Below are 95,220 nucleotides of genomic sequence, written 5' to 3'. Positions count from 1 at the left end.
TCACTCCGGTCCTCACCCTCGCCCCCGCAACACTTTTTCTACTCACCCTGACGGTGGCGGCGGTGATTTTCTGACCAGCAGATTCGATGGTAGGAATGGGATGGTGAGGTCTCGTGCTGAAATCCCGAATGTAGATTGCTAGACCTGACCTTCGCTCATAATCGCTTGGTCGACAGTTCAAGTCTGTCAGGGGCCACCAGATACAGAGAAGCCGGAACAGTGAAAACTGCTCCGGCTTTTTTCATTAAACAATTCATAGCCCTCATTTATAGTCATTTCGAGATCATATGGTTGTAGCCTCAAAACTATGTTAAAAAATTTACTGATAACCGACAAAGAAGTAACATATCCAAAACATCATTTCGGCTAACTATCATGAGTTTATTAGCAGGTATTCCAGATTTAAAATTAGATACCATAGTGCAAGAGGTTAAATATATCATTGATAAAGGGAACAATGAGAACAACCGAATAATATTTCTTTGTGGTGCAGAAAAAAGTGATAGAGAAAGCCTTCGAACATAATTAGCCTCTCCTTTAAAAAGACGAAACACCACATTTAGCCCATCATCGAAGTATCCTTTTTTCGCCACGTTATATTGAACCCAACACACTGACTTTCATAAGGATAAGACAATGATCGCGGTTCTTTTTAAAGCAACGGCTATTCACGAAAAATAAGCTCGACATTTCGATCTGGCTTAAGCATTGAAGCCACAGCTGATTCTCGCTGAAAGCTTTATTTCTGTAGAGCGCTTTCAATGCGTAGCCAGAAAATTTTCCCTCGATACCCTGCAGGGAAAACGAATCTACTCTGTTGCAATGGCAGCAGAATTTATCGCATCAATCTGATCAGAGTCAGGCTCATTTATGTTGAGGATAGAAGTCAAAGCGAGTGAGAGCGTGAGACACAATGACCGGGCATCGACTGACAATGGCTTCGATATCATTACGTAGTAACCAAGCCTCACGATCGTTCATGAATCAGCACACCCCAATATTTGTACCTGCCTACTTCATGAATACTCAGGTACTGTGCTGTGCGTCTTCTTCTTGTATTTACCACCGTTCTTTCGAAATGATTCCTGCTTTCTCTGATCTAATGAAATCTTCCTGTCAAAAATTTCTTCTCCGCTGCTGATTAACCACTGTTTGATACGAAGGGAAACCAATAACGCAACAGTTTCAGGTGCCATTTTTCTAGATTTTCTTGTCTTTATCTTGTTTTCCAACTTGATGACATCATCTTTGCTCAATTTATCATCATTGAAATCCGAGAGAGACGACTCAATTATACAGGTCGGGATTAGCCAGTAATCTTTAATAAAATGAAATGGGTGCGGAATCATATTCTCTTGAACTTGCTCGTTTTTATCGGATACACTGACTTCCGGTTCACATGTTTCAATAAAGAGATAAAAATCAGAATGCCGACACGTCAAGTGCAATGCCCCGCTCTCCACTTCGCTATCTTTTATTTTCTGTTTGTTAATTCGATGGGCTTCACGAGGTTTGATATCAAACTCACCCGTTTTGGTACACTTCACCTCAATTGAAAGTCCATTTTCGACACTTGCACAGAAATATACTTTTTTGAACTTTAAGGTGTTCGGTGAAATAAAATCCACGCCGATTTTATTGTTACACAGTTCGATGTACTTCATTCCATACAATTGGTTGTGATATGGAATATGTAAATCCACGACATCATTGTGACTGTATGGTTGTCCAACAAAACCTTTTTCGATGGACAATCTTGATTCGATAAACTTTGCTCTGACTGATGCATCGAAAACTGCCAGATGTTTCAATAGTTCAACTGCTTTAAGATCGCAGTCGAACAACAGTGTATTATCACCGCCCAACTGATTTACCTTCTTTCAAATAGCGACAGAAAGAAAATGATATACTTCTGCGCTTCACCTTCGCAATAAAAAATCCCAAAACCATTGCACACTTCGTTCTTCAAGCATGAGCCCAAGAATCAAAGTTCTGTGAAAAAAACAAGAAAGAGAATTCACTAAAAAGCAGGCATTCAATCAGAAAAATGCAGACAAAAAAGCGCCGCAGGTTTCCCCGCAGCGCTGACTTGGATGGTTTGGTTGAATCGGTTACAGGTAGTAACGCATCCCCAGAATCCACATGTCATCTTCTGGAACGTTGATATCGTTTCCTAAGTCAAACTGGTAGCCCGCGAACCCGACAAAGGTCGGCGTAAAGTTATATTCCGCCTGGAGCGCCATCTGACTGAAGATGGTGTCGTTGTTCTTGTCGTCGTCGACCGACTCGTAGTTCACACTCAGGTTGAGGCTGTTGGGTAAGGCATAGGCCAGCAGACCTTCAATCGCAATCGACTCTTCCAGCCCCTGGTTCATGTACTCGTTCATGGCATACACCACAGCAACGTACAGGCCATCCCCATAAGTCCCGTAATTGGCACTGAACATGTGCGAAACCGCCGTGTCATCAATGGCTGCCGTCTTCACATCGCCGGTGTTGTAGGCATAGTTCAGACCAAAGCCCATGATGGAATAGTTCAGCGCAATCTGGAAGCGCGCATCATATTCTGCGTCAGCACCAGCCAGTTCTTCACCGGTGGTTTTCCCTTGCCAGCCCAGGCCAAACGAGAACACACCCGCCTGATTGAAATTGTAACTATTCCGGTAGGAGATCATTCTCTCAGCCCGGGCAGTACCCAGCGGACCCTGATCGTCATACAGGAAGTCGTTCGCAAACGCGATAGGCAAATCCGCAATGCCGGCGCCATCGTAATATGGAGACCACTGCGTGCCCACTACGCCACGTCCATAAGCTTTGTGCGATACACCAATGTAACCCAGACGCGTGGAGAAGGTTTCCTCGCCGCCTTCCAGATAATTCAGTGCCCACTCGCCTTTTGCATCAGCGGTGAAGCCGTTTCCGATATCTTGTGTCGCAAGAAAGTTAATACGCGGTGAAACTTGCTGAACTTCAGTTTCACCCTCATCAGAACCGCCAAGCCCAACAGAAACATGTCCACCGATTGCAAAAGTGGTATTTGCTTCGTTATACAATTCCACTGCCAAAGCCTGCGATCCATAGAATGCAGCTGCCACTGCAATTGCCAAGTGCTTTTTATTCATATCATCTTCCATCTTTTGTTGTGTTTTTCTGCGCCGGTACTCAGCGTTATGACAATAATGTGAGCATTTGAAGCGAGCATTGATAGCGTAGTTAAGGAATTACATAAACGCATAAAATAACAACAACAAATTTATTCAAAACCTGTGTTATATCCCATTTGCGACCCAATAAACGCCAAATCATGCTTTGGGGGAATTAGCAAGCACCTTCCAAAACTTGGCATGGCGCCGTGAAATTCGGACGAACAATGGATCTATTTGGGCTGGAAAGCAGATGCAGACGAGCCCGGACGGACATCTCTTTGCTTTTTCGTTGAACGCCTGATGTTTTACGGCTGGTGTTGTTCACACGTCAGTTCAGTCACGCGTTTGATATTATCCTTCAGCCGGACCATCACAGTCTGCGCCGTGAATCCCTTCGGCTGCCAGTGCCGCATATTTCGCTTTCACAAGCGCAACATAATGACTGAGATTTTTCTGCGCATGGCTCGCAAAGTGCTGTTCGGTAAGCTCAACATCAAGGATTCGGTCTAACCGGAACTCGCGGTAGTCATGGCGCAACTGGCAAAAGGCAATCAACGTCCATTTGCCGCCCCAGTAGACCAGCCCCAGCGGTTCGACCGGACGCCGTGTCTGCCGCGATTCAACGTCCTGATAATGCAGAACAACAATATTTTTTGACTCAATCGCGGAGCGCAACCGGGCGCTGAAGACTTTCTGTTGCGGGCCGTGGTTAAAGCTTGAAACCAGATATGGTGAATGGTCGTGCTGCTGTTTCAGATGCTTCGGCAGCACGGCTTCTATTTTGGCAATCGCAGACTTTGCATTCTCGCCGAGGTGTGTATCGGTCCAGGCATCTACCATTTTGCTTCCCAGCAAAAGTGCCGTGAGTTCATCATACGTGAACATCATCGGCGGAAGCGGATAATCGGCAATGAGATAGCCGATGCCCGCTTCACCCTCAATGGGAACGCCTGAACTCTGAAGATGCTGGATATCGCGGTAAATTGTCCGTTCTGACACACTGAACCGTTCCGCCAGCGTTTTTGCCGTGATGGCCAGACGCCGCCCTTTAAGCAAATTCACCAGCTGGAACAGACGTTCTGATTTATGCACGATACCAACCCTTCATTCCATTGTATGACCTCAGCCCGTACAGGCTGATTGTGACACCACTGTATGATGCGTGATGGCCACACTTGCTTTGTCAATCAACTGGTTGAGCTGCTGACAGACCGGCACACCCGAGAATGCCTCTGTGACCGCTTTGGCATGGGCCATCGATTCCCAGTAAATGATATCGGTATATTCCTGACTCTCACTGCCTTTTGTCAACGAACGGTACAACAACCCTGGTTGTTGCAGCACCCAGGCCTGAAATGCTTCATTCGCCGTCATGAAATCGGACTCTGAAACGCCGGAAGCCAGTTTGAATTGAACGATTTCGACTACATTTTGTTGCGTCATGTGATTTCTCCTTGGTTTGATTTCAAACGCAGTAAATCACACCGCTTTGTCAGGGAGTGTCAGTAGCTTGGATCAGACAGGAAAATAGATCGCATATCCGGCATCCGGCTTGTGGCCAGATCGCCGACTTTTCAGCAGCACAAACGATTTGATTACAGTAGCGCCTGAATCTTGAAAACGCGCCAGGCATTTTGGTCAATTCAGGCGAAGCAGACAGGATGCAGCGGTTTAGCGTCGTTTCCCCAGCAGCAACAGGAATGATTTCACACCGAACAGAAAAAAGGGCACAGCGATCAGCAAAGCCCCCAGCGCCATCCCCTGATAGGCGAAACTTTCTGGCTCAGCATAATAGAAAGACTTGGTAAACATCTGATACGCAAGCAAGCAGAAATAAAAGCAACCAATCGTAGAAATGGTCGTTCCCAGTAAGCTTTTGATCTTAGACCACAGAAACTCATTATTCGAGGCGTTATTTTCAAGCATCGGACATTCTCTTCACTAAGCCTCAACAGATATAAGGCACCAGATCATTTCATGCGGAAAGCTCACGGATAACATTAAATATGCTGTGCCCTGATGTGCACTTGCTCGCATCGCCCCACAGCAGATGATGTTAAGATTTTCCGCACGTCTCCTTCCCCTGCTACCAACACGCGTCATGAATCCATCACGCTAAGATGCATGGCTATTGGAGGCGTTTTAAAGACCAACGCAGGAGCATCGCCCATGGACATCACCTCGCCGCATACAGCACTGCATCACACGCTTCACCAGCTGACGCCGGTTGACGATGAAGACTGGGCGCAACTTCTAATGCTGGCGCGCGAGGTCAGATACCGGGCCGGCGAAGCCATTTTTCATCCGGGAGACCGGACGCCGGAACTGCGCTTTATCAGTCAGGGACTGGCGTGCCACTATTACATCAAACCGGATGGTACCCGGCGGAATAAGTCCTTTCTGCAAACAGCAGATGTCGCTTCAAGCCTGTCTTCCATGCATACCGGTGAACCGGCCCGTTTTGGCTGTGAAGCCTTGCAGGACACCCTGTGTCTGTCACTACCGTTTACGGCTTTCCGGCAGCTTTGCACAGCACATCCGGTATGGCAGTCGCTCAGTCAGGCACTGCTCACCCGGCTGGCTCTGAAAAAAGAAACCCGAGAAGCAGATCTGCTACTGCTGTCACCCACAGAGCTGTACCAGCAGTTCTGCGCTCAGTATCCGGCCCTCCATCAAACACTCCCCAATTACCATATCGCCTCGTATCTGGGGATATCCGAAGTTTCGCTGTCGCGGATCCGTGCCCGGCTCGGTGTCCAGAATGCCTATCAGCGGCACATGTAAAACAAAAATCAGGCCGTTTTAACCTTTGTTAAAGTGTTTCCCGCCCGGCAGCCTTAATGTTGCTCCTGTACCTATATCAAGGCCGTGAAACGGCAACAGGAGGACACATGAAACCACAAAAACTGATCGGCAAAACCATTGTAATTTCCGGCGGCAGCTCTGGCATCGGGCTTGAGCTGGTCAAACGACTACAACCGGAAAATACGGTGATCGTGCTGGGACGGGATAAAGAAAAACTGGCACGGCTGGAAGCGCGGGGCGTGGTGACATTCAGCCTGGATATTGCCGAGAAAAATGAGCGCCATGCTTTGTTTCGCTGGCTGGATGATCATTACCCGAATTTTGATGTCCTGATCAACAACGCAGGCTGGAGCCGCCCGCACAATCTGGCAGCGCGGCAACCCGACAGCGCTGACCGTGAACCCGACCATGACGATGATCATGAAGACCGATGTGAAGATTACGAGCTGGAACTGCGCCATAATCTGGAAGCCCATATCGGCATGACCCTCAATGCCCTGCCCCGGCTGCTGCAACAACCCGGCGCCATGATCATCAATGTCACCACCGGGCTGGTGTACAACCCGAAAGCGGCTAATCCGTACTACTGTGCTGCCAAAGCCGGACTGCACAGTTTTACCCAGAGCCTGCGCGAACAGGTGAAAAATTACGACCTGCGGGTGGTGGAAGTCCTGCCGCCGCTGGTCGACACTCCTTTTCACCAGAACGGATTACCGGCTACGGTCCGGGCGATGACACCACAGTGCGTGGCCCATGAAACCATCACCGGATTACAACGGAACCACGATGAGATCCGGGTCGGCCTGTCGAAACTGGCTTATGTCCTTGGCCGGGTCACCCCCTCGGTCGGCTTTCATCTCGTCAACCGGCAGTAATACCTGACATCGCAGATACAGCCCTCTGAACTCAGTACAAACAACTGAACACAAATGAGGGCTGTCCGGAGAAAGCTTTCAGTGGCGCGCTGAATCATCCCTGATGCGCGTGCTCGTGCCACCGATCGCCATAAGGTGCACGGTAATCCGGCGTCGGGATCGACTCATGCAAATCAGCAGCAGCTTTCAGCGGCCCAATCACTGTCCGGTACGGCATCATTCCGGCCCAGACCGGCACATCCAGATCCGCCAGATCATCTTTCACATCTCCGTTGCTGATCTTCACCGACGCCTCGCTGAGCGGGATCCGTAACACCGACGTTGCAGCCAGCTCTCTGGCATTGCTCAGCCGGATTTCCTGCGTCCGCCCCGGGGCAATCTGCTCAATAAAATGATTCAGCAGGCGATCCTTCTCCAATGCATCTTCAACCGTTTCAAACTGACCATAAACCACTGCAGAGCGGTAATGCGCACTGTGGTGAAAAGCGTAACGGGCCAGCACCCAGCCGTCAAACAGGGTGAAAGTCAGACAGCTCTGCTCCGCCTTTTTGAGCGCACGGATCAGGCGGCTGTTGTTGGCACCGTGAATATAAACATGCTGATCCACTCGCCAGGCCAGCATCGGGATCACCACCGGGCCCTGTGCCTCATTCACCGCAATATGTGCGATCAGGCTTTGATCGATGATCTGATACAGTTTTTCCTGTTCAACGGCAGCTTTGTGCGACGCTTTTTTGATCGTGGTTCTTGGTGTGGTCGATAACATAACATCCCTGCATTCAGTACATTTCAGATAATACGGGCAATGTACTGCGCAACTGGCCTGATTTTCAGAGCCAGTTTCAAACAAAAGGTGGGGCCAGTTATGCGCTGACCTGAACGACTTTCACCCGGCCCCGTATCAAAAACACACTCACAACCGACACCAAAAACGCCACAGTCAGCAACACAACATTGGTGTGCACGAAGGCTTCCTGAGAGCTTGAAATCGCTGGGTTCAGCAGCTGAGATTGCCCGGCCTGCTCCAGCGAACCAGAACCCAGCTGCGTCAGGCTCGCACTCAGCAGGGAGCCATACAGCGCCACAGCCACAGCTTCGCTGCCCAAACGGAAAGTGTTCAGCAATCCGGCAGCCATACCGGTTTCATGCGGACCGACACAACCCAAAGCTTCCCCATCCACCAAACCGGCAGACATCCCCATGCCCATCCCGATCATCAGCAGCGACACAGCAATCATCCCGAAAGAATTGAGCGGCTCAACCGACACCAGCAACAACGCAGTACCCGTCAGCAGACTGCCCAGACTCAGGCACATCAGCCGGTCAGGGCTGATGCCTCTGGCGGCCAGTCTTCCGGCAATCAGCGGAAAGATAAGCACCGGCGAGGTCAGGAACAGCATTGTGAAACCCGCCTTTGAGGGCGGCATCTGCATGGCACCGGTCAGATAAGTCGGGAAGTAAGTCAGTAAAGTCACAAAGGTAAAACTCGCAGCCACAGGTACCAGTATCAGCCCTGAAAATCGGCGGTTTCTGAGCAGCGCCAAATTCAACACCGGTTGCGCTGACCGGCTGACCCTGAACACAAAAGCAGCCAGCAACAACACCGCCATCGCAGTACTCATCAGGGTTTCGAGACTGAGCCAGCCCCAGTCGGTACCCTGCGATATTGTCAGCATCATCAGCAACATCGTGCCGATAAAGAGTGCGGCCCCCGTCACATCTAACCTGCCGGTTCGCTGATTGGCTGGCAGATCCGCAGGTATATAGACACTGAGTATGAGCACGATGCATAAGACCCCGGCATGCAGTCCGAAAATCGCCTGCCAGCCCGACCATTCCAGCAATGCACCGGAGATCGTCGGTCCCAGCGTAATCCCCAGTCCAGCCGTCATACCAAAGAGTGCAAAAGCCCGGGTACGCTGGTGCCCCTCAAACACGCTGATCAGAATCGCACTGCCGCACGCGAAGATAGCAGCCCCGCCGATACCGGCCATTGCCCGGAACAGATCCAGCCACAGCACGTCCGGCGAGAACAGTGAACCGGCAGAAGCCAGCGCATAAAGGCACGCTCCGGTTATGAATGCGCGTTTCCGGCCGAGGCTGTCTGAAAGGGTGCCCCAAATCAGCGTAAAGCAGGCAAAAGTCAGGTTAAACGCATTGACCACCCACTGAAGACGGGTGGAGTCGGCCTGCAAATCTGCGCTGATAAAAGGCAGTGCAACGGCCGTCCCTGAAATAGAACCGGGTACGACAAACACAGCAAGCAGCACCGCTGCCAGAATGAAGCTGGGGGGTGGGGACTTTGTCTCAATCATCTTGCGTCCTTCGAATTGACTTCGCGGTTGATATGCAGGGCAACGGTCTTCCATGACATTGTTTCCTGTTGCCACTACAATGGTTTGAGTTAAATCTTACGTACAATTATTTTCATACGTTCGAATTTTTTCGAACCTTAAAGAGAACCTTTGGCTATGTCAATGGTTTTATATTTTCATCTATTCGGAAAATGACCATGCCGGAACAGGAAAAAAGCGACAGCTGCGGGCAGGCAGCCATGTTAGACATCCTCAAAGCCCTGGCCCATCCCATCAGGCTGAAGATCATGCTTGATTTGCTTCACGACGAAGAAAATGCAGAGCGTCACTGCACTTCATTCGGGCTGACCGTCTCCAAAGCCACCCGCTCTCATCACTTCAAGATCCTGAAAGATGCCGGGCTGATCTCCCACGTTGACCGCGGAAACTGCTCTCTGGCCAAACTGCGGCGGGAAGCTTTGGAACTGGAATATCCGGGATTACTTCAATTTCTGAAACACAACGGATAACGCAGGAAAAATGATCGGCAGCCGTTAAACTGGTCTGCTCATTTTCATCTGAATCATCCGATTGTAAGGTCCGGTTATGCCTCGCCCGAATCCAGCCCCGATTGAAACCGGTGATCTCTCGATCGCCGGCGGAACCGGGACGCGTCAGGAGCGCCTGTTTCATGCGATCCGAACGAAGATTGTCCGTCATCTGTGGCCCACGGGCGGAAAACTGCCGTCCACCCGCAAGCTGGCGCAGGAACTGGCACTGAGCCGAAACACGGTGACGGCCGCCTACGAGCAGCTGGTCGCCGAAGGTTACATTGAGAGCCGTCTGGGATCCGGCTTTTATGTCACCGTCGAACTGCCGGATCATTACCTGCCCGCTTCATTATCGTCACCGGCCAGAGCACCGGTTCAGCCGACTCTGGACATCAATGCCCCGTTTGCACCGGGCGTGCCGGATCTGGCCGCCTTTCCTGCCGCCAAATGGCAAAAGCTGCTGCAGCGCCATGCCGGACGCCAAGCCCTGATGGGAAATCAGGACTTGCAGGGCTTACCCGAACTGCGCCAGGCAATATCCGACTATCTGGCTACCAGCCGTTCGGTCCACTGTGATCCCGGCCGGATCCTCATTACGTCCGGCGCCCAGCAGGCCCTCTCACTGGCCTTGATGGCCACGCTCAGCCGCGGCGATCAAATCCTGATGGAGCAGCCGGGATATACACAAATGCGCAAGATCATCGACTGGCAGGGCTACGATGACTTGCCGCTGCCGGTTCTGCCTTCACTGGGGCTGGATGTCGACGCGGTGCTGAGCAGTTCGGCCCATGCGCTCTATCTCACCCCCAGTAATCAGTACCCGATGGGAACAACGCTCAATACAGAGCAACGACTCAGACTGATTGAATGGGCGGTGCAGGGAAAGCGCTGGATCATCGAAGACGACTATGACAGTGAGTTCCAGTTTGCCCACCGTCCCTACACCAGCATGCAGGGATTAGCAGGACAGATGGGGAACGATCAGCAGATCCTCTACGCCGGTTCATTCAGTAAAGTCCTGTTCAACGGCCTGCGGCTGGGCTATCTGGTGGTTCCCGCCGAACTGATGCCACGCTGCCTGATGCTCAAAGATGCCCTGACCGGCGATACACCTGCCCTGACACAGGCTGCCCTGGCAGATTTTATTCAGGAAGGGGATCTGCTGCGTCATATCCGCAAAATGCGTCGGTTGTACAAAGAAAAGCATCAGCGGATGCTGGCCATGATTGCCCGGTATTTTGGCGACACACTGGAAGTTATCAGCCAGCCCGCCGGGTTACATCTCACCGTCAAATGGCAGCATGGGATGGATGAAATGACCTTTGTGAAGACAGCAGAAGCCGCAGGAATTGTCCTGCGGCCGCTGAGTTATTATGAACATGCACAGCCATCCGCCAGATGCTGGCAGGGGGCCGTCCTTGGCTTTGGCAATGTCTCGCTGAATGCTATCGAACCGCTGATTGCCCGTCTGGCAGACCTGTTCCATCACAACACACCGACCAGGCAACCCGACCAGACTCAGTGCAGACGATCTCCGCGATAGACAATGCGTCCGTCACGGCCGACATCCACCTGATACGGTGTGGCATGAATACCGTACTGGGTGAAAACACTGTTGTCGGTATCAAAGATCAGTGGTGCCGTCAGACCAAATTTTTCAGCAAAGGCTGACGCAATCGACGCATCAATATAATAACCGCTGATCACGCCCACCCAGCGCCGTGCGCTATCTTTCGCCACCCGTTGCTGCCACTGCGCAATCTTCTGCTCACAATCCGGGAAATGCGGCATCGGACACAAGGCATCCAGAAACACTAAAGAAACCGGCTGCTGCGCCTGACCCTGCTGCAACAGTGCTGCCAAAGAGACCGGTTGATCCGACATCGTCTGGCGCTGAAATAATGGCGCGGTATCCCCCACATGAGGAACAACATAAGGCTTTGCTTTGACCGGCGTACTTGCGGCTGCCGTCGGTGGCTGCAGTGCATCCCAGGTTTGGGCTTTTGCTTCGGCCGTTTTTCTGCCCGGCTCAAGATAGTCCAGCAAGGCTTCATTGCTGCCACTGAACACGACCTTGCCTTTCTCAATCAGGACATGGGCCGGGGTCTGCCACAAACCGAAGCCTGTCAGTAAATGCCGTCCGCGATCCAGCACAATGGGAGCCACTTGCGGGTAGTATCCCTGAAATTCCAGCAGCTGGGCCCGGGTAACATTGATCTCCGGCTGAACCCAGATCCGATCCGTACGTTTCTGAAAAGATTCCGGCAGGCTCGCCACAAACGCTTCCGGGCCTGAACCGGCATAGCTGGCCCAGATTTCGATGAACACCAGATGCGTGATACGGTTCTCGTTCAGCTGCACCGGTGTCCCGGCCAGTGTCTGTTGTTTTTCCAGCAGCGATACGGCAGGTTCAGACTGAACCAACGCCGAAAAACACAGGCTGGCCAGTACGGGTAGAGTGTATAAAATCGTCAATCGTTTCATGGTGTTGTCCTCCGAACATTCAGTGCTGTGCGACGTCTTGCTGACCCCAGCTTTCAATCAGCTGATCCAGTTGATCGGTTGCCAGAAACGTGCGGTAGGCCACCTTGCCGTTTTTATCGATCAATACATGATAAGGGGTGCCAACCACCTGATATTTCTGAGTAATTTCCCCCTTCCGATCAAAAATAGTCGGGACGCTGTAGCCTTCCTGCCGGAAAAACTGCTGAATATTTGCAACGGAATCATTCAGGCCAATATTCACGGACACCACAGCGATATCATCACCATACTGTTGTTCAATGGCATTCAGATGCGGCATTTCAGATTTGCAGTAGTTGCACCAGGTTGCCCAGAATTTGAGATACACCGGCTTCTTCCCCAGATAATCCGCGATGTTAAAGGTTTGACCCGACAGCGTTTTCGCCTGAAACACCGGCGCTGCTTCATCCAGTTCAATGGCCTGTACAGCCGGTATTGATATCGCAAGCGCGAAAGCCGCAGCCTGCATTCCTCGGTTGATCAAAACAGACATTTTCATCACATCTCCATTTAAATTGCCTGAAACAAAAAGAAAGATCCCGCTCCGGCCATCACCACAGCCATCAGCCATTTCACCCGGTTCATCCACTGGCCCGATCGGGGCATGGATGCCAACAGGCCACTGAACGTACCGGCCAGCACCAGTAAGGCACTCATTCCCAGGGCAAACACAAACATCAGCAACGCCGCCCAGTACGCATTACCGGAAGCCGCCACATACATCAGCAGCATGCCCAGCACCGGAGATGTGCAGGGAGCCATCACCAGCCCGGAACAGGCTCCGGCCACAAACGTCCCCAGTACTGGCCGCTGGCGGGATTCAGAAGAAGGCAGGTTCAGCGCCAGCCCGGGCAGGTTGATCCAGCCAAGCATCCAGGCCGCCATCGAGAAGCAGAATATTGCCACCACAATCAGGGTCAGCGGATGCGTCGCAACCGCACCGAATAACTGACCGGTTGTCGCGGCCAGGATGCCCAGCAAGGCATAGACCACAGCAAGACCCAGCACATAGCTGACTGACAGCCCCAGTGCCTGCCAGCGGCTGGTTGCCTGACTCCCGACCACAGACACAGTGATCGGCAGCATGGGATAAACACAGGGGGTCAGACTGGTCAGCAGTCCGGCGAAGAACACCGCACCGACAACCCACAACCCAAATTGCTGTTGAAACAGTGCAGCTTGAATCGCAGTTTCCATTGAGGCTCACATCCTTTGTTGGTTGGGATGCGACACTTATAAATGACTGCGTGCGGTGCGTCCTCAAATGGACCTAAAATAGCGGTAAAATCCAGATAAAATCACATTAAACCCTTATAAATCAAAAAGATGAAAACATTTCACTTCCAGTCTAATGCATTGATTTCATGCCACTTCTCCGTACAATAAGGCCCCAGAATGAACACAAGTCCGGGTACATGATGACCAGCTATCAGTTTGCTTCTTTTTCTTTCGACACCGTGACCGGACGGCTGACCAGTCACGCATCGTCAACTGAAACCGAGATCCACCTGCGACACAAAGTGTCTCAGATACTGACTTTTCTGCTGGCTCATCCGGATCAGTTGATCAGCAAAGACACGCTACTGGATGCCCTCTGGGACCACAGTGAGTACAGAGAAAATTCGCTGACCCAGAGCATCCGGGAGCTGAGAAAGGCACTGGGTGACAGCGCGCAGAATCCGAAATTTATCCGCACCTATCCCCAGCGGGGATATCAGTGGATCTGTCCGCTGAACCCGCCTGAAACTGAGACTCACACTGAAGCTGAACCAAAGCCTGAGACCGAGCAGACTTCTCCCCTGAAACACAGGGAGCGAGAGCGCAGAACGTCCCAATCCTGGTTTGTGCACTGGCCTGCCATTGTCATCAGCCTGCTGCTTGTCACAGTGCTGACAGCCGGCGGTTTTACCTGGCATCTGATGTCGGCGGCAACATCAGAACCGCACGCCGCACGCTCGTCTCATCCCCAAAACGGACTGGTGATCCTGCCGCTGATCAATGATACGGGCGATGCACAATACGACTGGATTCAGCTCGGTCTGGCCGACATGCTGGCGGCACAGCTGAGCAAAAATCAGCAGCTCACGGTGATCCCGCCCGCCATTGCCAATGCCTGGTTACTGGATGCCGGACTAAGCTGGCCAACACTGCCCGCGCAAATCCGTACCCTGCTCAGCCAGCGCGGCTTTCAGGCTGCATTGTTTGGCGCCGTCCGGCAGCACAACCACCAGCAAATACTGGAATTTCAGCTGATTTATGCTGACGGGCGGACCCAGCAGGGCAGCATGGCCTACCCGCAGCTGACCCCAGCCATCGCATCCGTCAGCCATCAACTGCAACGCCTGTTCCGTCCGGAGCATACCTCGCTTCAGCCAGAGCCATCCCCCGGCATTGCAGCACAGTCACTGGCGCAGGGACGATCCCTGCTGCAGACACAAGGGGCTCAGGCGGCCCGGAAATTCTTTGATGCCGCCCGGATCCTGGAACCCGACAACCTGTGGGCCCGGATTCAGCTGGCTGGCACCGATGTCCGCCTGGGCAAATGGCAGGAAGCACAACAGCAGCTGAACGCACTGCCTGAAGCGCGACTGCAGGAGGAACCGGCACTGTACGCAGCCCAGCGCTACTGGCTGAGTGAGATCAGCTACCGCCGGGGTGAACCGGATGCCGCCATCCTGATTGAACAGGCTGTCGCCGCTGCGGAACAGGCAAACGACCCGGCCACCCTCGTGCGTGTATATCAGTTACAAACGCAACTGGCCTGGAATCTCATGGACTGGGAAACCCATCACCAGCTCACGCAGAACCTCACCACGTTACTGGGGAAAGGGCAGGCCTTGCGTCAGGATGCTGATCAGCTGTTTTACCTCGGCCGTCCGGCCAATGTCGGGCTGGAAAAAATCCCCGGCAATGATCTGGCCGCCAATCAGGTCCGGCTGTTTAAGGCGCTGAATTTTTACCGGCAACTGGGGGATCGACCGCGTCAGGCCGCAACCTTGCTGGCCATTGCACAGAATGATCAGACGGACCTGTCGATCCGCCAATCATCTCTCAGTGAAGCTATCTCGATGTACCGTGAGCTCGGCCAGCCTTATGAATTAGCGCAGGCCCTGATTTATCAGGGGTTTTATCTGATGCAGTCCCATCAGGGCCAGTCAGCGGAAGTTTATTTCTCTGAAGCCAGGGCACTGGCTGAACAACTGGGGGCGCAGCGTTTGTTACTCGACAGTGAGTTCTACCTGGCCTTTGCGGCCATGGATCAGGGTCTGGATCTGCAGTGGCTGGGCAAACATCCGCAACAGCCTCATCAGCTGGCACGTGCCGGGCAAGCCTTTTCGCAGCTGCTGAAAAAAGATATCTCCCCTCTGTTAGAAACCAATATTGCATTATTTCAGAGCTGGATCGCCGCAGATCAAAACAAGATGCAACTGGCAATGCAGCACCTCGACCACGCAACCAGTCTGGCAAACACCCTGGATCTTCCTCTGACTCAGGGGTACATCCGCTACAGCAAGATGCGGATCCATTTGTCCCGGCACAATTACGCGGCAGTGACTGAACTGGCAACAATCCCCATCGTGACCCGGCTGGAAGCGGTCTATACGGCAAGAGCTTACTACGAACTCGGTCAGCCCGGCGAAGCCGCCCGTATCCTGGCGCTTTTCAGAGAAACGCTGCCCGAGCAATGGCAGCCTGAAGATGAACAACGTCTGAAGGACTACCAACGGGTATCGCAGGGCCAGGTCATCATCCTGTCGCCGGAACCCAAAGCCCATCTGGTGTATTGCGAGAGTGACTGGCTCTGAGGCCCCGGACGAAACAGAAGGCTCAGCCGGAACGGCTGAAGCTGATCGGAACGGTGAAGGTCAGGCGTGCGCCCTCAAGACTGGCCGGAGGCTTGGGTAAGGGTTCCGCCCGTTTGACCAGCGCCTGCGCTTCCTCATCCAGCGAACGATTTCCGCTCGACTTCACCAGTTTCACGGCCAGCACGAGGCCATTTCTGTCCATGGTAAAAGCGATCACCGGAGTGCCCTGACGCCCGAACCGTCTGGCCTGACGCGGATATTTCTTATGCTGCTCCAGATGCGCATGCAGCCTGCGTTGCCAGGTCTGTTTCTGCTGCTCGCCAAACCTGCTGAACTGGCCCCGCGCCGGTGCCGATACCACCTCGGTTTTCTCCTGCGCTTTCACTCCCGGAGGTGCACTGGCCGCCCGGGCTGCGACAGCCTGCTGTGCCGTATCGACCGGTTCTCTGGCTTCCGGCTCTTGGACCGCCGGTGATTCCGACAGAGGCTCGGCCTGGGTTTGTTCAGCCTTTGTTTGTTCAACCCTTGTTTGTTCAGCCAACGGCGGTTTCAGAGCCGCCGGTTCAGCAGACGCCGTCTCAGGGGGCACATCGGCTATCGGTTCCGGAATCGTTTCGGGTATAGCTTCAGTCAGGACTGTTGGCGACGGATTTTCCTGACTTCGAAATGGCGACGGCTTCTCCGCAACAGGAAGCGCCACGCGCTCTTTCATGGCTGTTTTTGTTGTCCGATCGTCTGTTTTCGATGCTGCGGTTTCAACACGCTTTGCCGGAGTGCGCTGTACCTGCGGTTCCGACGGCGGAAGCTCACTCTGATCCTCAGCAGGAGAAGCCAGCGGCATCATCAGTGTAATCGCCATCGGCGCGGCAGCCGGTGCCGCAGACACAGACTTGCTGGCAAACTGCCACCAATACGCCGCAACTGCGCTGCCATGGAGCAGCACGCTGATGGCGATTCCGGTCAGCAACCAGCGGCAGCTGTCATCCCACCCGCGGGGCTCACTGCCAACCCCGGTCAGCGTACTCATGAGGCCGGTCCCCTGACCTGCTCCAGACCAATCAGTGCGATCTGCAGATAACCCGCCTGCCCCAGCTGATTCATGACCGCCATCAGCTGCGCGTAAGTCAGAGACTGATCGGCACGCAAGTAAATCCGCTGTTGCTGATCCGGCAGAGCCGCTGCCAGTGCACCGGCCAGAGCCTCCAGCGCCACGGTTTTGTCTTCTCCCAGGGTCAGAGTCATATCTTTCTGAATGGTCAGATAAAATGGTTTGTCCGGCATCGGCTGCGGCTCAGCGGCAGCACTGGGCAAATCCACCGGCACACTCACCGTCGATAAGGGGGCCGCCACCATGAAGATAATCAGCAGCACCAGCATGACATCAATGAAAGGCGTGACATTGATGTCATGATTTTCGACCAGTTCGTCACTGTCATTCGGGGTCTGAAAAGCCATCTCTTACCCCGCTTTCTGCAAGGCCTGAACAGAGGTGGGGGCCATTGCCCCGGTCTGCTGCCGGTCCAGATCCCGGCTGACCAGCACCAGCAGTGCCACGGACATATCGGCCAGCAATGCTTTATAGCCCTGAATTGCCCGGGTGAAGTGGTTATAAATGACGACGGCAGGAATGGCCGCGACCAGACCGATGGCAGTCGCAAGTAAGGCTTCGGCAATGCCGGGGGCCACCACGGCCAGATTGGTGGTCTGGGTTTCCGCAATGCCGATAAAAGCATTCATAATGCCCCACACGGTGCCGAACAGGCCGACAAAAGGCGCCACCGAACCGACCGTCGCCAGTACGCCGGTGCCCCGGCTCATGCGGCGTCCGGCCGACACCTGCAGCCGCTCCAGCCTTGCCTGCACCCTTTCTTTGATCCCGCCGTCACTCGCAGTGCCACGGGCTGACAGGGTCAGCTCGTGCCGGGTCTCCTGAATCAGCGCCATCCCCGCCCCTTGACCCGATTGTGTGTTTTCAGCGCCATCCGTCAGCGTGTCCGCCGCCGTCAGTGCCCGCAACATGCGCCGGGCACGGCGGCATGCCACAGAGATCTGCAGCTGTTTGGCCACGCCAATGGACCAGGTCATCAGGGAGGCCGCCAGCAGCAGTATCATCACGGATTTCACCACCCAGTCGGCTGCCTGATACATCCCCAGCGGAGATAAGTCCGTGCCCGCATGGGTTTGCGCCCGATGCGCCGATACGGGTTGTACAGCTTCAATCAGCGCCAGGTCCGAATGTGGATCCAACGTCTGAACTTCAGCAGACCCAGCATCTGCGCCGGTTTCGGGAGGCGGCGCAGTTTCTGCCTGTGCAAAGCTCTGGCAAAACAACAGCATCCCCGCCAGAAACATGGCTGCTCGCCTGATGTGCACCGGCTTGGCTCGCCATCTAATCGTCTGATTCATATTCCTTTCCATTCTGATATTTCCCTGTTCATCAGACGTGATAAACCACGCCCGGTCAAACGCGCCTATTGTGTGCGCCGAGTACGCCTATGAGAGATACCGAACGAGCACGACAAATCCGTAATCGGATACCGGATTTTTTTCAGACTTTTTTGCTCGGGTCAGAAACGCTTTTCGATTTTCAGACTCACCTCGCTTTGATCATGGCTGTACAGCCAATCCACGTTACTGCTGACCCGGTTGTACGCCAGTGTCAGCACCGGGGTCAGATCCCAAAAACTCAGCCTGGTGAAACGGGTTTCCAGCGTGTAACTTTGTTCGTCGTCTTCTCGAGTGGCTTCCAGCAAAGCACTGTAGGCCTGATATTCACGCTGCCGGAACGAGGTGAAGAGCGCGGTCTCAACGCCGATTTCCCACGTACGCTGAACGCCAAGCCGCACGCCTTTCATGTGGTAGGCATACACAGCTTCATCCGTGCGTTTATCTGTCCAGTCCAGCCCGCCAAACAGCAGCCACTGTCCCGGCAACTGATGCCAGAACGTGGCATAGCCGGCGTACTGCCAGCCGGACTGAAAATCCAGCCCGTCCGGCAGAAACTGCAAATCTTTCGCTTCAGCTTCCAGCTTGAACGCCGTGCCCGCCGAAAACAGATACAACCCGCTCAGCTTGCCGCCCCAGGCCTGATATAGCGCATCGTTCCCTTGCATCCGGTATTCGAACAAAGGCGCGGAAAGCAACTGATAATTAGCGGTGTGATAGCTGTAACCCAGAGAGGTCAGCAGGGTATGCTCATTGTACTGCCGGTGATGAGCGTAGTTCTCACCATAAGCCAGACCGAGGAAACTGATGCCATGATGACCGTTCAGCGAGATTCGTTTATTCAGGCTCGCTTCAAATGTGGTGCCGTAAGCCGATTCGGCTTTCGGGGTTTTCCGTTCGACCAGGCACTCGCCACTCGGCATCCGAAGTAAGCAGGTATAGCTTTCTGAGGAGAGATTGAGGTTATTGTTGTAACCGGGACCGAAGGAAACTGCGCCCTGCCAGCTGTCCCGGTATGCCAGCGCCTGCGCAAAGGCATCCACCGTCTTCAGCACGCCCTGTGCTCTGGGATCATCCAACGGCAGGGATGCGCGGATTTTTTCAAACAGTCTCTGTGCGTCCCTGTTTTTCTGGTTTTCGAACAGCACCCGTGCCAGTTCGAGCTGACCCGGCAGAAAATCCGGCTGTAAACGCAACAATGCCCGGTACGAAACTTCTGCCTGGTCAAATTCACCCTCGGTTCGTGCCAGCGCGCCCTGCGCATAATGCACCAGCATCATGTCATGACCGGGCAGTGCCAGATACCGGGGCAGAAATCCGCGGACCGCAGCCCAGCGCCGGGCTTTCACCGACAGATAAATCGCCTGCCCCAGGGCATGGAGATTGTCCTCGACCTGATAAACCTGACCGTCGATGATCAGTGCTTCGGCATCATCCCGGGCCTGCTCGTCTTCCAGCAGACGTTGTTCTTTTTCCCGGGCCTGCAAGGCCGTGTTCTGCTCCAGACGGAGGTTCGTGTCCTGATCTGCCTGGGCAAGTGGTGCAAAGAATAAAAGAGAAAGGAAGGCCAGACCGGCGAATGACGACAGTCGGCGCAAATACATCATCAACATGCGTTAACCTAATGGCAGATACCCTGATGGCGTGACGACAATAAACAGGGGCCGCGAACACACAGCCCCTGCCACATTCAGCAGGGCCAGCACGCAGGCCCCGGTATCCATCGGTTACTGTTTCGTCCCGCCGAATGCGGTATCAAAGATTTTTGCACTGCCTGAAAATTGCGCAATCCCGGCCAGTGCCGCCGCATTATTGCCAAAGAAATGGCCTTTCGCTGTGCCGTTCGCTGGCCCGACGGTGGCCGTCCCGTGAAAGGCTGCCGTCGCGCTGTTGATGGTGGCATTCACACCCAGCGAATACTGGCTGTTGGCAATCGAGCCATTCAAAGTGTTGTTGCTGAAGTTGGCGGTAAATGTGCCGTTCAGATCATTGCTGCCGGAGAATTTGTTCACCCCTTTCACCGCATAGGTGGCGGTGCCGCTGGTCGGCAGCGTGGTGCCTGCGGTATCTCCCACATAATAGACCGTCCGATCAGCATCACTGCTGATATCGCTCGCCCACTCCCCGAACCAGACATCACCGGCACCGACTCTGGCAAAATTGAAATTACCCATTCCCGAATGACCGCCACCCAGCACATAAACCCCGTTTTTCACGCGGCCGTAATTTTTCAGGGCCTGAAAATCAACTTTTTGCGCCGTTGAACCCATGGATGCTGCACCAATGCCTGCACGACCTGCGACGTGAGGCCCGGCATTCAGATTCGATTCTCCTACCAGAATCTGGGTGTTGTCACTTTGGGTGCCAACAATATTGGCTTGGGCAGCACCGCTGATGCAGGCGGAAAGAACGGCAATCATCACAACAGCTTTTTTCATTTTACATATCCTTATTGAAGTTTGAGTTGGCTCATGAAGGCCCATGGCGCTGCCTTCATTGGGTATACCGAACCACGGCTTCAAACCCGTAAAACAAATTCAAATTTTCTGATCGTCAGAAATTAACCTGCAACTTCACTTTCACCGTCCGCCCCGGGGCCGGGACGCTGGAGCGTACCAATGGGTCGATGTAATAGAGATCGGTCAGGTTGGTGCCGATCACTTCCAGCGCCAGCGCATCATTGAAACGATACTGGGCATAAGCATCGAAGGTTAAGGCGTCATCCCGCGCCAATGCTTCTTCATGTTTACTGCCCGGTATGAAGACGGTGCGCAAGCCGGTTTCCATCCGGCGATCGAAAAAACGTCCGCCGATATTGAGATTCACCGAATATTCCGGAATCGCCTGATCGGCCAGATATCCCCCCTCAAACCCGGCATGGACACAGTCCGGCGTCGAACCGTTGAAATCAGACAAAATCGCCAGGCTTTCATCACAGACTTCATTTTTCAGCAGGTAAGAGAGGCTGAGATCGGAGAAGAAATCACCGTTGTCGTACCGGCTCTGGAATTCCAGTCCTTCCAGCGTTTGCTGATCGATGTTGTAAAAACGCATCATATTCCCCGACCGCTCAATCACATCTTTGGTTCTGTGATGGAAGTAAGTCAGTTTGAGATCGGCCTCATCAAAGTTCTGAACGAAAGCAACCTCATGGTTATAAGCATGTTCCGGGTCTAAGCCGGTATATGGATTATTGTTGGCGGAAAAGCCCAGCGTGCTTTCAAACATACTCGGGAAACGGACTGCCTCGGTATAGCGGTAATACATCCGGCTGGTATCCGTAAACATCACGGTAGCCGACAGTGCCGGGACCCAGGCATTTCCCTTTTTCTTTCCACCCTTGATTTGTTTGTCGTAAGCCCCGACCGGCGCTCCGCTTTCAATACAGGAGCCTTCGATATAATTCGGCTGCGACTGCTGGGCAATCAGGCAAGGGTTGTTCTCCCGGCTGTAACGGCCTTCACCGTCATGCAGCCATTCATTCCCTTCATGGTCGACTTCATAAGTCGTTGCCGTACGGGCTTTCTGATACAAAGCCGCTTCTTCTTGCGGGGTCAACGGCGGTTTCCCCAGCATCTGATTGATGAAATTCTTCAAAACAATGTCATCTGCAACAGCTGCAACATTCTGTTCAATCTCTTCCGGGGTATATTTTTCAAGGGTTTTATAAGACAGTAACATCCCCTTATCTGCAGCATGCTCTTTGGTGAACCGACTGTCTCCGGCCGCAATCCGATCCGACAAAAAGTCATCAATGGCCCAGTAATTCTTGTAACTCGCACCTGCAGTGAAACGCAGAAAATCCACTGGCTGCCACTGGAAATTGAACTGCCCTTCATACTCCTGACGACGCCCTTCCCGCGGCCAGTGACGCCAGCCATCGACCTCCCCACGGTATTCATCATCAGAGCGCAATTTATGGTACTGATATCGGCCGGACAGCGTCAGACCCAGTGTATCGGTCAGCCACATCTGATTACTGAGGTCAAAACCGATCCGACTGTCTTTGGCATTGGTCGCCGCCGTATTGCGCAGCAACGGGCTGGCTCCGGGTGTCGGATCTGCGATGTCGACCCGATTGGCAAAATTAGGAAAACCACCCGCGGTGTTGGTATCGCTGACGGTATACGTGGTCCAGAGATTGGACGTCAGATGGATATAGGGATTCTCAGGCTGCCAGGCATAGCGAATATTGTAAGCCTGGGTTTCAACATGGCTGAGCGGCCATTGCGCCATTTCTCCGTTTGCGCCGATATTACCGGAGCGGCTGGCCATGATTTCGCCATAAGTGGCATCGGTATATCGGGCACCAATTTCCAGCGTTTGCTGATCCACCAGACTGAATTTGGCTTTCAGCAGATAAGATTCCAGCTCACTCGAGGTATTAGGCACTTCATAACCGGGCCGCTGCCGCTTGGCAAGCGAGCGCGGGTCAATCCGGGTCATGAACTGTTCATCCTGAGCGGGATGATCGTAAAAATCTGCATTTCGGGTACCGCTGAAATAATTCCCTTTGTTGCGGTAAGCATAAGCCGCCAGCAGCTCATAATTTTCCTTTTTCGCTGCCAGTGCCAGCCGGTAGGCATAGTCTTCACCGGCAAACGGATTGTGTTCCTTGTCTTTGCTCATCACTTTCCAGAGCGAGGGATCACCATAGGCATACTCCGGACTATCCTGCGGAAACCCCAGCACGGTGCGGTAATCCTGACCGGTCAGCAACACCGGCTCTCTGGGCGAAATTGCATTGTTACTGCCTTCGATCACGATTTCACCGCCGAAGGTTTCACCAACTTTCAGAATATCCTCGGCGGAAATCGTATTGACCACCACAGCACCGCCGACCGAAGCATGCACATTGGGTGTCAGCGACGGACCTTTGATCACCTGGATCCCGCCCACCAGATTGGGATCGATATAGTTGCGGTTCGAAACCCCGCGATACCCACGCCAGACCGTCAGATCCTGTTCCGTTCCGTCAATCGACAACGGCACCCTGCCCGGTCCCTGTACCCCGCGAATACTGGGATCGACCCCGCCGCCGTTGCGGGCATCGCCGCTGTAGACGTTCAGCATGCCCTTGAACATATCTGCGGCATCCTTGCCTTTGTATCGCTCGATCTCATCTTTGCCGGTGTATACGGTCGACAGATCGTCGTCATAAACCGCAAACTCACCGGCTTCATCACGGGTCAGCCCGCCGGACTCGCCGTAAGAGACATTGATGGTGTCCAGAGTCATCTCATTGTCATCGGCGGTGTGCTGAAAGGAACCACCCTCCTGCAGCATCAACTCATCACGTGCAGCATCGGGGTCCCCGACGGAAGTTTCAGAGGGTTGTTCCGCAGACTCAGCCCAGACCTTGCCGGGCAACACTGCCACAGCCAGCCCGAGATGAACCTTCAGCAGCAACGCGGTGAGATTGGGCTTAACCTTTTGATGCACTGTGAATTCCTTCTCATGATTATGGTGAATGCCTCCGTACACCGTATGAGAAGGAAAAAGCCGTAACCGGCCCCCGATGTTCCTGGTTATTTTGTTACGGAGCTCACACAATCAGACCATGTCTCCGGGGTGACAACCTGCCTGCGCCGGGTCATCAGAATGCGGCGGCTGGCCGGATGCTGAGGCACGGCCAAAAACTGTGCCTGAACCTGAGTGAGCTGCTGCCAGGCCGACTCGTTGTCCGGGTGATCCTGCCGCCAGACTTCAAAAGCCTGTTTGTCCTGATCACTGACATCGTCGGCCCAGAGTCTGGCCATCCAGCGGGATGCCTGCCGGATGGCGTCCACTGAAATGCGATGCGGCGTCAAAAGCTCGCCTCCATACTGGTCAGCAGGCAAGCCTGCAGCGCTTTGGCGATATACTTCTCAACGGATGAGACCGAGACATCCAGCGCCGCCGCGATTTCCTTATAGCTCATGTGTTCGATCTGACGCATCAGCAAAGCCTGCCGGACTTTATCCGGCAGGTGACGCAGTAAACGATCCACCGCGGTCAGCGCTTCAACCATCTGCAAACATTCTTCCGGTGACACGCAAACATCCTGCGGCTGCTGTTGCAGGTATTCCAGATAAGCCGACTCCACGCGACGGCGACGATACAAGTCAATCACCAGGCCTTTGGCAATATGGGTCAGGTATCGCCGGGATTCACCGGGAGCCGGTAAACGGCCACTGCTGAGCAGCCGAAGATAGGTATCATGAACCAGATCTGCCGAAGTATAGGGACAACCGAGACGACGCTGAATAAACACCGATAACCAGCTTTGATGTTGCTGATAGAGTTGACCCACCTGCTTCATATTCGTCTGGTCTGCCGCTGTCATCGTCTGGCGCTCCTGCTACTTATTAACCACTAATTGAATAAAACCAAATCTTAATGATAATGATTATCAATATAGATGAAGATTATTCAACCGTTAGAATAAAGAAGCCTGACGTTTACAACAGAAATTTGCGCGGGGACAAGGCAAAGGCAGGTTCAATGAGGCAGAATTCTGCGCCTGTCATCAAACGGCAACCTGTTTTCAACAAAATTAGTTATTTGATAAAAAACTTTTCAGGACAGGCAACATCAGGACGTCGTCCCGGAAATGTCCCAAATGCCTTGCGCTTTGAGGCTTTGACACATGAATCAAATGCATAGCGTGCTGGTCGGAGCAAAAGGTTGACCCAACTCACACACTGGAATGGGAAAGAAACTCTGCTATACTTACGACCTTGTTTCATCAGCCACTTTGTGGCACTGGCAGCGGATCTCCATCCTGATGATGTTGACGGTTCAGCCAGCCTGTGAATTCATTTCGCCTGCTTTATCAAAGCAAAGCAACTGCTTTCATAAAGCAAGTAATGTTGCCCAACAATTTGAATGGCTGACGGATACCTTGCGGAACTTTATTGATAAAAACACGATCATGATCTCATTTTGTAGCCATGATTCAACATTATTGATTCAGTTCTTTGAGGTATAAAGCGCCTAAAGTTTCCTTCAAGTTCTCCGGAGAATATTCTCAATGAAAAAAACCAAGATCGTCTGCACGATTGGTCCTAAGACTGAATCTGTTGAAATGCTGACCAAGCTGGTCAACGCTGGCATGAACGTGATGCGTCTGAACTTCTCGCACGGCGACTTCGCCGAACACGGTCAGCGTATCCAGAACGTTCGTGAAGTGATGGCGCAAACCGGTAAACCCGTTGCGATTCTGCTGGACACCAAAGGTCCGGAAATCCGTACCATCAAACTGGAAGGCGGCGCAGACGTGCCCCTGACTGCAGGTCAGGAATTCACTTTCACCACTGACACTGCTGTTGTCGGCAACAAAGACCGTGTAGCTGTGACTTATCCTGGCTTTGCCAAGGATCTGGTTGCGGGAAACACCATTCTGGTTGACGACGGCCTGATCGAAATGGAAGTGCTGGCAACCACAGACACCGAAGTGAAATGCCGCGTGCTGAACAACGGCGACCTGGGTGAGAACAAAGGTGTGAACCTGCCAGGCGTTTCGGTCAACCTGCCTGCACTGGCTGAGAAAGACAAAGCGGACCTGAAATTCGGTTGTGAGCAAGGCGTTGATTTCGTTGCTGCATCTTTCATCCGTAAAGCTGAAGACGTTCAGGAAATCCGCGAGCTGCTGAACGCTAACGGCGGCGAGAAAATTCAGATCATCTCTAAGATTGAAAACCAGGAAGGTGTCGACAACTTCGACGCGATTCTGGAAGCATCTGACGGCATCATGGTTGCCCGTGGTGACCTGGGTGTAGAAATCCCGGTTGAAGAAGTGATCTTCGCGCAGAAGATGATGATCGAGAAATGTAACCGTGCCCGTAAAGTTGTTATCACAGCAACTCAGATGCTGGATTCGATGATCAAGAACCCACGTCCGACCCGTGCTGAAGCGGGTGACGTTGCGAACGCCATCATGGACGGTACTGATGCCGTCATGCTGTCTGGTGAGTCTGCGAAGGGTAAATACCCAATCGAAGCGGTCACCATCATGGCGCAAATCTGTGATCGCACTGACGCTGCAATGCGTGCTTCACTGAGCGCACGTCTGGACAGCCCTCGCCTGCGCATCACCGAAGCGGTGTGTAAAGGTGCAGTGGATACTTCTGAGAAGCTGAACGCACCGCTGATCGTGGTTGCGACTGAAGCCGGTAAATCAGCCCGCTCTGTACGTAAATACTTCCCGACGGCAAACATTCTGGCTGTGACCACCAACCCGAAAACTGCGGCTCAGCTGTGCCTGACCAAAGGTGTGACCCCAGTCGTTGTTGATGCGATTGAAAGCACCGATGCCTTCTACGCACGTGGTAAAGCACTGGCGCTGGAAACCGGCCTGGGCGCGAAAGGCGACATCGTTGTGATGGTCTCCGGTGCGCTGGTTCCTTCAGGTACAACGAACACGGCTTCTGTACACGTTCTGTAATCAGACAGCAACAGACGCATTAAAAACGGGAGCTTCGGCTCCCGTTTCTTTTTTCTGATTTCCGCACGGCCATTTTCACACAGTACGCATTGCCGTTCCGGACTGAGTTTCACCAGCCGAAGATTTCCTTGTGATGCGTATTGAGTAACAGAACGGCTAACAGGAAATATAAAGCACTGACATGAAAACCGAGCCAGCACAGCAGTACTGTGGTTGTGCGAACCAAAACAGTCTTCAACATCATCTGATTCCCCCGGATCTGCTGCTTATCGACTTTCGTCTAAGGTACAGAGGTATCATTTGTGCCGGATTCTTACTCGGGCTGCTCTATCGACACCTTACTCATTAGACTTTAGTCGAATATCCGGTAAACGACGACCAGACGTCAAAAAGCCCGCCGGACACATGCCAGGCAGGCTTTGACAGAATGAATCAATTAACTGAAAGATCAGGCTTTCAGGGCACGTTCTCCGCGGGCAATACCGACAACTCCGCTTCGTGCCACTTCAATGATCTCCGTGGCTTCACTCACGGCATCCAGAAAGGCATCCAACTTCTCACTGGTGCCGGCCAGCTGAACGGTATAAATCTGACTGGTGACATCGACAATCTGTCCGCGGAAAATGTCAGACGTGCGCTTCACTTCCGCACGGGCATAACCACTGGCCTTCACTTTCACCAGCATCAGCTCACGCTCGACGTGTTCTGAATCCGTTACATTACTGACCTTCAGAATATCGATCAGCTTATGTAATTGTTTCTCGATTTGTTCCAGCGCGGCATCTTCAACGCTGGTGGTGATATTCAGACGCGACAACGTCGGGTCATCCGTTGGGGCGACGGTCAGCGACTCAATGTTATACCCACGCTGGGAGAACAGTCCCACCACGCGTGAAAGTGCACCCGGTTCATTTTCTAATAATACTGATACAATCCTGCGCATTAGGTTCTCTCCGTTTTACTCAGCCACATTTCACTCATGGATCCGCCTCGGATCAGCATCGGGTAAACGTGTTCTGTCTCATCCACGCTGATATCAACAAAGACTAACCTATCTTTCATTGCCAAAGCGCGTTCCAGCTCACTTTCCAGCTTCGCCGGATCAGAAATGCGGATGCCGACATGGCCGTAAGCTTCTGCAATTGCAGCAAAATCAGGCACAGAATCCATGTAGGAATGTGAATGTCGCCCCTGATAAATCATGTCCTGCCATTGCTTCACCATCCCCAGGAAACGGTTGTTCAGGTTGATGATTTTCACCGGAATATCATACTGCAGCGCCGTCGACAATTCCTGAATATTCATCTGGATACTGCCGTCACCGGTAACACACAGGACTTCGGCATCCGGCAGCGCGAACTTGGCGCCCATCGCGGCTGGCAGACCAAAACCCATCGTCCCCAGGCCACCGGAGTTCAGCCAGCGACGTGGTTTATCAAACGGATAATAGAGTGCGGCAAACATCTGGTGCTGACCCACATCCGATGCCACATACGCGTCACCTTTGGTCAGTTTGTGAAGCATTTCAATGACCTGCTGAGGTTTGATGCGCTCTCCGTCAGTCTGATAACTCAGACACTTGCGGGCACGCCAGGATTCAATCTCACTCCACCACTCATCCAGAGCGACTTTGTCATTGGTTCCCTGCTGCTCTTCCAGCAGTTTCAGCATGCTGTTCAGCACTGCATCGGCCGAGCCGACAATCGGGATGTCGGCTTTCACCGTTTTGGAAATCGACGACGGGTCGATATCAATATGCATGATCGTGGCGTTCGGACAGTATTTTTCCAGATTATTGGTGGTCCGGTCGTCGAAGCGCACGCCAATCCCGAAAATCAGATCGGAATTGTGCATAGTCATATTCGCTTCATAGGTACCGTGCATCCCCAGCATCCCCAGACTGTGGTGGTGCGTCCCCGGGAAAGCGCCCAGCCCCATCAGGGTACTGACCACAGGAATATTCAGACTTTCAGCCAGCTTCAGCAATTGTTGCTCGCAACCGGACATAATGGCGCCGCCGCCCACGTACAGTACCGGCTTCTTCGCAGCCAGCAGAGCTTTCAGACCACGCTTGATCTGACCTTTGTGCCCCTGCAGAGTCGGGTTGTAGGAGCGCATGCTGATCGCTTCCGGGTATTTGTACGGGTATGTTTTAGCGGGATTGAGCATGTCTTTCGGGATATCAACTACCACCGGGCCGGGACGGCCGCTGGATGCGATGTAGAAAGCTTTCTTGATGATGGCCGGGATATCTTCAGTGCGCTTCACCAGAAAACTGTGCTTCACGACCGGACGGGAAATCCCGACCATATCGCATTCCTGAAACGCATCGTTTCCGATCAGATCACTCATCACCTGACCCGACAGGACAACCATCGGGATAGAATCCATGTATGCGGTCGCGATGCCGGTGATCGCGTTGGTGGCACCCGGGCCTGAGGTCACCAGGACCACGCCCACTTCGCCCGTCGCACGGGCATAGCCGTCTGCCATATGCACGGCTGCCTGCTCATGGCGCACCAGCACGTGCTCGATGTCGCTCTTCTCGTGCAGCGCATCGTAAATATCCAGAACAGAACCGCCAGGGTAACCGAAGATATGCTTTACGCCTTGATCGATCATTGAACGAACGATCATATCGGCGCCGGACAACATTTCCATATTCTTGCCTCCAGGTCGTGTATACCTGCGCCTGCACCGTAGTTCTGACCTGAAGTTGCCGGTTGTTCATGACGAGCTGGGGCCGTCTTTCCTTGCCGGAGCAGCAGGGAAGACAGTCATACCGGGTTACGCCAGATTACCGAGCGGGTCTGCCGTCAGAAGTTGCCGCCGATTGAGGTTGCGGCTGACATGACAGACTCTTCAAAGTCAGTGATACAGACGGGTATAACATAGTTAGGGCTTATCTTTAGCCTAAAGAAATCCAATGTGTTTTTCGTGCTATGCGCCTGCCAGGGGATGTTCCCCCCGGCAGAACCCGTGGACCAACATAACGTTTTTTCACCGCTGGCGTCTATTCCCTACAGCCATTTCGTGGTTATTTTCTGTACTAAATAAGAATCACCTTATTAATAGCCATCGCGTGTTATATAAACAGAATAATGAACTAATTTTGACCAAACAGAACAGTTGATATCACCTGAACAAAGTCAGGAAAAACAGGAAATCTGACAGAAAATCATGAAAAAGAGAGGCGTGTGTGACTGAAGGCGCTGGCAGCAGCCTGACGAACAGGCTGCTGATTCATCCCCAAACGATGCGAGCAAGTGATTTGAACTCGCGATGCGGACAAACGATGAGAATTAGCGAAGTGAACAAGCTGACTGAGCAGACTCTGGGGCGACAGCGGTGAAGCTACCGACCCTCAGTGCTGCGGCGGCTCTTTCCGGTGACTCTCTTTGTACATGGCTTCAATTTGCTTGTGGTAGCGCTCAAGAATGACCTTACGGCGCAGCTTCTGTGTCGGAGTCAGCTCACCGTCATCCATAGAAAAAGCTTTCGGCAGCAGGGTAAATTTCTTCACCTGCTCAAACTTGGCCAGATCTTTCTGCAGCTCGGCAATCCGTTTTTCAACCATCGCCAGAATCTGGCTGTTTTTCAGCAGTTCCAACCGGTTGTGATACTTAATATTCAGCTCCCGGGCATGGCTTTCCAGGGTCTCAAAACAAGGGACCACCAGCGCAGACACAAACTTCCGGGCATCCGCAATCACAGCAATCTGTTCGATCAGGGTATCCTTACCTATCGCTCCCTCAATCACCTGCGGGGCAATATATTTCCCGCCTGAGGTTTTCATCAGTTCTTTGATCCGATCGGTAATGAACAGATTGCCCTGCGTGTCAAAGGCCCCGGCATCACCGGTTTTCAGGAAGCCGTCCTCGGTAAAGTTCGCGGCTGTTTCTTCCGGCAGTTTATAATACCCCCGCATGACCATCGGCCCCCGGACCAGAATTTCGTTATTCTCGCCAATCCTGACTTCTGCACCGGGCATCACGGTTCCGACAGAGTCTGCATTAAACGCCCCGTCATCCCAGCAGGAAATAGTGGCCGTCGTTTCCGTCATACCGTAGCCCAGCTTGACGTTAATTCCGATCGCATGGAAGAAACGACCAATACCTGCATCCAGTTTGGCACCGCCGCACGGCATAAACTTGATCCGGCCGCCCAGCACATCCCGCAGTTTCGACAGCACCAGCTTGTCTGCCGCTCTGTGCGCCAACTTCAGCAACGCAGACGGAGGTCGCTGCTGTTGACGGCACGCTGCCATCCGGCTGCCTATCGCAACCGCAGCATGAAACAGTGCACGGCGGTGAACCGGCGCTTTGGCAACTTTAGCCTGCACGGCTCCGTAAATTTTCTCATAGACACGCGGCACTGCGGACATCACGTTTGGCCGCACTTCGACCAGCGCTTCACGCACGGCATTGGTGTCCGTCAGGTAGCAGTTGATGCCGCCCCGATGTAACACATAGAAGGTCCAGGCCCGCTCGAACACATGGGACAGCGGCAGGAAGCACAGAGATATATCTCCCTCACTGAGGGCCAGTCGCTGATCATGACCTTCAAGCTGAGCTGCGAAGTTGGCATAATCCAGCATCACCCCTTTCGGCGTGCCTGTGGTCCCCGAGGTATAAATCAGGGTCAGCAAATCGTCCATCCGGCAGTCATCCAGTCGTGCCGCCAATTCATCCGGATCAGCCTGCGTCGACTCAGAGACAAACTGAGCATAATCACATACCTGCGGTACTTCCGTTTCACAGTCCCCTTCCATCAGCACAATGCGCTCGAGTTGCGGACATTCGGCGGCAACGGCCAGCGCCGCATCAAGCTGTGCCTTTTCCCCCACAAACAGCACCCGGATATCGGCATTGTTGATGATGTAAGCCGCCTGCTGAGGCGTACTGGTCGGGTATATCGGCACCGTCACACCGCGCAGATAAAGGGTTGCCAGATCAGCGATAGTCCAGCGCACCATATTCGGAGAGAAAATACCGATTTTATCCTGAACACCAACTCCCTGAGCCAGCAACGCCAGCGCCAGCTGATGCACCTGTTCCCCCAGCGCGTGCCAGCTGATATCCCGCCACTGACCATTCTGCGGATAACGAAGTGCTGTGTTCGGTCCCAGACGATTGATTTGCTGCCGGATGCGGTGAACGATGTGGTACTCGAGTTGTGACATATACTGCTCTGCCGTGTTGTTAGCTTACAGCTGTTCGCTGAAGGAGCGGAAAGTCTACTGATCGGACGTCAAAAGGCAACAGCCCCGTAAAGAGTTTAGAGCAGAATGCCGCATGGCTCTCACTCTGCCTTACGGCCGCTGCTTTCAGGAGACACAGGGGTCATGAATTCATGAAAAAACAGCCGCTTCCTGACAAAGGGAGCGGCCGTTGATTTCAGTAACTGCGATGAGTAACTGCTTTGAAAAGATGCAAGCAGGCAAAAGTGCAGCTTGGCCTGGCTGTGCCGATGTATAGCGGTGCCGTGCTCTGACGTGCCGTGTCTCAGCAGGTTTCAGCTTCACAGATTGCCAACAGCTGCTCACGCAACCACTGATGACCTTTATCTTTTTGCGATGAATCGTGCCAGCTCAGATACCCGCTGATACTTTTCCCTTCAAACGGCAATGTCAGTAACTGCAGCGACAGTGTCTCTGCCATAGAAGCCGCCAGCCACCTTGGCACCACAGCGATCAGTTCAGACTGACCGACCACATAGAGAATATTGCTCAGGCTTCCACCCTGATAAGCGACCTGGCAGCCAGGAGACAGCTGGTACACCGTCTCGGCAAATCCTCTCGCACCGGGAACAGATTTCAGTACGGCATGTTTTTCCCCGGCAAATTCTTCGGCGTTGAGGGTGCCCTGCAGACGCGGATGATTTCCGGCGGCAACGACCACCAGTTCGTCTCTGAACAACTCGGTGGAGGTGACCCCCTGCTCGTCAAAACGCAGGTAATCAATCACAAAGTCCAGCTCCTGATAACGCAGTTTCTGAACCAGATCAATCTCAACCCCGGCTTCCAGAGCAACCTGTACTTTGGGAGCGGCATCTGCCAGCTGACGCAGGATGTGAGGCGCAAAGCGCATATCCAGCGGACTGCAGACCGCAACTCTGAACAGCCGGTTCGAGGTTTCCGGCAGGAAAGCTGCAGACGGCAGTTCATTCTTAATCAATTGCAAAGCCTGGCGGACCGGACCGAATAATTGCTTGGCCCGAACCGTCGGCTGAATTCCCCTTCCATGGCGGACAAACAGCTCATCATCGAAGGTCGATTTCAGTCGGGCAACGGCATTACTGACTGCGGGCTGGGACATACCCAGATTATGTGCTGCCCGGGTGATATTCTGCTCCTGCATCACCGCATCGAATACTGTCAGCAGATTCAGATCAATGTTCCGCAGACCCGAACCCATGGTCATATTGTCTGCTGCTTGGAAAGACATACCTCTACGCGCCATTTCTGACCTCTTCTTCGAATCATCCAGAGAACCATGCTCACAACATCCGGCAGCACAGCGCCCTCACATACCCATCGAAAGCTGGGGGAAATCAGTATTATTCAAAAGATTGATGATACCAATACCGTCAAAGGCTCCAGCCTGATTCTAAGGGTATGAAAGCACCCGATATTGAACGATTGTCCAAAGAAAAACAAGCAGATATCCCGACTCTAAAAACATCTAAAAGGATATAAAACAATATGAGCAAATATAAAATTCAATGAGTTACGCGATTTTTGAACACCGGGAGCTGTACGCGCCCGGTGAAAATGGCGGGATCAATAAATACCAGTGATTATTGATTTCAGTCCGGTGGAATCGGCTGCCGGACCCAGATCTCTGACGGTTTCAAGTACAGGCTCCGGAAAACTGATCGGCTCCCATAACGACTGGCACAAATCCTGTGCCGTTTGCGTTTCCCCCTCCTGCACCCATTGCGCGACGGCCAGTGCAACATCCGGCCAGACAACCTGCCCCGGCGAATGGCTTGCAAGCCAGTTCCGCAACGCTCCGGCATCCAAAGCATGCATACTGGCTGCCAGTCCCATCAGCTCGAGAGTCGCCACATTACTCATTTGTTCGTATTGTCCCTGAAGCGGTTTCAGCAACAGTTTTTTGCCCAGGGCAATGGATTCAGACGGTAATTCAAACCCACCGTTGGCGATCACGCCGTCGCACACCGCCAGTCGCTGATGGAACCCGGTCCGGCTGAGCGCACAGACATAAACATTGCCCTGGCGCACATCCTGTTTGACTGAAGGGTGATAACAATAAAACGTGACGTCAGAGAAACGATGCAGCAGTGCCAGCACCTGTTGCAGGTCTTCAAACGGCAGGTAAACCAGTACCGAACCGTCAGTCGCGGGCGGCGGCGTATGTGACCGCGGGACGATCGGGGGCAGGATCGGCGCACCGAAGTGATACCAGTGCAGGCCGATTTGCTGGTCGGTGGGTGCAAAATAACGGATCAGTTGCCTGTCCAGCCAGCCTTCCCCTTCTTTGGGCACATCAAATAAAAATGCGCTCTGATGGCTGAGTCCGAGTGTACGAATCCCCTGCCGACGTGCTGCCCAGGCTGAGACCGGTTCAAAATCATTCAGCACCAGATCATAACCGCCGAGATCCAGTGCTTTCACTTCCCGCCAGAAGTTCACCAGGGAGTTCTGGCAAAACGTTTTCCACTGATTGACCTTGCCCTGTTCCGTGACAAAGGTCAGCCCTTTTGCGGTACAGTAATCACCGAAACAATCCATGTCGAAGTACTGATCCGCCGCCCGGCCTGAGAAATGGAAATCAACCCCCACTCCCAGCTCTGAAAATGCCCGCGCCATTTCCCTCGCGCGGGATATATGGCCATTTCCCGTCCCCTGGACGCCGTAAAGTATCTTCATATCGCCCCCTTGACGACATCAAAACACATCATGCCAAGCAGCGCGCCTGCCACAATGTCGGTAATAAAGTGCACACCCAGCAGCACACGGGAGAACCCAATGAGCATCGCCCAGGGCCAGACGATCCAGGCTGCTGCCGGGTAAAACGTTGAGATGAGGGAAGCCATCAGAAAAGCCGCCGCCGTATGTCCGGAAGGCAGACTGTATTTGTCCGAAGGCTGGATGAAACTGGGAAGCCGGGCCGGCCGGTTTCGTTTAAAGGTATTTTTCAGAACCAGATAGACAGGTAATTCCAGCAGAAAAGCCAGCAGGCCAATCGCCAGTACCTGACCGCCCTGCTGACCGTCCAGTCCCCAGGCCAGCAGGCCAAACATGACATAAAGTGGGCCATCACCGGAGCGTGAAATCAGACGGCTCAGCGTCGCCACCGGCTGATTGAAGCGGTGACACAAACATAAACTGGAAAAGGCGTAATCAAAGCGCTGGATGGGTGCCAATACTGTCACAGTCATAGCACTATTCTCCTCATAATCCATAAAGCCAGACTAGGAAGCAGAGATGACAACCGGGTGACGATTTCGAGGAAGGATAATGACAATGCACACCAATGTGGGGCTGTGCGCGTTTCTGTTCAGCGGCCTGCCCGCAGCCAAAACTGCCCGGTCTGCGAATAAAGATGCAATTAAGGCTTGACGCTTGTCTGCACAATCTGATATTCCTTTGGTCAACAACACAGCGGAAAAATAAAATGCAAACACAATTCATCCTTCTACTCAGCCTACTCCTTATCGTGAACAATCGCGTGGGTAGCTGATGGGTGAAATTCACCGCTAAAGTTTCAGAAGAACCCGCGCACTAAGCGCGGGTTTTTCGTATCAGGCCCGGCGCAAAGGACGCGAACAAGCCATGATTAAACAGGCAGGCCAATAAAAGGAAGCAATCATGAACAACGATCAGGTCATCATTTTCGACACCACCTTGCGCGACGGCGAACAGGCGTTGTCCGCCAGCTTAACCGTCAAAGAAAAATTGCAGATCGCTTATGCGCTGGAGCGCCTGGGCGTTGATGTGATTGAAGCCGGTTTCCCGGTTTCCTCGCCGGGCGATTTTGAATCGGTCCAGACCATTGCAAAGCACATCAAAAACAGCCGGGTCTGCGCCTTGTCCCGAGCCGTCGCCAATGACATTGATGTCGCCGCCGAGTCGTTAAAAGTTGCCGAAGCCTTCCGTATCCACACCTTCATTTCCACCTCCACCATCCATGTTCAGGACAAACTGCGCCGCAGCTACGATGACGTCATCGAGATGGGCGTTGCCGCCGTCAAACGCGCCCGCAAGTATACGGATGATGTGGAATTTTCCTGTGAAGATGCTGGCCGGACTCCGATTGATAACCTGTGCCGCATGGTCGAAGCTGCCATCAAAGCCGGTGCCACCACAGTCAACATCCCGGACACCGTGGGTTACACCCTGCCCAGCGAATTCGGCGGCATCATTACCCAATTGTTCAACCGGGTGCCAAACATTGATAAAGCAGTGATTTCCGTCCACTGCCACGACGATCTGGGGATGTCCGTTGCCAACTCCATGTCAGCCGTGCAGGCCGGTGCCCGTCAGGTCGAAGGTACCATCAACGGCATTGGCGAACGCGCCGGGAACTGCGCACTGGAAGAAATCGCCATGATCATCAAAACCCGGGCGGAGTTGCTGGGTGTCACCACCAATATCAAGCATGAGGAAATTTCCCGCACCAGCCGCCTGGTCAGCCAGCTGTGCAACATGCCGATTCAGTCCAACAAAGCCATTGTCGGTGCCAATGCCTTCAGCCACTCCTCCGGTATTCATCAAGACGGCGTTCTGAAGAACAAGAACACATACGAAATCATGACCCCTGAATCCATCGGTCTGAAGAATCAGGCGCTGAACCTGACCAGCCGTTCCGGCCGCGCCGCAGTGAAGAGCCATATGGATGCCATGGGCTACACCGAGCAGGACTACAGCCTGGATACCCTGTATGCCGACTTCCTGAAACTGGCCGACCGCAAGGGTCAGGTCTTCGACTACGACCTAGAAGCCCTGATGTACTTCGCTAACCTGCGTGCAGAAGACGATTTCTACAAACTGAACTACCTGAGCGTCCAGTCCGGCAGCGTGATGGCAACCACCAGCATCAAACTGCAATGCGGTGAAGAAGAGAAATGCGAAGCCGCCGTCGGAAACGGTCCGGTCGATGCCCTGTATCAGTGCATTTACCGCCTGACCGGCTACGAGATTGTGCTGGAGAAATTCGAACTGACAGCCAAAGGTGAAGGGGAAGACGGTCTGGGTCAGGCCGATATCATCGCCAACTACAAGGGCCGTAAATACCACGGCACCGGTCTGGCGACCGACATTGTTGAAGCCTCAGGTCAGGCGTTGCTGCATGTGATTAACAGCATTCACCGCGCCGAACAAATCGAAGAAATTAAACAAAAAGCGAAAATGGAGACTGTATAACCATGGCAGGTCAAAGCTATCAAATTGCTGTGTTACCCGGCGACGGGATTGGCCCGGAAGTGATGCGTCAGGCGCATAAAGTGCTGGATGCCGTCGAAGAAAAGTTCGGCTTCACCCTGGCCCGTGAGGAGTTTGATGTCGGTGGCATTGCCATCGACAATCACGGCTCACCACTGCCAGAGCAGACCCTGAAAGGCTGCGAAGCTGCCGACGCCGTTCTGTTCGGCTCGGTCGGCGGTCCGAAATGGGAACACCTGCCTGCCAATGATCAGCCAGAGCGCGGTGCACTGCTGCCGCTGCGCAAGCACTTCCAGCTGTTCTGTAACCTGCGTCCGGCGCAGATCCACAGTGGTCTGGAAGGATTTTCTCCGCTGCGTGCTGACATTTCTGCCCGTGGTTTCGACATCGTGGTGGTCCGCGAACTGACCGGCGGGATCTACTTCGGCCAGCCGAAGGGCCGCGAAGGGGAAGGCGCGATGGAAAAGGCCTACGATACCGAGGTCTATCACCGTTACGAGATTGAACGGATTGCCCGGATTGCCTTTGAATCTGCACGCCTGCGCCGTAAAAAAGTCTGCTCAATCGACAAAGCCAACGTGCTGCAAAGCTCAATCCTGTGGCGCGAAGTGGTGGAACAGATCGCCAAAGATTATCCGGATGTCGAACTGAGCCACATGTACATCGACAACGCTACCATGCAGCTGATCAAAGATCCGTCCCAGTTCGACGTCATGCTGTGTTCCAACATCTTCGGCGACATCATCTCAGACGAATGCGCCATGATCACCGGTTCCATGGGCATGCTGCCGTCAGCGAGCCTGAACCAGGACAAGTTTGGCATGTATGAACCTGCAGGCGGTTCCGCACCGGATATCGCAGGCAAAAACATCGCCAATCCGGTGGCACAAATCCTGTCGGCAGCCCTGATGCTGCGCTACAGCCTGGGTGAAGAAGAAGCGGCACGCGCCATTGAGCAAGCCGTCTCTCAGGCACTGGAAGCCGGGGAACTGACTGCAGATCTGGCCGGAGACCGTCCGGCACTGTCGACCGACGCCATGGGCGACAAGATCGCAGCCTACATTCGTCAGGCGTAAGCTGAACCACGAGGAGCAAACGAGCAATGTCAAACACAACAACAGGCAAAACGCTGTACGAAAAAGTTTATGATGCCCACATCGTGGTCGAGGCTGAAGGCGAAAACCCGATCCTGTATATCGACCGTCATCTGGTTCATGAAGTGACTTCTCCGCAGGCCTTTGACGGCCTGCGCGAAAAAGGCCGTCAGGTCCGCCAGACCGGCAAAACTTTTGCCACCATGGACCACAACGTCTCGACCCAGACCAAAGATATCAAGGCTTCGGGCGAGATGGCCCGCATCCAGATGGAAACGCTGGCGAAAAACTGCAAAGAATTCGGCGTCACCCTGTATGACCTGAACCACAAATATCAGGGCATCGTGCACGTCATGGGACCGGAACTGGGGATCACCCTGCCGGGCATGACCATCGTCTGCGGCGACTCCCATACCGCTACCCACGGTGCATTCGGCTCACTGGCCTTCGGTATCGGCACGTCTGAGGTTGAACATGTGCTGGCGACCCAGACCCTGAAACAGGCCCGCGCCAAGACCATGAAAATTGAGGTCAAAGGCAAAGTCGCACCAGGGATCACTGCCAAAGACATCATTCTGGCCATCATCGGAGAAACCACTGCCGCCGGTGGAACAGGCCACGTGGTGGAATTCTGCGGCGAAGCCATTACCGACCTGACCATGGAAGGCCGGATGACGGTCTGTAACATGGCGATCGAACTGGGCGCCAAAGCCGGTCTGATTGCGCCGGACCAGACCACCTTCGACTACATCCAGGGCCGCCACTTTGCACCAACGGATGCCAACTTTGAAGCTGCCGTCGCATACTGGAAAACCCTGAAATCTGATCCGGATGCGCAGTTCGACAAAGTCGTCACCCTGAATGCCGCAGACATCAAACCTCAGGTCACCTGGGGCACCAACCCGGGTCAGGTGATTGCGGTGGACGAGCCAATCCCGGCTCCGGAAAACTTCAGCGATCCGGTCGAGCGTGCTTCTGCCGAGAAAGCTCTGGCCTACATGGGTCTGCAGGCCGGCAAAAAACTGTCTGACTTCCCGGTCGATAAAGTATTCATCGGTTCCTGCACCAACTCCCGCATTGAAGATATGCGTGCCGCGGCCGCCGTTGCCAAAGGCCGCAAGGTTGCACCAAACGTTCAGGCGCTGGTGGTTCCCGGCTCTGAGCAGGTGAAAGCGCAGGCGGAACAGGAAGGTCTGGACAAGATTTTCATTGAAGCCGGTTTTGAATGGCGCCTGCCGGGCTGCTCCATGTGTCTGGCGATGAACAACGACCGTCTGGGTCCCGGGGAGCGCTGCGCCTCCACCAGTAACCGGAACTTCGAAGGCCGTCAGGGCCGTGATGGCCGCACCCATCTGGTAAGCCCGGCCATGGCAGCTGCTGCAGCTTGTGCCGGTCACTTCGTGGATATCCGCGAGCTGGACCAAGAAACCCTTGCGACCGCCTAACAGAGCCACCGCCTAACAAGAGAAGGAAAATACCCATGGCAGGAATTCAACAACATACCGGACTGGTGGTGCCGCTGGATGCCGCGAACGTCGACACTGACGCCATCATTCCGAAACAGTTTTTACAGAAAGTAAACCGCATTGGCTTTGGCAAGCACCTGTTCCACGACTGGCGTTTTCTGGACGATGCGGGTGAGCAACCCAATCCGGAATTTGTCCTGAACTACCCGCGCTATCAGGGTGCCAGCATCTTGCTGGCCCGGGAAAACTTCGGCTGTGGTTCTTCCCGCGAACACGCCCCGTGGTCGCTGGCGGATTACGGCATCAAAGTAATGATTGCACCCAGCTTTGCCGACATCTTCTACGGTAACTCAATCAATAACCAGATGGTGCCGGTACGCCTGACGGAAACGGAAGTGGACGAAATCTTCCAGTATGTCGAAGCCAATGAAGGCGCCGAAGTGACGGTTGATCTGGAAACCATGACGGTCAGTGCCAACGGCAAATCGTATTCATTTGAAATCGACGAGTTCCGCCGCCACTGCCTGCTGAACGGTCTGGACAACATTGGCCTGACGCTGCAACACGAAGATAAAATCGCGGAATATGAAAGCAAGATCCCGGCTTTTTTAGCCTGATCTATACTCAAGAGTCAGCCTCAGACACCCTGCTCCGGCAGGGTGTTTTGTTCAGGTCTGCAGGCAAGACATCAGACAAACCAGAAAGAAACGCGTTTCCTTTCGGTCTCTTAGATATCAACCGTCTACAGAGGTGTTCACATGTTTTCGTTCCGCCGGGCTCTGCCTTTATTCATAGTCCTGATTTTACTCAGCCTCTCATCAGCTCCCATGGCTGCGCCAAAAGCCGACCTCTGGCCGTTCTGGCAAACCAGCAACCCCCAAAGCACCACCACAGTAGATCACAGCGCCTGGCAAAGTCTGCTGAACACCTACCTGCTCGTCGCCCCACAACAGACCCGTTTTCGCTACGCTGCGGTCAGTCCGCAAGATAAAAGCAGCCTGAATCAGTATATTGCCGGGCTGACCTCACGCGATCCCCGTCTTTTAAACCGAAATGAGCAGTTCGCATACTGGGTGAATCTCTACAATGCCCTGACGGTGAAAGTCATTCTGGATAACTATCCGGTCAGTTCGATTACCAAACTGGGCGGCCTGTTCAGTTTCGGGCCCTGGGATGAACAGCTGATCACCATTGACGGCAAAAAACTGTCCCTGAACGATATTGAGCACCGTATTCTCCGCCCGATCTGGCAAGACAAACGCATTCACTATGTGGTGAACTGCGCTAGTCTGGGTTGCCCGGACCTGTTACCTGAGGCCATGCATGCCGACCGGCTCAATACGCAGCTTGACGGTGCCGCACGCCGCTTCATCAACAGCCCCAAAGGCGTCGATGACCAAGGCGGAAAAGTCCGTCTGTCTTCGATTTATGACTGGTATCAGTCTGATTTCGGCTCACTGACAGATCTGCAGAAACACCTCAACCGCTACCGTAAACAGCCGGTCACGCTCACCAGCCCAAGGTATGATTATGACTGGCGCCTGAATGAGATTCGCTAGTTCCCGGATCCCAGACTGGCATCCGCTGATAATTCCGGCTGGCAACCCGTGCCCGCCCCGTTTACAATGAGAGCCGTTCTCATGGGGAGTCTCCGGACTGAGATCGTGTCTGTTTATACATATGCAGCACACGGGACCCATTGAACCTGAACCAGGTCATGCTGGCGTAGGAATTGAGAAACTGAAAGCACATCATTACTTTCCCTTTTCGTGACTTTCCCGGGACGTGCTCCCGCTCACTCAACGCCGCGCCTTGAAGAAATCGGAATTCCCTGCCAAGCAGGTACTCAGGAGCGCTTTGTGAAACACATACTGACAGCTTTACCCTTACTGGTTGCCGCCTCGTCTGCAGCCGCTGCTCAACCGACACTGACGGTATACACCTACAGTTCGTTTACCGCAGACTGGGGCCCGGGCCCGGCAATTGAAAAAACCTTCGAAAAAGAATGTGGCTGTGATTTACAGTTCGTCGCGCTGGACGATGGGGTGTCCATCCTCAACCGTGTCCGTCTGGAAGGCAAAAACACGAAGGCCGATGTCCTGCTGGGTCTGGACAACAACCTGATGACGGAAGCGAAGAAAACCGGGCTGCTGGCAAAAAGCGGTGTCGACACATCCGCTGTCACCATTCCGGGGGGCTGGCAGGATCAAACCTTCGTGCCTTTCGATTACGGTTATTTCGCCTTTATTTACAACAGCCAGAAGCTCAAGAACCCGCCAGCCAGCCTGAAAGCGCTGGTCGAACGTGACGACCTGAACCTGATCTATCAGGATCCGCGTACTTCGACCCCGGGGCAGGGTCTGATGCTGTGGGTGAAATCCGTCTACGGTGATCAGTCCTCTGATGCCTGGCAGCAACTGGCCAAGAAGACCGTGACCGTCACCAAAGGCTGGTCAGAAGCCTACAATATGTTCCTCAAGGGCGAGACCGATCTGGTGCTGTCTTACACCACTTCCCCGGCCTATCACATCATTGCCGAGAAGGAAGACAAATATAAAGCGGCCAACTTCAGTGAAGGCCACTACATGCAGGTGGAAGTTGCCGCTAAACTGAAGCACAGCCCAAATCAGGCGCTGGCGGATAAGTTCATGAACTTTATCCTGACGCCGGGCTTCCAGTCCCAGATCCCGACCGGCAACTGGATGTATCCGGTCACCGATCAGCCGCTGCCTGAAGCGTTCAAGGCACTGCCGCGTCCGGCCAAATCGCTGGAATTCAGTGCTGACGAAGTTGCGAAAGAGCGCAAAACCTGGGTCCGCGAATGGCAAACAGCCCTGACGCAATAATCCTGTAGGACTGACGTTGTTACTTTCCCGTTCCAGCCTGCCCGGCCTGCTGAGTGCCGGGCTCATTCTGATCCTGGTCGGCGGAGCGCTCAGCGCTCTGCTGACGCAGGCGACCGACATCCGGCCGCTGGCGCTCTGGCAGGATCCTTACCTGCGCCATGTTACTGCATTCAGTTTTCAGCAGGCCATTCTATCGACGCTGCTGAGCGTGCTCCCGGCCATCCCAGTCGCTTATGCCCTGTCACGCCGCCGTTTTCCCGGCCGGGCGCTGCTGCTGCGCCTGTTCGCCATGACCGTCGTTCTGCCGGTTCTGGTCGCCGTGTTCGGCCTGCTGGCCATTTATGGCAACAGCGGCCTGCTGGCCCAGTGGCTGGCGACGCTGGAGATGAAACTGCCTTTCAGTCTTTATGGCCTGAACGGCATTCTGCTGGCCCATGTTTTTCTTAACCTGCCGCTGGCCAGCCGGTTGCTGCTGCAAAGTCTGGAAGGCATTCCCGCCGAACAGCATCAGCTCGCCGCACACTTAGGGATGCGAGGCTGGCCGCTGTTCCGGCTGGTCGCCTGGCCGCGGCTGCGTCAGCAACTGCCGCAGGTGGCAGGTCTGGTCTTCATGCTCTGTTTCACCAGTTTTGCCGTCATCATGTCTCTGGGCGGCGGCCCGAAAGCAACCACCATCGAGCTGGCCATTTATCAGGCGCTGCGATATGACTTTGATTTAGCGGCCGGTGCCATGCTGGCGCTGTGGCAGATGCTGCTGTGCTGCTCGCTGGTCCTCGTGAGTCAGCGCTTTGCCCGGCCACTGTCGACCCTTACCGGCCGGGTGCAGCAGGGCCACCCGAACTATCTCGACAGCCGGGCGGCCCGATGCTGGGATGGATTCTGGATCGGTGCCGTGCTGCTGCTGGTGATACCGCCGATGCTGGCCGTGCTGAGTGCAGGCATCAACAGCAAACTGCCCGGCTTACTCAGTACGCCTGCACTCTGGCAGGCCGTCAGCCACTCGCTGCAAATCGCCGCACTGGCCTGCCTGCTGGCCCTGATCGGCGGGATTGCCATTCTCTGTGCCAGCCGGTTCTGGCGTTTGCAGCATTACAAAGCCTCAGCCGATGGCCTGGAGCTGATCGGCACCATCATTCTGGTCACGCCGAGCCTGGTGATCAGCACCGGGCTGTTTCTGTTACTGCGCGAGTTCACCGATGTCTTTTCCTCGGCTTTCTGGGTGGTGGTCGCCGTCAATGCCCTGATGGCGCTGCCTTATGTCATCAAGACCCTGAGTCAGCCCATGCTGCATCTGGCCCAGCAGTACAACCCGCTGTGTCAGAGTCTGGGCATGCGCGGCCTGTCCCGGTTGTATCTGGTGGAATGGCGGGCGCTGCGCAAACCAGTCGCTCAGGCGATGGCAATCAGCTTTGTCCTGTCACTGGGCGATCTCGGGGCCATTGCCCTGTTCGGCAGTCAGGATTTTCAGACGCTGCCGCTCTACCTGTTCCAGCTGATGGACAGCTATCAGATGGATGCTGCCGCCGTAGCCGCATTATTCCTGCTGCTGCTCAGCCTGGGAATTTTTACTGCGGTGGAGCGCCTGCTCTTATCCCGCGATGCTTCCTCCGTTCACGCTTCACATGGATAACCTATGACTGCCCCGATGCTGACCCTGTCCCAACTCTGTCACTGCTACCGCCATGGTCATCAGGAATCCATGACGCTGAGCTTCGATCTCAACGTCGATAAAGGCGACATCCTGGCCGTAATCGGCCCCAGCGGGGCTGGCAAAAGTACCCTGCTGGCGATGATTGCCGGATTCCTCAAACCCGACAGTGGCGAGCTTTATATCGACGGTGAAAAAATTGACCGGCAATCACCGGCAGAGCGACCGCTGTCGATCCTGTTTCAGGATCACAACCTGTTTCCGCACCTGAGTGTGTTCGACAACATTGCGCTGGGGATCCATCCCGGCCTCAAGCTCAGCGCCGCAGAGAAAGTGCAGGTTCAAATGGCTGCCCAGCGGGTGGGGATCGGCCCGTATCTGGATCGCCTGCCGGAGCAGCTTTCCGGCGGCCAGAAACAACGGGTCGCACTGGCTCGCTGCCTGGTGCGCCACCGCCCGCTGCTGCTACTGGACGAGCCTTTTTCCGCCCTGGATCCGGCGCTGCGGCAGGAAATGCTGGATCTGGTTGCCGGTCTGGCGAAAGAAGCCGGGATCACGGTGCTGATGATCACCCACAGCCCGGATGACGCCATGAAGATCGCCGACCATTGCGCCTTTGTCGATCAGGGTCGCATTCAGGTGTGTGGCCCCACCCAGCAGGTGCTGAGTGAGGCATCAGATGATGGGTTAAGAAAATATCTGGGGCGCTGAGTACTCCGGCAGATCACACGCCCTGTGATTACAGGTTTTCTTCCGCAAATTCCGCCAGACGGCTGCGGACCACGCCATTCAGATAAATGTTGGCACTGCCTTCAAAATCCTTAAATCGTTCAACGATATAGGTCAGGCCTGATGTCACAGGCGACAGGTACGTAGAATCGATCTGTGCCAGGTTACCGGAACAGACCAGCTTGGTGCCCTCACCACACCGGGTGATGATGGTCTTGATTTGCGACGCGGTCAGGTTCTGACACTCATCCAGCAACACAAAGGCGTTCTGAATCGAGCGGCCGCGCATAAAGTTAATCGATTTGAACTGGATGTTGGCTTTTTCGAAAATGTATTTCATCGAGCCGTCGGTGCAGACATCATGCTTGTGCAGTGCTTCCATGGTATCTGTCACTGCGGCCAGCCAGGGCATCATCTTCTCTTCTTCCGTCCCCGGCAGGAAACCGATGGATTCGGCGATATCCGGGGTATTCCGGGTCACGATAATCTTGTCATACATCCCTTTTTCAATCACCTGCTCCAGCGCAGCCGCCATCGCCAGGATCGTCTTACCACAGCCGGCCGGGCCGGTCAGGATCACCAGATCAATATCCGGATCGAGCAGCGCATCGAGCGCCATGCCCTGATAAATATTCTTCGGATGAATCCCCCAGGCCTGACGGTGCATCAACCGCTCATGCCCCAGATCTTTCAGAGTGACGTTTTCCCCGTCAAGTTCCTGGATCCGGGCGGCAAAATCCGTGTCCTGATCAATCAGGTACTGATTGACAAAAGGTGAATCAAACAATTCCTGCGGCAGCTTGTGCAGGGTTGAGCGGCCGCGTTTTTCAGAGTGACATTCTCCCACCCGCTCCCAGAAACTGCCCGGATAGCGGTGGAACCCTTTGGTCAGCAGACTGACGTCGTCAATCAGCTGGTCGGAACGGTAATCATCGACATTAAACACCCCGGCCCCTTTGGCACGCAGACGCATATTAATGTCTTTGGTGATCAGCACCACTTCCCGGGGAGCATAGTGATGCTGCAAGTAGAGCACCCCATTCAGAATCCGGTTGTCACCGGCTTTATCCGCAAACGCATGCACCGTTTCGTGAATCTCATAGTCAGCAAAAATTGCGATCCGACCCTGATGTTCACCGTCTCGCGTGAGCGGAATACCGGCAGAGATCTGTTCCGGCGTTGCATCATGAAAAATATCTTCCAGCGCGCGAATCGCGACCCGGGCATCCCGGGCAACATCCCGTTTGCTGTCTTTGATCCGGTCGAGTTCTTCCAGGACCGTCATGGGAATCACAACGTCGTGCTCTTTGAAGGAGTAGATGGCGAGGGGTTCATGTAACAGGATGTTGGTATCAAGTACAAAGACTTTCCTATCAGCATCGTCCATAGACGTCTCCTTGATCATCTGGGATAGCCATTGGTCTCGGCTATCATTATTAAGCGTAAACCCGCATCCCATTAATGACCGCAAAAAATGAAAATATTGTGACAATTTTCTCACTCGATAAGAGTCTCACTTAGCTCGTGACCTCGCTCCCATCATGCAGTACCATTAGCCCCCTTTTTTCTGGTGCGATTTCTGGCTTACACTTAATTTCAGTGTAGCCAAAATATAAACCGCCACCGGAAAGCAACTCCCCAGTATTTCAAATAATTAGAAGGTTTTTTCCACTATGCCATTTGCTTTGGGTCAACGCTGGATCAGTGACACGGAAAGTGATTTAGGGTTAGGAACTGTGGTCGCGCTGGATGCACGTACCGTCACCCTGATGTTTGCCGCCAGTGAAGAGAATCGCGTTTACGCCCGTCATGATGCCCCTGTCACCCGTGTGATGTTTAACACCGGCGATCTGGCTGAAAGCCAGGAGGGCTGGTCACTCAAGGTAGCGCAGGTGGAAGAACAACAGGGCATGCTGACCTATATCGGCACCCGCACGGACACCGGAGAAGAAAATGTCACGCTGCGTGAAGTTTTCCTCAGCAATCAGATCCGTTTTAACAAGCCTCAGGATAAGCTGTTCGCCGGTCAGATTGACCGCATGGACCGTTTCGCACTGCGCTACCGTGCGCTGAAAAACCAGCACGAACAACACAAAAGTCCGTTGCGTGGCCTGTGCGGTATGCGTGCCGGACTGATCCCACATCAGTTGTTCATTGCCCATGAAGTCGGCCGCCGTTTTGCACCGCGCGTCCTGCTGGCGGATGAAGTCGGTCTGGGTAAAACCATCGAGGCCGGGATGATCATCCACCAGCAGGTGCTGGCCGGCCGTGCCGAACGGATTCTGATCCTGGTGCCGGAAACCCTGCAGCACCAGTGGCTGGTGGAGATGATGCGCCGCTTCAACCTGCATTTCTCTATCTTTGACGAAGAGCGCTGCGTCGAATCCTTTGCGGATGCACACAACCCGTTTGATACTGCCCAATATGTGCTGTGCTCACTGGATTTCCTGCGCAAGAGCAAACGTCGCTTTGAACAGGCTCTGGAAGCCGACTGGGATCTGCTGGTGGTCGATGAAGCGCACCATCTGGTGTGGAGCGAAGACAAACCGAGCCGTGAATATCAGGTCGTTGAAGCGCTGGCTGAGAAAACGCCGGGCTGCCTGCTGCTGACGGCAACCCCGGACCAGCTGGGCCATCAGAGTCACTTTGCCCGTCTGCGCCTGCTCGACCCGGATCGCTTCTACGATTACGACGCGTTTCTGGAAGAAGAGCGCCAGTATGCCCCGGTCGCTGATGCAGTTTCCGAGCTGCTGGCCGGAAAGGCACTGGATGACCACACCCGCCAGGCGCTGATCAGCCTGCTGCCGGAGCAGGACATCGCTCCGCTGCTGGAAACACTGACTTCAGACAGCGATGAAACCGCTCAGGCCGCCGCCCGTCAGGAACTGATCGACAGCCTGATGGACCGCCACGGCACCGGCCGCGTGCTGTTCCGGAATACCCGTGCCGCCGTGCAGGGCTTCCCGCAGCGTCACCTGAATCTGTATCCGCTGGCGATGCCGTCTCAGTACAGCACGGCGATGCGCGTCGCGGGCATGATGATGGGCAAGATCAGCGAAGAGGAAAAAGTCCTCAAGTTGCTGTATCCGGAAGATATTTATCAGGAATTTGAAGGCGATGCAGCCACCTGGTGGAACTTCGATCCCCGCGTGACCTGGCTGCTGGATTTCCTCAAAGCCAACCGCAACGAAAAAGTGCTGGTGATCTGCTCCCGAGCGCAGACCGCGCTGAATCTGGAGCAGGCACTGCGGGAAAAAGAAGGCATTCGTGCCACCGTATTCCATGAGGGCATGTCAATTCTGGAGCGTGACAAGGCAGCGGCTTACTTCGCCCAGGCCGAAGACGGCGCTCAGGTGCTGCTGTGTTCTGAAATCGGCTCTGAAGGCCGGAACTTCCAGTTTGCCAACCAGCTGGTGATGTTCGATCTGCCGAACAACCCGGATCTGCTGGAGCAGCGAATCGGTCGTCTGGACCGGATTGGTCAGCTGCGCGATATCGAGATTCATGTGCCGCATCTGCAGGGCACTTCGCAGGCGCTGCTGGCGCACTGGTATAACGAAGGCCTGAACGCCTTTGAGGAAACCTGTCCGACCGGTCGTGCCGTGTACGAAGCCGTGCAACCGCAGCTGATCAGCCTGCTGGCCAGCGATAACCACAGTCCGGAAGCACTGGAAGCGCTGATTACCGACAGTGCCCGCCTGCACAGCGAACTGAAAAGCAAGATGGAACAGGGCCGCGACCGCCTGCTGGAATTCCATTCCAACGGGGGCGAAGCTGCCCGTGAACTGGTCAGCAAGATTGCCGCCAAAGACGGCGACACCAATCTGGTGACGTTCGCACTGGGTCTGTTTGACACCATCGGTCTGAATCAGGATGACCGCGGTGAAAATGCCCTGGTGATCACACCGTCCGAGCACATGCTGGTCTCCAGCTTCCCGGGACTGCCGCAGGACGGCTGCACCATTACGTTCGACCGTGATACCGCACTGTCGCGCGAAGACATGCACTTTATCAGCTGGGAACACCCGATGATTCAGGGCGGGATCGACCTGCTACTGTCAGAAGGCGTGGGGACCACAGCGGTATCCCTGCTGAAAAACAAAGCCCTGCCGGCCGGGACATTGCTGCTGGAACTGGTGTATGTGGTGGATGCGCAGGCTCCGAAACAATCCGGAATCGGCCGCTTCCTGCCGCACACGCCAATCCGCATTCTTCTGGATGCCAAGGGCAACAACCTGTCCGACAAGGTGGAATTTGAAGGCTTCAACCGTCAGCTGAGCCCAGTCAACCGTCACCTCGGCAGCAAGCTGGTCAACTCGGTCCAGAAGGAAATCCACGCCCTGATTGCGGCGGGTGACCAACTGGTCGACCCTGAGCTGGACAAAGTCCGCCAGGCGGCCCGCCAGGAGATGGAAGTGACGCTCGGCGCTGAGCTGGCCCGTTTGCAGGCGCTGAAAGCGGTGAACCCGAATATCCGTGATGACGAACTGGACCTGCTGCAAAGCCAGATTCAGGATCTGACCGCTTACATCAGCAAAGCCCAGATTCAGCTGGATTCGCTGCGCCTGATCGCCGTCAGTCATAACTAATCTGACTGGCCGAACCTGGCCAGCCTTCAGGGCGGTAGGCAGTGTCTGCCGCCCTGTGATACCATCCCGCCGCAACGTCGATAACCCTGAGATGACCCGAGCATGAAATCCTTACCGCCGATGGCCTATAACCCGCCAACTAATCCCTGGCTGGATGTTCTCTACATCGATCGCGACATTATTGCCGTGAATAAGCCGTCCGGCCTGCTGTCCAATCCGGGCCGCGATCCGGCTCATGCCGACAGTGTGTTCAGCCGGGTACTGGCAGACCACCCGAAGTCGCAGATTGTCCACCGTCTGGACATGGCAACCTCTGGCCTGATCGTATTGGCTTTGAACAAGGATGCCGAACGCCATCTCAAGGCCCAGTTCCGCGAGCGTCAGACTGAGAAAGTCTATTACGCCCGGGTGTGGGGGACGCCGGAGCCACAGAGCGGCACGGTGGATTTACCGCTGATCTGCGACTGGCCGAATCGTCCGAAACAGAAAGTGTGCTTTGATGACGGTAAACCGTCCGTCACCCATTACGAAGTGCTGGAAAGTGACGGCCAGACCAGTCTGGTCAGACTCCGCCCAATCACCGGTCGTTCCCACCAGCTGCGTGTCCATATGCAGGCGCTGGGTCACCCGATCCTGGGTGATGAGTTTTACGCCCATGAAGCCGCCGAAGCGCTGGCACCCCGCCTGCAACTTCATGCGGCAGAGCTGAGCTTTTTCCATCCGTATACCGGTGAGCCTCAGCATCAGTTTGCGCCGTGCGATTTCTTCCCGGACGCGCCTGAACGCACTATCTGAGCCTGTCACAACTCAAACTATTCGGCTTGAACAAAGCCGAATAGCTCGCCCGCAAGCAACTGCGCTGTCTCCCCCGCATCAATACAACAGCTGCGAACAGACGGGCCAGATTGATTGAATACCTCTGGCGCTTTACCGTTAGCCCCGTCACATTCAATGCAACACCTCGCAATATCGAAGCAAAACCCTAATCAAATCAATTCCTCCCTCTGATTGCTCTTCTACACTGTCGGTACAGTTCAGACGCCCTCGGCGTCGGCGTACTCAATCACCAGCGGATACCCGCATTATTTACTGGAGGATAACTGTGAAGACCATCACCACAGATATCGCAGTCATCGGCGCCGGTGGCGCCGGCCTTCGCACCGCAATTGCAGCCGCAGAGAGCAATCCGGAGTTGGAAATCGCCCTGATCTCCAAAGTCTATCCGATGCGTTCGCATACCGTGGCAGCAGAAGGCGGCTCGGCCGCAGTGATCAAGGAAGAAGACAGCCTGGACAACCACTTCAACGATACCGTGAGTGGCGGCGACTGGCTGTGCGAACAGGACGTTGTTGAATATTTTGTCAAAAACGCAACGCGCGAAATGATTCAGATGGAGCTGTGGGGCTGCCCGTGGAGCCGCAAGGAAAACGGCGAAGTGAACGTGCGCCGCTTTGGCGGCATGAAAGTCGAGCGCACCTGGTTCGCAGCCGACAAGACCGGCTTCCACATGCTGCACACCCTGTTCCAGACCTCCATGAAATACACCAACATCAAGCGCTTTGATGAGTTCTTCGTGCTCGATCTGCTGGTCGACGACGGGCAAATCCAGGGACTGGTCGCAATTCACATGGCTGAAGGCGAACTGGTCACCATCAGGGCGAAATCTGTGGTTCTGGCAACAGGTGGTGCCGGCCGGGTATATCACTGCAACACCAACGGCGGCATTGTCACCGGGGACGGCATGGCCATGGCCTACCGTCATGGCATTCCGCTGCGGGATATGGAGTTCGTCCAGTACCACCCGACCGGCCTGCCGGGCACCGGGATTCTGATGACCGAAGGCTGCCGCGGCGAGGGCGGCATTATCGTCAATAAACACGGTTACCGTTACCTGCAGGATTACGGCATGGGGCCGGAAACCCCGGTCGGTCAGCCGAAAAACAAATACATGGAGCTGGGCCCGCGGGACAAAGTGTCGCAGGCTTTCTGGCATGAACAGCAGAAAGGCAACACCATCGACCATCCGCTGGGCGATGTGGTACATCTGGACCTTCGCCATCTGGGAGAAGACTACCTGAACGAGCGCCTGCCCTTTATCTGCGAGCTGGCGAAAGCCTACGTCAATGTCGACCCGGCCAAAGAACCGATCCCGATCCGCCCGACCGTCCACTACACCATGGGTGGTATCGAGACTGATGCCACCTGCGAAACCCGTATCAGCGGCCTGTTTGCCGTCGGCGAATGTGCCTCGGTCGGGCTGCACGGCGCCAACCGTTTGGGTTCCAACTCTCTGGCAGAGTTCGTGGTCTTTGGCCGCGTCGCCGGTGAACACGCCGCCAGACACGCCGCCGGATTCCGGGGCTGGAATGACACCGCAATTGAAACCCAGGCCGAAGCGGCTGCCGCACGGATTGAAGCCCTGATGCATCAGGAAGGCGACGAAAACTGGGCCGAAATCCGCACCGAAATGGGACACGCCATGGAAGCCGGTTGCGGTATCTACCGTCAGGCCGATCTGATGCAGCAAACCATGGATAAACTGACCGAGCTGAAAGCACGCTACAAGCGCATCAGCATTCACGACAAAGGCAAGGTGTTTAACACCGATCTGCTCTATGCCATTGAAATCGGCTACGGGCTGGATGTGGCGGAAGCTATGGTCCACTCAGCCATGCTGCGCCGGGAATCCCGCGGCGCCCACCAGCGCCTCGACGCCGGTTGCACCGAACGGGATGATGCCAATTTCCTGAAGCACACGCTGGCCTTTTACAACGAAGGGGGTGCCCCCGTCATTGATTACAGCGATGTCACCATCACCAAGTCCCAGCCCAAAGCCCGGCTGTACGGCGAAGCCGCTGAAAAAGCTGCCGCAGACGCGTCCAAAGCAGAGGAGCACCCCGAATGACAGCCAACCGTATCCAAAACGTCGCCATTCTGCGTTACGACCCGGAGCAGGACACTGAGCCGCACATGCAGTCTTTCAGCGTCCCCTTTGACGAGACCATGTCCGTACTGGATGCACTCAATCATGTGAAGGACCATCTCGACAAGCACCTGACCTACCGCTGCTCCTGTCGGATGGCAATCTGTGGCTCATGTGGTGTGATGGTCAATGGGGTCCCGAAACTGGCCTGTAAAAGCTTCCTGCGTGATTACCCGGATGGGGTGACCATTGAACCACTGGCCAACTTCCCGATCGAGAAAGATCTGGTCGTTGACATGACACCTTTCATTGAACGTCTGGAGGCTATCAAACCTTACCTTATCGGCAACGACCGGACACCAGAGGACGGGACGAACCTGCAGACCCCGGCACAAATGGATATCTATAAGCAGTTCGCTGGGTGCATCAACTGCGGCCTGTGTTATGCAGCCTGCCCGCAGTTTGGCCTCAATCCGCAATTTCTCGGCCCGGCCGCGCTGACCCTGGCCCATCGTTACAACCTCGACAACCGCGATCGGGGCAAAGCCGAACGGATGCCACTGATCAACGGGGACAACGGGGCCTGGGGCTGTACCTTCGTCGGCTATTGCTCCGAAGTCTGCCCGAAAAACGTCGACCCGGCCGCAGCGGTCAACCAGAGCAAACTCGCATCCTCAAAAGACTTTGTGATTGCCATGCTCAAACCGGATGGTTCACCGAAGAAAGCGGAGGTATCCAGATGAGTCACCGCAACCCGTATGTACGTCCGATGACTCGGAACTGGTGGCAAAGCCATCCGTTCTACCGCTTTTACATGCTGCGAGAAGCCACGGTCCTGCCGCTGGTTTTGTTTACCCTGTTTCTGACCTATGGACTGTGCGCACTGGTGACCGGGCCTGAAGCCTGGCAGGGCTGGCTGGATTTCATGGCCCATCCTGTGATCGTGGCGGTGAACCTCGTGGCGCTGGCTGGCAGCCTGCTGCACGCCGCAACCTTTTTCAAGCTGATGCCGCAGGTCATGCCTATCCGCCTGAAAGGCAAGGTGATCAAAAAAGAGCTCGTCATCGCAGCTCAGTGGGCCGCGGTCGCTGTGATTTCCCTGATTGTCCTGATTGTGGTCTAAGGAGATGCCTGTGAATTCATCTGATAAGGTCAATCCTCAACCGAAACGTTCTGACGAACCGATCTGGTGGGGACTGTTTGGCGCGGGCGGTACCTGGTTTGCCATGGTCACGCCGGTCACCATTCTGGTCCTGGGGATTCTGATGCCCCTGGGTATCCTTGATGCTGAGCATTTTGAATATCAGCGGGTCAAAGCCTTCGCATCCAGCCTGATCGGGGCGGCGTTTCTGATCCTGACGCTGGCCCTGCCGATGTGGCACGCGATGCACCGGGTGCACCACGGATTACACGACCTGAAAATTCATGCCGGACGAACCGGAAAAATCGCCTGCTATGGTTTTGCCGCTTTCATCACTGCACTGGCCATCGTGCTGATTGTCCTGCTGTAGCCTGAAAACCGGCCTCCATCCCCGGTCTGCCCGGGGATGTTTTCTCTCCATCTGAAGCTGCCTCAGACTTGCAGCGATCCGCCCGCTGGTGTTTACTGTCTGGCGCTGATTCTCACGCTGAACACCATTGCGCCCATAGCCAAAGCCATCACCACAAGGAGCCCGTGCGATGCAACAGATTGTTTTTCTTGACCGAGATACCATTCCCAGCCAGATCACGTTGCCCCGCCCCGCCTTTGACCATCAGTGGCAGGAATACCCGGCAACCCGCCCGGCGCAAGTTGTCGAACGCCTGCAACAGGCCACCATTGCCGTCACCAACAAAGTCGTCTTAAATGCCGGGACACTCAGCCAGTTGCCGCAGCTCAGAATGGTTGCCATCGCTGCGACCGGGACCAACAATATCGATCTGGATTACTGCCGCGAGCACGGCATTGTGGTCAGTAACATTCGCGGCTATGCCACCGGCTCAGTCCCGGAACATGTCATCGCGATGCTGTTTGCGCTCCGGCGAAATCTGTTCGCCTATCATCAGGATATTCAGGCGGGCGTCTGGCAGGAAAAACAACAGTTCTGCTTTTTCACCCATCCGATCGGGGATGTCGCAGGCAGCACGCTGGGGATCATTGGCAGCGGCAGTCTGGGACAGGCCGTCGCCAAACTGGCATCAGCGATTGGTATGAAGGTGATCTTTGCCGAACGGAAGGGTGCCAGCGAATGTCGTGAGGGATATCTGCCTTTTACGCAGGTGCTGAAAGAGGCTGACGTGATCACCCTGCACTGTCCGCTCAGCGAAGCAACAACCAACCTGATTGCCGCACCGGAACTGGCACTGATGAAACCCGGCAGTCTGCTGATCAATACCGGTCGCGGCGGGCTGGTCAACGAAACCGATTTAGTCGCCGCGCTGCAATCCGGCCATCTGGGCGGGGCCGGCTGTGATGTGTTTACGGCCGAGCCAGCCGATTTGTCCAATCCGCTGCTGGCTCATGCAGACTTACCGAACCTGCTGCTGACGCCCCATGTGGCCTGGGGCGCGGATTCTGCCATTCAGACGCTGGCCAACCAGCTGACCGAAAATCTGGAAGCTTTTGTTGCAGGACATCCGCAAAACCGCGTCTGAGACGCGGAGGATCACTTAAAGCCTTTTTCTTTTTTGATCAGCTCATAGGCCGCTGTCAGTTCCTGCGCTTTCTGCTTCGCCAGCTCCATCATCTCCGGCGGCAGACCTTTGGCCGCCAGTTTGTCCGGATGGTGCTCGTTCATCAGCTTCCGGTAGGCACGCTTGAGATCTTTGGCTCCGGCGTCTTTCTCTACCCCCAGCAGTTCATAGGCATCCGCCAGCTGATCCCGGGTTGGCGCCTGACGGAAACCGCCCTGTTGCTGCTGAGACTGCTGACGATAGAAACCACCGCCCTGCTGAAAGCGAAACGCGGCTTCCTGCATGTGCAGACGGCGCTCTAATTGCTGCTCAGAAAAGCCCAGCCCGCGGCCAATGACAAACAGCAGCTGACGCTCTTTCGGATGCAGGCTGCCGTCGGCAAACGCGGCCTGAATCTGCAACTCCAGAAAGAACTGCAACAGATCCAGCCGTCCCAGGGTACTCTGACGTACCCTGGCCAGCACTTCCTGCAACGGAAAATCTTCTGCCTTACCTTCGCGGAATGCCTCCTGCGCCAGACGGCGGGCATTTCCGTGCAGTTGCATGCGATCCATAATGGCACTGGCGACCCGGATTTCCTCCTGTGTCACCCGCCCTTTCGCCTTGGCCACATGGCCCATCACCGCAAAACCGGCATGGAAGAACTCCGCCTGACGTGCCTGCTGATCGGCCTGACCGCCGGAAAAACGGCCGAATCCACCGCCTGGATAAACACCGGCGCGAGCCTGATCGAACTTATGACCTAAAAAGATGCCTAATAACAAACCGATAGGTCCACCAAGGAGGAAACCAAAAAATGCACCTAAAATCTTGCCCAACACCTGCATGTTATACTCTCTGGTAATTTGCTAAATTGTGCCCGCGTATGCCGTCTAATCTTATGAAAAGAGTGGCTTGTCAGCTTGACCTGCATGCCATAACGCAAGACTCTGACCGCCAAAAGACTCGCGGCATCATAGCAGAAAAAACAATAATGATTTTATCCGGTCCATTGATTACCGCTGTCCTTTCAGATGCTGTAAAGACGAATTTGCATTATCATAACCACCTTCTACTGGAGGGGACAGTTGGTCCGGTCTGGATACCCGGGGATGTTGACCTTTGTTGCTTGTTTTCGAGAAAATCCAAACAAAAAAGTTCAGCACTCCAGGTGTCACTTTGCGCTATATCATGAACACAGGAAATTAAATCTCAATGTCATTCACTTCCCGCAGCTTATTGGCGACCATGATCAGCATTGCTTTATATGGCCCGTCAGCTTTCGCCAATGATGCCCTCATTGAAAGTGATGTCAGCCCCTCTGCCGAAGAAGAACTGGCACTGGTCAAAGGCATGTGCCTGACCCCGGATCCGAGTGCGGGTGATCCCAACAATGCACCCATCCGGATCTCTGCAGAGCAGGCCGTGGCCGAAAGCGGCGAAAGCGTGACTTACTCCGGTGATGTGGTGATTCGCCAGTCCAACCGTACCGTGGCTGCCGATGTCGCCACCATGAACCAGCGTAAGAATACAGTCAGCGCGGAAGGCAACGTCTATTTTCACGACGGCACGCTCGAAGTCTACGCCGACAGTATGCATAACAATCTGGAAACAGACGACGCCGAGATCAATAACGCCGTCTACAGCCTGACCTGCGAGGCTGGCCGGGGGGAAGCCACTAAGATTGAAAAAGAAGGCATGACCTACTACCGCCTGCGCAACGGGACATACACAACCTGTCCGCCGGGCGATAAAAGCTGGCAGTTTACCGCCACCAGTATTGAACGCGAGACAGACTCGCCGTTTGCCGATCTGTATAACGCCCGCTTTGAAGTGCTGGATGTTCCAATTTTTTACATGCCTTATCTGCGTGTGCCGGTCGGCAATGAGCGCCTGACCGGTTTCCTGTATCCGACAGTCAGTTACGGTTCCCGGGACGGCTTTGAACTGGAAACGCCGTTCTACTGGAATATCGCGCCAAACTACGATCTGACCCTGACACCCAAGTATATGAGTAACCGCGGCGTCCAGCTGAACAGTGACTTCCGCTATCTCACAGAGCTCGGTCAGGGAAGTCTCAAGGGAGAATACCTGCCGGACGACAGTGCAGCTGAAGACAATGACGCGCGCTGGGCCTTCAACTGGTCCCACAGCGGTCAATATGGGGACCACTGGCGTTTTAATGCGGATTACAGCAAGGTCAGTGATGTGACCTACTTCTCTGATGTCGACTCAGGTATCGGTAATCGGGAAGACAACAACCTGTTGCAAACCGGCGAGGTGTCCTATCAGGACTACAACTGGAACTCGACCCTGCGAGTGCGGAACTTCCAGCCGCTGACACCGGGGGTGTCATCCAACTACCGCCTGATGCCGCAGCTGACCTTTAATTACTACGAACCGGATCTGGGCTACGGCCTGGACTTTGGCTTGCTGAGCCATATCAGCCGCTTTGAAAATGACGATGCCAAAAAGCCGTCGGCAGACCGGGTTCACCTCGAACCGTCGCTGACGCTGCCGTTTGCAACGCCTTGGTGGTCGATGACGACCGAAGCCAAGCTGATGTACACCTATTACAATCAGGACTTCGATCCGACGGTTGACGGCCTTGAAGATCTGGATGAGACCGCGACCCGGACCGTGCCCAGTCTGCGCATGCTGACCGGACTCTACTTTGAGCGGGATGCCGACCTGTTTGGCAGTGCCTATACCCAGAGCCTTGAACCTCAGCTGCAGTACCTGTACGTGAAGGATGTGGATCAGAGCCAAATCTATGGCGCTTACGATACCACCATTTTGCAGACGGATTATTACGGCCTGTTCCGTGACCGCCGTTACTCCAGCGTGGACCGAATTGCTGCGGCCAATCAGTTCACTGTCGGGGCAACCACCCGTTTCTTCGACGATGATTACAAGGAACGCTTCAACCTGTCTTTCGGCCAGATTTTCTACCTCAATGATTCCGGCCGGAATCTGCAGGAAGAAGGCGAGTCTCAACCGAACTACTCGGCTTCAGCTTTCGAGTCGGACTTCAACTATAACGACTGGCTGTTCTTCCATGGCAGTCTGCAATATGACGCCAGCGAACAGGACATGCAGTTTGCCAATGCCGCGTTTGAATACCGGGAAGGCAGTCTGTTCAGCCAGCTGAATTATCGCTATGTCTCGAAGCAATACATTCAGCAGAGCCTGCCGGATAACAATCAGATCGATAACTACACCGAGGAAGGGATCTCGCAGGTTGGTTTCTCAACCGGTTTTCCAATCCATGCCGGTCTGAGCATCCGGGGTGACTACTATCACGACGTGACCGAGAATCAGATGGTAGAAGGTCAGATCTCGCTGAACTATCGTTCCGACTGCTGGATGATTACCCTGGGTTACAACGAATACATGGTGGCACGCAGCAACGTGAATACCCAGCCTGTGGATTACGAGCAGAACTTCAGTATTTCGTTCTCTCTGCTGGGTCTGGCCGGTGTTTCACCGGTTGGTGCAGCGTCAGCCAGCGGCAATGCCATTGCCTATGGCCGTCCTTTCTACCTGAATAATTAACTGGCCGGGCCTCGGCCCGTCCATACCAACTGCGCATTGAAGCGCCCTGGATACGGATATGAAAATGTGGAAGTCTCTAATTCTCGGCCTGTCTCTTCTGGGCCTGACGACCGGCTCGATGGCCGCTCTGAAGCCGCTCGATAAGGTAGTCACCATTGTCAACGACAGCGTGATCCTGCAAAGCGATGTTGATGCCATGCTGAAAACCGTCCATCTGAACGCCGCCCGTCAGGGACAGCCGCTGCCGGATGACAGCATTCTGGTCAATCAGGTGCTGGAAAAGCTCATCATGGAAACCCTGCAATTGCAGCAGGCCGATCAGTTCGGGATCCGTATTGATGACAACCGGCTCGACAGCGCCATTGCCCAGCTCGCAGCAGAGCGCAAAATGTCGGTTGCCCAGCTCCAGCAGGAACTGGCCGGTGCCGGGATCAGCTACGCCATCTTCCGCGAACAGATCCGCCGTGATCTGACAGCCAGTGAAGCCCGTACCATTATGGTCCGCCGCCGGATCAACATTCTGCCGCAGGAAGTTGAAAACCTGGCCACTCAGCTCAACCAGCAACAGCAGGAAGGTGTTCAGTACAATGTCAGCCACATCCTGATCCGTCTGGAGGAAGGCGCCAGCCAGACCGACCGCCAGTCCGCTGAACGTAAAGCGAAAGATCTGGTTGCCCAACTGAACAAAGGCGCCGACTTCGCCAGCCTGGCCTACAGCGCCTCGAATGGCCCGAAAGCCCTTCAGGGCGGTGCCTGGGGCTGGATGAGCCCGGAAGAAATGCCGACTATCTTCGCCGATCAGATCCATGCACAGGGGAAAGGTGCTATCATAGGGCCATTCCGCAGTGGTGTGGGTTACCACATTCTCAAAGTCAATGATGTGAAAGGTCTGGAGACTGTTTCGGTCACCGAAGTGAATGCCCGCCACATCCTGCTGAAAACCTCCGTTATTCTGAGTGATGACGGAGCGAAAAAAGAGCTGGAGCAGGTTCGCAAGGACATTTTGTCCGGTCAGCGCAGCTTTGCTGATGCGGCTCAGGCACTGAGTGCTGATCCGGGCTCTGCCGTCAACGGCGGTGAACTGGGCTGGCAAACGCCTGACATTTATGTCCCTGAATTCAAGGCACAGGTCGAAACGCTGCCGAAAGGCACCATCAGTGAACCGTTCAAAACGGTACACGGCTGGCACATTGTAGAAGTGCTGGATCGCCGCCAGGTCGACCGGACTGATGCAGCGGTGAAGAACCGTGCCTACCGGATCCTCTTCAGCCGGAAATTTAATGAGGAAGCACAGGCGTGGCTGCAGGAACTGCGGGCCGGCGCCTATATTGAACAACCAGGATATGATGATGAACAAGGTTAAACGTATTGCCATCACGCCGGGAGAACCGGCGGGAATTGGCCCGGATCTCGTGATCGCGCTGGCACAACAGTCCTGGCCGCACGAGCTGGTGATTTGTGCCAACACCGGGCTGATGGCAGAACGTGCAGCCCTGTTGGGTTTACCACTGGAAATCATCCCTTATGATGCAAACCGCCCGGCACAACCGCACCGTCCGGGCACGCTGGTGATTGCGGACCATCCGCTGAAAGCCACTGTGACGCCGGGTGAACTGGACGAACAGAACGGTCACTATGTACTGGATACCCTGAGACACGCCGCCGAGGGCAACATGGACGGCGAATTCGCCGCCCTGGTTACCGGTCCGGTTCACAAGGGCATTATTAACCGTGCAGGCGTGTCATTCAGCGGCCACACGGAATTTTTCGCCCAGCAGGCTCAGTCCAACCAGGTGGTCATGATGCTGGCAACCGAAGGCTTACGGGTCGCGCTGGTCACAACGCATATTCCGCTGGCTTACGTGGCGAAAGCCATCACTGTGGATCGCATCCATCAGGTGATCCGCGTACTGCACGCTGACCTGATCAGTAAGTTCGGTATCCGGAAACCTACAATTTATGTCTGTGGCCTCAACCCGCATGCCGGGGAAGGCGGACACCTTGGCCGGGAGGAGATCGAAGTGATCACTCCGGCACTGAATATCCTCAGAGAAGAGGACGGGATGGATCTGGTTGGCCCACTGCCAGCCGATACCATCTTCCAGGATAAATATCTGGCAGAAGCTGATGCGGTACTGGCGATGTATCACGATCAGGGTCTGCCAGTTCTGAAATTCAAAGGTTTTGGTAATGCCGTCAACATCACGTTGGGGCTGCCTTTTATCAGAACATCAGTTGATCATGGTACCGCACTGGAACTTGCGGGTACCGGACAGGCGGATATCGGGAGCCTCAGGACAGCGCTTTCCCACGCCATCGAAATGGTAGACAAACAACAATGAGCAGTGATCAGGTCCATTTAGGCCACCGCGCCCGTAAGCGCTTTGGCCAGAACTTCTTGCACGACGACTACATCATCGACAATATCGTCGCCGCCATTAACCCGAGACCCGGCCAGAACCTGGTGGAAATCGGTCCGGGACTTGGCGCCCTGACAGAGCCTGTCGGCAAGCAGGTCGACAAATTCACCGTCATTGAGCTGGACCGCGATCTGGCCGAGCGTCTGCGTCACCATCCGGATCTGTCCAGCAAGCTGACGATCCACGAAGGCGATGCCATGCGTTTCGACTTCACACAGCTGATCAAAGAAAACAACAAACTGCGGATTTTTGGCAACCTGCCATACAACATTTCGACTCCGCTGATGTTCCACCTGTTCAGCTTCCACCAGCATATCGAAGATATGCACTTCATGCTGCAGAAAGAAGTGGTTAATCGTCTGGCGGCAGGTCCTGGCAGCAAAGCCTATGGCCGTCTGACTGTCATGGCACAGTACTACTGCAAAGTCATGCCGGTACTGGAAGTACCGCCAAGTGCCTTCAAACCGGCACCGAAGGTCGATTCAGCGGTGGTACGCCTGTCGCCGTATGAGACGTTGCCGCACCCGTGTACGAACCTGAAATGGCTGGATCGTGTGACTCGCGAAGGTTTTAACCAGCGCCGCAAAACCGTGCGAAACTGTTATAAAGCACTGATGGACAGTGAGACACTGGAGAGTCTGGGGATCACCCCGTCATCCCGACCTGAAAACCTGAGCCTTGAGCAATTCGTGGCGATGGCGAACTGGCTGGATGCTAACCACAGCCATTAAGCAGGAAGCCGGACCAAAGGTCCGGCAGCTGGTCAGAGTCGTAATCGAAAGGAAGCAGCAAGGTGAACAACAAAGCTAACCCAACCATCAAATGCCGGGTCATCACCCACTACATTGATGACCAGTCCGAACCGGAACAGGATCGCTACGTTTTTTCCTATACCATTACCATTTGCAATCTCGGTCAGGGTTCAGCACAGCTCCTACGCCGCCGCTGGCTGATCACAGATGCCAATGGTAAAAAGCTGGTCGTCGAAGGTGAAGGCGTTGTGGGTGAGCAACCGACGATCGCAGCCAATGATGAATATACCTATACCAGCGGAACCATCATCGAAACCCCGCTGGGCGTGATGGAAGGTCATTACATCATGATTGATGAAGCCGGCAATGAATTCACGGCAGAAATTCTGCCATTCCGCCTCGCCATTCCGAATATTCTTCACTGAGCAGGACTGCCATGGCAACCTATCTGGTCGGCGACATTCAGGGCTGTTACCGTGAACTCTGTACTTTGCTGGAGCAAGTTGGCTTCAGTGAAAAATCAGATGAACTCTGGCTGGCGGGTGATCTTGTCGCCCGGGGACCGGACTCCCTTTCCACCCTGCGCCTTATAAAATCGCTGGGCAGCAATGCCACCACGGTTCTGGGAAACCACGATCTGCACTTACTTGCTATCGCCCGCGGGATTGGCAGCGCCAAACCCAAAGACCGTGTCGATCCGATTCTGACCGCCAATGACAGCGATGCACTGCTGGACTGGCTCAGCCACCAGCCTTTGTTTGCTGAACATGCTGTCCATCCGATCGTCATGGCGCATGCCGGCATCCCACCTCAATGGCAGCTCGAAGATGCCCGCCGCTGTGCCCGTGAAGTTGAAAGCATGCTTCAGGGTGAAAATCAGTTGTGGCTGCTGACCCATATGTACGGCAATGAGCCCGATTTGTGGGATCCGGAGTTATCCGGACTGGAACGGATGCGCTACAGCATCAACGCCCTGACCCGGATGCGTTTTCTGCACCCGGACGGACGCCTGGAAATGCACTGCAAACTGCCGCCGGGTGAACCGGGGACAGAACAGTTCATTTCGTGGTTTGACTTTCCCCGCGCACAACCGCTGGGCAAAACCGTTATTTTTGGACACTGGGCTTCACTGATGGGCCACCGGGATGATCATGTGATCGGACTAGATACCGGTTGCGTCTGGGGCAATCAGCTCACCATGCTGCGCTGGGAAGATCAGCAGCTATTTCAGCAAGATCGGCTGGATCCTTAGTCCGCCCCACTAACGGAAGCAATCACGGCTTCCCGGGTCGCGGCAAATTCTTCTCTTAACCAATTCAGAAAAATCCCCACCCTTTCATCCGCTTCAATCGCATGCGGTGACAGCAGGTAATAAAAAGAGTCATCCGGTGTGAAGCCGCAGGGGGCAGCCAGCTGCCCATTCCGGATGTCACTCCCGACCATATAAATTGAACTCAGCCCGAAACCTGAACCGGCGTGTACCGCTTCCAGCATAATGTAGAAGTGTTCAAACCACATATCATCACTGCTGTTGACAGGCTGCTGGGTTCGTTGCTGCCACTCATTCCAGGCATCTGGCCGGGTTTTGGTGTGCAGCGTTGTGACTGAACCGGACAGTACTTTTCCGCTGGCAAACTTTTCAGCCAGAATGACCGGTCCCATCATCTCCGGGCCGATCGGCTCAGCATGATAATCCGGCTTCCAGTTGAAATCGTTGCGACGAATGGCGATGTCTGCCTGACTTTTCACAAAATCAATCGGTCCGCCGGACGCACTCAGGTGCAATTCAATCTCAGGATGTGCCGCTTTAAAATCAGCCAGCCGGGGGATCAGCCACTTCATCATAATGGTCGGCTCACAGGAAACGACGAGAGGCGCCTGACTTCCTTCCGTGTTCAGCTCTTTCAGCGCATTCTTCAGAATCGCCAGCATCTCATGGCAGGCTGTTCTTAATTTCACGCCGTCTTTCGTGAGGAAAATGCCACGATTTCGCCGCTCAAATAAGGTCACACCCAGCACACTTTCCAGTTGCTTGATCTGACGACTGACCGCTGATTGCGTCACACACAGTTCGTCTGCCGCTTTCACCAGACTCTGATGTCGCGCGGCAGCCTCAAAAAAACGCAAAGCATTTAAGGAAGGAAGATTCATATCCGTGACTTTTTCTCAAGTATTTTGATTACAACAAATCAATATTCATTTTACGAGAAATCATCAACAATATGAACCAGATGACTTAACAAATATAACGACGTAAGTTGGTGATTGAAGTGTCAATTAAAGAAATCTGCAGTAGTTTAACGGAAAAAAGCTATTGTTTCATTGATGGTGAAACCATGTCGTCCATCATTCAAAAACGAGATCCTTACGGGTTAGATGACTGGACACAATTTAAAAACAGTTGGAATCATTTACAACTTGATACATATATGGCTGATGGCGGCACCTACAGAAAGCGTAAATATGCGACGCTGAGCTCCCCGGCCTCCAGTGGCGAATGGGTCTTGGAACCACACCAGCCTCATTATCAGGGACTTTATTATAACAACCTCAATGGCGGGGTTGAGCGTCATTATGTACCGATTGATGATGACATTATCTACAGCAATACTTTCAATCAAATTTTGAAATTAGGTTGTGAGATTTTCAGCCAGATGTCTCCCGAATCAGACTGGCACATTGAAACGCATCAATTTCGTATTGAATCCAATGGTGAAATAAGCGGAAAGCCGACCCCCGAAGGCATTCACCGGGACGGCGTTGATTACATTTTAATGATGATGGTCAACCATCAAAATCTATCCGGCGGTGTCACCACAATTTATGATTTGGATAAAAACCCGCTGACAAGCTTCTCCCTAAATAAGTCGATGGATACGGCTGTACTGAATGACCACAACCTGTTCCATGGCGTAAGTGAAATATTACAAGACCATCCGGACCAACAGACCATCAGGGACGTGCTTGTCGCTACATATCGTAAGAAAACATAATAAAACAACTGAGGGAATATACTCATGACAGAACTTATTGCTGTTGCCATTATTACGATTCTGGCCGTCATCAGCCCGGGAGCTGATTTCGCCATGGTTACACGAAACAGTTATCTTTATGGCAGAAAAGCAGGCATGCTGGCCGCCATTGGTATCGCACTCGGAGTGCTGATTCACGTCAGCTATACCATTCTGGGTGTCGGCCTGGTGATTTCGAAGTCGCCCATCCTGTTTTCAGTGATTAAAATCGTGGGTGCAGTTTACCTGATTTACCTGGGCTTCAATACGTTCAGTACCAAGGTGAAGCTTGCAATCGACCTGACTGAAACCGCCGCTATGTCGAACTTTCAGTCACTGCGTCAGGGCTTTTTCACCAATGCACTCAACCCGAAAACAACCCTGTTTGTCCTGAGTACATACACCCAGGTTGTGAACCCGGAAACCCCGCTGACATTGCAGATTGCTTACGGTCTCTTTATGTCATTCGCCCACTGGTTCTGGTTCAGCCTCGTCGCCCTGTTTTTTTCTCAGGAAAAATTACGTGCCGCAATGCTGAATAAACAAATCGTTTTAAACCGGGCAATTGGCGGCATCTTAATGTTCCTTGGTATTTCACTGGCCCTCTCACCCATGGTAGGTTAATCCAATGAATATTGCTTGTATCGACATGGAAGGTGTTCTTATTCCTGAGCTTTGGCCTTTATTAGCGGAAAAATATGATATTCCGGAACTGACCAAAACAACCCGGGAAGAACCTGATTATGAAAAACTGGTTTCGGAAAGAATTAACATTCTGAACCGGGAAAAGATCACACTGCTGGATGTTATTAAAACTGTAGATGATATTGAACCTCTGGAAGGGGCAAAATCATTTATTGATAAGCTGTCAAAGAAATATAAAGTTGTTTTGGTATCCGATGCTTTTTATCAAATGCTTTACCCATTATGGTTAAAGATCGGTCAACCCAAACTTTACTGCCATTACTTTCAGCTAAATAAAAGTGGGTTTATTGAAAAAGCAGACTATACGCGTAAGAAAGGAAAAATTGAGATCATCGAAAAGTACAACCGAAACAATAATAATATTATTTCGATTGGTGATGCTTTCAACGATCTGGAAATGCTGTCTGCTTCCAGCACCGGTTATTTATTTAAACCGTCCGAAATCGTTCGGAAAATGGCACCACCAGTGAATATTGTTGATTCCTATGATCAGATTCTGACCATGGAGCAACTGAATTAAAACACCCTGAAGTATGCTTCAAACAGCTCCCGTCCAATAGAGCGGGAGCTGAATTGATCAGACTCACGAATCAGATGACGAGTTTCGCTCCAGCACCACAAATGTCATGTCATGGGCATTCTTTTCATCCGCACGGTAAGCTTCACTGTAGCTTTGCTGCCAGTCGCTCCCCCAGTCAGGAAAGCAGGTATCGCCTGCCACACTGAGATCAATAAAAGTCAGATACAGGCGGTCAGCCATCGGCAGACATTCAGCATACACACTGCCACCACCAATGATCATCAGTTCATCCGTGTCTCCGGCGGCCGTTTTTGCAGCATCAAGGCTACTGACTACCGTAACCCCTGCCGCGGCAAATTCAGGGCTGCGACTGATCACAATATTGTGCCGTCCCGGCAATGGCCGGCCGATGGATTCAAAAGTTTTGCGTCCCATAACAACCGGTTTCCCCATGGTCACTTTCTTAAACCAGGCGAAGTCTGCGGGCAGGTGCCAGGGCATCGCATTGTCTTTACCAATCACTCTGTTCTTTGCCATCGCGGCAACCATACTGATGATCACGCATCTCACTCCTTTTAAATCACTGGTCGGCGACGATAAAACATTAAGCCGGGCATTGCCAGCCCGATTGCCAGCGCTGCAATTGTAAAAACAGCGGTGATCCCGTTTGCAACCATCGACTGCCACAAAGCCTGACTATAGCCCTGCTGATTAATTTCCACCAAGGCAATCATTGTCTTAAATGCATACACACCCGGAACCATCGGGATCACAGCAGCAACCGTAAAGACATGCGGCGGAGCCACTAAACGCCTTGACCACAAAATGCCGGTCATGCCCACCAGCATTGCAGCAAAAAAACTGGCCCATTCAATCGGCATTGCCTGATGCATCAGGACAAATCGACAGCCATGGCCGATCGCCCCCGCCAGCGCGCAATATTTCAATGCCCGGACCGGTACATTGAAAACCATCGCAAAGCCGACCGCAGGGATCGCCGCCAATGCCATATCGGCAGATAATGCGTACACCCATTGCCATATCGTCATGCCAGCCACCCCCAGACATGAAACAGATTCATCGCAGCAACAATCCCCAGACTGGTTGCTAACGTCAGCAAACTGGCCATCACCCAACGGGAAATTCCCAGATTCACAAATCCAGAGACCATATCCGCCACCGCATTTATCAGCGGAAACCCGGGCACCAGTAACAACACGGAAGAAGCCATCGCCAGAAAAGGCTGATTTCCCCAGCCAAATAATGGCGCTACGGCAGAGACAGACGTGGCGGTAAATGCCGCTGCGGCAAAGGTAACCAGCGGATTGAAATGATGCTGCGCCATGTACAACCGCAGTGCCATCGCAGCTGCCGCGGCCAGGGTGGTGATTACCGCAATCATCCCGTCACCGCCCGCCAGGATACTGAACGCCCCGCAGGACAATCCGATCATCACAATCACCAGCACCGGCGGGTATCGCTGAGGCTGAATGCGATCCAGCCGCTTCGCCAGCGTCGCAGGATCCAGCAGACCTTTTTCAGCCATGATACACACATGATGGATCCGGGTGATCACCGCCATGTTGATCCCATGATCCCGGCATCGGCGTGTGGTCGTAATACAATGACCCTGACGCCGGACAGTCACCACGATGGCATTAGCCGTCAGGGCAATATCGACTTCCTCAGCCCCCATGGCCAGACCGAGCCGCTGGCTGACATTCACAACCACAGCGGATTCAGCACCATGCTGGAGCAGCTTTTGTCCGGCCTGAGCCACGATTCGGGCAATGTCCCGCAACACACTCACTGATACTTCCTCCATGCCTTCCCTCCCGAGAGTCACCTCTCTTGCCGATTATCTCCGTTGAGCAGAATATCAGTTTGATGAAGCACAAAAAAACCGCTCCTGAGAGCGGTTTTTTGCAACAAAGACTGTTCGTTAAGGCTTGTAAATGATTTCGACGTCATAGTCGTCTTCATTCCAGTCATCCCAGTCGTCATCATCGTCGTCATCTTTCTCAGCAGCGCCTTTCTTCAGCTGCTGTTCGTGGTAATCATCCCACTTAAAGTCGACTTTGGTTTCTTCCGCTTCATCTTCTTCCACAATCACTTGCGGAATTGATTCGATCAGCGTCATCAGCTCATAAGTCAGCGGTTTGGTACCGGTACGGTTCAGTGCCGAGATGCAGAAGTACTTGTCTTCCCATGCCAGCGCTTCCAGAACTTCCTGGATCTTTTCCTGAGCTTCATCTTCCGGCAGCAGATCCACCTTGTTGAACAGGATCCAGCGTGGCTTGTTTGCCAGTTTATCGCTGTACTGCTCCAGCTCATTGATGATGGTGAAGGCATTCTCCACCGGATCAGAGCCATCAGCCGGCAGCAGATCGATCATGTGCAGCAGGACCCGGCAACGTTCCAGGTGTTTCAGGAAACGGATCCCCAGACCAGCACCGTCAGCTGCACCTTCAATCAGTCCCGGAATATCCGCAACGACGAAACTGCGCTCGTTATCCACACGGACGACACCCAGGCTTGGTACCAGTGTGGTAAACGGATAATCCGCCACTTTTGGCTTCGCCGCAGATACCGCACGGATAAAGGTCGACTTACCCGCATTCGGCAGACCCAGCATACCGACGTCAGCAAGCAGCAGCAGCTCCAGACGCAGATGACGTATCTCACCCTTGGTACCCATTGTTTTCTGGCGTGGTGCACGGTTCACGGACGATTTGAAGCGTGTATTGCCCAGACCGTGGAATCCGCCCTTCGCCACCATAATTTTCATACCATGCTTCGTCAGGTCAGCAATGACTTCACCGGTTTCTTCATCGACCGCGCGTGTCCCGACAGGCACAGACAGAACGCAGTCATTTCCGCGTTTACCGGTACAGTTGCCGCCGCGGCCATTTTCGCCACGTTCCGCAGCATGAAAACGTTCGAAACGGTAATCGATCAGGGTATTGAGGTTTTCGTCAGCCAGCAGGTAAACATCACCACCGTCGCCGCCATCACCACCGTCAGGACCGCCTTTCGGAACATACTTTTCACGGCGGAAGCTGACAGTACCATTACCGCCGTCACCGGCATCGACCCGGATTACCGCTTCATCTACAAATTTCATCTTATTCTCCGCACTCTGGCGTTCACTCAATCAGGCAGCTGTACGCCACTCTGCTTATTGTAATACCAATCGGAATAATTCTCAGGCAAGGCTTTGCCTATGGGCAGTAGGCAGCAGAACGGCAGCGCTCTGCGCCATAACAAAAAGCCCCGCCAGTTGGCAGGGCTTTCTCGTTCTTGGCGAACCCGAGATTACTCAGCTTCGATAGAAACGAATTTACGGTTCTTAGGACCTTTCACTTCGAATTTCACTTTGCCGTCAGACAGAGCGAACAGAGTGTGGTCTTTACCGCAACCTACGTTGTTACCAGCGTGGAACTTGGTACCACGTTGACGAACGATGATGTTGCCTGCCAGTACAGATTCACCACCGAAGCGCTTAACACCCAGGCGTTTACTTTCTGAGTCACGGCCGTTACGAGTAGAACCGCCAGCTTTTTTGTGTGCCATCTCTAAACTCTCCTAATTCTTAAGCGCTGATGCCAGTGATCTTGACTTCAGTGAACCACTGACGGTGGCCCATTTGCTTACGAGAATGCTTACGACGACGGAACTTAACGATTTTCACTTTATCGCCGCGACCGTGTGTAATTACTTCTGCAGTCACTTTGCCACCAGCTACGAATGGCGCACCAACTTTAACGTCTTCACCGTTAGCAACCAGAAGAACGCTGTCAAATTCAACGTTCGCACCAGTTTCAACGTCCAGTTTTTCCAAGCGTAAGGTCTGGCCTTCGCTTACTCGGTGTTGCTTACCACCACTTTGGAAAACAGCGTACATGTCTTACTCCGCTCTTCCGCATAGGCCATTCGCCACGTAAAAATTGGGCAATGGGTATGCGCTTAATCTTGTCATCAATAGGGCGCGAATATTACTGGAAAACGCGGGTCTTGGCAAGCCGTTGGCTAAAGAAAATTGGCGAAAAGCTGCTCAGCAGGAAAAGTCATTCAATTTGCTCGACCAGAGGTTAGGAAGCTGACAAGTTTTTAGTGTAGTATGCGTGCATATTTCTTATTTTGATTGCGCCGATACGGCTTACAATTTTGCTGGATGTATCATGGATTTCAAAGCTATCCAAGCACTCACCGCCGATGACATGGCGGCGGTTGACGCAAAGATTCAAGCACAACTGACCTCAGAAGTCGCCCTGATCAACCAACTGGGATATTACATTGTCAGCAGTGGCGGAAAACGACTCCGTCCGATGCTGGCCGTGCTGGCAGCCCGGGCCTTAGGTTACGACGGTGATCAGCACACCACTGCCGCTGCCTTTATCGAATTTACCCATACAGCCACCCTGCTCCATGATGATGTGGTGGACGAGTCTGACATGCGCCGTGGAAAGGCAACCGCCAACGCTGCTTTTGGAAATGCAGCCAGTGTTCTGGTGGGCGATTATATCTACACCCGCTCGTTTCAGATGATGACCAGCCTGCGATCATTGCGGATCCTGGATATCATGAGTGAAGCGGTGAATGTCATCGCGGAAGGTGAAGTTCAGCAGTTGATGAACTGCAACGATCCCGATACGACCGAAGCCAGCTACATGCAGGTGATTTATTCCAAAACAGCCCGTCTGTTCGAAGCTGCAACTCAAGTCGCTGCCATTCTGGCTGAAGCACCGGAAACCGTGGAAGCCGCCATGCAGGATTATGGCCGCTACCTGGGCACGGCTTTCCAGCTCATTGATGACGTTCTGGATTACAGTGCCGACGGCGAAGAGATGGGTAAAAACGTCGGTGATGATCTGGCGGAAGGCAAACCAACGCTGCCGCTGCTGCATGCCATGCATCATGGAAATGCCGAGCAGTCAGCCATGATCCGCGAAGCCATTGAGCAAGGCAACGGACTGGATAAACTGCAACCGATTCTGGCCTGTATGGAAGAACACGGCTCTCTGACCTACACACAAAAGCGTGCTGAGGAAGAGGCAGAAAAAGCCATTGCTGCGCTGTCTGTGCTGCCTGACAGTGACTATAAAACAGCGCTGGTCGCATTAGCTCGCCTGTCGGTTAACCGCACTAAATAACCCTTTCAACACCTCTTTTGAACGGCCTGACATCTGCTCAGGCCGTATGCTGCCGCAAACCAGCCCGTTCTCATCTCCGGATCTTCCATACGCTATAGTTAAACAGACCCTGGTTAGATTTCTTCCAGAGCGGGAGGTCAGTATGCAAGCCAAAGATCTGAAACGGGGAATGTGGGTAGAGTATCCGCAAGGGATCGCAGAAGTGATCGAGATCGATCCGGATCATGACACTGCGCTGATCGAAAACCTCAAGGATCACAAAAGGATCCATATCCAATGCAGCGAGCTGATTGACGAGCCGCAGCTGCACGGCAACTGCCGGGATTATTACTGAGCCGGTCAGCAAACACAAAAGTGTAATCCACAAAAACAACAAAGCGGCCCGTTGGCCGCTTTGTTTCGTGTTCTCCGGCCACACACCGGAAAGTTGGCAGCTTACTTGGCTGCGAACTCTTCACCCAGCTTGATATCGCCTTTCAGGGTATCCAGCATGCTGTCCAGTGCGTTTTGTTCAAATGCACTCAGCTTGCCGTAATCCAGGATCTCTTCAATCCCGTTTTTACCCAGACGAACTGGCTGTGCAAAGAAACGGGCATGTTTGCCATTTCCTTCAACATAAGCGCACTCAACCACGTTCTGCTCACCTTGCAGGGCACGAACCAGAGACAGACCGAAACGGCAAGCCGCCTGACCCATAGACAGCGTTGCAGAGCCGCCACCAGCTTTTGCTTCAACAACTTCAGTACCAGCGTTCTGGATGCGAGGCGTCAGCGCTTTCACTTCTTCTTCAGTGAACTCAACACCTTCAACCTGAGACAGCAGCGGCAGAATTGTGACGCCTGAGTGACCGCCGATGACCGGTACTTTCACTTCACGAGGGTTCAGACCTTTCAGTTCACCGACGAACGTTTCAGAACGGATCACATCCAGTGTGGTCACACCAAACAGTTTACGCTCGTCGTAAACACCGGCTTTCTTCAGCACGTCTGCAGCAATTGCAACCGTCGTGTTCACCGGGTTGGTGATGATACCCACGCAAGCCTGAGGACAAACAACGGCAATTTTCTCAGCCAGAGATTTCACGATGCCCGCGTTCACATTGAACAGATCCGCACGATCCATACCTGGTTTACGCGCAACACCCGCAGAAATCAGAACCACATCTGCACCTTCAAGCGCAGGAGTTGGATCTTCACCCGCATAACCTTTGATAGAAACAGGCGTTGGGATGTGGCTCAGGTCAGCCGCGACACCTGGAGTTACAGGGGCAATATCATAAAGTGCCAGGTCAGAGCCGGCAGGCAGTTCATTTTTCAGCAGCAGAGCCAGAGCCTGGCCAATACCACCAGCCGCGCCAATAACAGCAACTTTCATTTTCGTTCTCCTTTACGATAGATGTGAGGGTTCATGAGGCAGACCCTTCGCACTGACATCAGGTATAGGCCCAATGTTTCAAACCCTTACTTATATATCTCAGTTTCTCGGGCACCAAGACGGTATAGCAAGCCTTCGCGAAATACAATCATACCCCCTCAGCTTTGCGATGTTACGCAGGCTGTCATCACATTTTCTACTCAACAAAAAAGGTAAACATCAGTCTCGCTTGCAGTTATTTTCAATAATTATGCAGTCAGCTAAACTCAGAACAATAACTTAGTCCCAAGTTTGCATGAACACTGTTTGCTACAGCCTAGGTGGTTGTGACAAAATATGACCCCTCTCCCTGTACATGAAATTTACTTATGCGTAGCTCCGATAAACAAGAACGCTTGATCAAAGCATTCAAAGCCATACTCAAGGAAGAAAAATTCAGCTCTCAAGGTGAGATCGTCGATGCCTTGAAAGCACAGGGTTTCGATAATATTAACCAATCGAAAGTGTCACGGATGCTGACGAAATTCGGTGCGGTACGTACCCGAAATGCCAAAATGGAAATGGTGTACTGCCTGCCGGTCGAACTGGGTGTGCCAACCATCAGCAGCCCGCTGAAAGAGCTGGTGATGGAAGTTGGCTATAACCATGCCATGGTCGTGATCCACACGGGTCCCGGGGCTGCTCAGGTCATTGCCCGCCTCCTGGACTCGCTGGGCCGCGCTGAAGGTATCCTGGGCGTTGTCGCGGGTGACGATACAATTTTCATCACCCCGACCCTGACGACGACCGCCGAGCAGCTGTTCGACTCAGTCTGTTCGCTGTTTGATTACAGCAAGTAAGTCAATCGTCGCACAACGCTCTCTCTGAGGAATAGAGAGAGCGTGCATCTCCTCCCCTACTGAAAAATCCCTTCTGCCTGAGCCCAAAGACCGAAAATGAATGGATAGTTATGCTATTTATTCGGGTGTGATGTCTCAATCTCATTACTTTTTCACAAAAATGTGTTTACATAATTTTAAATACACTTAAATCGTTTGCTATTATCTCCTTGATTTGTTTAAAGCATTGCGAACTGAAAACCGGAAGCACCGTTCGCTGCTGATAAGAATTTACACAACAGGAAGGGATCACAATGGCCTTAACAAAACTGCTCAAAGTCGGCGCATTGTCTGCGACGGTTCTGGCTTCAGGGCTGGCACAAGCTGCAGATTTCATCACAATCGGAACCGGCTCAGTGACCGGTGTCTACTACCCGACGGGTGGCGCGATCTGTAAGCTGGTGAATAACGAACGACAAACCAATGGCATTCGCTGTTCTGTCGAATCAACCGGCGGTTCCATTTACAACGTGAACACCATGCGTGCCGGAGAACTGGACTTCGGTGTGGTTCAGTCTGACTGGCAATACCACGGCTACAACGGAACCAGTGAATTCAAGGAAATGGGCCCGTATAAAGACATGCGTGCCGTATTCTCCCTGCATACCGAACCCTTCAACGTCATTGCCCGTGCCGACTCCGGCATTAACAACATTGAAGACCTGAAGGGTAAACGCGTGAACATCGGTAACCCGGGTTCAGGTGACCGTGCCACGATGGAAGTCGTGATGAAAGCGCTGGGCTGGACCAAAGATGACTTCAAACTGGCCGCTGAACTGAAGGGTTCTGAGCGTTCTCAGGCTCTGTGTGACAACAAGATCGATGCCTTTGTCTACGTTGTTGGCCATCCGAACGGTTCCATCAAAGAAGCAACAACCTCCTGTGATGCCAAACTGGTTTCTGTGACTGGTCCGGCGATCGACAAACTGGTTGCAGACAACCCGTACTACGCAAAATCGACGGTACCGGGTGGTATGTATCGTGGTTCTGACAAGGATGTGCACAGCTTTGGTGTCGCAGCGACGCTGGTCACTTCAACCAAAGTGTCTGACGATGTCGTTTACGCGCTGACCAAAGCCGTCTTCGAAAACTTCCATGTCTTTACCCGTCTGCACCCAAGTTTCGCCAACCTGAAAAAAGAGGACATGGTGAAAGCCGGTATTTCTATCCCGCTTCATCCGGGCGCAGAGAAATACTACAAAGAAGTCGGCCTGATTAAATAAGCCGGCCATATCTCGACTGACTAAGGTGCACCGTCTCTGCGGTGCACTTTTGTCTGTAAGCACAATGAAATACGCCAACAGGCGAATGAGTCTGTCTAAGATAAAGACTGAACCTCAAACTTGAAACTCCGGATCGCTCCTGAAATAAGGAAGTAGTATGACAAAAACCGACTCGAACGATGTCCAGGACATGGTGGCACAGGCGGATACCGGCGCACGCAGTCCCGAAGGACTGCAGGGACGAATTTTGTGGGTGGTGGCCCTTTGCTGGTCATTGTTCCAGCTTTGGTATGCATCCCCGCTCCCTTTTATCACCGATATCGGTAAATTTAACAGCACCGAAGCGCGTGCTATCCATCTGGCCTTTGCGATTTTTCTCGCCTTTACTGCTTTTCCGGCCCTCAAAAGCTCGCCCAGAGACAGAATTCCGCTGCAGGACTGGATATTAGCCCTGCTGGCCAGCTTTGCAGCCGGTTATATCCTTCTGTTCTACGAAGCTCTGTCCGGCCGTGCCGGAGCACCGACCACCTTTGATGTGGCCACAGCCGTCATGGGGATGGTGCTGTTGCTGGAAGCGACACGCCGGGCCCTGGGGCCGCCGTTGATGATCGTGGCCTCCGTATTCCTGCTGTACACCTTTGCCGGTCCGTACATGCCGGATGTCATTGCCCACAAAGGTGCCAGTCTCAACAAAGCCATGTCACATCTGTGGCTGACGACAGAAGGGGTCTTCGGGGTCGCGCTGGGTGTATCCACGGCTTTTGTTTTCTTATTCGTGCTGTTTGGCGCCATGCTGGAACGTGCCGGTGCCGGCGCCTACTTCATCAAAGTCGCTTTTTCATTGCTAGGCCACATGCGGGGCGGTCCGGCCAAAGCGGCCGTCGTAGCATCCGGTTTATCCGGACTGGTCTCCGGTTCGTCAATCGCAAACGTAGTGACCACGGGCACATTCACCATTCCCCTGATGAAACGCGTCGGCTTTCCCGGCTACAAAGCCGGTGCAGTTGAAGTTGCCGCATCAACAAACGGTCAGCTGACACCACCAATTATGGGGGCCGCGGCTTTCCTGATGGTGGAATATGTCGGTGTGTCTTATGTGGAAGTCATTAAAGCCGCCATTCTGCCTGCGCTGATCTCCTACATCGCGCTGCTTTACATCGTCCATCTGGAAGCCTGTAAAGCCGGAATGACCGGACTGCCGCGCCGTTACCGTCCCACACTGGCACAAAAGCTCCTCTCATTTACCGGGATCATCGTCGGTCTGACTGTGATCAGTGCCCTCGTTTATTACGGGATTGGCTGGACCAAAGATGTCTTTGGTGCTGCAGCCACACCTATCATTGCCGTTGCGATCCTCATCGCCTATGTGGCTCTGATCCGGGTTGCCGCCGACTACAAGGATCATTTACTGGAAGATCCCGATCAGGAGCTGACCGAAGTCCCGGATCCGGGTCCGACCGTAAAATCCGGCCTGTACTTTCTGCTTCCGATTGTCGTGCTGGTCTGGTGTCTGACCGTGGAGCGCTTCTCTCCGGGCCTGTCTGCTTTCTGGGCAACCGTCTTCATGATTTTCATTCTGCTGACTCAGCGTCCGTTGATGGCGTTGTTCACCAAAGAGCAGTCGTTGGCAAATGCTGCCCGAGAGGGCTGGCATGACCTGCTGGAAAGCCTGGTTTCCGGCGGCCGGAATATGATTGGGATCGGTGTTGCGACAGCAGCAGCCGGGATCATCGTTGGGGTGGTCACCCTGACCGGTATCGGGCTGGTCATGACGGACTTCGTCGAGTTCATTTCCGGCGGCAACATCATGCTGATGCTGCTGTTTACGGCGGTGATCAGCCTGGTCCTCGGTATGGGACTGCCCACTACAGCAAACTACATCGTGGTCTCGACCCTGATGGCGCCGGTCATCGTCACACTGGGTGCGGAAAACGGCCTGATCATCCCGTTACTGGCTGTGCATTTATTTGTGTTCTACTTCGGAATTCTGGCAGATGACACGCCGCCGGTCGGTCTGGCCGCCTTTGCCGCCGCAGCGATTGCCAAAAGCGATCCCATCCGGACTGGTATTCAGGGCTTCACCTATGACATCCGCACCGCGATCCTGCCATTCATGTTTATCTTTAACACCCAGCTGTTACTGATGGACATTGATACCTGGTGGCACCTGATGCTGACTGTGATATCAGCCATTCTTGCCATGCTGACGTTCTCGGCTGCCACACAGGGATGGTGGTTTACCAAAGTCAGATGGTGGGAAACCGTTGCCCTGTTAGTGATCACTTTCTCTCTGTTTCGTCCGGGGTTCTGGTGGGACATGGTCTATCCGCCCAAACATGAAATGCCGGGCACCCTGATTGTGGATGCGGCCGATAAACTGGCTGCCGGTGAACCACTTGAAGTACAGGTGACCGGGATGGATCTGCTGGGCGATCAAGTCACTAAGCATGTTCTGCTGCCATTTGATAAAGATGCCACAGATCCGAACCAGAAAATTACCTCTACAGGTCTGATGCTCAAACAGGAAGGCGAGAAGATGATCGTCGAACTGGTTGAATTTGGCAGCCCTGCTGAGCAGGCAGGCATTGATTTTGGCTGGGAAATCGTGACCGTCAGTCTGCCGGCAGCACGGCCAATGAAAGAGTGGGTGTTTGTGCCGACAATCGCACTGCTGGTGTTACTGGGCTGGAATCAGCGACGCAAAGCAAAGCTTGAAACAACTCACAAAGGTGAGCCAACCAAAAGTGCCTGACCGGACTACACTCTAGTCAGACGAAACACCTTCATCCACAGGCAGCCCTGCCTGTGGGTGTCTGACACAAAGAGGATGCCATGTATAAACACATTCTGGTGCCAGTCGATCTCAATGAAGAAGGGTTCTGCCACAAAGCCGTCGAACTGGCTGTCTGGCACGCCCGTCAATCCGGCGCAGTCGTCCACTTACTCAACGTCCTGCCCGGCATCCATATGGCGATCGTGTCCAGTTATTTTCCCAAAGATGCAGCCCGTAAAATCATGCAGGAGACCCAGCAGTCCCTGAAACAGTTCGCCGCGGAACATATTCCGGACGATGTTCAGCACACTGAAACCGTCTCAGAAGGCAAACCCTGGACAACCATTGTTGACCATGCGCATCAGCTCAAAGCGGATCTGATTATTATGCCCAGCCATCAGCGTTCGGGGGTCGATAAGCTGATGCTGGGTTCTGTCGCCGCCAAGGTTGTGGAAAATGCCCCGGGGCATATTCTGGTGCTAAAACCGGACTGATCAGGCGCGGTGATCATACCCCCAGCGCGGCACCAGTCCCTGCTCAACGCCAAGATGATCCAGAATCCGCGCCACCATAAAGTCGATCAGATCGTCAATCGTCTTCGGCTGATGATAAAAGCCCGGCGCGGCTGGCATAATGGTTGCGCCGAGATTAGAAAGCTTGAGCATGTTTTCCAGATGCAGGGATGAAAACGGGGTTTCCCTGACCACCATCAACAGCTGACCCCGCTCTTTCAGCACCACATCCGCGGCACGCTCCAGCAGATTGTCCGACATGCCATGAGCTACAGAAGCCAGCGTACCGGCGGAACAGGGGCAGATCACCATTTTCTTCGGTGCCGCCGAACCTGAAGCGACCGGAGAAAACCAGTCCTCTTTGCCGCACACCACCAGCTTATCGCCCTGATAATTCAGGTGCGCCGCCAGAGCCGTTTGCGCCACTTCCGGCCCCGACGGTAACTTCAGTCCATGCTCAGTTGCCAGAACCACCCGGGCTGCCGAAGAAATCAGCAGATACACCTGATAGTCCGCCGCCAGCAGACATTCCAGCAAACGCAGGCCATAGGGGGCACCGGATGCCCCGGTCCACGCAAGCGTGACCCGCTTATCCTGCATTGAAACCTCCCAGGGCGCGCAGCAGCTTGTCATGAATTCCGCCAAAACCACCGTTACTCATCACCAGAATGTTATCGCCCGGGCGAGCCGATGCGACAATCTGTTGCACCAGGGCATCAATATCGCCTTCACAGACAGCCGGTTGCGAGCACAGATCCGCAATCTCCTGCACTGACCACGGGATCGTGTCGGGCTGGAAGAGGAAAACTTTATCTGCTGCTGCCAGCGCAGGCGCCAGATCCGCTTTATGGACCCCCAGCTTCATGGTGTTCGAACGCGGCTCCAGCACCGCCAGGATGCGCGACTCGCCAACTTTGGCACGGAGCCCGCCAAGCGTCAGTTCGACTGCGGTTGGATGATGGGCAAAATCGTCATAGACCTTCACCCCGTGCTGTTCGCCTTTCAGCTCCAGTCGGCGCTTGGTATTAACAAAACGCGCCAGTGCATCGCAGGCCAGCTCCGGTGTCACGCCGACATGACGGGCCGCCGCGATCGCCATCAGGGCATTGCTGACATTATGATCGCCGACCAGATCCCAGCGGACTGTACCTGCGTGCTCGCCCTGGAACAGGACCTCAAACTCACTGCCGTCTGCACTCGATTTACGCGCCTGCCAATCGCCGTCTTCACCGCTGTATTCCAGCTCGCTCCAGCACCCCATGGCCAGGGTTTCATCAATCGCAGCTACGCCTTTCGGCGCCAGAATTTTTCCTTCACCCGGCACGGTCCGGACTAAATGATGGAACTGGCGCTGAATGGCGGCCAGATCCGAAAATATATCTGCGTGATCGAACTCCAGATTGTTCATAATTAGCGTTCGTGGTCGATAATGAACAAACTTAGAACGCTTATCGAAAAAAGCACTATCGTATTCGTCCGCTTCGACGACGAAAAAACAACTTTCGCCTAAGCGCGCGGAAACACCGAAGTTTCCGAGCACACCGCCCACCAGAAAACCGGGTTGATAACCACAATCCTCAAGGATCCAGGCCAGCATGCTGGCGGTCGTCGTCTTCCCGTGAGTCCCGGAAACTGCCAGCACCCAGCGGTCATGTAACAAAAATTCCTGCAGCCACTGCGGGCCCGAGGTATAACGCAGGTTTTTATTCAGAACAGACTCCACACAAGGATTTCCGCGGCTCATGGCATTGCCAATCACCACCAAATCTGGTGCAGGTTCTAATTGGGCAGGATCATAACCCTGAATAATTTCAATACCTTGAGACTCAAGCATCGTGCTCATCGGCGGATAAACATTGGCATCGCTACCGGTCACTTTATGGCCAAGCTGCTTCGCCAGCATGGCGGCACCGCCCATAAAAGTACCGCAGATTCCGAGAATATGGATATGCATAACTGTCGGCTCACAAACAAAAAATAGGTCACGACCACGCTTCAGTGTTACTTCGTTACCATAAAAAAGATCTTTATATACAATTGCATCAAACAATAACTGGCCAGTGGCCTGGGGTACAGTTCAATTGTCCGAAAAGAGGCATTGTACCCGACATTTCTTACCCCCATGACAACACGATGCAAGGATTGTATATGTCCGATATTAGAACCCTTGGCGAGTTCATTGTCGAGAATCAGCACGACTTCCCCCATGCCAGCGGTGAACTCTCTTCTCTGTTGGGTTCCATTAAACTGGCGGCCAAAATCGTCAACCGTGAAATCAATAAAGCAGGTCTGGTTGATATTACCGGCGATGTCGGCAGCGAAAACGTTCAGGGTGAAGCCCAGAAAAAACTGGATGTGTATGCCAACGAGAAATTCAAGGCTGCACTGGAAGCCCGCGGCCAGGTGTGCGGCGTGGCGAGTGAAGAAGAAGACGAACTGGTTGTCTTCAATAAAGAACTGAACCGCGAAGCGAAGTACGTGGTGTTAATGGACCCACTGGATGGTTCTTCGAACATTGACGTAAACGTTTCCGTCGGCACAATCTTCTCTATTTACCGTCGGGTTTCCTCCGTTGGCGGCCCTGCAGAAATTGAAGATTTCCTTCAGCCTGGCCACAAGCAGGTTGCTGCCGGTTACATTATTTACGGTTCATCCACCATGCTGGTGTACACCACCGGCAACGGCGTGCACGGTTTCACCTACGACCCGTCTCTGGGCGTGTTCTGCCTGTCACACGAGAACATGACCATTCCGGAAGATGGCCGGATTTACTCAATCAACGAAGGAAACTACATCCGTTTCCCGCAAGGCGTGAAAAAGTACATCAAATACTGCCAGGAGAATGTGCCGGAAGATGATCGTCCGTACACCTCCCGCTATATCGGTTCTCTGGTCGCGGATTTCCACCGCAACCTGCTCAAAGGGGGGATTTATCTCTACCCGAGCACGGCCACGCACCCGAACGGCAAGCTCCGCCTGCTGTACGAGTGCAACCCGATGGCCTTCCTGATTGAACAGGCCGGCGGTGTCGCCTCGGATGGTCAAAACCGGATTATGGAGATCAAACCGACTGAACTGCACCAACGCGTGCCTTTCTTTGTCGGTTCAACCAAGATGGTCCAGAAAGTGGAAAGCTTCCTGAAAGAATTCCCTGACGCCGAATAATTCAGCCCGTGCCCGGCTCCCTCAGCCGGGCATTCTTCCCTGCTGACCGCCCCGCAAGTTCCCGAAACGTCTTAGAAGCTGTTTTTTTCACAGCGAGTCGTTATAATTCCCGGCGATAAAATCATCTGAAAACTATCAAGGAATTCATCATGAGCCTGAACAACGTCCCTGCAGGTAAAGAACTGCCAGAAGACATCTACGTTGTCATCGAAATCCCGGCAAACGCTGATCCAATCAAATACGAAGTCGACAAAGACTCTGGCGCGGTATTCGTAGACCGTTTCATGTCTGCACCAATGTTCTACCCATGTAACTACGGTTACGTGAACAACACACTGTCTCTGGACGGTGACCCGGTTGACGTACTGGTTCCGACCCCATACCCGCTGCTGCCAGGCTCTGTGATCCGCTGCCGTCCGGTTGGTGTTCTGAAGATGACTGACGAGTCTGGTGAAGATGCGAAAGTTGTTGCCGTTCCTCACAGCAAGCTGACCAAAGAATACGATCACATCAAAGATGTGAACGATCTGCCAGAACTGCTGAAAGCACAAATCACACACTTCTTCGAGCGTTACAAAGAGCTGGAATCTGGTAAGTGGGTGAAAGTTGAAGGCTGGGCTGACGTTGAAGCAGCAAAAGCTGAAATCATGGCATCTTACGAGCGCGCTCAGGAAAAATAACTCCCGCGGTCGAAAGTCCATAAAAAAACGCTCCTCAGGGAGCGTTTTTTGTTTCCGGAGTCTGTCGTTCAGCCCAGGCGACCCAGTCACCTTCCGGGATGAGTAGTGAACGGCCAAGCGGCTGCAAATACAGGTAAATCCAGGCCTCACCATAGGGCGTTAGGACACGCTCACGACAGTATTCTTCTCCCAGCCCTTCCAGAATATCCAGTTCACGAAAGGTTCCGGCATCCACGTCATAGACTTCACCGTGTACTGCAACATCAGCAGTGTCCTGCCTTAATGCCGCCGGATAAGGCCCAAGATCATACATCGCAAATCCGGGCAGCTGACAGGCGCCGCGAAATACTGCCGTCGCCATCAGGCCGTGATTCGACTGATACCGACGAAGACTGCCATAGACAAACACCCGAGTGTACACGTCCAAACATCCTTTCTGGTTAATTAAACTCAAACTGATACAGCAGATCGACTGCACTCTCAAGCCCGGACACCGCTTCGACATACAAGTCCTGCAACAGTTTATACCGGATTGTAAACTCGCCGATCGGGTTAAATATCCCCACGCCGTATTTTACTTGCAGTCCCGGATAAATATAACCACTGATGGTGACCTGAGAATCATCTCCGGCACCGGCGGTATCCAGCGTTAAATCCTGTACACCGAAAGCCTCGCCGACATTGCCGACCAGCTGGCTGCTGCGCGACAGCCCCATACTGATCAGTGCGGTGGTCATCGCACCGCCGCCTTCGGGTGATTCGCTGTCGAGGTTACGCCCGCGCAGGATGTAAGACAGCGCATTCTGCTGAGGCATCGCCGGATCAGAGAAAATATCGACCCGAGGCTCATCCGCCGGGCCGGTCACCCGGATCCCTGCTGTGACTTCATCTTCAATATTGTTCGGATTGCGGATTGCTTCAACCGACAGGTAAGGCTGATCCGCTGGGCCATTGAAAGTGATCAGGCCTTTGCGGATCACCAGCTCCTGCCCAAAGGCGCGGTAAGTCCCGTCATCCACCTTAATTTCACCATAAACCAAAGGCGTTTTGTCCTGCTGGTTCACTTTGAGATTGCCCGACAGGCCCGCATCAAGACCGAAGGCTGACAACCTGACATCCGGGCCAATCCGGACCATCACGTTGGTTTTAATCTCAAAGGGCACCTTAGTGTCAGTTTCTATCGGCTTGAGATCATCCGTCAGCAAAATTTCATCATCCGAAACCTGCACTGCCGATTCCGGCAGACGATCAACCGTGATCCGCCCCCACGGAATGATCACGTTCCCGCTGATCTCTGCCATTTTCGGTGCAGCGCTGATCTTGAGATCGGGCGAGACCTTCATGGAAATCATCGGAGGGACATTCACTTCCAGTTCGCGACCGTTCACTTTAAGATTCGTGCTCCAGCTCGCCATATCCGCCCAGTTTGCATCCCCCTGCAACAGCAACTGGCCATCCGGTGTATCCAGTTCACCGCGCAGCAGCGCGCTGTATCCGTTAAAGTTTGCGACAATCTCTCCGCGATCGAGATCCAGCGGGACTTTTCGGCCAATCGCTTTCAGCTGGGAGATTTTAAAAATTCCCTGAACCTGCGGATGCAAAATCGGCCCGCTCAGCGTCAGGTTTGTATCAACCTGACCGCCGAAGGTGTGATAATCAGCCACCAGTGGCTGCAGGAAGTCCAGCCGGAAAGCATCCAGCTTCACCGCAGCATCCAGTTGCTGCTCACCACTCAATTGAGTAATGCGTGCATTCCCGGACAGATCACCGTTATCTTTCACTGCCACCAGCCAGTCTGCGGTCAGCACATCATTGCGCATGTCGGCGTTCAGAGTGATCTGATCCCACCCGATGGTCATCCCCGGTTCATCCGCCGCGGCCTGCTGCCGCACGCCGCCTGCAGGCAATCTGACCTGCGCCTGCAGCACTGGTGGCTGCTGAGGAGACCAGCTTACGTTTGCCGTTGCGTTCAGTTCTCCGTCCAGCTTCAGCTCCGGCGGCAGGAATGGTTTCAGAATCGCAAAGCCAAACTGATTGATCGAAAGTGCAGCCTGTCCCCGGGCCCCGGCTTGCAGCGGCTGGCTCAGGCAGACGGATGCTTTATCCTGTCCCCAGCAATGGGCAGCAACCGTCACATTTTGCTGACTCAAATTATAAGCCAGCGCCGTGGGTTGATTCAGGCGCCACGGCCCCACCGATGTCTCCAGGCTACCGCGCTGCAGTAATCCCTGCCAGCCCTGTTGCCGATCCAGACTGCCGCGTACAGCCAGTGACGTACTGACCGGCTCACCATCCAGCGTCAACGTCAGCGTGTGCTGCGCTTCGGTTCCCTGAAACAGAATATCCAGCTTTTTCAGCTTGGCCGCATCCTGATAGCTGCCTTCCTGTGCCGTCAGATGTATATCTGCGGCCAGTGTGGGTAAGGGCGTGACCCGTCCTTTCAATTTCAGGCTCTTCAGCTGTGCCAGATCCTGCCAACCCAGCGCCTGCCCCGTCAGATCCAGGTCAACCGCCGGTTCTGACATTTTACCGCTCAGTATCAGATTGCCGTTTACCCGTCCCCGCAGGCCGGGCACGGACTGCGCCAGATCCGGCGCCTTGACCGTCGCCGACAGATTCCAGTTTTCCTTCAGACTTCCCTGCGCGCTCAGACCGTTGGGACCGTGCTTTAACGTCAGCCCCTGTGTCACCAGTTCAAACGCTCCCTTCCCGCTTTCGTCACCGGCATCCAGCTGACCGGCAAGATTGAACGGCTGGCCAATCACTTCCCCGTCGATATTCAGCTCAGGCAATTTCACATACCATCCGCCCTGTGCCGTTAAACCACCCGATGTGCGCAGCCTGCCGCTCAGTTTTCCCTCTGCTTGCGGCCACTCCAGCCCCGGCTGGATATCGGTCAGGTTCAGTTGCCCCTGCCAGTTCACAAGCTTTGCCCAGCTCGCCTGTGCATTGCCTGAAACCTGCCCGCCCAGAGTATTCACCGTCAGGTTTTCCAAATCGACATCGTCCAGGGTCCCTTTCCCTTGCAGATTCACATCGATTGCCGGCATTGGCTCGCCGTCTGCCTTGGTTTTCACCGTAAAGGCGTAACCATTCAGATCACCTTTGGCATTAATCGCCGTATCCTGAGCCACAAACTCCGGTTTATCATCGAGCGGCCACTGTAAGTTATTGCTCACTACATTGATGTCAAACGGCAGGTCTGCATCCAGCGGAGAAAGGGTTCCCTTTAGTTTGGCATCGAGCCGCCCCGTCAGCGCCAGGTCCAGTGCCAGCTTCGCCAGCGAACCGGAAGCTGCCAGCTTCACGTGATGTCCCTGCACCGGCTCCATGGCGATTTCTGACGTTGCCTTCAGGGTAAGCGGGTACTCACCTTTAAGTTCAGCTTCCCCGTTCACATCCAGGGTCGCCTGAGGAACATCCACATAGAGCCGCGTCAGTGTGACCTGGCTTTTGTCCGCCTCAGCCACCAGCTCCAGCGTATTGACCTTCTGGGGAGTCTTGCCTTCCAGCAGGAAGTCTTTCACTGTAAAACGCTCAATGGTGACTTTCAGCGGCAATACCACATCCGGCAGTACAATCGACTCCCGTTTCGTCTGGGTGTATGCCTCCGCAACATCTTCGGCCTGTGCCTGAGTCTGCTCCTGAATTTCCTTTTCTGCCGGAGGTGCCAGATTCAGGGCAATCCCTTCCCAGTCCGTTGGCTTCAGGGTCAGATGGCTGCCGGTCATGGTTGCAGCCGAGCTGAAATGCTGCCAGCGGGCCCGATTCCCGAGAATATTCAGCTGAATATCATCCAGCGTGAGCCGCTCCAGCCGGACTGGCACCGGGAGTGCAATCTCCGTCAGCGGTTCACTGGGTTCGGGGGCTTCATCTGTCGTCGGTGGTAAGGCTGACATCACAAAGTCCAGCCCGCTCAGCGTCAGTTCACGGATACAGAGTTCAGGGATCGGCAAACAATCATCGTTGATGTTCAGTGTCAGCCGTTCACTACTCAGCGTCATCAGCTCATCCTGATAGCGCACCCCATTGAGGGTAAAGCCTTTGAGCAGCGCTCCGGAACTGTCTCTGACGGATAAGGCCGGCACAAACTTTTGCGCCCCCCACAGTGCGAGCCTCACCCCGGCATGGCTATAGAGCAGCGCCCACAGCAATAAGGTCAGCAGCATCACCAAGGTCAGCAGCCCCAGGGACAGTCTTTTTAACCAGCTCATAATTCAGGCCCCAGAACGAAGTGAAGTTGGAAACGCTCGTCTGGCTTGTCGAGCCCCCAGGCAAAATCCAGTCGGATCGGCCCGACCGGCGAAGCCCAGCGGATCCCAAAACCAGCACCGGCCTGCCAGTCCGGATTTTCTATCCAGGAGGCGCCGTAATCATAGAACAGTGCCCCCCACCAGTTCCCGGTCAGGCGGTACTGGTATTCCAGCGTCGAAGCAAGCATGTTTTCACCACCGGTTTGCTTGCCTTCACTGTCATGTGGCGAAATAGACTCGTAGTGATAGCCTCGTAAACTGTTATCGCCACCGATGAAAAAGCGCATAGACGGCGGAATATCTTCCAGCGCATCAGACCAGATTGTCCCGGCATCCAGCCGGGCCAGAAAACGGTGATCGGCCGCATAAGAACGGATCCAGGCACTCCGGCCTCTCAGCTTCACCAAACGGTGATCTGAACCAAACGCCGGATCGGAATATTCGAGCTGAAGCAGTTGCTTGTCGCCCCAGGTTGGCCAGCTGCCGCCCCGCAAGCGGGTACGGGACACGCTCAAGCCCGGGATCACCATAAATGACGTGCCTTGCTCAAACTCACCCTGACGATAATCCTCATACAGCAGACGCACGGAGGCTACGCCATTCCAGGCATGATCAAACCGCCAGTGCCGCTCAACACCAAAGTGATATTCCGTGCTGATCGTGTCGTGGTTATCGACATATCGAATCGCCCCGATTAACTGGTAGTAATCTTCAAGGACGTTATCGAGCGGAATTTTATACGTTGCCTGGACCTTGGGCTGGATCTTGGAAATTTCGGTACGGACATCCAGGCTGTGGCCTGCACTGTTGATCCAGGGTTTTCGCCAGTTGAACTTCAGGCGCGCGCCAACATCGGTTGAATAACCGATACCTGTCTCGATTTTATTTTTGACCTCGGGCCTGAGATCAACCCGGATCGGGACAGTCCCCTCGCCGAGTTCGTTCACATCACCGCCCACGAAAATAGAGGAAAACCAGCCCACGGTAGACAAACGCTGGTTATATTCGCCCACTTTAGACACCAGATAGTAGTCCCCCTCTTCAAACGGAGAAAGCGAACGGACCTTGTGTTCATCGATCTGGCTGCCGGTAATATCAATTTCCCCGAACTTGTAACGCCGGCCGGAATCAAATTCGATATGAATAAAGGCCTGATTACGGCCCGGAGCGACTTCCAGCCGGCTGCTCTTCAGCTTGGCGTCAAAATACCCTTTGCGCAGCGCCAGGCTCTCCAGGCTGGATTTGAAAGCATCATACTTGCCGTGGTTCAGGGTTCGTCCCTTTTCTAACCGGCTGTCCCGCTTCAGGACAAAAAAATCCAGATCGTCTGCCGCTTCGCCCGTGATCCGGATGTCACTGACAGCAATTTGTGTTTTCGGGCCTGGCTCTACCTGCACCGTCAGCGTGCTGTCCTGCCCGTTCTCTTCCAGACTGTACGTCAACACCGGCTGATAACGCCCCAGAGCTTTCAGTGCCGTACGGATCTCAGTTTCCAGCTGGCTTCTGAAACGCAAAGACGGACTGTAATCTTCCTTCGGAATAGCAGCGACATAGATATCGACATTTTTCTTCAGACTGCCGCTCAGCCCGGTAATATTGAGCCCCATATCTGCCCTGACAGGCAAAGTCACCACGAATACAGCAACTGTTAACAAACAGCGCCGAAACAAAGTCATCATTCTTATTTGTCTTCACTTATTAGAATGTTATTAGATTGCGCGCATATTTTATTCTGACAAGAGCCGAGGCAAAGTGCCAACCCTAAAGACAAAAAGAAAACAATCGGGTCCGCACCGGTCTGTTGATCAAGCGGAAAAAAACGGCGCTATTGATTGTCAGCCGCGAATCCTCTACTTTTTGCCTTATTAACCGTGTAATTAGGAACCCCACATCATGGATAAACAGCAGATGATCTCACCGGAATCGGCCCTGCCAGGCCGTTCTACGCCACTGATTCCGTCTGAGCCGCATGCGCTCTTCGGCACTCAGCTTGATGCACCTGTGCCGACAGGCATGGAAGAAGTTGTACTCGGCATGGGATGCTTCTGGGGGGCTGAACGCATGTTCTGGCGCCAGCCGGGTGTTCTCAACACAGCTGTCGGTTACAGCGGTGGTTTCACGCCGAATCCGACCTATCAGGAAGTGTGTACCGGCCAGACCGGCCATACTGAAGTGGTACGTGTCGTTTACGACCCGTCACAAACGTCGCTGGAACGCCTGCTTGCCCAGTTTTGGGAAAATCATGACCCAACACAGGGCATGCGTCAGGGCAATGACATCGGCACACAGTACCGTTCGGTCATCTACACCACCAGCGACAGCCAGCAGGCCGAAGCCGAAAACAGCAAAGCCAGATATCAAAATGCATTGCAGAACAATAACCGGGATGCACTGATCACCACAGAGATCCAACCGGCACCCGAGTTTTTCTTTGCTGAGGATTACCATCAGCAATATCTGGAAAAAAATCCTCAGGGATACTGTGGCCTGGGTGGAACAGGGATCTGCCTGCCTCCGCAATAACCATCATCCGCTGCGCCAGACCCGCTCTGGCGCTAGCTGGTATAACTGGCGGCTGCCAGAACCTGGATCTCCCGGTTTACTTCAGACAAGACGTTCAATGCCTTTTTATCCCGGTTTAAGGGCGGCAGTAAGCGTCCGCAGTCAAATTCGAATGCGCCGACACCGACGATAAACAGACGGCCGCGAAAGTAATTTTTCACGTATCGTGCAATTTGGTTTGGACGATAGTGTTTAAATATTTTCAGCATCATATCCCTCAACTCCCTGAACCTTTGATCCTGAGTAGACAAAAAAGTTGCATTAGCGATGTCAAATATATGCAAAAGGCTTGCCACGATTTTCTGCTTTTACTTCAGACCAAATGCTCAACAACGCCCAACTGTAGGATAAAAATGTTCAGCCTGCGCAATCCATTTTCAAGAAATCACATTTTTATCAGCAGACCGGAAAAACAGTGACCCGCTTCAAGGTTAACAATCTGGTTCTACCAGTTAACAAAAACTCAACTAAGATAAGGCAGCACAATCATAAAGAAGGAACAACCTACATGAAAATGAAGTCATTGATCGCAATTTGCGCATTTCTGCCTGCACTCGCATTTCAGGCTCAGGCCCACAATCTGACCGTCGGTCAGCCGCTGCCCAGCACCAGTGTCTCGGAACAGGGAGAGCTGATTTTAAACGGTGACGATATTGCCTATCAGCCATGGCAGTCCAGCCAGCTGACCGGCAAAGTCAGGGTGATCCAGGCCATTGCCGGGCGCAGTTCCGCCAAAGCTCTGAATGCTCCGATGATCGAAGCGATCAAAGCTGCCAATTTGCCTCATGATCAATACCAGACCACAACGATCATCAATCAGGATGATGCCATCTGGGGCACGGGCGGTTTCGTGAAATCCTCTGCTGAAGACAGCAAGAAAGAATTTTCCTGGTCATCTATTGTTCTGGATGCCAACGGTAAGGTCCGCTCACGCTGGGCACTGGAAGAAGAAAGTTCAGCCATTATCGTGCTGGATCAGGCTGGTAAAGTTGTATACGTCAAAGACGGACAGCTGAGTGACAGCGACATTCAGCAGGCAATGTCAAAAATTCAGTCCCTGCTGTAATCAGTCTTTCGGGAAAGGATGTAATGATATATTATTACATCCTTTCTCAGGAGTGACAGGGACAGACAGTTGCGTTATCCATTCGAGAGTGTATGGCACAAAGGGTTACTGGCCCTGCTCTTCAGCCTGTTCATTCTGACAACTCCTGTTCAGATCCTCCACGATCTCAGTGCCCTGAGTGATACACAGCATTCAGAGTTCGACTGCCCATACTGCCATGCAGCGCCTGCCGGTTTGCTCAGTTATGTGCATGCCATCCCGACACAGACATTCACCGCAGCGCCAGACATCCCCCCCGCTTTCAGCCGGGTCGATTGGCTGAGCCCTCCGCCGTCCGCCCGTGACCCGCCCATCCGCTTCCGATAAATCTTGAACATACATCATCTTTTTTTATTGGGAGTTTTACATGAATACTCAACATTTTCGTGCGGCCTCATGGCTGCTGGTTTCGGCTGCCGCTTTTTCCGGCGCCTCTCAGGCTCACACTCAGCATGAAGCCCATGTTCATGGCCAGGTTGAACTGAACATTGCACAGGACGGCAATGACCTGCTCATTGAATTCACAGCACCTGCAGCCGATATCGTGGGATTTGAACATCCGCCGCAGACTGAACAGGACCAGTCGATACTGAAACAGGCTCTGCAAACACTGAATCAACCAACCCTGCTGTTCAACCTCAATACAACAGCAGGCTGTCATCTGCATGAAAGCCATGTCTCTGACACCTTATCGGGTCATTCCGAGACAGCACACGAGCACCACCACGAACATGAGCATGAGCATGAGCATGAAAAACACGATCATCATGATCACGAAAATCACAATGAACATGCCGGGTTCAGCGCCCAATATACTTTCCGTTGCGACACCATCAGTAAGTTGAAATCGCTTCATCTTGCCTGGTTCACAGCCTTCCCGGCGACAGAGAACATTCAGGTTCAGGCCATTACCGAAAGAGGACAGCAGGCAGCCACGCTTCAGGCAACGCAGCCTGTCTTCCGTTTCTGAGTCTCAGCCACCTGAAGGGAGGGGGCCATCCCCCTCCCCGGAGAACATCATGACTGTCATGCAACTGAACCAAGTTCGCTTTCGTTGGCCCGGGCAGCAAAGCGACATCCTGAACATTGACTCGCTGTCCCTGGCACCGGGGGAGAAGACCTTTCTGAAAGGTCCCAGCGGCAGCGGAAAGTCCACTTTACTTAGTCTTCTGGCTGGCATACATCAGCCCCAGACCGGTCATATCCGGCTACTGAACCACCCGTTCAGCGCGCTATCGGCTTCCAAAAGAGATCAACGCCGGGCCGATCATATCGGGTACATTTTTCAGCAATTTAACCTGCTCCCTTATCTCTCGGTTGTGGATAACGTCCTGCTGCCCTGCCATTTTTCCTCACTCAGAAAGAAAAATGCCGGACAGCCCGAGCGTGAAGCAAAGCGGCTGCTCAGTGCACTCCAGTTACCGGACGAATGCCTGTCTCGACAGGTCAGTCAGCTCAGTATCGGCCAGCAGCAGCGCGTGGCCGCCGCCAGGGCCCTGATTGGCCGTCCGGCGCTGCTGATTGCAGATGAGCCGACCTCAGCGCTGGATCACGAGAACCGAAATCACTTTATCAAACTGATCATGGATGAATGCGAACACGCCGGCACCAGCCTGTTTTTTGTCAGCCATGATCCCACGCTGACTGATGGCTTTGATCAGATTCTCAGCCTGACGGAACTGAATCAATGCAAGTCAGGAGAATGCATATGAAAGCCCTGATTCTTCTTGCCTGGCAGAGCCTGCGTAACCGAAAAACGACAGCCATGCTGACCGTGCTGACGGTTGCGATTTCCACAACCTTACTACTTGGGGTGGAAAAAGTACGTACACAGGCAAAAGCCAGCTTTGCACACACCATTTCAGGTACAGACCTCATTGTCGGTGCTCGTTCCGGGCAAGTGAACCTGCTGCTTTACTCGGTATTCCGTATTGGAAACGCCACCAACAATATCGACTGGCAGAGTTTTCAGACCCTGCGCCAGCAAAAAGCCGTCAAATGGGCAATTCCGATTTCTCTCGGAGATTCCCACCGCGGCTTTCGGGTGATCGGAACCAATCAGGATTACTTCCGACACTATCAATACGGAAACCGGCAACATCTGCAATTTCAGCAGGGCGCTGCTTTTCACGGACTCTTTGAGACAGTCATCGGCGCAGAGGTTGCCCGAAAACTCGGCTACAAAATTGGGGATGCCATTATTGTTGCCCATGGTATCAGCGACCAGGCGTTTACCCGTCATGACAAGCTGCCTTTCACAATCACCGGAATTCTGGCGCCGACAGGTACACCCGTGGATCGCAGCGTGCATGTCTCACTGGCAGCCATTGAAGCGATTCATGTGGGCTGGGAATCCGGTACCCGTCTGGGTCATACGCCTGACTCTGAAACGCTGAGCCATCATCAGTTTCAGCCGCAGCAAATTACGGCAGTGCTCCTGGGACTGAACTCTAAGATTCAGACCTTTACCTTACAGCGCTTTATCAATACCTTCGCCGGGGAACCCTTAAGTGCCATTATGCCCGGTGTCGCGCTGCATGAACTCTGGGGAATGATGTCTGTTGCTGAGCAGGCTCTCTTGGTGATCTCCGCCTTTGTGGTCATTGCAGGGCTGCTGGGGATGCTGTCCAGCCTGCTGACCAGCCTGAACGAAAGACGCCGGGAAATGGCAATTCTGAGGGCGACGGGAGCCCGACCGGGCTGGATTGCCGGACTCCTGTTTCTCGAAGCAACCACTCTGACACTGATCGGCATTCTGGCCGGAACCATTGCACTCTATGGCGGGCTCTGGCTGAGTCACGAATGGCTGCTTGATACATTTGGCTTATTCCTGCCTTTGACGGCACCGACGCCGTATGAATGGGGATTAGCGGGCATGATATTAGTCGCCGGCATGCTGACAAGCTTACTCCCGGCCTTGCGTGCTTATCATCTCTCACTGGCCGACGGCATGACCATTCGAATTTAAAAGGAAATCACCATGAAATACTGGATCGTTTTACTGTGCTGCTGGTTTTCATTCACAGCAACTGCAAAAGATACACTGACGCTGGACTGGATAGATCTGATCCCGGTAAAAGAAAGGAAGTTGTTTGACCAAAAAGGTATGCCGAACATCTCGCATGAGAACACTCAGAGCGCGCTGCAGCAACACATTGGCTCAGTACGATCTGAGCTGGATGGCAGTCTGGTCAAGATCCCTGGTTTCGTTATTCCGCTGGAAGGAGATGAGAATACGGTTACGGAATTCCTGTTGGTGCCTTACTTCGGCGCCTGTATTCATGTACCGCCGCCGCCGCCAAACCAGATTATCTATGTGAAATTTCCCAAAGGCGCACCAGTACAGCAACTCTGGGATGTGGTGTACGTGACAGGAAAACTGAAAGTGCAAACCGTAGAGCATGAGATCGCTGAAACAGGTTACCTGCTCAACGGGACAATAATAGAAGCATACGACGATGAAGGATAAGTAGTATCCTCACTGAACTGGCTTACCTTACACATGGGATGCAAGGTAGGCCAGGATCATGACATATCCGAGTAGTAACAAAATATCTGTTATACGCTTACTGTTCTTTTTCGTCATCAGCCCCTCCTTGATAGCACAGCTTCATCACACCGGGCGATTAACAAATTTAACCACTGATTAACACAAAAGTCACGCCTCTTGCTAAAGATTACGATCGAATGTAAAAACTATATGGATTGCAGCAGGGAGTGAACGTCGGATGAGCACTGATAATCAGGCCAGTGTCCAGCCAGTACAAGTCGTACCGGCATCAGAAAAGAACAGTAATCAAAAAAGCTCTGTACGAAGCAGCCGTTTTCGAATTCAGTCAATCGCACGGCATCATGTCGTGGGAGCTCAGATCGACGAAGATCATGAGAAGACGCTTCAGGAACGGACCGAAAGTCGTCATCAAAAGCTGCAACAGCGCCAGCAGCAGAATCTGGAACGCATCTTTAAACTTAGCTATGACAGTTGCCTGGACGAAACCGCGGGCGAACCGGATCCGGACTGGATCCATCTTTTTATGACCATAGCACAAGATATTTTCAGCCCGCCAATGCAGAAACTTTGGAGCCGGATTCTCCGTCAGGAAGTCCTCGCACCAGGTTCGATCTCCCTGAAAACCATGCTGACCCTCAAGCAAATGACCCAGCGAGACGCTCAATTGTTTCGCCGCGCTTGTATGCTCACGTGTCATTTTGGCCAAGATCACAGCAAGAAACTGCTCACCGGCATCAAATACAAAACGGGTTTATTTCGCCAGCTGAAAAGCCCGTCGATCGATAAGCTTAACCTGGGCTATTATCAGCTGCCCTACTCCCATTTACTGGAATTAATCGGGTTAGGTCTGGTCTTGAATACGGAACTTGAGTCCGGGAAACTCCAAAATGATGTCGCCTTGCACTTTCACTACCAAGGCAGTGATTATCAGCTGCAGCCAGCTACAACGACCCTCAGCCTGCTCTATTATCGCCTGACCCCCGTTGGTCAGGAGATAGCACAATTATTGGGGAATCACCGCCATGATGAATACAAAAGCAATCTGACGGAATTGCTGAACAAGCACTTTATCGTCACCAGTGATGCTTCCTCTAGTCATGTGATCTGAATTTTCACACCTCCTCACAACAAGCAGACCTGCTCACGGCTCTCGACTGAGCAGGTCGCAATCACATCACATTCCAGAGGAATGTACAGCTGATCATCTCCCCCCACTTTCATCCCTTCGCAAACGGTATTGATAGAAAGCACTTGGATGCGCTTATTCTTGGTCTACTACTTGGCTTCACACTGATTTACAGCCAGTTAGATGGCATATCGAACGTATCCAACGAAACAAACGAGCAAGAACACTCATCAAGCCGCTTGTAAGTTATCCTGACACAATTCATTCTTTATAAAGCAGAACCAACTCGTCATAACAGTGACGTTATGAACTTTGAGCAAACACAAAAGATTGCCACGTGAAGATCGCTTCTTTATCAAGGTTTCAGATGTACTTGGCCGGAGTTCTTTCGTCGAAGGATGAACATCAAGTTCTGATCGCCAAAAGCTCAGCTTTGGGTCGGAGGTGAGCCTCCTGAGACTCTGGACTCTGAAATGAATGGGGGAACGCCTAGGATCTCACACAACCGGGAGGCGTCCGGCCGAAGGACAGATATCAAATCCCCAACGTAAAAAAGCCCCACTCTTTCGACGGGGACGCCTAGTCTGAGGCTTTTCGTCAGTGAGAAATTATCAGAACCCTGAATAGCAAAAGACCCAGTCATTGCTGACTGGGTTTCTCTAAGAAGTGGCGGAGCGGACGGGACTCGAACCCGCGACCCCCGGCGTGACAGGCCGG

Annotated in this window: 87 protein-coding genes and 1 riboswitch; of the genes, 46 read left to right on the top strand and 41 right to left on the bottom strand. The window is 53.7% G+C overall.

The features are described from left to right. Positions 1 to 1,016 precede the first annotated feature (1,016 nt). The 5 genes from ACYP03_RS20215 to ACYP03_RS20195 form a co-directional block, all read right to left on the bottom strand. Complete coding sequence (locus ACYP03_RS20215; protein WP_459781907.1) at positions 1,017 to 1,865, bottom strand: hypothetical protein; 849 nt, start codon at positions 1,863 to 1,865, stop codon at positions 1,017 to 1,019. Between the two features lie 246 nt (positions 1,866 to 2,111). Next, positions 2,112 to 3,122: a porin gene (locus tag ACYP03_RS20210; RefSeq protein WP_248141500.1), complete on the bottom strand. Its 1,011-nt coding sequence runs from the start codon at positions 3,120 to 3,122 to the stop codon at positions 2,112 to 2,114. Positions 3,123 to 3,497: 375 nt separating this feature from the next. After that, positions 3,498 to 4,238, bottom strand: a complete 741-nt coding sequence (locus ACYP03_RS20205) for a helix-turn-helix transcriptional regulator (RefSeq protein WP_459781906.1) — start codon at positions 4,236 to 4,238, stop codon at positions 3,498 to 3,500. 30 nt (positions 4,239 to 4,268) lie between these two features. Beyond that, entirely contained in the window at positions 4,269 to 4,589 is a 321-nt protein-coding gene (locus ACYP03_RS20200; protein ID WP_248141502.1) for a hypothetical protein, read from the bottom strand. Between the two features lie 228 nt (positions 4,590 to 4,817). Then, positions 4,818 to 5,072 carry a hypothetical protein gene (locus tag ACYP03_RS20195; protein WP_248141503.1) on the bottom strand — a complete coding sequence of 85 codons (255 nt, stop codon included), beginning with the start codon at positions 5,070 to 5,072 and terminating at the stop codon, positions 4,818 to 4,820. Between the two features lie 243 nt (positions 5,073 to 5,315). Here ACYP03_RS20195 and ACYP03_RS20190 point away from each other — a divergent pair, with 243 nt between their 5' ends. Both ACYP03_RS20190 and ACYP03_RS20185 read left to right on the top strand, forming a co-directional pair. Next, positions 5,316 to 5,930: a Crp/Fnr family transcriptional regulator gene (locus ACYP03_RS20190; protein WP_459781905.1), complete on the top strand. Its 615-nt coding sequence runs from the start codon at positions 5,316 to 5,318 to the stop codon at positions 5,928 to 5,930. Between the two features lie 107 nt (positions 5,931 to 6,037). After that, positions 6,038 to 6,826 carry an SDR family oxidoreductase gene (locus ACYP03_RS20185; protein ID WP_459781904.1) on the top strand — a complete coding sequence of 263 codons (789 nt, stop codon included), beginning with the start codon at positions 6,038 to 6,040 and terminating at the stop codon, positions 6,824 to 6,826. A gap of 94 nt (positions 6,827 to 6,920) precedes the next feature. Here the strand turns inward: ACYP03_RS20185 and ACYP03_RS20180 are convergent, their stop codons facing one another. Beyond that, complete coding sequence (locus tag ACYP03_RS20180; RefSeq protein ID WP_459781903.1) at positions 6,921 to 7,592, bottom strand: pyridoxamine 5'-phosphate oxidase family protein; 672 nt, start codon at positions 7,590 to 7,592, stop codon at positions 6,921 to 6,923. 97 nt (positions 7,593 to 7,689) lie between these two features. Next, on the bottom strand, positions 7,690 to 9,141 hold the full coding sequence (locus ACYP03_RS20175; RefSeq protein WP_459781902.1) for an MFS transporter: 1,452 nt from the start codon (positions 9,139 to 9,141) through the stop codon (positions 7,690 to 7,692). Between the two features lie 197 nt (positions 9,142 to 9,338). Here ACYP03_RS20175 and ACYP03_RS20170 point away from each other — a divergent pair, with 197 nt between their 5' ends. Beyond that, entirely contained in the window at positions 9,339 to 9,650 is a 312-nt protein-coding gene (locus tag ACYP03_RS20170; RefSeq protein WP_459781901.1) for an ArsR/SmtB family transcription factor, read from the top strand. Positions 9,651 to 9,726: 76 nt separating this feature from the next. Beyond that, complete coding sequence (gene pdxR, locus ACYP03_RS20165) at positions 9,727 to 11,214, top strand: MocR-like pyridoxine biosynthesis transcription factor PdxR (RefSeq protein ID WP_459781900.1); 1,488 nt, start codon at positions 9,727 to 9,729, stop codon at positions 11,212 to 11,214. On the opposite strand, the gene ACYP03_RS20160 is transcribed toward pdxR, so the two are convergent. From ACYP03_RS20160 to ACYP03_RS20150, 3 genes are read right to left on the bottom strand one after another with little or no spacing between them, the layout of a single operon-like run. Next, the gene (locus tag ACYP03_RS20160) at positions 11,190 to 12,155 is read right to left on the bottom strand and encodes a peroxiredoxin family protein (protein WP_248141510.1); all 966 of its coding nucleotides are present in this window, start codon (positions 12,153 to 12,155) and stop codon (positions 11,190 to 11,192) included. The two genes, pdxR and ACYP03_RS20160, sit on opposite strands and share 25 nt — an antisense overlap. Positions 12,156 to 12,174: 19 nt before the next feature. Next, positions 12,175 to 12,693, bottom strand: a complete 519-nt coding sequence (locus tag ACYP03_RS20155) for a TlpA family protein disulfide reductase (protein WP_248141511.1) — start codon at positions 12,691 to 12,693, stop codon at positions 12,175 to 12,177. An 11-nt stretch (positions 12,694 to 12,704) separates the two neighbouring features. Further along, the gene (locus ACYP03_RS20150) at positions 12,705 to 13,391 is read right to left on the bottom strand and encodes a cytochrome c biogenesis protein CcdA (RefSeq protein ID WP_459781899.1); all 687 of its coding nucleotides are present in this window, start codon (positions 13,389 to 13,391) and stop codon (positions 12,705 to 12,707) included. Between the two features lie 218 nt (positions 13,392 to 13,609). On the opposite strand from ACYP03_RS20150, the gene ACYP03_RS20145 reads away from it, so the two are divergent. Continuing rightward, the gene (locus tag ACYP03_RS20145) at positions 13,610 to 16,000 is read left to right on the top strand and encodes a winged helix-turn-helix domain-containing protein (protein ID WP_459781898.1); all 2,391 of its coding nucleotides are present in this window, start codon (positions 13,610 to 13,612) and stop codon (positions 15,998 to 16,000) included. Positions 16,001 to 16,022: 22 nt separating this feature from the next. Here ACYP03_RS20145 and ACYP03_RS20140 read toward each other — a convergent pair whose 3' ends face one another. The 8 genes from ACYP03_RS20140 to ACYP03_RS20105 form a co-directional block, all read right to left on the bottom strand. Then, positions 16,023 to 17,027, bottom strand: coding sequence for an energy transducer TonB family protein (locus ACYP03_RS20140; RefSeq protein ID WP_459781897.1), 1,005 nt, complete (start codon positions 17,025 to 17,027; stop codon positions 16,023 to 16,025). Then, a complete protein-coding gene (gene exbD, locus ACYP03_RS20135; RefSeq protein ID WP_248141515.1) occupies positions 17,024 to 17,455 on the bottom strand; it encodes a TonB system transport protein ExbD in 432 nt (143 codons plus the stop codon). Before exbD ends, ACYP03_RS20140 begins: the two co-directional genes overlap by 4 nt. 3 nt (positions 17,456 to 17,458) lie before the next feature. After that, positions 17,459 to 18,223 (bottom strand): tonB-system energizer ExbB, encoded by a 765-nt coding sequence (exbB, locus tag ACYP03_RS20130; protein ID WP_459781910.1) that lies wholly within the window; start codon positions 18,221 to 18,223, stop codon positions 17,459 to 17,461. A 344-nt stretch (positions 18,224 to 18,567) separates the two neighbouring features. Further along, entirely contained in the window at positions 18,568 to 20,058 is a 1,491-nt protein-coding gene (locus ACYP03_RS20125) for a surface lipoprotein assembly modifier (protein ID WP_459781896.1), read from the bottom strand. A gap of 114 nt (positions 20,059 to 20,172) precedes the next feature. Further along, the gene (locus ACYP03_RS20120; RefSeq protein WP_248141518.1) at positions 20,173 to 20,883 is read right to left on the bottom strand and encodes a Slam-dependent surface lipoprotein; all 711 of its coding nucleotides are present in this window, start codon (positions 20,881 to 20,883) and stop codon (positions 20,173 to 20,175) included. A gap of 115 nt (positions 20,884 to 20,998) precedes the next feature. After that, on the bottom strand, positions 20,999 to 23,887 hold the full coding sequence (locus tag ACYP03_RS20115; protein WP_459781895.1) for a TonB-dependent receptor domain-containing protein: 2,889 nt from the start codon (positions 23,885 to 23,887) through the stop codon (positions 20,999 to 21,001). Between the two features lie 86 nt (positions 23,888 to 23,973). Beyond that, positions 23,974 to 24,255, bottom strand: a complete 282-nt coding sequence (locus ACYP03_RS20110; protein ID WP_459781894.1) for a DUF4880 domain-containing protein — start codon at positions 24,253 to 24,255, stop codon at positions 23,974 to 23,976. Further along, positions 24,252 to 24,770, bottom strand: a complete 519-nt coding sequence (locus tag ACYP03_RS20105; RefSeq protein ID WP_459781893.1) for a sigma-70 family RNA polymerase sigma factor — start codon at positions 24,768 to 24,770, stop codon at positions 24,252 to 24,254. The genes ACYP03_RS20110 and ACYP03_RS20105 overlap by 4 nt, the downstream gene beginning before the upstream one ends. Before the next feature lie 687 nt (positions 24,771 to 25,457). Between ACYP03_RS20105 and pykF the strand changes: the two genes are divergently transcribed. Then, a complete protein-coding gene (gene pykF, locus ACYP03_RS20100) occupies positions 25,458 to 26,870 on the top strand; it encodes a pyruvate kinase PykF (protein ID WP_459781892.1) in 1,413 nt (470 codons plus the stop codon). A 109-nt stretch (positions 26,871 to 26,979) separates the two neighbouring features. Here pykF and ACYP03_RS20095 read toward each other — a convergent pair whose 3' ends face one another. The 7 genes from ACYP03_RS20095 to ACYP03_RS20065 all read right to left on the bottom strand — a co-directional run bounded on the left by ACYP03_RS20095 (position 26,980) and on the right by ACYP03_RS20065 (position 35,276). Then, positions 26,980 to 27,114 (bottom strand): hypothetical protein, encoded by a 135-nt coding sequence (locus tag ACYP03_RS20095; RefSeq protein ID WP_256549383.1) that lies wholly within the window; start codon positions 27,112 to 27,114, stop codon positions 26,980 to 26,982. A 204-nt stretch (positions 27,115 to 27,318) separates the two neighbouring features. Next, positions 27,319 to 27,813: an acetolactate synthase small subunit gene (gene ilvN / locus ACYP03_RS20090; RefSeq protein ID WP_036750099.1), complete on the bottom strand. Its 495-nt coding sequence runs from the start codon at positions 27,811 to 27,813 to the stop codon at positions 27,319 to 27,321. Next, complete coding sequence (locus ACYP03_RS20085) at positions 27,813 to 29,531, bottom strand: acetolactate synthase 3 large subunit (RefSeq protein WP_459781891.1); 1,719 nt, start codon at positions 29,529 to 29,531, stop codon at positions 27,813 to 27,815. Before ACYP03_RS20085 ends, ilvN begins: the two co-directional genes overlap by 1 nt. A gap of 703 nt (positions 29,532 to 30,234) precedes the next feature. Next, entirely contained in the window at positions 30,235 to 32,052 is a 1,818-nt protein-coding gene (locus ACYP03_RS20080; protein WP_459781890.1) for an AMP-dependent synthetase/ligase, read from the bottom strand. 322 nt (positions 32,053 to 32,374) lie between these two features. Next, the gene (gene leuO / locus ACYP03_RS20075; RefSeq protein ID WP_371929352.1) at positions 32,375 to 33,331 is read right to left on the bottom strand and encodes a transcriptional regulator LeuO; all 957 of its coding nucleotides are present in this window, start codon (positions 33,329 to 33,331) and stop codon (positions 32,375 to 32,377) included. Positions 33,332 to 33,651: 320 nt separating this feature from the next. Continuing rightward, positions 33,652 to 34,764 carry an MJ1255/VC2487 family glycosyltransferase gene (locus ACYP03_RS20070; RefSeq protein WP_459781889.1) on the bottom strand — a complete coding sequence of 371 codons (1,113 nt, stop codon included), beginning with the start codon at positions 34,762 to 34,764 and terminating at the stop codon, positions 33,652 to 33,654. After that, entirely contained in the window at positions 34,761 to 35,276 is a 516-nt protein-coding gene (locus ACYP03_RS20065; RefSeq protein ID WP_248141528.1) for a phosphatase PAP2 family protein, read from the bottom strand. The genes ACYP03_RS20070 and ACYP03_RS20065 overlap by 4 nt, the downstream gene beginning before the upstream one ends. Positions 35,277 to 35,706: 430 nt before the next feature. Between ACYP03_RS20065 and leuA the strand changes: the two genes are divergently transcribed. The 8 genes from leuA (at position 35,707) to thiQ (ending at position 45,043) form a co-directional block, all read left to right on the top strand. After that, positions 35,707 to 37,260 (top strand): 2-isopropylmalate synthase, encoded by a 1,554-nt coding sequence (gene leuA / locus ACYP03_RS20060; protein WP_248141529.1) that lies wholly within the window; start codon positions 35,707 to 35,709, stop codon positions 37,258 to 37,260. Positions 37,261 to 37,262: 2 nt separating this feature from the next. Beyond that, a complete protein-coding gene (gene leuB, locus ACYP03_RS20055; RefSeq protein WP_459781888.1) occupies positions 37,263 to 38,354 on the top strand; it encodes a 3-isopropylmalate dehydrogenase in 1,092 nt (363 codons plus the stop codon). Positions 38,355 to 38,380: 26 nt separating this feature from the next. Beyond that, positions 38,381 to 39,817 carry a 3-isopropylmalate dehydratase large subunit gene (leuC, locus tag ACYP03_RS20050; protein ID WP_459781887.1) on the top strand — a complete coding sequence of 479 codons (1,437 nt, stop codon included), beginning with the start codon at positions 38,381 to 38,383 and terminating at the stop codon, positions 39,815 to 39,817. A gap of 35 nt (positions 39,818 to 39,852) precedes the next feature. After that, positions 39,853 to 40,455 (top strand): 3-isopropylmalate dehydratase small subunit, encoded by a 603-nt coding sequence (gene leuD, locus ACYP03_RS20045; protein WP_459781886.1) that lies wholly within the window; start codon positions 39,853 to 39,855, stop codon positions 40,453 to 40,455. A 210-nt stretch (positions 40,456 to 40,665) separates the two neighbouring features. Beyond that, the gene (locus tag ACYP03_RS20040) at positions 40,666 to 41,397 is read left to right on the top strand and encodes a DUF547 domain-containing protein (RefSeq protein WP_459781885.1); all 732 of its coding nucleotides are present in this window, start codon (positions 40,666 to 40,668) and stop codon (positions 41,395 to 41,397) included. A 72-nt stretch (positions 41,398 to 41,469) separates the two neighbouring features. Then, positions 41,470 to 41,588, top strand: a riboswitch (TPP riboswitch). Positions 41,589 to 41,697: 109 nt separating this feature from the next. After that, a complete protein-coding gene (thiB, locus tag ACYP03_RS20035) occupies positions 41,698 to 42,684 on the top strand; it encodes a thiamine ABC transporter substrate binding subunit (protein WP_248141534.1) in 987 nt (328 codons plus the stop codon). A gap of 16 nt (positions 42,685 to 42,700) precedes the next feature. After that, the gene (thiP, locus tag ACYP03_RS20030; RefSeq protein WP_248141535.1) at positions 42,701 to 44,314 is read left to right on the top strand and encodes a thiamine/thiamine pyrophosphate ABC transporter permease ThiP; all 1,614 of its coding nucleotides are present in this window, start codon (positions 42,701 to 42,703) and stop codon (positions 44,312 to 44,314) included. 15 nt (positions 44,315 to 44,329) lie between these two features. Further along, a complete protein-coding gene (thiQ, locus tag ACYP03_RS20025) occupies positions 44,330 to 45,043 on the top strand; it encodes a thiamine ABC transporter ATP-binding protein (RefSeq protein ID WP_248141725.1) in 714 nt (237 codons plus the stop codon). 28 nt (positions 45,044 to 45,071) lie between these two features. On the opposite strand, the gene ACYP03_RS20020 is transcribed toward thiQ, so the two are convergent. Further along, a complete protein-coding gene (locus tag ACYP03_RS20020; protein ID WP_248141536.1) occupies positions 45,072 to 46,448 on the bottom strand; it encodes a PhoH family protein in 1,377 nt (458 codons plus the stop codon). 286 nt (positions 46,449 to 46,734) lie between these two features. On the opposite strand from ACYP03_RS20020, the gene rapA reads away from it, so the two are divergent. The 7 genes from rapA to ACYP03_RS19985 all read left to right on the top strand — a co-directional run bounded on the left by rapA (position 46,735) and on the right by ACYP03_RS19985 (position 55,207). Beyond that, positions 46,735 to 49,650, top strand: a complete 2,916-nt coding sequence (rapA, locus tag ACYP03_RS20015; protein ID WP_459781884.1) for an RNA polymerase-associated protein RapA — start codon at positions 46,735 to 46,737, stop codon at positions 49,648 to 49,650. 102 nt (positions 49,651 to 49,752) lie between these two features. Next, positions 49,753 to 50,445 (top strand): bifunctional tRNA pseudouridine(32) synthase/23S rRNA pseudouridine(746) synthase RluA, encoded by a 693-nt coding sequence (gene rluA / locus ACYP03_RS20010; protein WP_459781883.1) that lies wholly within the window; start codon positions 49,753 to 49,755, stop codon positions 50,443 to 50,445. A 307-nt stretch (positions 50,446 to 50,752) separates the two neighbouring features. Further along, the gene (gene frdA, locus ACYP03_RS20005) at positions 50,753 to 52,555 is read left to right on the top strand and encodes a fumarate reductase (quinol) flavoprotein subunit (protein ID WP_459781882.1); all 1,803 of its coding nucleotides are present in this window, start codon (positions 50,753 to 50,755) and stop codon (positions 52,553 to 52,555) included. Then, positions 52,552 to 53,316, top strand: coding sequence for a succinate dehydrogenase/fumarate reductase iron-sulfur subunit (locus ACYP03_RS20000; RefSeq protein ID WP_248141540.1), 765 nt, complete (start codon positions 52,552 to 52,554; stop codon positions 53,314 to 53,316). Before frdA ends, ACYP03_RS20000 begins: the two co-directional genes overlap by 4 nt. Next, a complete protein-coding gene (gene frdC / locus ACYP03_RS19995) occupies positions 53,313 to 53,696 on the top strand; it encodes a fumarate reductase subunit FrdC (protein ID WP_459781881.1) in 384 nt (127 codons plus the stop codon). The genes ACYP03_RS20000 and frdC overlap by 4 nt, the downstream gene beginning before the upstream one ends. A 4-nt stretch (positions 53,697 to 53,700) precedes the next feature. Further along, the gene (frdD, locus tag ACYP03_RS19990) at positions 53,701 to 54,084 is read left to right on the top strand and encodes a fumarate reductase subunit FrdD (protein ID WP_459781879.1); all 384 of its coding nucleotides are present in this window, start codon (positions 53,701 to 53,703) and stop codon (positions 54,082 to 54,084) included. Positions 54,085 to 54,253: 169 nt separating this feature from the next. After that, positions 54,254 to 55,207 carry a D-2-hydroxyacid dehydrogenase gene (locus ACYP03_RS19985; protein WP_459781877.1) on the top strand — a complete coding sequence of 318 codons (954 nt, stop codon included), beginning with the start codon at positions 54,254 to 54,256 and terminating at the stop codon, positions 55,205 to 55,207. A gap of 11 nt (positions 55,208 to 55,218) precedes the next feature. Here the strand turns inward: ACYP03_RS19985 and djlA are convergent, their stop codons facing one another. Beyond that, positions 55,219 to 56,073 carry a co-chaperone DjlA gene (gene djlA, locus ACYP03_RS19980; RefSeq protein WP_459781875.1) on the bottom strand — a complete coding sequence of 285 codons (855 nt, stop codon included), beginning with the start codon at positions 56,071 to 56,073 and terminating at the stop codon, positions 55,219 to 55,221. 367 nt (positions 56,074 to 56,440) lie between these two features. Between djlA and lptD the strand changes: the two genes are divergently transcribed. The 6 genes from lptD to ACYP03_RS19950 all read left to right on the top strand — a co-directional run bounded on the left by lptD (position 56,441) and on the right by ACYP03_RS19950 (position 63,204). Further along, positions 56,441 to 58,780 carry an LPS assembly protein LptD gene (gene lptD, locus ACYP03_RS19975; protein ID WP_459781873.1) on the top strand — a complete coding sequence of 780 codons (2,340 nt, stop codon included), beginning with the start codon at positions 56,441 to 56,443 and terminating at the stop codon, positions 58,778 to 58,780. A 58-nt stretch (positions 58,781 to 58,838) separates the two neighbouring features. After that, complete coding sequence (gene surA, locus ACYP03_RS19970) at positions 58,839 to 60,143, top strand: peptidylprolyl isomerase SurA (RefSeq protein ID WP_330960396.1); 1,305 nt, start codon at positions 58,839 to 58,841, stop codon at positions 60,141 to 60,143. Beyond that, entirely contained in the window at positions 60,130 to 61,122 is a 993-nt protein-coding gene (gene pdxA, locus ACYP03_RS19965; protein WP_459781872.1) for a 4-hydroxythreonine-4-phosphate dehydrogenase PdxA, read from the top strand. The genes surA and pdxA overlap by 14 nt, the downstream gene beginning before the upstream one ends. Beyond that, entirely contained in the window at positions 61,119 to 61,931 is an 813-nt protein-coding gene (rsmA, locus tag ACYP03_RS19960) for a 16S rRNA (adenine(1518)-N(6)/adenine(1519)-N(6))-dimethyltransferase RsmA (protein ID WP_248141548.1), read from the top strand. The genes pdxA and rsmA overlap by 4 nt, the downstream gene beginning before the upstream one ends. Positions 61,932 to 61,993: 62 nt before the next feature. Continuing rightward, a complete protein-coding gene (gene apaG, locus ACYP03_RS19955; protein ID WP_459781871.1) occupies positions 61,994 to 62,377 on the top strand; it encodes a Co2+/Mg2+ efflux protein ApaG in 384 nt (127 codons plus the stop codon). An 11-nt stretch (positions 62,378 to 62,388) separates the two neighbouring features. Continuing rightward, entirely contained in the window at positions 62,389 to 63,204 is an 816-nt protein-coding gene (locus ACYP03_RS19950) for a symmetrical bis(5'-nucleosyl)-tetraphosphatase (protein ID WP_459781870.1), read from the top strand. Here the strand turns inward: ACYP03_RS19950 and ACYP03_RS19945 are convergent. Next, entirely contained in the window at positions 63,201 to 64,103 is a 903-nt protein-coding gene (locus tag ACYP03_RS19945) for a LysR family transcriptional regulator (protein ID WP_459781869.1), read from the bottom strand. The genes ACYP03_RS19950 and ACYP03_RS19945 overlap by 4 nt on opposite strands. A 119-nt stretch (positions 64,104 to 64,222) precedes the next feature. Here ACYP03_RS19945 and ACYP03_RS19940 point away from each other — a divergent pair, with 119 nt between their 5' ends. Genes ACYP03_RS19940 through thrH form a run of 3 tightly spaced genes read left to right on the top strand, consistent with a single transcriptional unit; the run spans position 64,223 to position 66,188 of the window. After that, the gene (locus ACYP03_RS19940) at positions 64,223 to 64,945 is read left to right on the top strand and encodes a 2OG-Fe dioxygenase family protein (protein WP_459781868.1); all 723 of its coding nucleotides are present in this window, start codon (positions 64,223 to 64,225) and stop codon (positions 64,943 to 64,945) included. Positions 64,946 to 64,969: 24 nt separating this feature from the next. Then, positions 64,970 to 65,587: a LysE family translocator gene (locus tag ACYP03_RS19935; protein ID WP_248141553.1), complete on the top strand. Its 618-nt coding sequence runs from the start codon at positions 64,970 to 64,972 to the stop codon at positions 65,585 to 65,587. Between the two features lie 4 nt (positions 65,588 to 65,591). After that, positions 65,592 to 66,188 carry a bifunctional phosphoserine phosphatase/homoserine phosphotransferase ThrH gene (thrH, locus tag ACYP03_RS19930; RefSeq protein WP_248141554.1) on the top strand — a complete coding sequence of 199 codons (597 nt, stop codon included), beginning with the start codon at positions 65,592 to 65,594 and terminating at the stop codon, positions 66,186 to 66,188. 63 nt (positions 66,189 to 66,251) lie between these two features. Here thrH and folA read toward each other — a convergent pair whose 3' ends face one another. The 6 genes from folA to rplU all read right to left on the bottom strand — a co-directional run bounded on the left by folA (position 66,252) and on the right by rplU (position 70,092). After that, on the bottom strand, positions 66,252 to 66,749 hold the full coding sequence (folA, locus tag ACYP03_RS19925; protein WP_330960392.1) for a type 3 dihydrofolate reductase: 498 nt from the start codon (positions 66,747 to 66,749) through the stop codon (positions 66,252 to 66,254). A 14-nt stretch (positions 66,750 to 66,763) separates the two neighbouring features. Then, positions 66,764 to 67,237 carry a threonine/serine exporter family protein gene (locus ACYP03_RS19920; protein WP_459781867.1) on the bottom strand — a complete coding sequence of 158 codons (474 nt, stop codon included), beginning with the start codon at positions 67,235 to 67,237 and terminating at the stop codon, positions 66,764 to 66,766. Continuing rightward, a complete protein-coding gene (locus tag ACYP03_RS19915) occupies positions 67,234 to 68,013 on the bottom strand; it encodes a threonine/serine exporter family protein (RefSeq protein ID WP_248141559.1) in 780 nt (259 codons plus the stop codon). Before ACYP03_RS19915 ends, ACYP03_RS19920 begins: the two co-directional genes overlap by 4 nt. A 117-nt stretch (positions 68,014 to 68,130) precedes the next feature. Further along, positions 68,131 to 69,312 carry an Obg family GTPase CgtA gene (gene cgtA / locus ACYP03_RS19910; protein ID WP_248141562.1) on the bottom strand — a complete coding sequence of 394 codons (1,182 nt, stop codon included), beginning with the start codon at positions 69,310 to 69,312 and terminating at the stop codon, positions 68,131 to 68,133. A 191-nt stretch (positions 69,313 to 69,503) separates the two neighbouring features. Next, complete coding sequence (gene rpmA / locus ACYP03_RS19905; RefSeq protein WP_036750185.1) at positions 69,504 to 69,761, bottom strand: 50S ribosomal protein L27; 258 nt, start codon at positions 69,759 to 69,761, stop codon at positions 69,504 to 69,506. Between the two features lie 19 nt (positions 69,762 to 69,780). Next, on the bottom strand, positions 69,781 to 70,092 hold the full coding sequence (rplU, locus tag ACYP03_RS19900) for a 50S ribosomal protein L21 (protein ID WP_036750187.1): 312 nt from the start codon (positions 70,090 to 70,092) through the stop codon (positions 69,781 to 69,783). Positions 70,093 to 70,369: 277 nt separating this feature from the next. Between rplU and ispB the strand changes: the two genes are divergently transcribed. Together ispB and ACYP03_RS19890 are read left to right on the top strand one after the other, a co-directional pair. Continuing rightward, positions 70,370 to 71,341, top strand: a complete 972-nt coding sequence (ispB, locus tag ACYP03_RS19895) for an octaprenyl diphosphate synthase (protein WP_248141563.1) — start codon at positions 70,370 to 70,372, stop codon at positions 71,339 to 71,341. A gap of 142 nt (positions 71,342 to 71,483) precedes the next feature. Beyond that, complete coding sequence (locus ACYP03_RS19890; protein WP_036750193.1) at positions 71,484 to 71,675, top strand: hypothetical protein; 192 nt, start codon at positions 71,484 to 71,486, stop codon at positions 71,673 to 71,675. A gap of 101 nt (positions 71,676 to 71,776) precedes the next feature. On the opposite strand, the gene mdh is transcribed toward ACYP03_RS19890, so the two are convergent. Then, complete coding sequence (gene mdh, locus ACYP03_RS19885) at positions 71,777 to 72,715, bottom strand: malate dehydrogenase (RefSeq protein ID WP_248141565.1); 939 nt, start codon at positions 72,713 to 72,715, stop codon at positions 71,777 to 71,779. Positions 72,716 to 73,083: 368 nt separating this feature from the next. Here mdh and argR point away from each other — a divergent pair, with 368 nt between their 5' ends. From argR to ACYP03_RS19865, 4 genes are all read left to right on the top strand, one after another. Continuing rightward, positions 73,084 to 73,554, top strand: a complete 471-nt coding sequence (gene argR / locus ACYP03_RS19880) for a transcriptional regulator ArgR (protein WP_036750199.1) — start codon at positions 73,084 to 73,086, stop codon at positions 73,552 to 73,554. Between the two features lie 293 nt (positions 73,555 to 73,847). Then, on the top strand, positions 73,848 to 74,816 hold the full coding sequence (locus ACYP03_RS19875; RefSeq protein ID WP_248141566.1) for a TAXI family TRAP transporter solute-binding subunit: 969 nt from the start codon (positions 73,848 to 73,850) through the stop codon (positions 74,814 to 74,816). Positions 74,817 to 74,973: 157 nt separating this feature from the next. Beyond that, complete coding sequence (locus tag ACYP03_RS19870; protein WP_459781866.1) at positions 74,974 to 77,568, top strand: TRAP transporter permease; 2,595 nt, start codon at positions 74,974 to 74,976, stop codon at positions 77,566 to 77,568. Between the two features lie 80 nt (positions 77,569 to 77,648). After that, positions 77,649 to 78,083, top strand: coding sequence for a universal stress protein (locus ACYP03_RS19865; RefSeq protein ID WP_330960388.1), 435 nt, complete (start codon positions 77,649 to 77,651; stop codon positions 78,081 to 78,083). On the opposite strand, the gene ACYP03_RS19860 is transcribed toward ACYP03_RS19865, so the two are convergent. Beyond that, on the bottom strand, positions 78,084 to 78,701 hold the full coding sequence (locus ACYP03_RS19860) for a flavin prenyltransferase UbiX (protein ID WP_459781865.1): 618 nt from the start codon (positions 78,699 to 78,701) through the stop codon (positions 78,084 to 78,086). It abuts the gene before it with no gap. Then, positions 78,691 to 80,055 (bottom strand): UDP-N-acetylmuramate:L-alanyl-gamma-D-glutamyl-meso-diaminopimelate ligase, encoded by a 1,365-nt coding sequence (gene mpl, locus ACYP03_RS19855; RefSeq protein WP_459781864.1) that lies wholly within the window; start codon positions 80,053 to 80,055, stop codon positions 78,691 to 78,693. Before mpl ends, ACYP03_RS19860 begins: the two co-directional genes overlap by 11 nt. A 194-nt stretch (positions 80,056 to 80,249) precedes the next feature. Between mpl and fbp the strand changes: the two genes are divergently transcribed. Continuing rightward, the gene (gene fbp, locus ACYP03_RS19850; protein ID WP_248141576.1) at positions 80,250 to 81,266 is read left to right on the top strand and encodes a class 1 fructose-bisphosphatase; all 1,017 of its coding nucleotides are present in this window, start codon (positions 80,250 to 80,252) and stop codon (positions 81,264 to 81,266) included. Positions 81,267 to 81,415: 149 nt separating this feature from the next. Further along, positions 81,416 to 81,946, top strand: coding sequence for an inorganic diphosphatase (ppa, locus tag ACYP03_RS19845; protein ID WP_248141577.1), 531 nt, complete (start codon positions 81,416 to 81,418; stop codon positions 81,944 to 81,946). Between the two features lie 34 nt (positions 81,947 to 81,980). On the opposite strand, the gene ACYP03_RS19840 is transcribed toward ppa, so the two are convergent. Genes ACYP03_RS19840 through tamA form a run of 3 tightly spaced genes read right to left on the bottom strand, consistent with a single transcriptional unit; the run spans position 81,981 to position 87,878 of the window. Then, positions 81,981 to 82,367, bottom strand: coding sequence for a gamma-glutamylcyclotransferase family protein (locus ACYP03_RS19840; protein WP_459781863.1), 387 nt, complete (start codon positions 82,365 to 82,367; stop codon positions 81,981 to 81,983). Positions 82,368 to 82,386: 19 nt separating this feature from the next. Next, positions 82,387 to 86,160 (bottom strand): autotransporter assembly complex protein TamB, encoded by a 3,774-nt coding sequence (gene tamB / locus ACYP03_RS19835; protein WP_459781862.1) that lies wholly within the window; start codon positions 86,158 to 86,160, stop codon positions 82,387 to 82,389. Further along, positions 86,157 to 87,878, bottom strand: coding sequence for an autotransporter assembly complex protein TamA (gene tamA, locus ACYP03_RS19830; protein WP_459781861.1), 1,722 nt, complete (start codon positions 87,876 to 87,878; stop codon positions 86,157 to 86,159). The genes tamB and tamA overlap by 4 nt, the downstream gene beginning before the upstream one ends. A gap of 211 nt (positions 87,879 to 88,089) precedes the next feature. On the opposite strand from tamA, the gene msrA reads away from it, so the two are divergent. Continuing rightward, positions 88,090 to 88,722, top strand: coding sequence for a peptide-methionine (S)-S-oxide reductase MsrA (msrA, locus tag ACYP03_RS19825; protein ID WP_459781909.1), 633 nt, complete (start codon positions 88,090 to 88,092; stop codon positions 88,720 to 88,722). Between the two features lie 32 nt (positions 88,723 to 88,754). Here msrA and ACYP03_RS19820 read toward each other — a convergent pair whose 3' ends face one another. Continuing rightward, positions 88,755 to 88,970, bottom strand: a complete 216-nt coding sequence (locus ACYP03_RS19820; RefSeq protein WP_459781908.1) for a DUF1107 domain-containing protein — start codon at positions 88,968 to 88,970, stop codon at positions 88,755 to 88,757. Positions 88,971 to 89,269: 299 nt separating this feature from the next. On the opposite strand from ACYP03_RS19820, the gene ACYP03_RS19815 reads away from it, so the two are divergent. The 7 genes from ACYP03_RS19815 to ACYP03_RS19785 all read left to right on the top strand — a co-directional run bounded on the left by ACYP03_RS19815 (position 89,270) and on the right by ACYP03_RS19785 (position 94,485). Next, entirely contained in the window at positions 89,270 to 89,827 is a 558-nt protein-coding gene (locus ACYP03_RS19815; protein WP_330960383.1) for a YtfJ family protein, read from the top strand. Positions 89,828 to 89,896: 69 nt separating this feature from the next. Beyond that, positions 89,897 to 90,193: a hypothetical protein gene (locus ACYP03_RS19810; protein ID WP_330960382.1), complete on the top strand. Its 297-nt coding sequence runs from the start codon at positions 89,897 to 89,899 to the stop codon at positions 90,191 to 90,193. A gap of 40 nt (positions 90,194 to 90,233) precedes the next feature. Next, a complete protein-coding gene (gene zrgA, locus ACYP03_RS19805) occupies positions 90,234 to 90,836 on the top strand; it encodes a zinc uptake protein ZrgA (RefSeq protein ID WP_459781859.1) in 603 nt (200 codons plus the stop codon). Between the two features lie 49 nt (positions 90,837 to 90,885). Further along, on the top strand, positions 90,886 to 91,578 hold the full coding sequence (locus tag ACYP03_RS19800; protein ID WP_459781857.1) for an ABC transporter ATP-binding protein: 693 nt from the start codon (positions 90,886 to 90,888) through the stop codon (positions 91,576 to 91,578). Further along, the gene (locus tag ACYP03_RS19795) at positions 91,575 to 92,834 is read left to right on the top strand and encodes an ABC transporter permease (protein WP_459781855.1); all 1,260 of its coding nucleotides are present in this window, start codon (positions 91,575 to 91,577) and stop codon (positions 92,832 to 92,834) included. Before ACYP03_RS19800 ends, ACYP03_RS19795 begins: the two co-directional genes overlap by 4 nt. 12 nt (positions 92,835 to 92,846) lie before the next feature. Continuing rightward, positions 92,847 to 93,335 carry a DUF3299 domain-containing protein gene (locus ACYP03_RS19790; protein ID WP_248141587.1) on the top strand — a complete coding sequence of 163 codons (489 nt, stop codon included), beginning with the start codon at positions 92,847 to 92,849 and terminating at the stop codon, positions 93,333 to 93,335. 259 nt (positions 93,336 to 93,594) lie between these two features. Beyond that, positions 93,595 to 94,485 (top strand): TIGR03899 family protein, encoded by an 891-nt coding sequence (locus tag ACYP03_RS19785; RefSeq protein WP_459781854.1) that lies wholly within the window; start codon positions 93,595 to 93,597, stop codon positions 94,483 to 94,485. The last annotated feature ends 735 nt before the right edge of the window (positions 94,486 to 95,220 follow it).

It is taken from the genome of Photobacterium sp. R1 (genome assembly GCF_054600795.1).
Note: the sequence above shows the minus strand (reverse complement) of the source record. Positions and strands in the feature narration are given on the sequence as shown.

Bases quoted from the DNA above. Each gene is read 5' to 3' on its own strand.
- ACYP03_RS20210 (WP_248141500.1), bottom strand. From the start codon at position 3,122: ATGAATAAAAAGCACTTGGCAATTGCAGTGGCAGCTGCATTCTATGGA.
- ACYP03_RS20200 (WP_248141502.1), bottom strand. From the start codon at position 4,589: ATGACGCAACAAAATGTAGTCGAAATCGTTCAATTCAAACTGGCTTCC.
- ACYP03_RS20195 (WP_248141503.1), bottom strand. From the start codon at position 5,072: ATGCTTGAAAATAACGCCTCGAATAATGAGTTTCTGTGGTCTAAGATC.
- ACYP03_RS20190 (WP_459781905.1), top strand. From the start codon at position 5,316: ATGGACATCACCTCGCCGCATACAGCACTGCATCACACGCTTCACCAG.
- ACYP03_RS20185 (WP_459781904.1), top strand. From the start codon at position 6,038: ATGAAACCACAAAAACTGATCGGCAAAACCATTGTAATTTCCGGCGGC.
- ACYP03_RS20180 (WP_459781903.1), bottom strand. From the start codon at position 7,592: ATGTTATCGACCACACCAAGAACCACGATCAAAAAAGCGTCGCACAAA.
- ACYP03_RS20175 (WP_459781902.1), bottom strand. From the start codon at position 9,141: ATGATTGAGACAAAGTCCCCACCCCCCAGCTTCATTCTGGCAGCGGTG.
- ACYP03_RS20170 (WP_459781901.1), top strand. From the start codon at position 9,339: ATGCCGGAACAGGAAAAAAGCGACAGCTGCGGGCAGGCAGCCATGTTA.
- pdxR (WP_459781900.1), top strand. From the start codon at position 9,727: ATGCCTCGCCCGAATCCAGCCCCGATTGAAACCGGTGATCTCTCGATC.
- ACYP03_RS20160 (WP_248141510.1), bottom strand. From the start codon at position 12,155: ATGAAACGATTGACGATTTTATACACTCTACCCGTACTGGCCAGCCTG.
- ACYP03_RS20155 (WP_248141511.1), bottom strand. From the start codon at position 12,693: ATGAAAATGTCTGTTTTGATCAACCGAGGAATGCAGGCTGCGGCTTTC.
- ACYP03_RS20150 (WP_459781899.1), bottom strand. From the start codon at position 13,391: ATGGAAACTGCGATTCAAGCTGCACTGTTTCAACAGCAATTTGGGTTG.
- ACYP03_RS20145 (WP_459781898.1), top strand. From the start codon at position 13,610: ATGATGACCAGCTATCAGTTTGCTTCTTTTTCTTTCGACACCGTGACC.
- ACYP03_RS20140 (WP_459781897.1), bottom strand. From the start codon at position 17,027: ATGAGTACGCTGACCGGGGTTGGCAGTGAGCCCCGCGGGTGGGATGAC.
- exbD (WP_248141515.1), bottom strand. From the start codon at position 17,455: ATGGCTTTTCAGACCCCGAATGACAGTGACGAACTGGTCGAAAATCAT.
- ACYP03_RS20125 (WP_459781896.1), bottom strand. From the start codon at position 20,058: ATGTTGATGATGTATTTGCGCCGACTGTCGTCATTCGCCGGTCTGGCC.
- ACYP03_RS20120 (WP_248141518.1), bottom strand. From the start codon at position 20,883: ATGAAAAAAGCTGTTGTGATGATTGCCGTTCTTTCCGCCTGCATCAGC.
- ACYP03_RS20105 (WP_459781893.1), bottom strand. From the start codon at position 24,770: ATGACAGCGGCAGACCAGACGAATATGAAGCAGGTGGGTCAACTCTAT.
- pykF (WP_459781892.1), top strand. From the start codon at position 25,458: ATGAAAAAAACCAAGATCGTCTGCACGATTGGTCCTAAGACTGAATCT.
- ACYP03_RS20095 (WP_256549383.1), bottom strand. From the start codon at position 27,114: ATGATGTTGAAGACTGTTTTGGTTCGCACAACCACAGTACTGCTGTGC.
- ilvN (WP_036750099.1), bottom strand. From the start codon at position 27,813: ATGCGCAGGATTGTATCAGTATTATTAGAAAATGAACCGGGTGCACTT.
- ACYP03_RS20085 (WP_459781891.1), bottom strand. From the start codon at position 29,531: ATGGAAATGTTGTCCGGCGCCGATATGATCGTTCGTTCAATGATCGAT.
- ACYP03_RS20080 (WP_459781890.1), bottom strand. From the start codon at position 32,052: ATGTCACAACTCGAGTACCACATCGTTCACCGCATCCGGCAGCAAATC.
- leuO (WP_371929352.1), bottom strand. From the start codon at position 33,331: ATGGCGCGTAGAGGTATGTCTTTCCAAGCAGCAGACAATATGACCATG.
- ACYP03_RS20070 (WP_459781889.1), bottom strand. From the start codon at position 34,764: ATGAAGATACTTTACGGCGTCCAGGGGACGGGAAATGGCCATATATCC.
- ACYP03_RS20065 (WP_248141528.1), bottom strand. From the start codon at position 35,276: ATGACTGTGACAGTATTGGCACCCATCCAGCGCTTTGATTACGCCTTT.
- leuA (WP_248141529.1), top strand. From the start codon at position 35,707: ATGAACAACGATCAGGTCATCATTTTCGACACCACCTTGCGCGACGGC.
- leuB (WP_459781888.1), top strand. From the start codon at position 37,263: ATGGCAGGTCAAAGCTATCAAATTGCTGTGTTACCCGGCGACGGGATT.
- leuC (WP_459781887.1), top strand. From the start codon at position 38,381: ATGTCAAACACAACAACAGGCAAAACGCTGTACGAAAAAGTTTATGAT.
- leuD (WP_459781886.1), top strand. From the start codon at position 39,853: ATGGCAGGAATTCAACAACATACCGGACTGGTGGTGCCGCTGGATGCC.
- ACYP03_RS20040 (WP_459781885.1), top strand. From the start codon at position 40,666: ATGGCTGCGCCAAAAGCCGACCTCTGGCCGTTCTGGCAAACCAGCAAC.
- thiQ (WP_248141725.1), top strand. From the start codon at position 44,330: ATGCTGACCCTGTCCCAACTCTGTCACTGCTACCGCCATGGTCATCAG.
- ACYP03_RS20020 (WP_248141536.1), bottom strand. From the start codon at position 46,448: ATGGACGATGCTGATAGGAAAGTCTTTGTACTTGATACCAACATCCTG.
- rapA (WP_459781884.1), top strand. From the start codon at position 46,735: ATGCCATTTGCTTTGGGTCAACGCTGGATCAGTGACACGGAAAGTGAT.
- rluA (WP_459781883.1), top strand. From the start codon at position 49,753: ATGAAATCCTTACCGCCGATGGCCTATAACCCGCCAACTAATCCCTGG.
- ACYP03_RS20000 (WP_248141540.1), top strand. From the start codon at position 52,552: ATGACAGCCAACCGTATCCAAAACGTCGCCATTCTGCGTTACGACCCG.
- frdC (WP_459781881.1), top strand. From the start codon at position 53,313: ATGAGTCACCGCAACCCGTATGTACGTCCGATGACTCGGAACTGGTGG.
- frdD (WP_459781879.1), top strand. From the start codon at position 53,701: ATGCCTGTGAATTCATCTGATAAGGTCAATCCTCAACCGAAACGTTCT.
- ACYP03_RS19985 (WP_459781877.1), top strand. From the start codon at position 54,254: ATGCAACAGATTGTTTTTCTTGACCGAGATACCATTCCCAGCCAGATC.
- djlA (WP_459781875.1), bottom strand. From the start codon at position 56,073: ATGCAGGTGTTGGGCAAGATTTTAGGTGCATTTTTTGGTTTCCTCCTT.
- lptD (WP_459781873.1), top strand. From the start codon at position 56,441: ATGTCATTCACTTCCCGCAGCTTATTGGCGACCATGATCAGCATTGCT.
- surA (WP_330960396.1), top strand. From the start codon at position 58,839: ATGAAAATGTGGAAGTCTCTAATTCTCGGCCTGTCTCTTCTGGGCCTG.
- pdxA (WP_459781872.1), top strand. From the start codon at position 60,130: ATGAACAAGGTTAAACGTATTGCCATCACGCCGGGAGAACCGGCGGGA.
- rsmA (WP_248141548.1), top strand. From the start codon at position 61,119: ATGAGCAGTGATCAGGTCCATTTAGGCCACCGCGCCCGTAAGCGCTTT.
- ACYP03_RS19950 (WP_459781870.1), top strand. From the start codon at position 62,389: ATGGCAACCTATCTGGTCGGCGACATTCAGGGCTGTTACCGTGAACTC.
- ACYP03_RS19945 (WP_459781869.1), bottom strand. From the start codon at position 64,103: ATGAATCTTCCTTCCTTAAATGCTTTGCGTTTTTTTGAGGCTGCCGCG.
- ACYP03_RS19935 (WP_248141553.1), top strand. From the start codon at position 64,970: ATGACAGAACTTATTGCTGTTGCCATTATTACGATTCTGGCCGTCATC.
- thrH (WP_248141554.1), top strand. From the start codon at position 65,592: ATGAATATTGCTTGTATCGACATGGAAGGTGTTCTTATTCCTGAGCTT.
- ACYP03_RS19920 (WP_459781867.1), bottom strand. From the start codon at position 67,237: ATGACGATATGGCAATGGGTGTACGCATTATCTGCCGATATGGCATTG.
- ACYP03_RS19915 (WP_248141559.1), bottom strand. From the start codon at position 68,013: ATGGAGGAAGTATCAGTGAGTGTGTTGCGGGACATTGCCCGAATCGTG.
- cgtA (WP_248141562.1), bottom strand. From the start codon at position 69,312: ATGAAATTTGTAGATGAAGCGGTAATCCGGGTCGATGCCGGTGACGGC.
- rpmA (WP_036750185.1), bottom strand. From the start codon at position 69,761: ATGGCACACAAAAAAGCTGGCGGTTCTACTCGTAACGGCCGTGACTCA.
- rplU (WP_036750187.1), bottom strand. From the start codon at position 70,092: ATGTACGCTGTTTTCCAAAGTGGTGGTAAGCAACACCGAGTAAGCGAA.
- ispB (WP_248141563.1), top strand. From the start codon at position 70,370: ATGGATTTCAAAGCTATCCAAGCACTCACCGCCGATGACATGGCGGCG.
- ACYP03_RS19890 (WP_036750193.1), top strand. From the start codon at position 71,484: ATGCAAGCCAAAGATCTGAAACGGGGAATGTGGGTAGAGTATCCGCAA.
- mdh (WP_248141565.1), bottom strand. From the start codon at position 72,715: ATGAAAGTTGCTGTTATTGGCGCGGCTGGTGGTATTGGCCAGGCTCTG.
- argR (WP_036750199.1), top strand. From the start codon at position 73,084: ATGCGTAGCTCCGATAAACAAGAACGCTTGATCAAAGCATTCAAAGCC.
- ACYP03_RS19875 (WP_248141566.1), top strand. From the start codon at position 73,848: ATGGCCTTAACAAAACTGCTCAAAGTCGGCGCATTGTCTGCGACGGTT.
- ACYP03_RS19870 (WP_459781866.1), top strand. From the start codon at position 74,974: ATGACAAAAACCGACTCGAACGATGTCCAGGACATGGTGGCACAGGCG.
- ACYP03_RS19865 (WP_330960388.1), top strand. From the start codon at position 77,649: ATGTATAAACACATTCTGGTGCCAGTCGATCTCAATGAAGAAGGGTTC.
- ACYP03_RS19860 (WP_459781865.1), bottom strand. From the start codon at position 78,701: ATGCAGGATAAGCGGGTCACGCTTGCGTGGACCGGGGCATCCGGTGCC.
- mpl (WP_459781864.1), bottom strand. From the start codon at position 80,055: ATGCATATCCATATTCTCGGAATCTGCGGTACTTTTATGGGCGGTGCC.
- fbp (WP_248141576.1), top strand. From the start codon at position 80,250: ATGTCCGATATTAGAACCCTTGGCGAGTTCATTGTCGAGAATCAGCAC.
- ppa (WP_248141577.1), top strand. From the start codon at position 81,416: ATGAGCCTGAACAACGTCCCTGCAGGTAAAGAACTGCCAGAAGACATC.
- tamB (WP_459781862.1), bottom strand. From the start codon at position 86,160: ATGAGCTGGTTAAAAAGACTGTCCCTGGGGCTGCTGACCTTGGTGATG.
- tamA (WP_459781861.1), bottom strand. From the start codon at position 87,878: ATGATGACTTTGTTTCGGCGCTGTTTGTTAACAGTTGCTGTATTCGTG.
- ACYP03_RS19820 (WP_459781908.1), bottom strand. From the start codon at position 88,970: ATGCTGAAAATATTTAAACACTATCGTCCAAACCAAATTGCACGATAC.
- ACYP03_RS19815 (WP_330960383.1), top strand. From the start codon at position 89,270: ATGAAAATGAAGTCATTGATCGCAATTTGCGCATTTCTGCCTGCACTC.
- zrgA (WP_459781859.1), top strand. From the start codon at position 90,234: ATGAATACTCAACATTTTCGTGCGGCCTCATGGCTGCTGGTTTCGGCT.
- ACYP03_RS19800 (WP_459781857.1), top strand. From the start codon at position 90,886: ATGACTGTCATGCAACTGAACCAAGTTCGCTTTCGTTGGCCCGGGCAG.
- ACYP03_RS19795 (WP_459781855.1), top strand. From the start codon at position 91,575: ATGAAAGCCCTGATTCTTCTTGCCTGGCAGAGCCTGCGTAACCGAAAA.
- ACYP03_RS19790 (WP_248141587.1), top strand. From the start codon at position 92,847: ATGAAATACTGGATCGTTTTACTGTGCTGCTGGTTTTCATTCACAGCA.
- ACYP03_RS19785 (WP_459781854.1), top strand. From the start codon at position 93,595: ATGAGCACTGATAATCAGGCCAGTGTCCAGCCAGTACAAGTCGTACCG.